The sequence below is a fragment of the Pseudomonas sp. FFPRI_1 genome (assembly GCF_055384485.1).
Window position 1 is genome coordinate 1,576,441 of record NZ_AP029168.1, and the last position, 113,009, is coordinate 1,689,449.

109 protein-coding genes (3 of these 109 cut by a window edge) are annotated in these 113,009 nt (G+C 61.6%); 87 read left to right on the forward strand and 22 right to left on the reverse strand.

Going from position 1 to position 113,009, the window contains the following annotated elements; genetic code table 11:
- The 7 genes from prfB to ACZ5BO_RS07070 all read left to right on the forward strand — a co-directional run.
- Positions 1-752 (forward strand): peptide chain release factor 2 gene (gene prfB, locus ACZ5BO_RS07040; RefSeq protein WP_103741041.1) (it extends 344 nt beyond the left edge of the window). Within the gene, positions 1-752 belong to an annotated coding region that runs on past the window's edge; the region does not span the whole gene.
- Between the two features lie 112 nt (positions 753-864).
- Positions 865-2,367 carry a lysine--tRNA ligase gene (gene lysS / locus ACZ5BO_RS07045; RefSeq protein WP_025127600.1) on the forward strand — a complete coding sequence of 501 codons (1,503 nt, stop codon included), beginning with the start codon at positions 865-867 and terminating at the stop codon, positions 2,365-2,367.
- A 104-nt stretch (positions 2,368-2,471) separates the two neighbouring features.
- A complete protein-coding gene (locus tag ACZ5BO_RS07050; RefSeq protein WP_025127601.1) occupies positions 2,472-3,188 on the forward strand; it encodes a TetR/AcrR family transcriptional regulator in 717 nt (238 codons plus the stop codon).
- A 92-nt stretch (positions 3,189-3,280) separates the two neighbouring features.
- Positions 3,281-3,826: a hypothetical protein gene (locus ACZ5BO_RS07055; protein WP_464698941.1), complete on the forward strand. Its 546-nt coding sequence runs from the start codon at positions 3,281-3,283 to the stop codon at positions 3,824-3,826.
- A gap of 35 nt (positions 3,827-3,861) precedes the next feature.
- Positions 3,862-5,139 carry a flavohemoglobin expression-modulating QEGLA motif protein gene (locus ACZ5BO_RS07060; protein WP_025127603.1) on the forward strand — a complete coding sequence of 426 codons (1,278 nt, stop codon included), beginning with the start codon at positions 3,862-3,864 and terminating at the stop codon, positions 5,137-5,139.
- Between the two features lie 149 nt (positions 5,140-5,288).
- On the forward strand, positions 5,289-6,218 hold the full coding sequence (locus ACZ5BO_RS07065; protein ID WP_025127604.1) for an alpha/beta hydrolase: 930 nt from the start codon (positions 5,289-5,291) through the stop codon (positions 6,216-6,218).
- Positions 6,215-6,541 (forward strand): hypothetical protein, encoded by a 327-nt coding sequence (locus ACZ5BO_RS07070; protein WP_025127605.1) that lies wholly within the window; start codon positions 6,215-6,217, stop codon positions 6,539-6,541. The genes ACZ5BO_RS07065 and ACZ5BO_RS07070 overlap by 4 nt, the downstream gene beginning before the upstream one ends.
- A gap of 77 nt (positions 6,542-6,618) precedes the next feature.
- Here the strand turns inward: ACZ5BO_RS07070 and lptF are convergent, their stop codons facing one another.
- From lptF to ACZ5BO_RS07085, 3 genes are all read right to left on the reverse strand, one after another.
- A complete protein-coding gene (lptF, locus tag ACZ5BO_RS07075; RefSeq protein ID WP_025127606.1) occupies positions 6,619-7,407 on the reverse strand; it encodes a lipotoxin F family OmpA-related lipoprotein LptF in 789 nt (262 codons plus the stop codon).
- Positions 7,408-7,457: 50 nt separating this feature from the next.
- On the reverse strand, positions 7,458-7,871 hold the full coding sequence (locus ACZ5BO_RS07080; protein WP_025127607.1) for a DUF4398 domain-containing protein: 414 nt from the start codon (positions 7,869-7,871) through the stop codon (positions 7,458-7,460).
- A gap of 286 nt (positions 7,872-8,157) precedes the next feature.
- Positions 8,158-8,502, reverse strand: coding sequence for a hypothetical protein (locus ACZ5BO_RS07085; protein ID WP_025127608.1), 345 nt, complete (start codon positions 8,500-8,502; stop codon positions 8,158-8,160).
- Between the two features lie 204 nt (positions 8,503-8,706).
- Between ACZ5BO_RS07085 and ppc the strand changes: the two genes are divergently transcribed.
- The 7 genes from ppc (at position 8,707) to ACZ5BO_RS07120 (ending at position 15,958) form a co-directional block, all read left to right on the forward strand.
- Entirely contained in the window at positions 8,707-11,337 is a 2,631-nt protein-coding gene (gene ppc / locus ACZ5BO_RS07090; RefSeq protein ID WP_464698946.1) for a phosphoenolpyruvate carboxylase, read from the forward strand.
- A gap of 278 nt (positions 11,338-11,615) precedes the next feature.
- A complete protein-coding gene (adk, locus tag ACZ5BO_RS07095) occupies positions 11,616-12,263 on the forward strand; it encodes an adenylate kinase (protein WP_025127610.1) in 648 nt (215 codons plus the stop codon).
- 90 nt (positions 12,264-12,353) lie between these two features.
- On the forward strand, positions 12,354-13,028 hold the full coding sequence (gene tsaB / locus ACZ5BO_RS07100) for a tRNA (adenosine(37)-N6)-threonylcarbamoyltransferase complex dimerization subunit type 1 TsaB (RefSeq protein WP_025127611.1): 675 nt from the start codon (positions 12,354-12,356) through the stop codon (positions 13,026-13,028).
- A 195-nt stretch (positions 13,029-13,223) separates the two neighbouring features.
- The gene (locus ACZ5BO_RS07105) at positions 13,224-13,526 is read left to right on the forward strand and encodes a hypothetical protein (RefSeq protein WP_025127612.1); all 303 of its coding nucleotides are present in this window, start codon (positions 13,224-13,226) and stop codon (positions 13,524-13,526) included.
- The gene (locus ACZ5BO_RS07110) at positions 13,523-14,383 is read left to right on the forward strand and encodes a DUF72 domain-containing protein (RefSeq protein WP_464701198.1); all 861 of its coding nucleotides are present in this window, start codon (positions 13,523-13,525) and stop codon (positions 14,381-14,383) included. Before ACZ5BO_RS07105 ends, ACZ5BO_RS07110 begins: the two co-directional genes overlap by 4 nt.
- Positions 14,384-14,416: 33 nt before the next feature.
- Positions 14,417-15,247: an isocitrate lyase/PEP mutase family protein gene (locus tag ACZ5BO_RS07115; protein ID WP_464698949.1), complete on the forward strand. Its 831-nt coding sequence runs from the start codon at positions 14,417-14,419 to the stop codon at positions 15,245-15,247.
- Between the two features lie 12 nt (positions 15,248-15,259).
- The gene (locus ACZ5BO_RS07120; RefSeq protein WP_025127615.1) at positions 15,260-15,958 is read left to right on the forward strand and encodes an extensin-like domain-containing protein; all 699 of its coding nucleotides are present in this window, start codon (positions 15,260-15,262) and stop codon (positions 15,956-15,958) included.
- A gap of 9 nt (positions 15,959-15,967) precedes the next feature.
- Here the strand turns inward: ACZ5BO_RS07120 and ACZ5BO_RS07125 are convergent, their stop codons facing one another.
- Entirely contained in the window at positions 15,968-16,585 is a 618-nt protein-coding gene (locus ACZ5BO_RS07125) for an energy transducer TonB (protein ID WP_464698951.1), read from the reverse strand.
- Between the two features lie 93 nt (positions 16,586-16,678).
- Here ACZ5BO_RS07125 and ACZ5BO_RS07130 point away from each other — a divergent pair, with 93 nt between their 5' ends.
- Positions 16,679-17,461, forward strand: coding sequence for a class I SAM-dependent methyltransferase (locus ACZ5BO_RS07130; RefSeq protein ID WP_464698953.1), 783 nt, complete (start codon positions 16,679-16,681; stop codon positions 17,459-17,461).
- Positions 17,462-17,569: 108 nt separating this feature from the next.
- Here the strand turns inward: ACZ5BO_RS07130 and ACZ5BO_RS07135 are convergent, their stop codons facing one another.
- Positions 17,570-18,214: a TetR/AcrR family transcriptional regulator gene (locus ACZ5BO_RS07135; protein ID WP_464698955.1), complete on the reverse strand. Its 645-nt coding sequence runs from the start codon at positions 18,212-18,214 to the stop codon at positions 17,570-17,572.
- A 94-nt stretch (positions 18,215-18,308) separates the two neighbouring features.
- Between ACZ5BO_RS07135 and ACZ5BO_RS07140 the strand changes: the two genes are divergently transcribed.
- The 4 genes from ACZ5BO_RS07140 to ACZ5BO_RS07155 all read left to right on the forward strand — a co-directional run bounded on the left by ACZ5BO_RS07140 (position 18,309) and on the right by ACZ5BO_RS07155 (position 24,613).
- Positions 18,309-19,397: an efflux RND transporter periplasmic adaptor subunit gene (locus ACZ5BO_RS07140; protein ID WP_464698957.1), complete on the forward strand. Its 1,089-nt coding sequence runs from the start codon at positions 18,309-18,311 to the stop codon at positions 19,395-19,397.
- 6 nt (positions 19,398-19,403) lie between these two features.
- On the forward strand, positions 19,404-22,460 hold the full coding sequence (locus ACZ5BO_RS07145) for an efflux RND transporter permease subunit (protein ID WP_025127620.1): 3,057 nt from the start codon (positions 19,404-19,406) through the stop codon (positions 22,458-22,460).
- Positions 22,461-22,845: 385 nt separating this feature from the next.
- A complete protein-coding gene (locus tag ACZ5BO_RS07150; RefSeq protein WP_464698959.1) occupies positions 22,846-23,439 on the forward strand; it encodes a TetR/AcrR family transcriptional regulator in 594 nt (197 codons plus the stop codon).
- Positions 23,440-23,464: 25 nt separating this feature from the next.
- Positions 23,465-24,613, forward strand: coding sequence for an aromatic ring-hydroxylating oxygenase subunit alpha (locus tag ACZ5BO_RS07155; RefSeq protein ID WP_464698961.1), 1,149 nt, complete (start codon positions 23,465-23,467; stop codon positions 24,611-24,613).
- Between the two features lie 89 nt (positions 24,614-24,702).
- Here the strand turns inward: ACZ5BO_RS07155 and ACZ5BO_RS07160 are convergent, their stop codons facing one another.
- Genes ACZ5BO_RS07160 through plsB form a run of 3 tightly spaced genes read right to left on the reverse strand, consistent with a single transcriptional unit; the run spans position 24,703 to position 28,371 of the window.
- Positions 24,703-25,392, reverse strand: a complete 690-nt coding sequence (locus ACZ5BO_RS07160; RefSeq protein WP_025127623.1) for a DUF4197 domain-containing protein — start codon at positions 25,390-25,392, stop codon at positions 24,703-24,705.
- 24 nt (positions 25,393-25,416) lie between these two features.
- Complete coding sequence (locus ACZ5BO_RS07165; RefSeq protein WP_025127624.1) at positions 25,417-25,815, reverse strand: YbaY family lipoprotein; 399 nt, start codon at positions 25,813-25,815, stop codon at positions 25,417-25,419.
- Positions 25,816-25,866: 51 nt separating this feature from the next.
- Positions 25,867-28,371 (reverse strand): glycerol-3-phosphate 1-O-acyltransferase PlsB, encoded by a 2,505-nt coding sequence (gene plsB / locus ACZ5BO_RS07170; protein WP_025127625.1) that lies wholly within the window; start codon positions 28,369-28,371, stop codon positions 25,867-25,869.
- 247 nt (positions 28,372-28,618) lie between these two features.
- Here plsB and ACZ5BO_RS07175 point away from each other — a divergent pair, with 247 nt between their 5' ends.
- Positions 28,619-28,828 (forward strand): cold-shock protein, encoded by a 210-nt coding sequence (locus ACZ5BO_RS07175; protein WP_011059510.1) that lies wholly within the window; start codon positions 28,619-28,621, stop codon positions 28,826-28,828.
- A 102-nt stretch (positions 28,829-28,930) separates the two neighbouring features.
- On the opposite strand, the gene ACZ5BO_RS07180 is transcribed toward ACZ5BO_RS07175, so the two are convergent.
- From ACZ5BO_RS07180 to ACZ5BO_RS07195, 4 genes are all read right to left on the reverse strand, one after another.
- Entirely contained in the window at positions 28,931-29,308 is a 378-nt protein-coding gene (locus ACZ5BO_RS07180) for a hypothetical protein (protein ID WP_025127626.1), read from the reverse strand.
- A gap of 86 nt (positions 29,309-29,394) precedes the next feature.
- Complete coding sequence (locus tag ACZ5BO_RS07185) at positions 29,395-30,204, reverse strand: putative RNA methyltransferase (RefSeq protein ID WP_025127627.1); 810 nt, start codon at positions 30,202-30,204, stop codon at positions 29,395-29,397.
- Entirely contained in the window at positions 30,204-31,355 is a 1,152-nt protein-coding gene (gene dapE / locus ACZ5BO_RS07190; protein ID WP_025127628.1) for a succinyl-diaminopimelate desuccinylase, read from the reverse strand. The genes ACZ5BO_RS07185 and dapE overlap by 1 nt, the downstream gene beginning before the upstream one ends.
- Positions 31,356-31,541: 186 nt before the next feature.
- Positions 31,542-34,133 carry a glycosyltransferase gene (locus tag ACZ5BO_RS07195; RefSeq protein WP_025127629.1) on the reverse strand — a complete coding sequence of 864 codons (2,592 nt, stop codon included), beginning with the start codon at positions 34,131-34,133 and terminating at the stop codon, positions 31,542-31,544.
- Positions 34,134-34,351: 218 nt separating this feature from the next.
- Here ACZ5BO_RS07195 and tcdA point away from each other — a divergent pair, with 218 nt between their 5' ends.
- Positions 34,352-35,164, forward strand: coding sequence for a tRNA cyclic N6-threonylcarbamoyladenosine(37) synthase TcdA (gene tcdA / locus ACZ5BO_RS07200; RefSeq protein WP_025127630.1), 813 nt, complete (start codon positions 34,352-34,354; stop codon positions 35,162-35,164).
- A gap of 207 nt (positions 35,165-35,371) precedes the next feature.
- Here the strand turns inward: tcdA and ACZ5BO_RS07205 are convergent, their stop codons facing one another.
- The 4 genes from ACZ5BO_RS07205 to ACZ5BO_RS07220 all read right to left on the reverse strand — a co-directional run bounded on the left by ACZ5BO_RS07205 (position 35,372) and on the right by ACZ5BO_RS07220 (position 38,657).
- The gene (locus tag ACZ5BO_RS07205) at positions 35,372-35,788 is read right to left on the reverse strand and encodes a SufE family protein (RefSeq protein WP_464698966.1); all 417 of its coding nucleotides are present in this window, start codon (positions 35,786-35,788) and stop codon (positions 35,372-35,374) included.
- Positions 35,785-36,990, reverse strand: coding sequence for an aminotransferase class V-fold PLP-dependent enzyme (locus ACZ5BO_RS07210; protein ID WP_464698968.1), 1,206 nt, complete (start codon positions 36,988-36,990; stop codon positions 35,785-35,787). Before ACZ5BO_RS07210 ends, ACZ5BO_RS07205 begins: the two co-directional genes overlap by 4 nt.
- Before the next feature lie 236 nt (positions 36,991-37,226).
- The gene (dapD, locus tag ACZ5BO_RS07215) at positions 37,227-38,261 is read right to left on the reverse strand and encodes a 2,3,4,5-tetrahydropyridine-2,6-dicarboxylate N-succinyltransferase (RefSeq protein ID WP_025127633.1); all 1,035 of its coding nucleotides are present in this window, start codon (positions 38,259-38,261) and stop codon (positions 37,227-37,229) included.
- Positions 38,262-38,294: 33 nt separating this feature from the next.
- Positions 38,295-38,657 (reverse strand): ArsC family reductase, encoded by a 363-nt coding sequence (locus ACZ5BO_RS07220; protein ID WP_025127634.1) that lies wholly within the window; start codon positions 38,655-38,657, stop codon positions 38,295-38,297.
- A gap of 235 nt (positions 38,658-38,892) precedes the next feature.
- On the opposite strand from ACZ5BO_RS07220, the gene ACZ5BO_RS07225 reads away from it, so the two are divergent.
- Positions 38,893-40,539: a Na+/H+ antiporter gene (locus ACZ5BO_RS07225; protein WP_464698970.1), complete on the forward strand. Its 1,647-nt coding sequence runs from the start codon at positions 38,893-38,895 to the stop codon at positions 40,537-40,539.
- Between the two features lie 72 nt (positions 40,540-40,611).
- Here the strand turns inward: ACZ5BO_RS07225 and dapC are convergent, their stop codons facing one another.
- From dapC to map, 3 genes are all read right to left on the reverse strand, one after another.
- Positions 40,612-41,811 carry a succinyldiaminopimelate transaminase gene (gene dapC / locus ACZ5BO_RS07230; protein ID WP_464698972.1) on the reverse strand — a complete coding sequence of 400 codons (1,200 nt, stop codon included), beginning with the start codon at positions 41,809-41,811 and terminating at the stop codon, positions 40,612-40,614.
- Positions 41,812-41,850: 39 nt separating this feature from the next.
- Complete coding sequence (locus ACZ5BO_RS07235; protein WP_025127637.1) at positions 41,851-44,553, reverse strand: [protein-PII] uridylyltransferase; 2,703 nt, start codon at positions 44,551-44,553, stop codon at positions 41,851-41,853.
- Between the two features lie 79 nt (positions 44,554-44,632).
- A complete protein-coding gene (gene map, locus ACZ5BO_RS07240) occupies positions 44,633-45,415 on the reverse strand; it encodes a type I methionyl aminopeptidase (RefSeq protein ID WP_025127638.1) in 783 nt (260 codons plus the stop codon).
- 406 nt (positions 45,416-45,821) lie between these two features.
- Here map and rpsB point away from each other — a divergent pair, with 406 nt between their 5' ends.
- The 23 genes from rpsB to ispD all read left to right on the forward strand — a co-directional run bounded on the left by rpsB (position 45,822) and on the right by ispD (position 71,957).
- Positions 45,822-46,559: a 30S ribosomal protein S2 gene (rpsB, locus tag ACZ5BO_RS07245; RefSeq protein WP_011059524.1), complete on the forward strand. Its 738-nt coding sequence runs from the start codon at positions 45,822-45,824 to the stop codon at positions 46,557-46,559.
- A 201-nt stretch (positions 46,560-46,760) separates the two neighbouring features.
- Positions 46,761-47,624 carry a translation elongation factor Ts gene (tsf, locus tag ACZ5BO_RS07250; protein WP_025127639.1) on the forward strand — a complete coding sequence of 288 codons (864 nt, stop codon included), beginning with the start codon at positions 46,761-46,763 and terminating at the stop codon, positions 47,622-47,624.
- Between the two features lie 207 nt (positions 47,625-47,831).
- The gene (gene pyrH / locus ACZ5BO_RS07255) at positions 47,832-48,575 is read left to right on the forward strand and encodes a UMP kinase (RefSeq protein ID WP_011059526.1); all 744 of its coding nucleotides are present in this window, start codon (positions 47,832-47,834) and stop codon (positions 48,573-48,575) included.
- Positions 48,572-49,129: a ribosome recycling factor gene (gene frr, locus ACZ5BO_RS07260; RefSeq protein ID WP_025127640.1), complete on the forward strand. Its 558-nt coding sequence runs from the start codon at positions 48,572-48,574 to the stop codon at positions 49,127-49,129. The genes pyrH and frr overlap by 4 nt, the downstream gene beginning before the upstream one ends.
- 15 nt (positions 49,130-49,144) lie before the next feature.
- Positions 49,145-49,900, forward strand: a complete 756-nt coding sequence (uppS, locus tag ACZ5BO_RS07265) for a polyprenyl diphosphate synthase (RefSeq protein WP_464698977.1) — start codon at positions 49,145-49,147, stop codon at positions 49,898-49,900.
- The gene (locus ACZ5BO_RS07270; RefSeq protein WP_464698979.1) at positions 49,900-50,706 is read left to right on the forward strand and encodes a phosphatidate cytidylyltransferase; all 807 of its coding nucleotides are present in this window, start codon (positions 49,900-49,902) and stop codon (positions 50,704-50,706) included. The genes uppS and ACZ5BO_RS07270 overlap by 1 nt, the downstream gene beginning before the upstream one ends.
- Positions 50,703-51,893, forward strand: a complete 1,191-nt coding sequence (ispC, locus tag ACZ5BO_RS07275) for a 1-deoxy-D-xylulose-5-phosphate reductoisomerase (protein WP_025127643.1) — start codon at positions 50,703-50,705, stop codon at positions 51,891-51,893. Before ACZ5BO_RS07270 ends, ispC begins: the two co-directional genes overlap by 4 nt.
- A 49-nt stretch (positions 51,894-51,942) precedes the next feature.
- Positions 51,943-53,295: a sigma E protease regulator RseP gene (rseP, locus tag ACZ5BO_RS07280; protein WP_464698981.1), complete on the forward strand. Its 1,353-nt coding sequence runs from the start codon at positions 51,943-51,945 to the stop codon at positions 53,293-53,295.
- A 74-nt stretch (positions 53,296-53,369) separates the two neighbouring features.
- Entirely contained in the window at positions 53,370-55,760 is a 2,391-nt protein-coding gene (gene bamA / locus ACZ5BO_RS07285) for an outer membrane protein assembly factor BamA (protein ID WP_025127645.1), read from the forward strand.
- 45 nt (positions 55,761-55,805) lie between these two features.
- Positions 55,806-56,309 (forward strand): OmpH/Skp family outer membrane protein, encoded by a 504-nt coding sequence (locus tag ACZ5BO_RS07290; protein WP_025127646.1) that lies wholly within the window; start codon positions 55,806-55,808, stop codon positions 56,307-56,309.
- Positions 56,310-56,312: 3 nt separating this feature from the next.
- Entirely contained in the window at positions 56,313-57,368 is a 1,056-nt protein-coding gene (lpxD, locus tag ACZ5BO_RS07295; protein ID WP_464698984.1) for a UDP-3-O-(3-hydroxymyristoyl)glucosamine N-acyltransferase, read from the forward strand.
- A gap of 109 nt (positions 57,369-57,477) precedes the next feature.
- The gene (fabZ, locus tag ACZ5BO_RS07300) at positions 57,478-57,918 is read left to right on the forward strand and encodes a 3-hydroxyacyl-ACP dehydratase FabZ (RefSeq protein ID WP_007924058.1); all 441 of its coding nucleotides are present in this window, start codon (positions 57,478-57,480) and stop codon (positions 57,916-57,918) included.
- The gene (gene lpxA, locus ACZ5BO_RS07305; RefSeq protein WP_464698987.1) at positions 57,915-58,691 is read left to right on the forward strand and encodes an acyl-ACP--UDP-N-acetylglucosamine O-acyltransferase; all 777 of its coding nucleotides are present in this window, start codon (positions 57,915-57,917) and stop codon (positions 58,689-58,691) included. The genes fabZ and lpxA overlap by 4 nt, the downstream gene beginning before the upstream one ends.
- A 2-nt stretch (positions 58,692-58,693) precedes the next feature.
- On the forward strand, positions 58,694-59,824 hold the full coding sequence (gene lpxB, locus ACZ5BO_RS07310; protein WP_025127649.1) for a lipid-A-disaccharide synthase: 1,131 nt from the start codon (positions 58,694-58,696) through the stop codon (positions 59,822-59,824).
- Between the two features lie 11 nt (positions 59,825-59,835).
- Complete coding sequence (rnhB, locus tag ACZ5BO_RS07315) at positions 59,836-60,468, forward strand: ribonuclease HII (protein WP_025127650.1); 633 nt, start codon at positions 59,836-59,838, stop codon at positions 60,466-60,468.
- Positions 60,469-60,537: 69 nt separating this feature from the next.
- A complete protein-coding gene (gene dnaE, locus ACZ5BO_RS07320; RefSeq protein ID WP_025127651.1) occupies positions 60,538-64,059 on the forward strand; it encodes a DNA polymerase III subunit alpha in 3,522 nt (1,173 codons plus the stop codon).
- A gap of 139 nt (positions 64,060-64,198) precedes the next feature.
- Complete coding sequence (locus ACZ5BO_RS07325) at positions 64,199-65,146, forward strand: acetyl-CoA carboxylase carboxyltransferase subunit alpha (protein WP_025127652.1); 948 nt, start codon at positions 64,199-64,201, stop codon at positions 65,144-65,146.
- 137 nt (positions 65,147-65,283) lie between these two features.
- Positions 65,284-66,600, forward strand: coding sequence for a tRNA lysidine(34) synthetase TilS (tilS, locus tag ACZ5BO_RS07330; RefSeq protein ID WP_464698989.1), 1,317 nt, complete (start codon positions 65,284-65,286; stop codon positions 66,598-66,600).
- Positions 66,601-66,874: 274 nt separating this feature from the next.
- Positions 66,875-68,506, forward strand: a complete 1,632-nt coding sequence (locus ACZ5BO_RS07335) for a CTP synthase (RefSeq protein ID WP_025127654.1) — start codon at positions 66,875-66,877, stop codon at positions 68,504-68,506.
- Between the two features lie 5 nt (positions 68,507-68,511).
- Positions 68,512-69,357, forward strand: coding sequence for a 3-deoxy-8-phosphooctulonate synthase (gene kdsA / locus ACZ5BO_RS07340; protein ID WP_025127655.1), 846 nt, complete (start codon positions 68,512-68,514; stop codon positions 69,355-69,357).
- Between the two features lie 155 nt (positions 69,358-69,512).
- The gene (gene eno / locus ACZ5BO_RS07345; protein ID WP_025127656.1) at positions 69,513-70,802 is read left to right on the forward strand and encodes a phosphopyruvate hydratase; all 1,290 of its coding nucleotides are present in this window, start codon (positions 69,513-69,515) and stop codon (positions 70,800-70,802) included.
- 172 nt (positions 70,803-70,974) lie between these two features.
- Positions 70,975-71,253, forward strand: coding sequence for a cell division protein FtsB (gene ftsB, locus ACZ5BO_RS07350; RefSeq protein WP_011059544.1), 279 nt, complete (start codon positions 70,975-70,977; stop codon positions 71,251-71,253).
- Positions 71,250-71,957 carry a 2-C-methyl-D-erythritol 4-phosphate cytidylyltransferase gene (gene ispD, locus ACZ5BO_RS07355; RefSeq protein ID WP_025127657.1) on the forward strand — a complete coding sequence of 236 codons (708 nt, stop codon included), beginning with the start codon at positions 71,250-71,252 and terminating at the stop codon, positions 71,955-71,957. Before ftsB ends, ispD begins: the two co-directional genes overlap by 4 nt.
- Positions 71,958-72,070: 113 nt before the next feature.
- Here ispD and ACZ5BO_RS07360 read toward each other — a convergent pair whose 3' ends face one another.
- Positions 72,071-72,970, reverse strand: coding sequence for a LysR substrate-binding domain-containing protein (locus tag ACZ5BO_RS07360; RefSeq protein WP_025127658.1), 900 nt, complete (start codon positions 72,968-72,970; stop codon positions 72,071-72,073).
- 104 nt (positions 72,971-73,074) lie between these two features.
- Between ACZ5BO_RS07360 and ACZ5BO_RS07365 the strand changes: the two genes are divergently transcribed.
- The 8 genes from ACZ5BO_RS07365 (at position 73,075) to rpoS (ending at position 80,303) form a co-directional block, all read left to right on the forward strand.
- Positions 73,075-74,187 carry an S-(hydroxymethyl)glutathione dehydrogenase/class III alcohol dehydrogenase gene (locus ACZ5BO_RS07365; RefSeq protein WP_025127659.1) on the forward strand — a complete coding sequence of 371 codons (1,113 nt, stop codon included), beginning with the start codon at positions 73,075-73,077 and terminating at the stop codon, positions 74,185-74,187.
- A gap of 89 nt (positions 74,188-74,276) precedes the next feature.
- Positions 74,277-75,122 carry an S-formylglutathione hydrolase gene (fghA, locus tag ACZ5BO_RS07370; RefSeq protein ID WP_025127660.1) on the forward strand — a complete coding sequence of 282 codons (846 nt, stop codon included), beginning with the start codon at positions 74,277-74,279 and terminating at the stop codon, positions 75,120-75,122.
- A 52-nt stretch (positions 75,123-75,174) separates the two neighbouring features.
- Positions 75,175-75,648 (forward strand): 2-C-methyl-D-erythritol 2,4-cyclodiphosphate synthase, encoded by a 474-nt coding sequence (gene ispF, locus ACZ5BO_RS07375; RefSeq protein ID WP_025127661.1) that lies wholly within the window; start codon positions 75,175-75,177, stop codon positions 75,646-75,648.
- Positions 75,645-76,703 (forward strand): tRNA pseudouridine(13) synthase TruD, encoded by a 1,059-nt coding sequence (gene truD / locus ACZ5BO_RS07380; RefSeq protein WP_464698994.1) that lies wholly within the window; start codon positions 75,645-75,647, stop codon positions 76,701-76,703. The genes ispF and truD overlap by 4 nt, the downstream gene beginning before the upstream one ends.
- Entirely contained in the window at positions 76,691-77,440 is a 750-nt protein-coding gene (surE, locus tag ACZ5BO_RS07385) for a 5'/3'-nucleotidase SurE (RefSeq protein WP_025127663.1), read from the forward strand. The genes truD and surE overlap by 13 nt, the downstream gene beginning before the upstream one ends.
- Before the next feature lie 41 nt (positions 77,441-77,481).
- The gene (locus ACZ5BO_RS07390; RefSeq protein WP_177330254.1) at positions 77,482-78,117 is read left to right on the forward strand and encodes a protein-L-isoaspartate(D-aspartate) O-methyltransferase; all 636 of its coding nucleotides are present in this window, start codon (positions 77,482-77,484) and stop codon (positions 78,115-78,117) included.
- Between the two features lie 211 nt (positions 78,118-78,328).
- Positions 78,329-79,189 (forward strand): peptidoglycan DD-metalloendopeptidase family protein, encoded by an 861-nt coding sequence (locus tag ACZ5BO_RS07395; RefSeq protein WP_464698996.1) that lies wholly within the window; start codon positions 78,329-78,331, stop codon positions 79,187-79,189.
- 106 nt (positions 79,190-79,295) lie between these two features.
- Positions 79,296-80,303 carry an RNA polymerase sigma factor RpoS gene (gene rpoS / locus ACZ5BO_RS07400; protein ID WP_016964675.1) on the forward strand — a complete coding sequence of 336 codons (1,008 nt, stop codon included), beginning with the start codon at positions 79,296-79,298 and terminating at the stop codon, positions 80,301-80,303.
- Between the two features lie 515 nt (positions 80,304-80,818).
- Here rpoS and fdxA read toward each other — a convergent pair.
- Both fdxA and mutS read right to left on the reverse strand, forming a co-directional pair.
- Positions 80,819-81,142 (reverse strand): ferredoxin FdxA, encoded by a 324-nt coding sequence (gene fdxA / locus ACZ5BO_RS07405; RefSeq protein ID WP_007924025.1) that lies wholly within the window; start codon positions 81,140-81,142, stop codon positions 80,819-80,821.
- 142 nt (positions 81,143-81,284) lie between these two features.
- Entirely contained in the window at positions 81,285-83,864 is a 2,580-nt protein-coding gene (gene mutS / locus ACZ5BO_RS07410) for a DNA mismatch repair protein MutS (protein ID WP_025127665.1), read from the reverse strand.
- A 186-nt stretch (positions 83,865-84,050) separates the two neighbouring features.
- On the opposite strand from mutS, the gene ACZ5BO_RS07415 reads away from it, so the two are divergent.
- Positions 84,051-84,794 (forward strand): LexA family transcriptional regulator, encoded by a 744-nt coding sequence (locus ACZ5BO_RS07415; protein ID WP_081818618.1) that lies wholly within the window; start codon positions 84,051-84,053, stop codon positions 84,792-84,794.
- Positions 84,795-85,311: 517 nt separating this feature from the next.
- Positions 85,312-85,662, forward strand: coding sequence for a phage holin family protein (locus ACZ5BO_RS07420; protein ID WP_025127667.1), 351 nt, complete (start codon positions 85,312-85,314; stop codon positions 85,660-85,662).
- Positions 85,663-85,880: 218 nt separating this feature from the next.
- A complete protein-coding gene (locus ACZ5BO_RS07425; RefSeq protein ID WP_464699000.1) occupies positions 85,881-86,402 on the forward strand; it encodes a hypothetical protein in 522 nt (173 codons plus the stop codon).
- Positions 86,399-86,989: a phage baseplate assembly protein V gene (locus ACZ5BO_RS07430; RefSeq protein ID WP_464699002.1), complete on the forward strand. Its 591-nt coding sequence runs from the start codon at positions 86,399-86,401 to the stop codon at positions 86,987-86,989. Before ACZ5BO_RS07425 ends, ACZ5BO_RS07430 begins: the two co-directional genes overlap by 4 nt.
- Positions 86,990-87,071: 82 nt before the next feature.
- Entirely contained in the window at positions 87,072-87,275 is a 204-nt protein-coding gene (locus tag ACZ5BO_RS07435; RefSeq protein WP_464699004.1) for a hypothetical protein, read from the forward strand.
- Positions 87,276-87,279: 4 nt separating this feature from the next.
- On the forward strand, positions 87,280-87,606 hold the full coding sequence (locus ACZ5BO_RS07440) for a GPW/gp25 family protein (protein WP_464699006.1): 327 nt from the start codon (positions 87,280-87,282) through the stop codon (positions 87,604-87,606).
- On the forward strand, positions 87,603-88,484 hold the full coding sequence (locus tag ACZ5BO_RS07445) for a baseplate assembly protein (RefSeq protein WP_464699007.1): 882 nt from the start codon (positions 87,603-87,605) through the stop codon (positions 88,482-88,484). The genes ACZ5BO_RS07440 and ACZ5BO_RS07445 overlap by 4 nt, the downstream gene beginning before the upstream one ends.
- Position 88,485: 1 nt before the next feature.
- Positions 88,486-89,091: a phage tail protein I gene (locus tag ACZ5BO_RS07450; protein WP_464699009.1), complete on the forward strand. Its 606-nt coding sequence runs from the start codon at positions 88,486-88,488 to the stop codon at positions 89,089-89,091.
- A complete protein-coding gene (locus tag ACZ5BO_RS07455; RefSeq protein WP_464699010.1) occupies positions 89,088-91,052 on the forward strand; it encodes a phage tail protein in 1,965 nt (654 codons plus the stop codon). The genes ACZ5BO_RS07450 and ACZ5BO_RS07455 overlap by 4 nt, the downstream gene beginning before the upstream one ends.
- 9 nt (positions 91,053-91,061) lie before the next feature.
- A complete protein-coding gene (locus ACZ5BO_RS07460) occupies positions 91,062-91,493 on the forward strand; it encodes a phage tail protein (RefSeq protein ID WP_464699012.1) in 432 nt (143 codons plus the stop codon).
- Positions 91,494-91,594: 101 nt separating this feature from the next.
- Positions 91,595-92,761 (forward strand): phage tail sheath subtilisin-like domain-containing protein, encoded by a 1,167-nt coding sequence (locus ACZ5BO_RS07465; RefSeq protein ID WP_464699014.1) that lies wholly within the window; start codon positions 91,595-91,597, stop codon positions 92,759-92,761.
- A gap of 12 nt (positions 92,762-92,773) precedes the next feature.
- Positions 92,774-93,283, forward strand: coding sequence for a phage major tail tube protein (locus ACZ5BO_RS07470; protein WP_015634355.1), 510 nt, complete (start codon positions 92,774-92,776; stop codon positions 93,281-93,283).
- A gap of 13 nt (positions 93,284-93,296) precedes the next feature.
- Entirely contained in the window at positions 93,297-93,602 is a 306-nt protein-coding gene (locus tag ACZ5BO_RS07475) for a phage tail assembly protein (protein WP_464699017.1), read from the forward strand.
- 141 nt (positions 93,603-93,743) lie between these two features.
- Positions 93,744-96,317 (forward strand): phage tail tape measure protein, encoded by a 2,574-nt coding sequence (locus tag ACZ5BO_RS07480; protein WP_464699019.1) that lies wholly within the window; start codon positions 93,744-93,746, stop codon positions 96,315-96,317.
- 9 nt (positions 96,318-96,326) lie between these two features.
- Positions 96,327-97,172, forward strand: a complete 846-nt coding sequence (locus tag ACZ5BO_RS07485) for a phage tail protein (RefSeq protein WP_464699021.1) — start codon at positions 96,327-96,329, stop codon at positions 97,170-97,172.
- Positions 97,147-97,353: a tail protein X gene (locus ACZ5BO_RS07490; protein ID WP_025127682.1), complete on the forward strand. Its 207-nt coding sequence runs from the start codon at positions 97,147-97,149 to the stop codon at positions 97,351-97,353. The genes ACZ5BO_RS07485 and ACZ5BO_RS07490 overlap by 26 nt, the downstream gene beginning before the upstream one ends.
- Before the next feature lie 61 nt (positions 97,354-97,414).
- Positions 97,415-98,458 (forward strand): phage late control D family protein, encoded by a 1,044-nt coding sequence (locus tag ACZ5BO_RS07495; RefSeq protein ID WP_464699023.1) that lies wholly within the window; start codon positions 97,415-97,417, stop codon positions 98,456-98,458.
- A 50-nt stretch (positions 98,459-98,508) separates the two neighbouring features.
- Positions 98,509-99,645: a glycosyl hydrolase family 18 protein gene (locus ACZ5BO_RS07500; protein ID WP_464699025.1), complete on the forward strand. Its 1,137-nt coding sequence runs from the start codon at positions 98,509-98,511 to the stop codon at positions 99,643-99,645.
- Between the two features lie 67 nt (positions 99,646-99,712).
- The gene (locus ACZ5BO_RS07505) at positions 99,713-99,904 is read left to right on the forward strand and encodes a hypothetical protein (RefSeq protein ID WP_464699027.1); all 192 of its coding nucleotides are present in this window, start codon (positions 99,713-99,715) and stop codon (positions 99,902-99,904) included.
- Between the two features lie 90 nt (positions 99,905-99,994).
- Complete coding sequence (locus ACZ5BO_RS07510) at positions 99,995-100,486, forward strand: phage tail tube protein (RefSeq protein WP_025127686.1); 492 nt, start codon at positions 99,995-99,997, stop codon at positions 100,484-100,486.
- Between the two features lie 8 nt (positions 100,487-100,494).
- Complete coding sequence (locus tag ACZ5BO_RS07515) at positions 100,495-100,842, forward strand: phage tail assembly chaperone family protein, TAC (protein ID WP_025127687.1); 348 nt, start codon at positions 100,495-100,497, stop codon at positions 100,840-100,842.
- A 29-nt stretch (positions 100,843-100,871) separates the two neighbouring features.
- Positions 100,872-101,126, forward strand: coding sequence for a hypothetical protein (locus tag ACZ5BO_RS07520; protein ID WP_019093181.1), 255 nt, complete (start codon positions 100,872-100,874; stop codon positions 101,124-101,126).
- Positions 101,127-101,184: 58 nt separating this feature from the next.
- Positions 101,185-102,591: a phage tail tape measure protein gene (locus ACZ5BO_RS07525; RefSeq protein ID WP_464699030.1), complete on the forward strand. Its 1,407-nt coding sequence runs from the start codon at positions 101,185-101,187 to the stop codon at positions 102,589-102,591.
- 38 nt (positions 102,592-102,629) lie between these two features.
- A complete protein-coding gene (locus tag ACZ5BO_RS07530) occupies positions 102,630-102,968 on the forward strand; it encodes a phage tail protein (protein ID WP_464699032.1) in 339 nt (112 codons plus the stop codon).
- Positions 102,965-104,614 carry a pyocin knob domain-containing protein gene (locus ACZ5BO_RS07535; RefSeq protein ID WP_464699034.1) on the forward strand — a complete coding sequence of 550 codons (1,650 nt, stop codon included), beginning with the start codon at positions 102,965-102,967 and terminating at the stop codon, positions 104,612-104,614. Before ACZ5BO_RS07530 ends, ACZ5BO_RS07535 begins: the two co-directional genes overlap by 4 nt.
- A gap of 348 nt (positions 104,615-104,962) precedes the next feature.
- Entirely contained in the window at positions 104,963-105,166 is a 204-nt protein-coding gene (locus ACZ5BO_RS07540) for a hypothetical protein (RefSeq protein WP_464699036.1), read from the forward strand.
- Positions 105,167-105,229: 63 nt separating this feature from the next.
- On the forward strand, positions 105,230-105,913 hold the full coding sequence (locus tag ACZ5BO_RS07545) for a phage minor tail protein L (protein ID WP_464699038.1): 684 nt from the start codon (positions 105,230-105,232) through the stop codon (positions 105,911-105,913).
- Between the two features lie 2 nt (positions 105,914-105,915).
- On the forward strand, positions 105,916-106,692 hold the full coding sequence (locus ACZ5BO_RS07550) for a C40 family peptidase (RefSeq protein WP_464699040.1): 777 nt from the start codon (positions 105,916-105,918) through the stop codon (positions 106,690-106,692).
- A gap of 55 nt (positions 106,693-106,747) precedes the next feature.
- Positions 106,748-107,380, forward strand: coding sequence for a tail assembly protein (locus ACZ5BO_RS07555; protein WP_025127693.1), 633 nt, complete (start codon positions 106,748-106,750; stop codon positions 107,378-107,380).
- Between the two features lie 62 nt (positions 107,381-107,442).
- Positions 107,443-108,048, forward strand: a complete 606-nt coding sequence (locus ACZ5BO_RS07560; protein WP_464699042.1) for a tail assembly protein — start codon at positions 107,443-107,445, stop codon at positions 108,046-108,048.
- Between the two features lie 60 nt (positions 108,049-108,108).
- Positions 108,109-111,201, forward strand: a complete 3,093-nt coding sequence (locus ACZ5BO_RS07565) for a TipJ family phage tail tip protein (protein WP_464699044.1) — start codon at positions 108,109-108,111, stop codon at positions 111,199-111,201.
- 286 nt (positions 111,202-111,487) lie between these two features.
- A complete protein-coding gene (locus ACZ5BO_RS07570) occupies positions 111,488-112,207 on the forward strand; it encodes a hypothetical protein (protein WP_464699046.1) in 720 nt (239 codons plus the stop codon).
- Between the two features lie 219 nt (positions 112,208-112,426).
- Positions 112,427-113,009 carry the 5' portion of a phage tail terminator protein gene (locus tag ACZ5BO_RS07575; protein WP_464699048.1) on the forward strand. 2 nt of this gene lie beyond the right edge of the window, so 583 of the gene's 585 nt are visible here — the first part of the coding sequence; the start codon lies at positions 112,427-112,429; only part of the stop codon is in view: it crosses the right edge, with 1 base visible at position 113,009.
- Positions 113,008-113,009: a 2-nt sliver of a DUF2635 domain-containing protein gene (locus ACZ5BO_RS07580; RefSeq protein ID WP_025127697.1), read on the forward strand. Its footprint extends 181 nt past the window's final position; a 2-nt sliver of its 183-nt coding sequence is all that appears in the window; its start codon straddles the right edge of the window (only 2 of its three bases are visible, at positions 113,008-113,009); the stop codon falls past the right edge of the window. Before ACZ5BO_RS07575 ends, ACZ5BO_RS07580 begins: the two co-directional genes overlap by 4 nt.

Genomic DNA, 113,009 nt, shown 5'->3' on the forward strand with positions numbered 1-113,009 from the left:
GCCGTATGTTCAGCCATGAAATGGACCCGAACAACGCCTACCTGGATATCCAGGCCGGCTCCGGCGGCACCGAGGCCCAGGATTGGGCCAACATCCTGCTGCGCATGTACCTGCGCTGGGCCGACAAACGCGGCTTCGAAGCCACCATCATGGAGCTGTCGGCCGGTGAAGTGGCCGGGATCAAGGGCGCTACCGTGCACATCAAGGGCGAATACGCCTTTGGCTGGCTGCGCACCGAGATCGGCGTGCACCGCCTGGTGCGCAAGAGCCCGTTCGACTCCGGCAACCGTCGTCACACCTCGTTTTCCGCGGTGTTCGTCTCGCCCGAGATCGACGACAAGGTGGAAATCGAAATCAACCCGGCAGACCTGCGGATCGACACCTATCGTTCCTCCGGTGCCGGTGGTCAGCACGTAAACACCACCGACTCGGCCGTACGTATCACCCACGTACCGACCAACACCGTGGTCAGCTGCCAGAACGAACGTTCCCAGCACGCCAACAAGGACACCGCCATGAAAATGCTGCGGGCCAAGTTGTACGAGCAGGAAATGCAGAAGCGCAACGCCGCTTCCCAGGCCCTTGAAGACACCAAGTCGGACATCGGCTGGGGTCATCAGATCCGCTCCTACGTGCTCGACGCGTCGCGGATCAAGGACCTGCGCACCAATATCGAACGCAGTGACTGCGACAAGGTGCTCGACGGCGACATCGACGAATACCTGGAAGCCAGCCTGAAATCGGGCTTGTAATACTGCAATACGGGATCGGCTGACACGGTGCGATCCCGTAGGAGCCGGCTTGCCGGCGATCTCCGGGCCGAAGGCCTGGGGGCAATGAACCTGTGATGGAATTTCAAAAGACATGAGCGACCAACAACTCGACCCGCAAGCCCTGCAACAGGAAGAAAACACCCTGATCGCCCTGCGCAAGGAAAAGCTTGCTGCCGAGCGCGCCAAGGGCCAGGCCTTCCCCAATGACTTCCGCCGCGACAGCTACTGCAACGACCTGCAGAAGCAGTACGCCGACAAGACCAAGGAAGAACTGGAAGCAGCGGCGATCCCGGTCAAGGTGGCAGGTCGCATCATGCTCAACCGTGGCTCGTTCATGGTGATCCAGGACATGACCGGGCGTATCCAGGTCTACGTCAACCGCAAGACCCTGCCGGAAGAAACCCTGGCCGCGGTGAAAACCTGGGACCTGGGCGACATCATTGCCGCCGAAGGCACCCTGGCTCGTTCCGGCAAGGGCGACCTGTACGTCGAGATGACCAACGTGCGCCTGCTGACCAAGTCGCTGCGCCCGCTGCCGGACAAGCACCACGGCCTGACCGACACCGAGCAGCGCTACCGCCAGCGCTACGTTGACCTGATCGTCAACGAGGAAGTGCGCGAGACCTTCCGCGTGCGCTCCCAGGTCATCGCCCATATCCGCAGCTTCCTGATGCAGCGCGATTTCCTGGAAGTGGAAACGCCGATGCTGCAGACCATCCCGGGCGGCGCCGCGGCCAAGCCGTTCGAGACTCACCACAACGCCCTGGACATGGAAATGTTCCTGCGTATCGCCCCGGAGCTGTACCTCAAGCGCCTGGTGGTCGGTGGCTTCGAGAAGGTCTTCGAGATCAACCGCAACTTCCGTAACGAAGGTGTTTCGACCCGGCACAACCCCGAGTTCACCATGCTCGAGTTCTACCAGGCCTACGCCGACTACGAAGACAACATGGACCTCACCGAAGAGCTGTTCCGCGAGCTGGCGCAGCTGGTCCTGGGCAGCACCGACGTGCCGTACGGCGACAAGGTGTTCCACTTCGGCGAGCCGTTCGCGCGCCTGTCGGTGTTCGATTCGATCCTCAAGTACAACCCCGAGCTGACCGCCGATGACCTGAACGACATCGACAAGGCTCGCGCCATCGCCAAGCAGGCCGGGGCCAAGGTGCTGGGCTTCGAAGGCCTGGGCAAGCTGCAGGTGATGATTTTCGAAGAGCTGGTGGAGCACAAGCTGGAGCAGCCGCACTTCATTACCCAGTACCCGTTCGAAGTCTCGCCGCTGGCCCGTCGCAATGACCAGAACCCGAACGTCACCGACCGTTTCGAGCTGTTCATCGGTGGTCGCGAAATCGCCAATGCCTACTCCGAGTTGAACGACGCGGAAGACCAGGCCGAGCGTTTCATGGCCCAGGTGGCGGACAAGGACGCCGGCGACGACGAAGCCATGCACTACGACGCCGACTTCGTCCGCGCCCTGGAATACGGCATGCCGCCAACGGCCGGTGAGGGCATCGGCATCGACCGCCTGGTGATGCTGCTGACCAACTCGCCGTCGATCCGCGACGTGATCCTGTTCCCGCACATGCGGCCGCAAGCGTAACTGCTGTGAATAATCAGCCGCCTTTATCAGGCGGCTTTTTATTGTCTGGTTGGAACTGACGTACCGCTTCTAATTCTGTGTGATTTTTAAGAGGAATATCTGTCGTGAACCGTGCAATTGCTCAAGAAGGTGCAGCTGGCATCGCCACTGCGGTGGCTGAAAGTGTTCAGTACCAGGGCCGCAAGGCCAGCCGCCAGGGCAGTGAGCAACGTCGACAGGAGATCCTCGATGCCGCCATGCGCATTGTCGTGCGTGACGGCGTGCGGGCCGTGCGCCACCGCGCGGTAGCCGCCGAAGCCGCTGTGCCGTTGTCGGCCACCACCTATTACTTCAAGGACATCGATGACTTGCTCACCGATACCTTCGCCCAGTATGTCGAGCGTAGCGCGGCGTTCATGGCCAAGCTGTGGGCCAACAACGAAGGCCTGCTGCGCGAGATGGTGGCCTATGGCGACGGCAGCCCGGCCGCGCGTTCGCAGCTGGCTGACGACATTGCGCGGCTGGCGGCCGACTATGTGCACTATCAGTTGCACAGCCGTCGCGAACACCTGATGGCCGAGCAGGCCTTCCGCCAGGAGGCGCTGCTCAACCCGCGCCTGGCGCTGCTGGTGCGCTCGCACCAGCAGATCCTGCTCCAGGGCACCTGCCAGTTCTTCCAGGTCCTGGGGTCACGGGAGCCGCAACAAGATGCCAAGGTGTTGACGTCGATAATCGGCCGGATGGAATATCAGGGCCTGCTCAATGGTGCCGAGCCCCTGGCGCAAGAAGAAATGCTCGGTATCTTCACGCGCTACATGCATCTGGTTCTGGCTTCGGTCTGATCCGCTCACCGCAGGCCGCGGCGGGTGGCGGTGCGAACGTTCACCACCGACGCCAGCGGCTACAGTGAATCTGGTGTTCATAGGAGAGTTGCATGCAAACCTGGCGCATCCTGCTGGCCCTGTCGTTTCTGCTGCTCAGCGGCTGCCTGGTGTCCTTCACCGAGCCCCTGCCGGCCGAGCAGCCCGCGCCTGCGGGATTGCTCGGCAAGTGGGCGAGCAAGAACGCCTGGGGCGAACCGCTGAACATCGAGCTCAGCCGCATCGGCGCCAACCGCTACCGGGCCCTGAGCTATCCCGGCGGCACTGCGCGACCGCGTGATGCCTACGACTTCACCGTGTCCCGGCATGGCAACCGCTGGTACCTGTCGGCCGCCGTGCCCCAGGCCTTTGGCGGGCACTACAGCATTGCCGGCTTCGAGCTGAACGCAAAACACGAACTGGTGCTCTACACCCTCGACCTGGAACAGATGCGCCAGGCCTTGGGTCAAAAGGCCCTGAGCGGGGCAACCATGACCACGGCCGAAGGCGATGGCGTGCTGATCAGCAGCCCGTTGCCCGAGGTCTTCGCCTACCTTGACGACCCTGCCAACTCCGACCTGTTTGTCGAGGCGGCGCGCTTCAAGCGTGCGGGCAAGTGACCCCGCGCTACTGACCCATTCAATAGGAGCTTCGGGTGGACGATTACCAGCAGACCATACGCACCTTGTCCGATCGCATAGTGCTGGCCCAGACACCGATCCGCGTGCTGGATGCGGTGAAGTGGGACGAGAACGTGCGCAAGGGCTTTCTCAAGGCCAAGGGCAAGGAAATGCCGGCGGTGGACCGCGCCTATTACGAAGGGCGGCCGTTGTCCTTCGACTCCGGCGCAGTGAAGCTGGAGTTCCAGAACATCGAGCGCGACATCACCCGCCAACTGGGCCAGTTCAACCCGGTGGGACAGATCATGCGCCGCATGTGCAAGGAATACCGCATGGTGGTGCGCATGCTCGAAGCCCGGGGCACCGGTGATTTCGGGCTGATCTCCCAGGAGCTCTACGGCGCCGCGTCCGATGCCTTCCACGCCGGCGATCCGACCCTGGCGGACCTCGGCTTGATGATGTCCGACTACCTGAACAACATCGACGGCCGTGGCGACCTCAAGGACGAACCCAAGACCCTGAGCGCCAAGGACGCGGTGAGCCTGCTGCAGGGGCGCTTGAACAAGGTGTTCGGCGAGGCCGAGGAAACCATCCGCGTGTTCGAGTCCGACGGCATCGTCGCCGACGCCGCGGCGGGCGCCGACTACATCAAGATCCGCAGCGACGCGATGTTCAACAACCGTGATGTGCGGGCCCTGGAGGTGCATGAGGGGCTGGTGCATGTGGGCACCACCCTGAACGGCCTCAACCAGCCGATCTGCACCTTCCTGGCCAAGGGGCCGCCCTCGTCCACGGTGACCCAGGAAGGCCTGGCGATCCTCATGGAGATCATCACCTTTGCCTCCTATCCCAGCCGCCTGCGCAAGCTGACCAACCGCACCCGGGCCATTCACATGGTGGAGGAGGGCGCGGACTTCCTGCAGGTGTTCGAGTTTTTCCGCGAGCAGGGTTTCGAGATGGCCGAGAGCTACGGCAACGCCAGCCGGGTATTTCGCGGATCGACGCCGACCGGCTTGCCGTTTACCAAAGACTTGTCCTATCTCAAGGGCTTCATCATGGTTTACAACTACATTCAGCTGGCCGTGCGCAAGGGCAAGCTGGAGCAGGTGCCGCTGCTGTTCTGTGGCAAGACCACCTTGGAAGACATGCGCACCTTGCGCCAACTGGTGGACGAGGGCCTGGTGGTGGCGCCCAAGTACCTGCCGGATCAGTTTCGTGACATGAATGCCCTGTCGGCCTGGATGTGTTTCTCCAACTTCCTCAATCACCTGAGCCTGGATCGGATCGAGGCGGACTACTCCAACATCCTGTAAACCTTCATGGGGCCGCACATGGACGTATTCACCGAGACTTTCAGCCGCTGCCCGGAGTCGCCTTCGGGGGCCGTGCCCGAACGGGCGCCCAGGTCCTGGCGGGCCCCGCTGTGCTTGCCGCCGGCAGCGGTGGCGACAAGGAGTGCGGGATGACCCGGCTTGTGCTCCGGTGCCTTGTCGTCTGCACGCTGTTGCTGGGGCTCAACGGTTGCAGCTCGCTGCTGTTCTATCCCGAGCCGGGCCTGCCGTTCACCCCTCAGCGGGCCAAGCTGGATTACCGCGACGTCACCCTGACCACCGCCGACGGGCTCAAGCTGCACGGCTGGTGGCTGCCGGCCAAGCCGGGAGTGGCGATCAAGGGCACGGTGCTGCACCTGCATGGCAATGGCGGCAACCTGGCCTGGCACCTGGGTGGTAGTTGGTGGCTGCCGGAGCAGGGCTATCAGGTGTTGCTGGTGGATTATCGCGGTTATGGCCTGTCCGAGGGCGCGCCGAGCCTGCCGGCGATCTACCAGGATATCGATGCCGCCTTCAAATGGCTGGACCAGGCCCCCGAGGTACAAGGCAAACCGCTGGTGGTGCTTGGGCAAAGCCTGGGAGGCGCCCTGGCCATTCATTACCTGGTGGAGCATCCCGAGCGCCAGCGCCAGCTCAAGGCCATAGTCCTGGACGGGGTGCCGGCCAGTTACCGCGATGTCGGGCGTTTTGCCCTGAGCACCTCCTGGCTGACGTGGCCGTTCCAGGTGCCGCTGTCGTGGCTGGTGCCGGACGCCGACAGTGCGGTTCACTCTCTGCCGCGTCTGAGCGGAGTGCCGAAACTGATCTACCACAGCATCGACGATCCGATCGTGCCCCTTTCCAACGGCATCCGTGTGTATCAAGCTGCCCCCCCGCCCCGGGTGCTGCAACTGACTCGCGGCGGCCATGTGCAAACCTTTGCCGATCCGATCTGGCGCCGCGTGATGCTGCGCTACCTCGACGATCCGCAGCATTTCGACGGGTTGCGCCGCCTGGGGGAAATCCCCAATTACCCGGCGACGCCGAATTCAGCAGTTGAACTTCCAGAGAGTCCGCAATGAGTGAAGAACGTAACGCCATCCCCCTGATCATCACCGGTATCTGCAGCATCATCGGCACCGTGGCCTGCCTGTGGTATTACGGCTACCTGCACTTCGCCAAACCGGAGGATGCGTTGCTGCTCAGCGACTTCACCATGCTCAAGACCGTACCCGGCGAGGACTACAAGGTCTCCCTGGAGCCGGCCAATGAAGTGGCCCAGTGTTTCGATGGCGTGCTGGTGCTGTTCGACACCCAGCAGAAGGGCCTGACCGGGGTGCTGGTCAACAAGAAGAAGCAGGCGGTGCGCTGCATGGGCCAGGAAACCCCGCAGTTGGAGCAGTAAGCCAGCCAGAAGCCCCGGCAGCGAATAAAAAAGCCCCGCCTTTAAAGGCGGGGCTTTTTCGTTGCCCGGTGGCGCTATCAGTTGCGGCTGACGGCCGAACGTGGTGCCACGGGCTGGTTGTCGTTGGAAATGGTCACTTCCACACGACGGTTCATGGCGCGGCCGGAGACACTGCCGTTATCGGCTACCGGGTATTCCTTGCCATAACCCTGGCTGACGATGCGCGATGGGTCGACGCCCATGCGGATCAGGGCCATCTGCACGGAGCCGGCACGGCGCTCGGACAGCGACTGGTTGTAGGAGTCGCTGCCGGTGCTGTCGGTGTAGCCCTCGACGATCACCTTGCGGTCCGGGTTCTGCTGGAGGAATTGCGCCAGCTTGTTGATGTTCACCAGGCCGCTGGATTTCAGGTCGGACTTGTTGGTGGCGAACAGCACGTCACCGAAGGTCACCAGGGTGCCGCGGTCGGTCTGCTTGGCGTTGAGGCTGTTCTGCAGTTGCTTGATCTGCGCGTCACGGGCATCGAGGATGGCGCGGGCACGCTGGTCGCCAGCGTCCTTGAGCTTGGCTTCGGCCGTGCGCAGGGCAATGGTTTCCTTGGCCACTTCAACCCGCTGGTTGGTCAGGTAGGCCAGTTGGTCGACCTTCTTCTCGTCGTCCTTGTTCAGGTAGGCCTTGTCGGCCTTGTCCATCCAGTCGGCGGCGTCCTTGGTTTCCAGGGCGGCAACCTTGCTGGCCTGCGGGTTGGCCTGCAGCGCGGAGAAGTTGGTCCGGGCGTTTTCCAGGTTGGCGTTGGGCGGGGTGGAGCAGGCCGCCAGGGCTACGCTCATGGCCAGCAGGGCAGGGATCATCAGTTGTTTGCGCATAATGGTTCGTCCTTTCATTCGATTACGAGTACGTGGGAGTCGGCGGCGGCTTACTGCACGCTACGCATGCCTTCCTGACGCAGTTCCTGAACGCCTTTCTGCGAGTCTTTCAGCGCCTGCTCGGCCTTGGCGGCCTGGGCCTTGCGCTCGGCGACTCGGGCGTCCCACTCGGCCTGTTCGGCCAGGCGGCGGGCCTCGTCGTACTTCTTGTCGTGCATGGCAATCTCGGCTTGCTTGAGCTTGTCCTGTGCCGACTTCATTTCCACCGCGGCAAATTCAGTGCCGCCCGCGCTCACTGCGCTGTTGACCGCAGATTGCGTGACTGCGTACTGCTCGCTGGGCGGGTTCCCGGCGCAACCGGCCAGTACCAGACTGCTACCGAGGGCCAGCGCGGCCAGCTTCAGCCCGCGCAGAGAGGTGAACGAGGATTTGGCAGTGCTGATCTTCATGGTCTTCAACTCCATTGGGTAACTCCTGGAAAACATCAAAATCCATCCCGGTTCTGGCGCCGTCACGCTGAGTGACAACAGGCGCTGATGGCGAAATTTGAAACGGCCGTTCCAGCGATGGTTAATGGGTGTGACCCGAGGCTTTTTTGAATAGTTCAGAGAAAGATGGCGATTGGCCGGAAAAAAATTACACCGCGGAAACAGGGCTCTAGAGCGGGAACTTTCGCCGTGCGCAGGGGTATTCCCGGCCCTTTGCAGGGCCGGGAACAGTGTCGCTTCCAGGGGGGAAGGTGGGCTGGATTCAGTGTTTCGGCTTGTCTGCCTGGCTCGACAGAACCTGCAGGTATTGCCGTGACAGGCTCAGGAAACGCGGGGTGGGGCCGACGTCTTCGTACAGCGGATCGCCCTCTTCATCGGTGGCGACCACGTGCTGGCCCTGGATGTAGGGGAAGCTCGCCTCGAGCTCTTCCAGCGCGGCTCCGATCAGCTCGCCAAGGAGCTCCTCGGTCTGGCGTTTGGGGTACATCTCGGCGAGGGCGGCCAGGCGTGCGGCGGCTTCCACATCCAGGTGAATCCGGTAGCCGGTCTTGGTCAGCCGACCCTTGGCGTTTTCTTCCCAGTGTTGTGCGAGTTCACGGATTTTCATGATGACCTCAATGAACACCTGCTTGTGGCAGGTTGGGTTGAGTGACCGGCCCGGGCCGGTGTGCGGCCCTTGTACGGCCTGTACTTCAGACTAGCCTCAACGACAAAGGTTGGCTGCCGGTTTGCCGCGCGCTTGCTAAGCGGCGCGTGCAAGCGGCACTCTTGAGCCTTCCGTGCCGCCTTGAGTCTGCTGGAGAACACCTCGATGACCGATATTGATGCGCGCTTGCGCGAAGACGTTCACCTGCTGGGTGAGCTGTTGGGCAATACCATCCGTGATCAGTACGGCGAGGGGTTCCTCGACAAGATCGAGCAGATCCGCAAGGGCGCCAAGGCCGACCGGGGCGGCTCCGCGGGGGCCGAGTTGAGTGCCAGCCTCGACCAGTTGAGCGAGGAGGAGCTGCTGCCGGTGGCCCGGGCCTTCAACCAGTTCCTCAACCTGGCGAACATCGCCGAGCAGTATCAGTTGATCCACCGCCGCGACGAGTCGCAGCCGGCCCCGTTCGAAGCCCGGGTGCTGCCGGAGCTGCTGGCCCGCCTGCGTGCTGAAGGGCATGGCGCCGATGCCCTGGCCCGGCAATTGGGACGGCTGGAGATCGAGCTGGTGCTGACCGCGCACCCCACCGAAGTGGCGCGCCGCACCCTGATCCAGAAGTACGATGCGATCGCCGCGCAACTGGCGGCCAAGGACCATCGCGACCTGACCAGCGCCGAACGTGGGCAGATCCAGGTGCGCCTGCAACGCCTGATTGCCGAAGCCTGGCACACCGAGGAAATCCGCCGGACCCGGCCAACCCCCGTGGATGAGGCCAAGTGGGGCTTTGCGGTAATCGAGCATTCGCTGTGGCAAGCCATCCCCAATTATCTGCGCAAGGCCGACCAGGCCCTGTTCACCGCCACCGGCCTGCACCTGCCGCTGGAGGCGGCGCCGATCCGCTTTGCCTCGTGGATGGGGGGCGACCGGGACGGCAACCCCAATGTCACCGCGGCGGTGACCCGTGAGGTGTTGCTGCTGGCCCGCTGGATGGCGGCCGACCTGTATCTGCGGGACATCGATCACCTGGCTGCCGAGCTGTCCATGCAACAGGCCAGCGCCGCCTTGCTGGCCAAGGCGGGAGACAGTGCCGAGCCCTATCGGGCGCTGCTCAAGCAATTGCGCGAACGCCTGCGAGCCACCCGCAACTGGGCCCATGCGGCGCTCGCTGCGCCGGTGCCGGCCGGGCCCGAGGTCTTGCAGAGCAACCGTGAACTGCTGGAACCCTTGCAACTGTGCTACCAGTCGTTGCACGAATGCGGGATGGGGGTGATCGCCGACGGTCCGTTGCTCGATTGCCTGCGCCGGGCCGTGACCTTTGGCCTGTTCCTGGTGCGCCTCGATGTGCGCCAGGATTCTTCCCGGCACTCCTCGGCCATGACCGAGATCACCGACTATCTGGGCCTGGGGCGTTATGAGGACTGGAGCGAAGAGGATCGCATCACCTTCCTGATGCGCGAGCTGGGCAACCGGCGCCCCTTGCTGCCGGGCTATTTCAAGCCTTCGGCAGACACCGCGGAGGTACTCGCCACCTGTCGCGAGATAGCCCTCGCACCCGCGGCGTCCCTGGGTTCCTACGTGATCTCCATGGCCGGCGCCGCCTCCGATGTGCTGGCGGTGCAGTTGCTGCTCAAGGAGTCCGGGGTGTTGCGGCCAATGCGCGTGGTGCCGCTGTTCGAAACCCTGGCGGACCTGGACAACGCCGGCCCGGTGATGGAGAAGCTGCTGCACATGCCGGGTTACCGCTCGCGCCTGCAAGGGCCCCAGGAAGTGATGATCGGCTATTCCGACTCGGCCAAGGATGCCGGCACCACCGCCGCGGCCTGGGCGCAGTATCGGGCCCAGGAACGGCTGGTGGACATCTGCCGTGAACAGCAGGTGGAGTTGCTGCTGTTCCACGGTCGCGGCGGCACCGTGGGGCGCGGCGGTGGTCCGGCTCACGCGGCAATCCTGTCGCAGCCGCCGGGTTCGGTGGCGGGACGGTTCCGCACCACCGAGCAGGGGGAAATGATCCGTTTCAAATTCGGCCTGCCGGACATCGCCGAGCAGAATCTCAACCTGTACCTGGCCGCGGTGCTGGAAGCCACGCTGTTGCCGCCACCACCGCCGGAGCCGGCCTGGCGTCATCTGATGGACGAATTGGCCAGTGACGGGGTCCAGGCCTACCGCGAAGTGGTACGGGACAATCCGCAGTTCGTCGAGTACTTCCGCCAGTCGACTCCGGAGCAGGAACTGGGGCGCCTGCCCCTGGGCAGCCGGCCGGCCAAGCGCCGTGCGGGGGGCATTGAAAGCCTGCGGGCGATCCCGTGGATTTTCGGCTGGACCCAGACCCGCCTGATGCTGCCGGCCTGGCTGGGTTGGGAGGCGGCGCTGAGCAAGGCACTGGCCCGGGGCGAAGGCCATTTACTGGCGCAGATGCGTGAGCAATGGCCGTTCTTCCGCACCCGCATCGACATGCTGGAAATGGTCCTGGCCAAGGCCGACGCGGACATTGCCCGCTCCTATGACGAGCGTCTGGTGGAGGCTGAACTGCTGCCATTGGGTGCGCATCTACGCGACCTATTGTCGCAGGCTTGTGCGGTGGTGCTGGGCCTGACCGGGCAGTCGCAACTGCTGGCCCACAGCCCCGACACCCTGGAGTTCATCCGTCTGCGCAATACCTACCTCGATCCGCTGCACCTGCTGCAGGCCGAACTGCTGGCACGCTCGCGCCGCCAGGACGCGCCCCAAGGAAGCCCCGTGGAACAGGCGCTGCTGGTTTCCGTGGCGGGGATCGCTGCCGGCTTGCGCAATACCGGCTGAGGTTCGACAACCAGCACGGACGGCTTTGTCCAAGCCAATCTCAGGGTGGCGCCCGGCTCCCGCTGGCGACACTTTGTTATCGGGTTGCGACTTGTTCTACCTGGCCCGGGGGGCACAAAAGGGCCAGGTTCCTCCGACTTTCGACTGCTTGTGTGCGCTGTGTCGGCTGTGTATCTTGATCAGCCTTTGGCCGTTTGGGCGGCCACAACCCTATTTTTGAGATTGGCCCCACGAGGCGAATCCGAGCGTTTCTAAATAAAAAATTGAGGAGCACATCGATGCGCGTAATTCTGCTGGGAGCTCCCGGGGCCGGTAAAGGTACTCAGGCAAAGTTCATCACCGAAAAGTTCGGCATTCCACAGATCTCCACCGGCGACATGCTGCGTGCGGCGGTCAAGGCCGGCACCGAACTGGGCCTCAAGGCCAAGAGCGTGATGGACAGCGGTGGTCTGGTTTCCGATGACCTGATCATCAACCTGGTCAAGGAACGCATCAGCCAGCCGGACTGCGCCAAAGGCTTCCTGTTCGATGGTTTCCCGCGCACCATTCCTCAGGCTGAAGCACTGGTCAAGGCTGGTGTCGAGTTGGACAGCGTGGTGGAAATCGCCGTCGACGACGAAGAGATCGTCCAGCGTATCGCCGGTCGCCGTGTGCACGAAGCCTCGGGCCGGACTTACCACACCGTCTACAACCCGCCGAAGATCGCCGGCAAGGACGACATCACCGGTGAAGACCTGGTGCAGCGCAAGGACGACACGGAAGAAACCGTGCGTCATCGCCTGTCGGTCTACCATTCCCAGACCAAGCCGTTGGTAGCCTTCTACCAGCAGTTGGCCGCTACCCAGGGCAAGCCGAAGTACAGCCATATTCCGGGCGTGGGTTCGGTGGAAGTGATCACCGCCAAGGTGCTCGAAGCCCTGAGCTGAGTCACCTGATCGGATTGATCGTTGAACGGCCCGCTTGCGGGCCGTTGCTGTTTATAATGCGTCCCTTTTTCAATGCCTATGGAACCCCCGATGAGCACCTTGCTGGCCCTGGACACCGCGACTGAAGCTTGCTCCGTTGCTTTGCTGCATGATGGCAAGGTCACGAGCCATTACGAGGTGATCCCGCGTCTGCATGCGCAGAAGTTGCTGCCTATGATCAAGGAGCTGTTGGCCAGTGCCGGCACCACCTTGCAGGCGGTGGATGCGATCGCCTTTGGTCGCGGGCCGGGAGCCTTCACCGGTGTGCGAATTGCCGTTGGCGTGGTGCAGGGGCTGGCCTTCGCTCTGGACCGCCCGGTGTTGCCGGTGTCCAACCTGGCGGTGCTGGCCCAGCGCGCCCTGCGTGAGCACGGCGCGACCCAGGTAGCGGCGGCCATCGATGCGCGGATGGATGAAGTCTACTGGGGCTGCTACCAGGAGACCGCTGGCGAGATGCGCCTGGTCGGTGTCGAGGCTGTACAGGCGCCGGAAGCTGCGGCCTTGCCCGTGGATGCGCACGGTGAGTGGTTTGGGGCAGGCACTGGCTGGGGTTATGGCGAGCGCATTGCGGTCAACCTCAGTGGCCAGGATGCCAGCATGCTGCCCCACGCCGAAGACCTGCTGACCCTGGCCCGGTTTGCCTGGGCACGGGGTGAGGCGATCGCCGCCGATGATGCGCAGCCGGTCTACCTGCGAGACAAGGTCGCCACGCCCAAGGCCCGTTGAGGCCCTTTCTCTTTTCATCGATGGCCCGCGGTTGTTCAGACATCTCCTGCTACAACCGCCAATCGTCTGGTTTTCAGCGTTGATCCTGCCCGGTTTTAAACCTTTTGGCTGTTCTGTGTTCTAGTTATCACTTGGGTATTTGCTAAGTCGTAGCAGTGCCGCTAAATTGCCATCATCGACCCCGGGCTTTTCAGTATGCGCATAGACGGCATCTCCTCTCAGTCCTACCCCATCAAGCGCAAGCCGCGCAAAGGCTTGGTGCTGGTGGACGACTCCCAGGACGATGCCGACGCCATTGAAGCCCAGCCCGAGTCTGCGATCCAGAATCGCTCCCAGGCTGCTGCTCCCCGCACCGCCAATCTTCCCGCCCGCCCGCAGGACATGATCTTTCAGCGGGCGATGAAAAAGAGTGTGGCCAATGCCTTGGCCAGCTACCTGACCACCGCCGGTTTTGTCGATTGGGATATGGAGGTGGTGGGTCTCGACCTGCACATCTGATGCTGCCTTATTTCCTCGGTTGTCCTTCCTGGAGCGAAAACGCCTGGCGTGAGTACCTGTACCCGGAAAATGCACGACCGAACGATTTTCTCGGCCTGTATTCGCAGGTCTTCAACGCCGTCGAAGGCAACACCACCTTCTACGCCCGACCTGCGCCGAGCACCGTGCAGCGCTGGGCACAGATCATGCCCGAAGGCTTTCGCTTCACTGCCAAGTTTCCCGGTGACATCAGTCACGGCGGCGACCTGCGCGAGCAACTGAGCGCTGCCGAAACCTTCGTCCAGTTGCTCAGCCCCTTGGGGGCGCGGGTGTCGCCCTTGTGGCTGCAATTGCCGGCCAGTTTCGCCCCGCAGCGCCTGGCGGAGCTGGCAGGGTTCATCGACGGCCTGGAGCGGCCGCTGGCGGTGGAAGTGCGGCATCCGGAGTTCTTCGCCAAGGGCGATGCCGAACGCAGGCTCAACCGACTGTTGCGCGAGCGGGGCGTAGAGCGCATTTGCCTGGATCCGCGGGCGCTGTTCAGCTGCACCTCGACGGATCCCGCGGTGCTCCATGCACAGTCGAAGAAGCCCAAAGTGCCACCGCGTCCGGCGGCCTTTACCCAGTTTCCCCAGGTGCGATTCATCGGTCATCCGCAGCTGGAGGCCAATGATCCGTTTCTGTTGCCGTGGATCGACAAGGTCGCCGGCTGGATCGAAGAGGGGCGCACGCCCTACATGTTCCTGCACACCTCGGACAACCGCCTGGCCGCCGAACTGGCCCGGCGTTTTCATGCCCGGCTGATGCAACGTTTGCCTGGCTTGCCCGGATTGCCTGAGTTATACAGAGAACCCGTCGCGGAGCAGCTCGGTTTGCTCTGAGACGGTCTCATGGTCTTTTTCAGGAGCGAGCAAATGGACGCGCAAAGCCTGCGAGCGAATGCCTTCAAGGCCCTGCATGAACGGGCCGGTGCCTTTGTCATTGCCAATCCCTGGGATGCCGGTTCCGCCCGCATGCTGGCCAGTCTCGGCTTCGAAGCCCTGGCCACCACCAGCGCCGGATACGCGTTCTCCCTGGGGCGTCCGGATGCCGAGGGCGCGGTCAGCCTGGAGGACACCCTGCACAACGTGCGGGCAATAGTCGGGGCCAGTAGCCTGCCGGTGGCGGTGGACCTGGAGAACGGCTTTGCCGACAGCCCTGCAGGCTGTGCCCAGGCACTGCTGTTGGCGGCTGCCAGCGGCGTGGTCGGCGGTTCGATCGAGGATGCCAGCGGCCGTGCCGACGACCCCATCTATGATTTCAAACTGGCGGTGGAACGTATCGAGGCCTGTGTCGCTGCCGCACGTAGCTTGCCCTTTGCCTTCACCCTGACCGCCCGGGCGGAGAACCTGCTGCACGGTCGTGAGGACCTGGCGGACACCATTCGGCGCCTGCAGGCCTTTGCTGAAGCCGGCGCCGATGTGCTCTATGCGCCGGGGCTGCGCAGCGCCGAGGAGATTCTCCAGGTCGTTCAGGCCGTGGCGCCCAAGCCGGTGAACGTGCTGATGTCCGGCGGTCTCAACCTGAGCGTGGCGCAATTGGCGAAGCTGGGGGTCAAGCGCATCAGTGTCGGCTCGGCCCTGGCCCGGGCAGCCTACGGTGCGTTCTATCGGGCCGCGGAGGATATCCGCGAGCATGGCCGCTTTGATTTTGCCGATCGTGCGATGCCGTTCGGGCAGATCAATCAATTGTTCAAGCAGCCATAAAAGGGAGTGTTTGTGCGCGGGTTGAAAGTTCTCGGTGCCTTGCTGTTGCTAGGGGCCCTGTTGTTGCTCGGCATTCGCCTGGGCTGGCTGCCAGTGGCGGATGCCTGGAATCCCTGGGCGCCGCTGGACGTTCGGGCCAAGCCCAATCTGCTGACTCGATTCAAGCTGTCACGGCTGCGGGATGATCCGGCATTGTGCGATGAGGTGCTCGCGCGCTCCGGCCTGCGTACCAGCCGTCAGCCTGACAGCCGGGGCGATGTGGCCTGTCCCTTGAGCAATACCTTGCGGGTGCAGGGCGCTGAGGTGGCCTTGAGCAGCAGCTTTCTTGCCAGTTGCCCGCTGGCGGTGGCCTTTGCCCTGTTCGAGCGCCATGGCCTGCAACCGGCCGCGCAGACGGTGTATGGCCAGCGAGTGGCGCGGGTCGATCATCTGGGCAGCTTCGCCTGCCGCAACATGTACAGCCGTGAGAACGGCGCTCGCAGCCAGCATGCCACGGCCAATGCCCTGGACATCGCCGGCTTTCGCCTGGCGGACGGACGCAGCATCAGCGTGCTCAGGGATTGGCCGAAGGACAGCAATGAGGGACGTTTTCTAAGGCTGGCCCGGGATGGCGCCTGCGAGGCGTTCAACGTGGTCCTGGGGCCGGATTACAACGCTGCCCATCGCAACCACTTTCATCTGGATGTCGGGCCCTGGTGGGTGTGTCGCTGAAAGCGCGGCTCAGGCGGCGATGCGCAGGTTCTGCAGGATCAGCGGGCGCGCCCAGCCGATGTCGAAGTCCATCTGCTTCTGCTGCTCGATGAGCTCTTGCGGTAGGAACGGCTTGGCCGGCTTGTCCAGCAGATCGAGTTCGAACTCGGCGATCGGCAGGTGCAATGGACGTGGTTCCGGCGCCGGGCCGGGAGCGGGCACTGGCTGGCCGGCGTTGAGCACGATCGGCCGGACCCAGCCGCTCTCGAAATCCTGCTGGCGTTGCTGGGCAATGATCTCTTCGGGTGGGTAGGGCGGAGCGGGTTTGTCCAGCAGCTCAGTCTCGAATTCGGCGATCGGCAGGAACAGGGGCTCGGGTGGGCGGACCTCGGTGTCTTGCACATCGCAGTGGCGCTGGTTGACGATCTGGGTCAACAGCTCAGTGCCGCCGACCGGTTCCACGGGGCCGTCGATGGCCACCGCAGGCATGGCTTCAACGCTGGCACCTTCTCCCCGTTGCTCGGCCAGGGCCTGGGCAAAGAAGTCCTGCCACAGATGGCTGACGCCGCTCAGTGCCTGGGAGTTGCGCAGGCCATAGTCGCCATGGGGCGAGATATAACCTATCGATGTGCGTTGAATGTCTGACATTGCTCTCGGTCGACGCTGAGCTCTGGCAAAATGGCCGATAGTTCAGTTATCGGCCGTTTTTGCCGATCATTAATTTTTTGAGTGTGTTTTCAGATGAGTGAGCAACCTGCGGCCTGCCGCATCAACGTCGAGGCCCTGGACAGCGGGTTCGAGACCCAGGCCCGGCAGTGGGCCGAGCGCCTCGGACTGCCTTTGCAGATCGACGCCGCCGAGTTCGCCCTGCAGGTCGGGGAGCAGGGGCTGCAATTGCAGCAGTTGGGGCCGGACGCGCCGGGACCGGTCCGCGTGGACTTCGTCGAGGGCGGTGCGGCCCATCGACGTCTGTACGGCGGCGGCAGCGGGCAGATGATCGCCAAGGCGGTGGGCGTGGCCCAGGGGGTGCGGCCTAGGGTGCTGGACGCCACCGCGGGCCTGGGCAAGGACGGCTTCGTGCTGGCGACCCTGGGGTGTGAAATGAGCCTGATCGAGCGCCAGCCATTGATTGGCGCATTGCTTGAAGATGGCTTGGCCCGCGGTGCGCTGGATGCCGAAGTGGCGCCTATTGTTGCGCGCATGCATCTGCTCAAGGGCAACTCCATCGAGTTGATGCGCAACTGGCAAGGCGAGCCGCCCCAGGTGATCTACCTGGACCCGATGTTCCCCCATCGGGAGAAAAGTGCCCTGGTGAAAAAGGAAATGCGCCTGTTCCGGCCACTGGTGGGCGACGACAACGACGCTCCGGCCCTGCTGGCGGCGGCCTTGGCCCTGGCAACCCACCGGGTGGTGGTCAAGCGCCCGCGCAAGGCGCCCTGCATCGAGGGGCCCAAACCCAGTCATGGGCTGGAGGGCAAGTCCAGCCGCTACGACATCTATCCGAAGAAGGCATTGAAGGCCTGATTATCGTCAGTGCCGGCCAACCGGCGACGCCTGCGGCGAAGGTGCTAGCCCCTGTGGGGCGCCTCGGCCGGCAAGCGCCTGTCCATTGGTTGTGCGCGGGGTGCGGTTTCAGTCCGGGTCCGGGCGGTAGGCGCGCATGAACAAGGCCACCACTTCCTGCACATGCTCTTCAGCGGCGGCGCCGGTCAAGGGCTCGCCGTAGCCATACAGCAGGCGGAAGTTCGCACCGCCCTTGAGCATGCAGAAGAAATGCTCGGCGGCGTTGCGCGGCTTGTCGATCTGCAAGGTGCCCAGCAGGTTGATCTTGCAGAGCAGCCGTTCCATGCCTTGCAGCACGCGTTCGGGCCCGGCCTCGATGAAAATCTGCGAGAGCTTGGGGTCCTGGCTGCCCAGGGCCATTATCAAGCGGTGCAAGTTGACCGACTCGTCACTGTTGATCAGCAGGTGAAAGCCTCGGGCGATATTCAAAAGCACGCTTTCCACCGGGGTGTCTGCCGACAACTCGTAGATCAGGGTGGGCAATTGCTCTTCGCACTTGGCCACCACGGCGGCACTGAACAGCGTCTCCTTGTCCGTGAAGTGACTGTACACCGTGAGCTTTGAAACACCGGCTTCGGCGGCGACCGCATCCATGCTGGTACTGGCGTAGCCATTGCTCAGAAACAGATTTTTCGCTGCTTCGAGGATGGCCTGGCGCTTGGCCAGATCCTTGGGCCTGCCTGGCCCAATGCTTGCGGAATTATTGTCGGACATTTTTCGACTTTTATTACTGGACTGGTGAGTTTGCTATTAATAACATACCCGCCAGTATAATTATTCCAAGCACCATTAGCGAAAGGTCGCCGCCATGTTCCGCTATGCCTTGCCAGTCAGCCTGGCTTTTTTTCTGTCTGCTTGTGGGCATGAAGAGCCCGTCCAAATCGGCATCCGGCCGGCCATGGTGGTCCAGCCAGAGCCTTCGGCGCGGGCTTCGGAGAGCTACCCCGGCGAGGTGCGGGCCCGCTATGAGCCAGACCTGGCATTCCGTATCGGCGGCAAGGTCAGTCGACGGCTGGTAGAGGAGGGCCAACGGGTCAAGGCCAACCAGCCCCTGGCCGAACTCGATCCGCAGGATGTGCGCCTGCAACTCGAGGCTGCCCGGGCCCAGGTCACCGCAGCCACCGCCAATCTCAACCTGGTGCGTGCCGAACGAGATCGCTACAAGACCCTGCTGGATCGGCAGATGGTCAGCCGTTCCCAATACGACAATGCCGAAAACCTCTATCGCGCCGGCGAAGCGCGCCTGAAACAGATCAAGGCCGAGTTCGACGTGGCCAACAACCAGGCCGGCTATGCCGTGCTGCGTGCGCCACAGGATGGCGTGGTGGCCAAGCGTGCGGTGGAAGTCGGGCAAGTAGTGGCGGCCGGGCAGACAGTCTTCACCCTGGCCACCGACGGTGAGCGCGAGGTGCTGATCAGCGTCCCCGAACAGAATTTTGGCCGCTTCAAGATCGGCGAGCCGGTGTCGGTGGAACTCTGGAGCCAGCCGGGCCAGCGTTTCGATGGCCGTATCCGCGAGCTGTCGCCGGCTGCCGACTCGAAGTCCAGAACCTTTGCCGCGCGCATCGCTTTCAGTGCCGGCAAGGTTCCGGCCGAACTGGGGCAGAGCGCCCGGGTGTTCATCCAGAACGCTGATGCGGTCTCGCTGTCGGTGCCGCTCTCGGCGCTGTCCGCCGAGGGAGGTGCGACCTACGTCTGGCGGGTGGATGCCAACAGCACCCTGCACAAGACCCCGGTGCGGGTCGGTGCCTTCGGCGAAAAGAGCGTGCCGGTGCTGGAAGGCCTGGGTGCCAACTACTGGGTGGTGGCTGCCGGGGTGCATGTCTTGCACGAGGGCCTGCAGGTGCGCCCGGTGGATCGCTCCAACCGCGTGGTCAACCTGACGGCCAAGGAGTAATCCCCAATGGGTTTCAACCTTTCCGCCTGGGCGTTGCGCAATCGCCAGATCGTCCTGTTCCTGATGTTGCTGTTGGCTATTGTCGGAGCACTTTCCTACACCAAGCTGGGACAAAGTGAAGACCCGCCGTTCACCTTCAAGGCCATGGTGATTCGCACCAACTGGCCGGGGGCCACGGCCCAGGAAGTGTCGCGCCAGGTTACCGAGCGAATTGAGAAGAAGCTCATGGAAACCGGTGAGTACGACCGCATCGTGTCCTTCTCCCGGCCGGGTGAGTCCCAGGTGACCTTCATCGCCCGGGATTCCATGCACTCCAACGAGGTGCCCGAACTCTGGTACCAGGTGCGCAAGAAGATCAGCGACATCCGCCAGACCTTGCCGCCGGGCATCCAGGGGCCTTTCTTCAACGATGAATTCGGCACCACCTTCGGCAATATCTATGCGTTGACGGGGCAGGGCTTCGACTACGCGGTGCTCAAGGACTACGCCGACCGCATCCAGATCCAGCTGCAACGGGTTAAGGACGTGGGCAAGGTCGACCTGCTGGGCCTGCAGGACGAGAAGATCTGGATCGAGTTGTCCAACGTCAAGCTGGCGACCCTGGGCCTGCCCCTGGCAGCGGTGCAGCAAGCGCTTGAGGAACAGAACGCGGTGTCCACCGCGGGGTTCTTCGAGACGCCGAGCGAGCGGGTGCAACTGCGGGTGTCCGGCAATTTCCAGACCGTGGAGCAGATTCGCAACTTTCCGATCCGGGTGGCCGGACGCACCTTCCGCATCGGTGATGTGGCGGATGTGCACCGCGGCTTCAACGATCCGCCGGCACCGCGCATGCGTTTCATGGGGGAAAACGCCATCGGCCTGGCCGTGGCAATGAAGGATGGCGGCGATATCCTGGTGCTGGGCAAGGCCCTGGAAGGTGAGTTCGCACGGCTGCAGAACAGCCTGCCGGCGGGCATGGAGCTGCGCAAGGTGTCCGACCAGCCAGCGGCGGTGAAGACCGGGGTCGGCGAGTTCGTCCGGGTCCTGGCCGAGGCCCTGATCATCGTCCTGCTGGTGAGTTTCTTCTCCCTGGGGGTACGCACCGGGATGGTGGTGGCCCTGGCCATTCCCCTGGTGCTGGCGATGACCTTCGCCACCATGTACTACCTGGGCATCGGCCTGCACAAGATCTCCCTCGGGGCCCTGGTGCTGGCCCTGGGCTTGTTGGTGGACGACGCGATCATTGCGGTGGAGATGATGGCGATCAAGATGGAGCAGGGCTTCGACCGGATCAAGGCCGCCAGCTTTGCCTGGACCAGCACCGCCTTCCCGATGCTCACCGGCACCCTGATCACCGCGGCGGGTTTCCTGCCGATCGCTACCGCCCAGTCCGGTACCGGCGAATACACCCGCTCGATTTTCCAGGTGGTGACCATTGCCCTGGTGGCTTCGTGGATCGCCGCGGTGGTGTTCGTGCCGTACCTGGGGGAAAAACTGCTGCCGGACCTGGCGAAGATCCACGCCGCCAAGCACGGCGCCGACTCCAATCCCCACGGTACGCCGTTCTACCAGCGGGTGCGCCGGATGGTGGGCTGGTGTGTGCAGCACCGCAAGACGGTGATCGTCCTGACCATCCTGCTTTTTGTCGGCTCGGTGGCGCTGTTCCGTTTCGTGCCCCAGCAGTTCTTCCCGGCCTCGGGCCGCCTGGAGCTGATGGTCGATCTGAAGCTGGCGGAAGGCGCTTCCCTGAGCAACACCGCCGATGAGGTCAAGCGCCTGGAGGCAATGCTCAAGGATCACCCGGGCATCGATAACTACGTGGCTTACGTGGGGACCGGTTCGCCGCGTTTCTACCTGCCCCTGGACCAGCAATTACCGGCCACCAGCTTTGCCCAGTTCGTGGTGCTGGCCAAGACCATCGAGGATCGCGAGAGCCTGCGCAGCTGGCTGATCGGCACCCTCAACGAGCAGTTCCCGGCCCTGCGTTCGCGGGTCACGCGCCTGGAGAACGGCCCACCCGTGGGTTACCCGGTGCAGTTCCGGGTCACCGGCGAGCACATCGAGGAAGTTCGTGCCCTGGCACGCAAGGTGGCGACCAAGGTGCGGGAGAACCCCCACGTGGTCAACGTTCACCTGGACTGGGAAGAGCCGAGCAAGGTGGTCTACCTCAACGTCGACCAGGACCGGGCCCGCGCCCTTGGGGTCAGCACCGCCAACCTGTCGAAGTTCCTCCAGAGTTCGCTGATCGGCTCCACCGTCAGCCAGTACCGCGAAGACAACGAACTGATCGAGATCCTGCTGCGGGGCACCCGTGAGGAGCGCACCGAGCTGTCGTTGCTGCCAAGCCTGGCGGTGCCTACCGACAATGGTCAGAGCGTGTCGCTGTCCCAGGTCGCAACCCTGGAGTATGGCTTCGAGGAAGGGGTGATCTGGCACCGTAATCGCCTGCCTACGGTCACTGTGCGTGCCGATATCTATGGCAAGGAACAGCCGGCGACCCTGGTGCAGCAGATCCTGCCGACCCTGGAGCCGGTGCGCGCCGAACTGCCGGACGGCTACCTGCTGGAAGTCGGCGGCACGGTGGAGGATTCGACCCGTGGCCAGAACTCGGTGAAGGCCGGCGTGCCGCTGTTCATCGTAGTGGTGCTGACCTTGCTGATGATCCAGCTGCGCAGCTTCTCGCGCACCGCCATGGTGTTTCTCACCGCGCCCCTGGGGTTGATCGGGGTCACCCTGTTTCTGTTGGTGTTCCGCCAGCCCTTCGGCTTTGTGGCGATGCTCGGCACCATCGCCCTGTCCGGGATGATCATGCGCAACTCGGTGATCCTGGTGGACCAGATCGAACAGGACATCAGGGCCGGGCTGAAGCCCTGGGACGCCATCATCGAAGCCACGGTGCGGCGTTTCCGGCCCATCGTGCTGACGGCCCTGGCGGCAGTGCTGGCGATGATTCCCTTGTCGCGCAGCGTGTTCTTCGGGCCGATGGCGGTGGCGATCATGGGCGGGCTGATTGTCGCCACGGCCTTGACCCTGCTGTTCCTGCCGGCGCTGTATGCGGCGTGGTTCCGGGTGCGCAAGGACTGACCGCGGTAATCATCGCTTGAGGCAAGGACGAAGGCCGGGCAGCAATGTCCCGGCCTTGGTTTTTTTAGGGGCGCGAGGAGCAACCGAGCGCAGTGCTGCTGGACCGCGCTTCAAGCGCAGGCTGCGCCATTGACGGTCGAAGTGTGGCGGCTTCTCCAGAGGCGCAGCGCCAATGGCGATGGAGCAACAGCGCCCTCCCGAGCGGCCGTCTGCCATTGCCTGCCTGGTGCATCCCGCTCGCCAATATCCTTGGGCAAAAGCCCGCCGCGCGCGTTGGGTTCTGTCGCAAGGCAGCCCAAGGTGTTTTTTATTGATGAGACTTGGCGTATGGCGATTCAGATCTAAACTGAATTCACTTCACTTTTGACGCGCTCTGGATTTTTCCATGCCCGACCTCTCCACCAAGGCCTTGCGTACCCGAAGCCGCTTGCTGGACGCCGCCCGGGAAGAACTGCTGCTGCACGGCGGTGCCCTGGAAGTGGGCCGGGTCGCCGAGCGGGCCGGGGTGTCGGTCGGGCTGATCTACCGCTACTTCAACTCCCGCGCAGGGTTGCTGGCGGCAGTGGTGGAGGACTTCCACGACCGTTACCAGGCTGAAGTGATGGTGGCCGATCCGCTGCCGGGCGCTGCGCACTGGTGTCAGCGGGAAGAGCGGAGGGTGCATCGCGCGGTGCAGTTTCTCTATGCCGAACCGCTGGCGCCACTGCTGCTGGTGAGCCTGGCACGGGAGCCGGAAGTCGCGAGCCTCGAAGCACAACGCATTGCCGAGAACATCCGCCAGGGGGCCGACAACATTCGCCGTGGCCAGGCGGCCGGGCAGTTGTCAGCAGGCCTGGACCCGCAACTGGTGGCGGCAATGGTCCTGGGGGGCATGCACCAGGCGCTGCTGGAGGCCCTCGGGCGCAGGCCGCGGCCGCCCCAGGAACAACTGGCGCACCAGCTCTGGCATTTCATCCGGGGTGCCCTGGCACCCGTTTAAGGGAACCTGATCACCGGAGGCGTCCATGCACCACGCGACCCAGGTACAGCTGCTCAAGAAGGCCCTGGCCCTGGCCGACCAGGGCCTTTCCGATGGCGCAGAGACGGCGTCTGCCCTGCCGGTCAGTCGCTACCTCGATGAACCGCGCTATCTGCGTGAGCGCGACCAGGTGCTGTTCAAGGAGCCCTTGCTGGTAGCGCGTTCGACGGAGATCGCCGCCGGGCATTTTCTGACCCGGGACCTGCTGGCGCCGCTGCTCCTGAGTCGTGATGCCAGCGGGCGGCTGCGGGCCTTCTTGAATGTCTGCAAGCACCGTGGCACGCAGTTGGTGAGCGAGGCCTCGGGGCCCAATCGAGTGTTCGTCTGCCCCTACCATGGCTGGTCCTATAACCCGGACGGACAATTGCGGGGGATTCCCCACGCCTATGGTTTTGCCGATATCGAGCGTGCCTGCCTGAACCTTACCGAGGTGCCGCTGGCCGAGCGCTTTGGTGCTGTCTGGGTGCGCCATTCACCGGGGCCGGCCCTGGACCTGGAGCGATTTTTTGGCGAACAGATCATCGCTGACTTCGACAGCTTTGCCGTCGAGTCCCACGTGCTGTTCGACCCGCAGGATATCCGTCGCCCGGTGAACTGGAAGCTGACCATTGATACCTTCCTGGAGAACTATCACGTCGCCAAGGCGCATCAGGCGACCATCGACCAGCTGTTCTGGCCCAACCTGGGATTGTTCGAGCGCCATGGTCGGCATATCCGCAACTTCTATGTGAAGCGCAACCTGCGCGAATTGCGGGAGTTGCCCGAGAGCCAGTGGAACCTGCGCCGCCACGGCAACCTGTTGTATTTCATCTGGCCCAACACCCTGGTGCTGGTGGAGCCCGATCACCTGGACTTTTCCACGGTCTTTCCCGAGGGCCCCCTGGCCACGCGGGTGCTCGGGCACACTTTGCTGGAGCAGGCACCGGCCAGTGACAAGGCACTGCGCTATTTCCAGAGGAACAACCAGATTCTCTATGGAGCGCTGGAGGAAGACTTCGCCATGGCGGCACGGGTTCAGGCTGGCATTCGCGCCGGCGCCAGCCCACAACTGTGGCACGGACGGTATGAGGTGGCGTTGCGCTGGTTTCACCAGGAACTCGATGCGGCCCTGGAGGATTTGCCGGAGGGGGGCTGAGGGCAGTTGGCAACTGGTCTCGATCGTTGAGGCGACAGCGCTGTTCGCGGCCCCGGTCCGCGGTGTGGCGGACCGGGGCCAAGGGCTGATCAGAGGGTGCCGAAGACTTTCTTCGCCAGGCTGGTGGCGGCGGCCGCCGGGTTCTGGCGGATGGTTTCTTCCTGCTTGCCGATCATTTCGAACAGGCCATTGAGTGCCTGTTCGGTCACGTAGCTCTCGATGTTGGCGCTCTTGGCATCCAGCACGCCCAGGGTCGCGGCCTGGCCAGCGAAGGAGTTGTACTGCTTGGCCAGGCCGACCTGATCGGTGGCCTGCTTGACGATGGGCAGGAACTTGGCGCGGATCTGCTCGCGGCTGCTCTTGTCCAGGTACTGGGTAGCGGAGTCCTTGCCACCGGCCAGAATGCCCTTGGCGTCAGCCACGGTCATTTTCTTCACCGCATCCACCAGCAGTGCCTGGGCTTGCGGTACCGCCGCTTCGGCGGCCTTGTTCATGCTGGTTTCCAGTTGATCGACCTGGTCACCCATGCCGAACTGCTTCATTTTCTTCGCCACTTTGCCGAGGTTGCCCGGCAATTCGATGCGCACATCGGGGTTGTTGCTGAACCCCCCCGGGGTGCCCAACTGCTTGACGGCGATCTGCGCGCCCTGGGTCAGGGCGTCCTTGAGGCCACCGCTGGCGTCACCCTGGGACAGGTCGCTGAGGGACAGGGCCAGGGCACTGGCGGAAATCAGCAGGCCAGCACACAGGCTGGTGAAACGGAGCGAAGTACGGAGCATGGCGGCTTCCTTGGGCAATGAGAATTAACGTACGGCGTCGACACGGAGTTTCAACGGCTGGGGGTCCTTGCCGTCGAGATTGACCCCGTTGTGTTCGGTGGTGATGAACATCAGCTTGCCGTCCAGTTCGATCCGCGCGCTGACCGCGTAGCGGTGGCCGGGCTTGACCTGGGCTGGGTCGTAGCTGAGGTGGAAGGGCAGTGGCACCTGGCCTTTGACCGGGCCGCTCTGCTCGGCCAGGACCACCGCCGGTGCGTCCGCCAGGGACACGTCCTGCAGGCTCACGCTCAAGGTGGCGGCAGGCGGCAGGGCGATGCGCTGCAGATAGAAGACTTCGCCATCGAGGCTGGCTTTGGCTGCAGGGTGCATGGCTTGGCAGGCTCCAAGCAGCGCGGTGGCTGCCAGCAGGATGAGTTTGTTCATGACGGATCTCCGTATCGAGGGCGCCGCAGGCTCTGCGGCGCCGATAAGAATCTAGTCGGTTTGCGTGGGGGCCGCGAGCTGGTCGGCGGCATCTTCGCTGCGGTGCAGGGCGACCTGGCGGATCGACAGGCGAATCTCCGCCGGCAGTACGCGCTTGGCGGCGCCTTCGGCCAGCTCCCCGAGTATTTCGTGGTAGCTCAGCTTGCCGGCTTCGTCGCGACGCAGCACGCCCTGGTCCAGCAGGGTCTGGATAAAGTGACGGAACAGGCTCTTGTCGAAGAACTCCGGGGCGTTCAGCCCATGCAGGATCGACAGGCGCTGGGCCATGACCGTGCACAGATCCTCCAGCTCTTCGGCACTGATGCTGTTCTGCCCGCTGTTGAGTAGCAGGGAAATGGCCATGTAGAAGCGTTGCAGGGTCTGGGCGATGCTTTTGGACAGCAGGGTCAGCAGGACAAAATGCCGCGAGCTGGGTGCCGGTCGCTGATACACCTCGTTCTCGAAACGCAGCAGGCCTTGTTCGACAAAGGCTTCCAGCCACTGGTCCACCACCGCGTCCAGTTCTTCCAGGGACCAGCGGATGAACAGCTCCGCCTGCAAGTAGGGATAGAGCGCGCGGGTGTAGCGCAGGATCTGTTCGCGGCTCATGCGCGACGAACTCTGGAAGAAGCTCGCCAGCAGCGCCGGCAGGGCGAAGATGTGCAGCACGTTGTTGCGGTAGTAGGTCATCAGGACGGCGTTCTGCTCGTCCAGGTAGAGGATCTTGCCCAGTGCGTCGCTCTGTTCGGCCAGCAGCTTCATGTCCTTCACATGCTGGATCAGTGCCTGGCCATCGCCTTCGGGCAGGGTGGTATGGGGCGAGTAGGGCACCCGGCGCAGCAGCGCCAGGTACAGGTCCAGGACCCGGGCCATGGCGCGGTCGTCCAGCGCCAGGCGGCTGGTGGAGAGCAGGGCCAGGGCTACCAGGTTCACCGGGTTGATCGCCGCGGCTTCATTGAGGTGCTGGGCTACCCGCTCGCCGAGGCGATTGGTGGTTTCGTTGAGCCAGGCCGGACGGTATTGCGGGCCCAGCTCCTGGGTGCGCCAGTCCGGCTGTTCCTGGTCGAGGAACTCCGCCAGCTTGATCGGTTCGCCGAAGTTCACCGCCACCTGGCCGAAGCGCTGCTTGAGGGCGCCGACGACCTTGAAGATGTCGAAGATCGATTCCTTCTTCTTGCTCGCGCCGCGCAGCTCGCCCAGGTAGGTGCGGCCTTCCAGGACCCGCTCGTAGCCGATGTACACCGGCACGAAGACGATGGGCATGCGGGAGGAGCGCAGGAAGCTGCGCAGGGTGATGGCCAGCATCCCGGTCTTGGGTTGCAGCATGCGGCCGGTGCGCGAGCGGCCGCCCTCGACGAAGTACTCCACCGGGAACCCCTTGGTGAACAGGGTGTGCAGGTACTCGTTGAACACCGAGGTGTAGAGCGGGTTGCCCTTGAAGGTACGGCGCATGAAGAAGGCCCCGCCGCGCCGCAGCAGGCCGCCGATCACCGGCATGTTGAGGTTGATCCCGGCGGCGATGTGCGGCGGGGTCAGGCCGTTGCGAAACAGCAGGTAGGACAGCAGCAAGTAGTCGATGTGGCTGCGGTGGCAGGGCACATAGATCACCTCGTGGCCCGGGGCGATTTTCTGCACGCCTTCCAGGTGGTTGACCTTGATCCCGTCGTAGATCTTGTTCCAGAACCAGCTCAGCACCACTTCCAGGAAGCGGATCGCGGTGTAGGTGTAGTCCGAGGCAATTTCATTGCCATAGCGCAGGGCCTGGGCCTTGGCCTTTTCCGGGGAAATCTTCTCGCGCTCGGCCTCATCCAGAATGGCCTGCTTCACCAGGGGCTGGTTGAGCAGGCCCTTGACCAGGTTGCGCCGGTGGGAAATGTCCGGGCCGATGACCGCGGCCTTGAGGTTGCGAAAGTGCACCCGCAGGATGCGCTGGGCCATGCGCACGGTGCGCTCGTGGCCCTTGTTGTGCTCGATCAGTTCCCGCAGGTTGATCGGTGCGGAGAACTGCACCCGGGTCTTGCGCCCCAGGATCATGATGCTGAGCAGGCGGCGCAGGCGCCCGGTGACCGCCCAGCTGTCGGCGAACAGCAGCTTCCACGGGCTCGATTCGCTGTCCGGCGACTGGCCCCAGAACACGCTGACCGGAATGATCTGCGCATCTTCGGCAGCGTTCTGGGTCAGGGCGCTGACCAGCCGGGTCAGGGTCGGCGGCGCGCCGCGCTTGTCCTGGCGGCCGAGCCAGTCCGGCTCCGGAGTCAGGTAGAAGAACGCCGCCGGCTCCAGCAGGTTACCCACCGACACCGGCAGCACCGGACGTGGCAGGCCGGCCTTGGTGCATTCGGTGTCCACCACCGCAAGGTCAGTCAGGGACGGGTTTTGCAGGACGTAGAACACCGGTCGGCTGCGGTCGAGGTCGAGGGTGAAGGACGACTGGTTGATGGTTTCCGAGCGAACCCAGAGGTACAGCAGTCGGCGCAGGGTGCCAAACACAAGACGGCGGATCGGGGAGCGGGTCATACGGCTTCTGCGTGAGTGATTGAAAAACCGAGCAACTGCTCGGGGCCGGTAGTGTGCCGGATTCGTCGAAAATCGGCAAAAAAGCCCCCAAACAATATTGAGTTGAGAGTTTTAGCGCCTGTCATATACTCGGCCGACTCTCCCGCGGTCGTATCGCCTCCACTCATAGAGACGCTGGTCGAGGGAAAGTTCTCAAGGTTTGGTTGCAGTGAGCCAATCCAATAATAAAAAAATGAGGTATGGATTCATGACTACTCGTGAGACCGGCAACGTGAAGTGGTTCAACGACGCCAAGGGCTACGGCTTTATCCAGCGTGAAGGTGGGGCGGACGTGTTCGTTCACTATCGGGCGATTCGTGGCGAAGGCCACCGTTCCCTGACCGAAGGCCAGCAGGTGGAGTACGCCGTGGTCGAAGGCCAGAAAGGTCTGCAAGCCGAAGACGTCGTCGGCCTGTAACCGACTCTGTAGGAGCTGGCGTGCCAGCGACTTTGGCGCGCGCTGGCGATGCAAGGCTCAGGAGCCCCTTCGCCGGCAAGCCGGCTCCTACGGGTTTAGGGTTCAGGCGGTACGCCAGGTAATCTCTTCCTCACCGTCGGCGCTGATGCGAATCCAGCGATCGGCTGTCTCTTCACCCTCTTCCTCGACCCAGGTACCCGGTGCGCAGCGCACCTCGACATTCAGCGCGGCAAAAGCGGCGCGGGCACAGGCGATGTCGTCGTCCCATGGGGTCTGGTCGCTTTCCAGGTACAGGCTGTTCCACTTGCCCACGGCCTTGGGCAGCCAGGTCACCGGCACCTGGCCTGCGGTGCATTTGTAGGTCTGGCCCTTCTGTACCCATTCGCTGCAGGGGCCGAACACGCTGCCCAGCCAGGCGGCGATGGCCTTGTAGTCGACGTCGGCGTCTTTCAGGTAAATCTCGATATCGGGCTGGCGCATGGATGTCCTCATTGCCGGTGTGAAAAATCCATTCGCGGATTTAGTCGGTCTCAAGCCCATGCTCGAGACCTCGGGTTGATAGGGGGTTATTGCAGCACGAAATAATCGTAGCGCATCGACACGCTGACCTCGAAAGGCTCGGGCTGGTCGATTACCGCGGCCCGGCGCTCGGCGCTGGCGCGCCAGCCATGGGGGGTCATGGCCAGCAGGTTGGCGCGGTCTTGCGGGCGCTCCAGGTGCAGCTTGAACTCCAGGGTCTCGCTGTGGGCCAGGGCCATGCCTGCAGGCACCAGGGCCAGGTGCTTGTCGTCGGTGTATTCGCGCACTTCGTCGTACAGGCGCTCGCGCAATTCCATCAAATGGCCGCTGGTGGGGCCAACCTTCATCAGGCCGCCACCGGGGCTCAGCAGGCGCTTGGCTTCCAGCCAGTCGAGGGGGCTGAAGACGCTGGCGAGGAACTGGCAGCTGGCATCGGCCAGGGGGATGCGCGCCATGCTGGCGACCATCCAGGTCAGTTGCGGGGCCCGCCGGCAGGCGCGCTTCACCGCTTCCCGGGAGATATCCAGGGCGTAGCCGTCGGCGCCGGGCAGGGCCTCGGCCAGTTGTGCGGTGTAGTAACCCTCGCCACAACCGATGTCGACCCAGCGCTGCGGCGCACGTTGTGTTGCCAGTTCGGCCAGGCGCCGGGCCACCGGGGCGTAATGCCCAGCGTTGAGGAAGTCGCGGCGGGCCTCGACCATGGCCTGGTTGTCTCCCGGGTCGCGGCTGTTCTTGTGCTGCACCGGCAACAGGTTCAGGTAGCCCTGGCGCGCCCGGTCGAAACGATGCCCGGCCGGGCACACCACGCCATTGTCCACAGTGTCCAGTGGAGCGCTGCAAAGAGGACAGGCGAGCATCAGGCGAGCAACTTGATCAGGGTCTGGTAGTAGATCTCGGTCAGCACATCGAGGTCGCTGGCCAGGACCCGCTCGTTGACCTGGTGGATGGTGGCGTTGACCGGTCCCAACTCCACCACCTGGGTGCCCAGGGTGGCGATGAAGCGCCCATCGGAGGTGCCGCCGCTGGTGGACGCCTGGGTTTCGCGGCCGGTGATCTGCTTGATGCTGGCCGACACCGCGTCCAGCAGGGCGCCGGGTTCGGTCAGGAACGGCAGGCCGGACAGGGCCCATTCCACATGCCAGTCCAGGCCATGCTTGTCGAGAATCGCCGCGACCCGCTGTTGCAGGCCTTCCACCGTGGATTCGGTGGAGAAACGGAAGTTGAACAGCGCGGTCAGTTCACCGGGAATCACGTTGGTGGCGCCGGTGCCGGAATTGAGATTGGAGATCTGGAAGCTGGTGGGCGGGAAGAACGCATTGCCGTCGTCCCAGTGCTCGGCTGCCAGTTCCGCCAGGGCCGCGGCCGCCAGGTGGATCGGGTTCTTGGCCAGGTGCGGGTAGGCCACGTGGCCCTGCACGCCGCGCACCGTGAGCTTGGCGCCGAGGGAGCCACGGCGCCCGTTCTTCACCACGTCGCCCACCAGGCTGGTGCTCGAAGGTTCGCCGACGATGCACCAGTCCAGGCGCTCCTGGCGTGCTGCCAGGCGTTCGATCACGGCCTTGGTGCCATGATGCGCCGGGCCTTCTTCGTCACTGGTGATGAGGAAGGCTACCGAGCCCTTGTGGTCCGGGTAGTCGGTGACGAAACGCTCAGCGGCCACCAGCATCGCCGCCAGGCTGCCCTTCATGTCCGCCGCGCCACGGCCGCAGAGCATGCCGTGCTCATCGATCAGCGCATCGAACGGATCGTTCTGCCAGGCCTGCACCGGGCCGGTCGGCACCACGTCGGTGTGACCGGCAAAGCACAGCACCGGGCCTGGGTGCTTGCCATGGGTGGCCCAGAAGTTGTCCACATCCTCGATGCGCATCGGTTCCAGCTTGAAACCGGCATCGCCCAGGCGCTGCATCATCAGCTTCTGGCAGTCGGCGTCCACTGGTGTCACCGACGGACGGCGGATCAGGTCACAGGCGAGTTGCAGGGTCGGCGAAAGGTCGGCGTGGGCCGTCATGGGGAACTCCGGTGCAAGGCATTGTGTAGGAGCCGGCGGGCCGGCGAGGGCGGTTGAACACAGATACCGCGTTGTTTTGTTCGCTGGCAAGCCAGCTCCTACAGGTGGTGGGCAAGGCGCGCAAAATGGCGGGTATCTTAAAGCAAAACGGCGGCCTGAGGCCGCCGTTTAGTGCTTTGGATCGATTTAGCTGGCTGGGGCCGGCAGGCTTTCTTCCGCCGGTTTGGGCAGCGACGAGAGGAATGCCATGACCAGCGCCGCCACGTAGGGCAGGGACTGCACCAGGAGCATGGTCACCCAGAAACGCATGTCGTTGCTCGGCAGGCCCTGCACCAGGAAGATCCCCAGCGCCGCGCCCCACAACAGCAGCATGATGAACAGCTCTTCCCGGGCTTCGGAGATGGCCACCCAGAAACCGTGGTTGTCGGCGTTCTTCGGCGTGCGGAAGAACGGGATGCTGCTGGTGAAGAAACCGTACAGCACCGCCTTGGCGATGGTATGGGACAGGGCCAGGCCCGCCAGGGCCGCGCAGAACGCGTCCTTGAGGTTGACCCCCACCGCACGGCGGTAGAGGAAGATGATCTTGCCGACCTTGAACACGAACAGCGCCAGCGGCGGGATGGCGAAGATCAGCAGGGGCGGGTCCACCTGCTTGGGCACGATGATCATCGCCGCCGACCACAGCAGGGCACCGAGGGTGAAGAAGATGTTCATGCCGTCGGCGACCCACGGCAGCCAGCCCGCGAGGAAGTGGTAGCGCTGGCCCCGGGTCAGCTCGGTGTTCTTGCCGCGCAGCAGGCTGGCGGTGTGGCGCTTGATGATCTGGATCGCGCCATAGGCCCAGCGGAAACGCTGCTTCTTGAAGTCGATGAAGGTGTCGGGCATCAGGCCCTTGCCGTAGCTTTCGTGGTGGTACGCCGCCGATAGGCCTTTCTCGAACACCCGCAGGCCCAGTTCAGCGTCTTCACAAATGCACCAGTCGGCCCAGCCCAGCTCTTCGAGTACCGAACGCCGGGTCATGGTCATGGTGCCGTGCTGGATGATCGCGTCACGGTCGTTGCGGGTGACCATGCCGATATGGAAGAAGCCTTTGTATTCTGCATAGCAGAGCTTCTTGAAGGTGCTTTCGTTCTGGTCGCGATAGTCCTGGGGCGACTGCACGATGGCGATTTTCGGATCGGCGAAGTGCGGCACCATGTGCTTGAGCCAGTTGCGGTCGACGCAGTAGTCGGAGTCGATCACTGCGATCACTTCGGCATCCTTGGCGGTGTGCGGCAGCAGGTAGTTCAGTGCTCCGCCCTTGAAACCGGCCAGGGGCGCGACGTGGAAGAACTTGAAGCGCGGGCCCAGGGTCTCGCAATAGGCCTGCACCGGTTCCCAGACCGCTGGGTCCTTGGTGTTGTTGTCGATGATCAGGACTTCGAAGTCCGGGTAGTCGAGGTTGGCCAGTGCGTTGAGGGTCTGTTTGACCATCTCCGGCGGCTCGTTGTAGCAGGGCACATGAATCGACACTTTCGGTCGGTAGTTGGAATCGCCTTCCACCGGCAGGAATTCGCGCCGGCGTTTGTGGATCCACACCGCCTCGGCCAGTTCATGGGCCTCGGTCAGCAGCACGATGAACACCCCCAGCGCCCCCAGCGCGAGGAGGAAGCCCACGGTCAGGCTGAACCAGGTGCTGTATTGCTGACTGTAGTCGTAGCCGATCCACACCAGCACCGAACCGCAGAGGAACGCGATAAAGGTCAGGAAGGTGCGGCCACGCTGGCGCAGCGCCGAACCGTCGATCATCAGCAGGGTCAGCGACAGCAGCGCCAGTACCACCGAGCCGATGGCCAGCACCCGCCATTGGGGAATCGCTACCACCGGGCCTTCGAAGTTGAACTTCTGTTGGCGCGCGGCGTTGAACACGCCCCAGTAGGCGCCCACCGAACCTTCATCGCTGGCCTTCCACGGCTGGTCGAAGGCCTCGATGACGAAATAGTTGTAGCCCTGGCGGTTGAGTTCATTGACCAGGGTACGCAGGTAGATGGCCTGGTCCGCCGGGCTGGCATCGGCGCCGCCGCGCATGCGGCCATTGCTCGGCCAGCCCACTTCGGACAGCAGCAGGGGCTTTTTCGGGAACATCTTCTTCAGGTCCCGGGCGCGGTCGAGGACGAACTGCCCGGCCTTGTCCACCGGGATGAACTCCCAGTAGGGCAGGATGTGTGAAGCGATCAGGTCGACGTGCTGGGCCAGTTCCGGGTGCTCTTCCCAGACGTGCCACTGTTCCGAGGTGGTCACCGGGACCTTCACCGCGGCGCGGACCCGATCCAGGAGTACCGACAACTGGTCGGCGGTGATTTCCTTGCGGAAGATCGCCTCGTTGCCCACCACCACCCGCACGACGCTGCGGGAGCTGTTGGCCAGCTCGATGGCGCGGACGATTTCCCGCTCGTTGCGTTCCAGGTCCGGGCTGATCCAGATCCCCAGGGTCACCCGCAGGCCGAACTCTTCCGCCAGCTTGGGAATATCCCCCAGGCTGCCGTCTACCGAATAGGTACGGATGTTGTCGGTCAGCTTGCTCATGATCTCCAGGTCGCGACGCATTTCATCGTCGGACGGGTACTGGTCCTTCTGCGGGAACTGGCCCTGCTGGAACGGCGAGTAGGAGAAACCGGAGATCTGTTCCGGCCAGTTGGGGGCCGAGACCGGGCGATTGATCAACGCCCAGAAACCAGTGAACAGCGCGGCAATGGCCAGCACTATCACCAGGTTGAGTCCAAATTTACGCGATGACATAGCTATTTCGGGTTCCAAAAGGTGTGGAACGAGGGGAAGGTCGGCTGGCGCCAAACGGCGGGCATCCTACACCGGGCCTCGACTGAGCGTACAGCGCACAGAGGAAAGCCGGACCTTGGGCACTGCATTTGAACTTAAGTTCTTAACTTGTAGCTTGTTGCTTAAAACTTGTCGCTGCGAAGCCCTATAATGCGCGCCGGTTTTTTCAGGTGGTGGTCATGAGTACAGAAGATCCGCGGTTTGCCGGCGTCGCCCGTTTGTATGGCATCGAGGGGCTGGAACGCTTGCGCGCGGCCCATGTGGCGATTGTCGGCGTCGGTGGCGTCGGCTCCTGGGCGGCGGAAGCCATTGCCCGGTGTGGCGTGGGCGAAATCTCCCTGTTCGATCTGGACGATGTCTGCGTCAGCAACAGCAATCGCCAGCTGCACGCCCTGGACAGTACCGTCGGCAAGCCCAAGGTCGAGGTCATGGCCGAGCGCCTGCGGGGCATCAACCCCGATTGCAGCGTGCATGCGGTGGCGGACTTCGTGACCCGCGACACCATGGCCGAGTACATCACCCCGAACATCGACTGCGTGATCGACTGCATCGACAGCGTGAATGCCAAGGCGGCGCTGATTGCCTGGTGCAAGCGGCGCAAGATCCAGATCATCACCACGGGCGGCGCCGGCGGGCAGATCGATCCGACCCTGATCCAGGTCTGTGACCTCAATCGCACCTTCAATGATCCGCTGGCCTCCAAGGTGCGCTCCACCCTGCGCCGTGACTACGGCTTCTCGCGCACCGTGACTCGGCATTACAGCGTGCCCTGCGTGTTCTCCACCGAACAGCTGCGCTACCCGAAGCCCGATGGCAGCATCTGCCTGCAGAAGAGTTTTGTCGGTGACGGCGTCAAGCTCGACTGCGCCGGTGGCTTTGGTGCGGTGATGATGGTGACCGCGACCTTCGGCATGGTGGCAGCGACCAAGGCGGTGGACAAGATTGTCGCCGGCGTGCGCCGTCCGTCCGAGCGCAGCAAACCCGGCGCATAAGACCTGCTCGCCCAGACGCAGGCCGTTGTAGGAGCTGGCTTGCCAGCGAAAGGGGCCCAGAGGGCGATGCAAGGCATCAAGCCCTTTGCGCCGGCAAGTGCTGAGGCGGGTTTGAGCTGTTGTAGGAGCTGGCTTGCCAGCGAAAGGAGCCCAGAGGGCGATGCTCGGCTTGAGGCCCTGTTCGCCGGCAAGCCGGCTCCTACACGGTTATGCAGTGGGGGCGCTGGCCAGTTCGCTCATGCGTCGCCATACCGCATTCAGGCCATTGCTGCGCGACGGCGAGAGCTGGCGCGACAGGCCCAGCTGATTGAACCAGTCCGCCAGGTTCACTTCCCGCAACTGCTCTGCGGTCAGGCCGTTGACCCGCGCCAGCAGCAGCGCCACCAGGCCGCGGATCAGCCGCGCATCGCTGGCTGCGGAGAACTGCCAGTGGCCATCCTCCACGGTCGCCAGCAGCCAGACCTGGCTTTCACAGCCGTGGACCCGATTGGCTTCGACCTTGTCGGCTTCCTCCAGCCCCGGCAGACGTTCGCCCCATTGCATCAGCAGTCGGGCGCGCTGCTCCCAGCCGGCCGCTTGCTCAAAGACTTCCAGTGCTGCAGCGGCTGCCTCGGGCAGGCTCATCGCAGCAACTCCAGGGCCTGGTCCAGGGCTTCGAAGAAGCGCTCCAGGTCTTCAGAGTCGTTGTACAGCGCCAGCGACACGCGAATCGCACCGGTCAGGCCCAGCCCCTTGAACAGTGGCATGGCGCAGTGATGCCCGGCGCGCACGGCAATTCCTTGTTCGGTCAGCAGGTGCGCCAAGTCGGAGTTGTGCACCCCGTCGACCACGAAGCTGGCCAGGGCCAGTTTTGGCGTGCCCACCAGGCGGATGCCCTTGCGCGCCTGCAGGCCCTGCAACAGATAGGCGTGCAGCGCGCTTTCATGGGCGTTGACTGCGTCCTGGTCCAGGGTGCCGAGGTAGTCGAGGGTGGCGCCCAGGCCAATGACGCTGGCGATCGGCGGCGTACCAGCCTCGAAGCCCAGGGGCGCCGGCCGGAAACTGGCGTGCTGGTAGTCGGCGTCCTGGACCATCTCGCCACCAAACTGCCAGTGGTGCAGGCCCTTGAGCGCCTCATGACGGCCGAACAGCACGCCGACCCCGTCGGGGCCGTACAGCTTGTGGCTGGAAAAAACGTAGAAATCGCAGCCCAGGGCCTGTACATCGTGGCGCCCGTGGACCACGCCCTGGGCACCATCGACCACGGTCAGGGCGTCATGGGCCTTGGCCAGGGCCAGCAGTGGCGGCAGTGGCTGCCAGGCACCGAGCACGTTAGACAGCTGGCTTACCGCCAGCAGTCGGGTCCGTGGGCCGATCAGGCCGGCCGCAGCGTCGAGGTCGATCAAGCCGTCGGCGTCCAGGGGCAGGACCACCAGCTTGAGTGCGCGGCGCTGTGCCAACTGCTGCCAGGGCAGCAGGTTGGCGTGGTGTTCGAGGGCGCTGATGACCAGTTCATCGCCCGCTTGAAAATGGTGTTCCAGGCCGTAGGCCAGGAGATTCAGGGCACTGGTTGCGCCGTGGGTGAAGATGATCTGCCCGCTGTCACCGGTATTCAGCCATTGGCCGACCTTGCTGCGGCTGTCTTCGAACGCCTGGGTGGCGTGGGCGCCGGGCAGGTGCTGTGCACGATGCACATTGGCCGTGCCATTGGCGTAGTAGTGCACCAGGGCGTCCAGCAGGGCCTGGGGCTTTTGCGTGGTGGCGGCGTTGTCCAGGTAGGTCTGGTCCTGGCGTTGCAGGGTGGCGATGGCCGGGAAGTCGGCGCGCCAGGGGGAGGGCACAAGCATGGTGGGAGGACTCGTTTGAACAGGCCGGGCGCTGATGATAAGCGCCCGGCAGGTTCCGATGAAACCGAATCGCTGCTTCGGCTCTGCAGGAAAACTGCCTGCGCTGCGACCAGGCGGCGCGTTGGGCGCCTTCGGCACTAAGCAGAAGCAGGCTCGGAATGCTCATGTAGGTCCCTACACGCGCCTCCTCGCCGGCTTTTGCCTTGGCTGATCGCCCAGCGAGTTTTCCTACAGGCTTAGTTGTGAGCGTGCAGCGCTTCGTTCAGCTCGATCGCCGACTTGTGGGTCTTGCACTCCACGGCGCCGGTTTCCGAGTTGCGACGGAACAGCAGGTCCGGCTGGCCGGCCAGCTCACGGGCCTTGAGCACTTTCACCAGCTGGTTGTTTTCGTCCAGCAGCGCGACCTTGGTGCCGGCAGTCACGTACAGGCCCGACTCCACGGTGTTGCGGTCGCCCAGGGGGATGCCGATGCCGGCGTTGGCGCCGATCAGGCAACCTTCGCCAACCTTGATCACGATGTTGCCGCCACCGGACAGGGTGCCCATGGTCGAGCAGCCACCGCCCAGGTCCGAGCCCTTGCCGACGAAGACGCCGGCCGAGACGCGGCCTTCGATCATGCCCGGGCCTTCGGTGCCGGCGTTGAAGTTGACGAAGCCTTCGTGCATCACGGTGGTGCCTTCGCCGATGTAGGCGCCCAGGCGGATCCGCGCGCTGTCAGCGATGCGCACGCCGCTCGGCACCACGTAGTCGGTCATTTTCGGGAACTTGTCCACCGAGAACACTTCCAGCAGCTCGCCGCGCAGGCGCGCTTCGAGTTGGCGCTCGGCCAGCTCGCCGAGGTCGATGGCGCCCTGGCTGGTCCAGGCCACGTTCGGCAACAGCGGGAACACCCCGGCCAGGCTCAGGCCGTGGGGCTTGACCAGGCGGTGGGACAGCAGGTGCAGCTTGAGGTAGGCCTCCGGGGTGGAGCTCAGCTGGGCGTCTTCAGCCAGCAGGGTGGCGACCAGCGGCTTGTGGCTCTCGGCCAGGCGGGTCAGCAGGGCGGCCTGGGTGGCGTCGATGCCTTTCAGGGCATCGGCCAGCTGCGCGGCCTGGGCGGTGGTGAAGGTGATGGCCTGGTTGCCTTCGCTGTAGCCCAGGATCGGCGCTACCGCAGCAAGGATTTCGCTGGAAGGCTTGAGCAGTGGCGCGGCGTAGAACACTTCCAGCCAAGCGCCTTGACGGTTCTGGGTGCCGACACCGAATGCCAGGCTGAACAGGGTAGTGGACATGCAGTTACCTCTTGCGAAATTGAGTGAGCAGGCTTACTGGAGCGCTGCCGCGTAAAGGTCTGGCTTGAAGCCAATCAGGGTCTTGTCACCGAGATCGAGCACCGGGCGCTTGATCATCGAGGGTTGCGCGAGCATCAGTTCAACGGCTTTCGCCTGGTCGAGATCGGCTTTGCTTTCGTCATCGAGTTTGCGAAAGGTCGTGCCCGCGCGGTTCAACACCACCTGCCAGCCGTGCTCGTCGCACCATTGGTTCAGGTGCTCACGGTCGATGCCGGAGGTCTTGTAGTCGTGGAAGTCATAGCTGACAGCGTGTTCATCGAGCCAGGTGCGCGCCTTTTTCATGGTGTCGCAGGCTTTGATGCCGAAAAGGTGCAACGTTTTGCTTGAAGCGGTCAAGGAATTGCCCCCTTTGGAGTTGCTGGAGATAAAAGACCACGGATTATGCCACGACCGCGGCGCTTCGGCGTCGGCCTGAATTCGGCTTTGTCGCAGGTTATTGCAAGGCGCCCAGGCGGTTGCGACTTTTGTGCAGCGGTCGAGTGTGAGCTTAAGAGGCTAATATGGCACTTCGTCGGCGACTCTTCGCTCATATATGTACGATTTTTCTTGTTAAGCCTTGGATTTTCGCTTTATGCAAACCGCTTATACCGTGCTCATCCTGTTGATGCTGGTGAGCCTCTCGCGTCTTGTCGGGCGGGTGATTCCACTGCCGCTGCCCCTGGTGCAGATTGCCGCCGGCGCCTTGCTGGCCTGGCCGACCCTGGGGTTGCACGTGGCCCTGGACCCGGAACTGTTTCTCTTCCTGTTCCTGCCGCCGTTGCTGTTTTCCGATGGCTGGCGCATGCCCAAGCGTGAGTTCTGGCGCCTGCGCGGGCCGATCCTGACCCTGGCGGTGGGCCTGGTGCTGTTCACCGTGGTCGGTGCCGGGTACTTCATTCACTGGCTGCTGCCGACCATTCCCCTGCCGGTGGCCTTTGCCCTGGCCGCGGTGCTCTCGCCCACGGACGCGGTGGCGGTTTCGGCCATTTCCCAGAACCGCCTGCCGACCCCCTTGATGCACATGCTGCAGGGCGAGGCCTTGATGAACGACGCCTCGGGCCTGGTGACCTTCAAGTTCGCCCTGGTGGCGGCCATCACCGGGGTGTTCTCCCTGGCCAATGCCAGCCTGACCTTTGTCCTGGTGGCGGTGGGCGGGCTGGCGGTCGGTGTGGCCTTGAGCTGGTTGGTGGGGCGCCTGCGGGCCTGGATGATCGCCCGTGGCTGGGACGACCCGGCGACCCACGTGGTGTTCATGCTGCTGTTGCCCTTCGCGGCCTACGTCCTGGCTGAGCGCCTGGGCGCCTCGGGCATTCTCTCGGCGGTGGCGGCGGGGATGATGCAGAGCTGGCTCGACCTGCTGCCGCGCCAGACCAGCACCCGACTGCTCAACCGCAGTGTCTGGTCGCTGCTGGAATTCGCCTTCAACGGCCTGATCTTCCTGCTTCTGGGGCTGCAACTGCCGGACATCATCAAGGCGGTGGTCAGTCACGAGACCTCGCTGTGGCCAACCCTGTTCTATCGCTGCCTGGATGTGGTGGCGATCTTCCTGGTGTTGCTGGTGCTGCGCTTCATCTGGGTGCAGAGCATCTGGCGCCTGTCCGGCCTGTTGCGGCGCTGGCGTGGCAAGGGTGAATTGACCCTGGTGCCGACGGCGCGCTCCTGCTGGCTGCTGACTGTGGGTGGGGTGCGTGGGGCGGTGACCCTGGCGGGCGTGATGTCGGTGCCCTTGTTCCTGGGGGCTGGGGAAGCGTTCCCGGAACGGGACCTGCTGATCTTCATCGCCGCCGGGGTGATTCTGCTGTCCTTGGTCGCGGCCTGTATCGCCTTGCCTTTGCTGTTGCGCGGCATCCCCAAGAGTCCGGACGACAAGCGTCGAGGCGAGGTGCGTGATGCCTGGCGCAAGACCGCCGAAGCGGCGATCCATGCCCTGGAGGCCGAAGAAGTGGCCGAAGGTACCGAGGCCCCGGATGCGGCGCAGGCGGCCCTGGCCACCGAGCTCAAGGGGCGCCTGATGGCCGAGTACCGGCATCAGTTGGAGGTCTATAACGATTCGGCCGAGGCCCAGGCCCTGGCGTTGCAGATGGACTTGCTGGAGCGGCGCCTGCGGCTCAAGGCCTTGCGCGCGCAACGCTTGGAGTTGTACCGACTGAGCCGGCATCACCAGATTGGTGACGATGTGCTGCGCGAGGTATTGGCGGACCTGGATTTGAGCGAGGCCAATCTGGGGCAGGTGAAGTGAGCGGATGACGCTTTCGCCGGCAAGCCGGCTCCTACAGCGGGTATGTAGGAGCCGGCTTGCCGGCGAAGGGCCTCAAGCGCGACGCAGCACGAAGTCGCGAATCCGCTCGGCGGCTTCCACGCACTCCGCCAGCGGCGCAACCAACGCCATGCGCACGCGCCCGGCGCCCGGGTTGGTACCGTCCACATCCCGCGACAGATAAGAGCCCGGCACCACGGTCACGTGCTCCTGCTCGAACAGGTCGCGGCAGAAGGCCGCGTCATCCCCGGCCACGTTCGGCCACAGGTAGAAGCTGCCATCCGGGCGTTGCACGTCCAGTACCGGCGCGAGGATCGCCAGCACGGCGTCGAACTTCTCGCGGTACAGGGCGCGGTTGGCGCGCACGTGTACTTCATCGTTCCAGGCGGCGACGCTGGCCAGTTGGGTTTGCACCGGCATGGCGCAGCCGTGGTAAGTGCGGTACAGCAGGAAGCCCTTGAGGATGTCCGCGTCGCCAGCGACGAAGCCCGAGCGCAGGCCCGGCAGGTTGGAGCGCTTGGACAGGCTGTGGAACACCACGCAGCGCTTGAAGTCCTGGCGGCCCAGTTCGGCGCAGGCGCTGAGCAGGCCTGGCGGTGGGGTCTGCTCGTCGAAGTACAGCTCGCTGTAGCACTCGTCGGCCGCGATCACGAAGTCATGCTCGTCCGCCAGGGCGATCAGCTTCTTCAGGGTGTCCATCGGGATCAACGCGCCGGTAGGGTTGCCCGGCGAGCACAGGAAGAGGATCTGGCAGCGCTGCCAGATCTCGGCCGGCACGGCGTCGAAGTCCGGGTTGAAGCCGTTTTCGTCCAGGCAGGGCAGGTAGTGGGGCTTGGCTCCGGCGAGGAAGGCCGCGCCTTCGTAGATCTGATAGAAGGGGTTGGGGCTGACCACCAGGGCATCGTCGCCGCGGTTGACCACGGTCTGGGTGAAGGCAAACAGCGCTTCGCGGGTGCCGTTCACCGGCAACACGTTGCGCGCCGGATCGATCCAGCCGGTTGGAACGCCAAAGCGCCGTTCGCACCAGCCGGCAATGGCTTCGCGCAGGGCCGGGATGCCCAGGGTGGTGGGGTAGACCGCCATCTGCTCAAGGTTGTTGGCCAGGGCTTCGGCGACGAAGCTTGGCGAGCGGTGCTTGGGTTCGCCGATGGACAGGGCGATCGGACGCTTGTCCGGGTTGGGCGTCACGCTGCCGAGCAAGGCGCGAAGCTTTTCGAACGGGTAGGGCTGCAACTGGTTCAGAGCGTTGTTCATCGGTGCGGTATCTCACACAAGGCGGCGGTTCATGACCTGTCAGATGCTCAGGCGGGTCATTTCGATAGTCGGTTCGTGGCGGACGCTCAACTGTTCGACGATCGCATCCTGCAAGCGGCTGCACAGCTGGGGGTCGGATAAGGGCTGGTTGTGCGCGTCGGTGATGAAGAACACGTCTTCCACGCGCTCGCCCAGGGTGGCGATCTTGGCGTTCTGCAGCGACAGGTCGAACTCCAGGAAGATCTTGCCGATTCGCGCCAGGAGGCCCGGGCGGTCCGGGGCGCTCAGTTCCAGCACGGTGACCGGGCGCTGGGCGTCGTTGTGGATGGTCACCTCGGGTTCGAAGGCAAAATGCTTGAGCTGGCGCGGCACCCGACGCTGGATGATGGTTGGATAGTCGTCGGGGTTGCGCAGTGCCTCGGTCAGGCCTTTGCGGATCTGTTCGACCCGCTCGGGGTTGTTGCCGATGGACTCGCCGTCGTTGTCCAGGACGATGTAGGTGTCGAGGGTGAACTGGCTGCTGGAGGTGATGATCCGTGCGTCGTGGATGTTCAGGTTGAGCTGGTCCATGGCGGCTACGGTCACGGCGAAGAAGTCGTGCTGGTCCGGGGCGTAGATGAAGATCTGGGTACCGCCCTCGAATTCGCGCTGGGCGATTTCCTTGATCAGCACCAGCGGGCCGCCGTCGGCCGGTTGCTGGAGGATCGCATCACTGTGCCAGGCCACGTCGCCGGCGGTATGGCGCAGGAAATAGTCGTCGCCCAATTGCGACCAGAGTTGCTCGACTTCGTCCGGATCGGTGCCATTGCGCACCAGGATGTCCAGGGCGGCGCTCTGGGTCTGGCGGATCTGCTCTTCCCGGTCCACCGGGTTTTCCAGGCCGCGGCGCAGGGCGCGCTTGGTCTCGGTGTAGAGCTGGCGCAACAGGCTGGCGCGCCAGGAGTTCCACAAGGTCGGGTTGGTGGCGTAGATGTCGGCGACGGTCAGCACATAGAGGTAGTCAAGATGGGTCTGGTCGACCACGAACTGTGCGAAGTCGTGGATCACCTGCGGGTCGGACAGGTCCTTGCGCTGGGCGGTGGTGGACATCACCAGGTGGTTCTGCACCAGCCAGACAATCAGCCGGGTGTCCCATTGCGGCAACTGATGGCGCACGCAGAAGGCTTCGGCATCCACCGCGCCGATTTCCGAGTGGTCGCCGTGCCGGCCCTTGCCGATGTCGTGGTACAGGCCGGCCAGGTAGATCAGCTCGGGCTTGGGCAGCTTGCCCATGAGCTTGCTGGCCAGGGGGAATTTCTCCGAGATCGGCGTGTACTGCATTTTGCGCAGGTGCTTGATCAGGTTCAGCGTGTGGGCGTCCACGGTATAGATGTGGAACAGGTCGTGCTGCATCTGCCCGACGATGAAGCCGAACTCCGGCAGGTAGCGTCCGAGAATGCCGTAGCGGTTCATCCGGCGCAGGTTGCGGTGAATGCCGATCTCGCACTTGAACAGCTCGATGAACAGGCTGGTGTTGCGAATGTCGTGACGGAAGTCGTCGTCGATCAGGTGCCGGTGCTCGCGCAGCAGGCGGATGGTGTCCGCGCGCACGCCCTTGATCTCCGGGTGCTGGGCCATCAGCACGAAGATTTCCAGCATGGCGAACGGCGTGCGCTTGAACACGTTGTCGTTGATCGCCTCGATGTAACCATCGTGCAGTTGGAAGCGCGGGTTGATCGGTTGCGGCGGGGCCTCGTCATCGGGGGCGAGGATCACCTCTTCGAAGTGCTGGATGATCAGGTCGCTCAACTGGGCGATGCTCATCACCACCCGGTAGTACTGCTGCATGAAGCTTTCGATGGATTGCTTGGCGTCATCGCCTTCGAAGCCCAGCAGGGTGGCGATGGAGCGCTGATGGTCGAGCAGCAGGCGGTCTTCGGAGCGCCCGGCGAGCATGTGCAGGGCGTACCGCACCTTCCACAGGAACTCCTGGGACGAGGCCAGCAGGGCGTTCTCGCTTTCCACCAGGAACCCTTCGCCGGCCAGGGCTCGCAGGTTCAGGGTGCCGTACTGGCGCCGGGCGACCCAGAGGATGGTCTGGATATCCCGCAGGCCACCCGGGGAGCCTTTGACGTTGGGTTCCAGGTTGTATTCGGTGTCGTTGTACTTGTGATGCCGGGCCTTCTGCTCGGCGCGCTTGGCCAGGAAGAAGTCCTTGCTCGGCCACATGTGCGCGGTGCTGGTGACTTCCAGCATGCGCTGGCGCAGGTGCTCGGGGCCGGCGATGGTGCGACTTTCCATCAGGTTGGTGATCACCGTCAGGTCGGCCCGCGCCTCTTCGACGCACTCGTCCACCGAGCGCACGCTTTGCCCGACTTCCAGGCCGATGTCCCAGAGCAGGGTCAGAAAGCGTTCGATGGAGTCGCGGAAGATTTCGTGATCGGCGCTGTCCAGGAGGATCAGCAGGTCGATATCGGAGTAGGGGTGCAGTTCGCCGCGACCGTAGCCGCCGACCGCCACCAGAGCGATGTCGGCGTCCTCGCTCCAGCTGAACTGGTCCCAGGCCTTTTGCAGGATGTTATCGATGAACCAGGCGCGGTCTTCGATCAGCCGGCGGATCTCCCGCCCACTGCGAAAGCGGGTATCGAGCACTTCCCGTGCCTGACGAATGGCCTTCTTGAACGCGGCGATGGGGCTGGCTTTCAGCGCCAGTTCCGCCTGGAACTGGCCACGGTCGAAGAGTTCGGGATCCACCTGCGGCATCGATCGGCTTTCCTTTCTATCTATAAGGTCGGGACGCGGCGCTTGGGTCTGTCACCCTGCGGCGACAGACTCCGGGGAGTCAGGCAGAAACCCGGGCGATGGTGTCGTCGCTGCGCAGGGTGAAGATCTCGTAGCCGGTCTCGGTCACCAGCAGGGTGTGTTCCCACTGTGCCGAAAGCTTGCGGTCCTTGGTGATGGCGGTCCAGCCGTCGCCCAGCACCTTGGTGTCGGCCTTGCCCTGGTTGATCATCGGCTCGATGGTGAAGGTCATGCCGGCCTTGAGTTCCATGCCGGTGCCCGCACGCCCGTAGTGCAGGATCTGCGGCTCTTCGTGGAACACCTTGCCGATGCCGTGGCCGCAGAACTCGCGGACCACCGAAAAACCGTTCTTTTCCGCGTGCTTCTGGATCACTTCACCGATGTCGCCCAGGCGGCAGCCCGGCTTGACCAGTTCGATGGCCTTGTACATGCATTCCTGGGTGATCTGCGACAGGCGCTCGGCCCACACCGGCACGCTGCCGACGTGGAACATGCGGCTGGTATCGCCGTGGTAGCCGTCCTTGATCACAGTGACGTCTATGTTCAGGGTGTCGCCATCCTTCAGCGGCTTCTCGTTGGGAATGCCGTGGCACACCACGTGGTTGATCGAGGTGCAGATGGACTTGGGGAACCCCTTGTAATTCAGCGGGGCAGGGATCGCACCCTGCACATTGACGATGTAGTCATGGCAGATGCGGTCCAGTTCTTCGGTGGTCACACCGGGTTTGACATGCTCGGCAATCATTTCCAGCACGTCGGCGGCCAGTTTGCCGGCGACACGCATTTTGGCGATGTCCTCGGGAGTTTTGAGGGTGACGGTCATACAGGCTCTCTTGACGCTCAGGGGCGCGATAAACACGGAATGGCTTGAAAACCTGCAGTTGCAAAGCGGGGCCTACGGTGGGCCGGTGAGGTTTTCAGAAGCCGCAAAGGTGCGATTCTAACAGACGGCCAGCGTAAATCTGAGGTTCTGCTGGCGCTTCTCTCTATACAATGGTGCATTCTGGCGCGATTCCAAGGGCGGGGCAAAAAGTGCACGGATCAGCGGATGTGAATCCGGGTTCCGTTTTCGCCCTTGCTGTGGTATAAAATGCGCCGCTTTCCGGGGATGCCCCGAAAAGCCCAAACCCACACACGTGTCGACACGATGACCTGGGTGCCCTCAGCACAAGCTGTTGGTTGGTCATTGGGATACGTGGAGGCCTAACCCGACTTATTAAGGAACTATCATGTCCCAAGTCAACATGCGCGATATGCTGAAGGCCGGTGTGCACTTCGGTCACCAAACCCGTTACTGGAATCCGAAAATGGGTAAGTACATTTTCGGCGCGCGCAACAAGATTCACATCATCAACCTTGAAAAAACCCTGCCAATGTTCAACGAAGCTCTGACTTTCGTAGAGCGTCTGGCCCAGGGCAAAAACAAGATTCTGTTCGTCGGCACCAAGCGTTCCGCTGGCAAGATCGTTGCTGAAGAAGCAGCACGTTGCGGTTCGCCGTACGTCGATCACCGCTGGTTGGGCGGCATGCTGACCAACTACAAGACCATTCGTGCTTCCATCAAGCGTCTGCGTGACCTTGAAGTACAGGCCGAAGACGGTACTTTCGCCAAGCTGACCAAGAAAGAGGCGCTGATGCGCACTCGCGATCTGGAAAAGCTGGATCGTTCGCTGGGCGGTATCAAGGACATGGGCGGTCTGCCTGACGCACTGTTCGTGATCGACGTTGACCACGAGCGCATCGCGATCACCGAAGCCAACAAGCTGGGCATCCCGGTCATCGGCGTTGTCGACACCAACAGCAGCCCGGAAGGCGTTGACTACATCATCCCAGGCAACGATGACGCCATCCGCGCCATCCAGCTGTACATGGGTTCGATGGCTGACGCTGTGATCCGTGGTCGCAACAACGTTGCTGGCGGCACCGAAGTGTTCGAAGAAGCTGCAGCACCGGCGGCTGAAGCCTGAGTAACTGACGCTTAGCGTTTACTCAGTACGCAAAAAGGGGGCTTGGCCCCCTTTTTGCCAACTCGAAAATCATTTTGTCGAGCCCCCTGCAGTTTCTGTAATGGGCGGCTGCTATGAGATGACTTCGGGGCAAGGCCCAAGAATTGAACGCCCGTTCGATCGGGTGGAATGGTTGAAAACCTATCCAAGAGGATTTTGAAAATGGCAGAGATTACTGCAGCGCTGGTTAAAGAACTGCGCGAGCGTACCGGCGAAGGCATGATGGATTGCAAAAAGGCCTTGACCAAGGCCGGCGGCGACATCGAGAAAGCCATTGATGACATGCGTGCTTCCGGCGCGATCAAGGCTGCCAAGAAAGCAGGCAACGTTGCTGCTGAAGGCGCCATCGCCATCAAGGAAGACGGCAAGGCTGCCGTGATCATCGAAGTCAACTCGCAGACCGACTTCCTGGCCCTGCAAGACGACTTCAAGAACTTCGTCAACGCATGCGTTGAAAAAGCCTTCGCTGAAAAAATGACCGACGCAGCTCCGCTGATCGCCGCTCAGGAATCGGCTCGTGAAGCGCTGGTTGCCAAAGTCGGCGAGAACGTCAACATCCGTCGCCTGGCGCGCATCGAAGCTGACGTACTGGGTTCGTACCTGCACGGCAACAAGATCGGTGTTGTGGTCGCTCTGAAAGGCGGCAACGCCGAGCTGGCCAAGGACATCGCCATGCACGTAGCAGCCAGCAACCCTGAGTTCCTGCTGCCATCGCAAGTTTCCGCTGAAGCCATCGAGCGCGAGAAAGGCGTGTTCATGAGCCTCAACGAAGACAAGATGAAGGGCAAGCCTGCCGAAATCGTCGAGAAGATGATTGCCGGTCGCATCAGCAAGTTCCTGGCTGAAGCCAGCCTGGTTGAGCAAGCCTTCGTCAAGAACCCAGAGATCACCGTAGGTACTCTGGCCAAGCAGGGCGGCGCTGAAATCGTTTCCTTCACCTACTTCAAAGTGGGCGAAGGCATCGAGAAGCCAGTGGACAACTTCGCTGAAGAAGTTGCTGCTCAGCTGGCTGCCAGCAAGCAATAAGACAGTTTTCAACTGTCGCCCAGAAGAGGCTGCCCGCTCACGCGCGCAGCCTCTTTTCAAATGGGCAGGACAATTTAGTGATTGACCTTCGGAACCGGTTTACAAAGTCGTGTTCTGATGGCGCTGTGACAGCGTCAAGCTAGAGTGAACGCAGGCTGTAAACAGTCCGCAAAGAATTTTTAAAATACGCCGCAGGAGAGATTCGCAATGGCTCAGCAGGGCAGTGGTTATCAAGCTCGCTATAAACGCATTCTACTCAAGCTTAGCGGCGAGGCCCTGATGGGCTCGGAAGAGTTCGGGATCGATCCCAAGGTGCTGGATCGCATGGCGCTGGAAGTCGGCCAACTGGTCGGTATCGGCGTTCAGGTAGGCTTGGTGATCGGTGGTGGCAACCTGTTCCGTGGTGCCGCACTGAGTGCCGCCGGGATGGATCGGGTCACAGGTGACCACATGGGCATGCTGGCCACTGTAATGAACGCCCTGGCCATGCGCGATGCGCTGGAACGTGCGAATATCTCGGCCATCGTGATGTCGGCCATTTCCATGGTCGGCGTGACCGATCATTATGATCGCCGCAAGGCCATGCGCCACCTGAACTCCAAAGAGGTGGTGATCTTCGCGGCCGGTACCGGCAACCCGTTCTTCACCACCGACTCTGCAGCCTGCCTGCGAGCCATCGAGATCGATGCCGATGTCGTGCTCAAGGCAACCAAGGTGGATGGTGTTTACACTGCAGATCCGTTCAAAGACCCGCATGCCGAGAAGTTCGATCATCTGACTTACGATGAAGTGCTGGATCGCAAGCTGGGAGTGATGGACCTGACGGCCATCTGCCTGTGCCGCGACCACAAGATGCCGCTGCGGGTATTTAACATGAACAAGCCCGGCGCCCTGCTGAATATCGTGCATGGTGGCGCTGAAGGAACCCTGATCGAGGAAGGCGAACAATGATCAACGAAATCAAGAAAGACGCTCAAGAGCGCATGAAGAAATCCCTGGAGTCCCTGGCGCATGCGTTCAGCCGCATCCGTACCGGCCAGGCTCACCCGAGTATTCTGGCGGGCGTGATGGTGCCTTACTATGGCGCCGACACCCCGATCAACCAGGTGGCCAACGTTACCGTCAAGGATTCTCGTACCCTGCAGGTCGTGGCGTTCGAGCGCAACATGCTGGCAGCCGTGGACAAGGCGATCCAGAGCTCCGGCCTGGGCTTCAACCCGACCAACCTGGGCGAGTTGTTGCTGATCACCATGCCGGCCTTGACCGAGGAAACCCGCAAGGGCTTCACCAAGCAGGCTCGCGAAGCGGCTGAAGATGCCCGTATTGCCGTGCGCAACGTGCGTCGTGACGCCCTGAGCCAGCTCAAGGACTTGGTCAAGGAAAAAGAAATCAGTGAGGACGACGAGCGTCGTGCGGCTGACGAGATCCAGAAACTGACCGACAAGTTCGTGGCGGAAATCGAAGTGGCCGTGAAGCAGAAAGAAGCGGACTTGATGGCCGTATAAGGGTCAGGCGTTTTCATGGAAAAGACCAAGCAGCCTGTATCGTCCTCGGTACCGCGACACGTCGCGATCATCATGGACGGTAATAATCGCTGGGCAAAAAAACGCTTTATGCCGGGGGTTGCCGGGCATAAAGCGGGTGTTGACGCGGTGCGTGCAGTCATCGAGGTGTGTGCCGAGGCCAAGGTCGAGGTGCTGACCCTGTTCGCCTTTTCCAGTGAAAACTGGCAGCGCCCGGCCGAGGAAGTCAGTGCCTTGATGGATCTGTTCTTCAAGGCCTTGCGCCGTGAGGCCAAGCGCCTCAACGAGAACAACATCAGCCTGAGGATCATTGGCGATCGCTCGCGTTTTCATCCCGAGTTGCAAGCGGCGATGCGTGAAGCGGAAGCCATCACTGCCGGCAGTGGCCGCTTCATCCTGCAGATCGCCGCCAATTACGGCGGCCAGTGGGATATCGCCCAGGCCGCCCAGCGCCTGGCACGCGAAGTCCAGGCCGGGCACTTGCGGCCCGAGGACATCACGCCGGGCCTGTTGCAGACCTGCCTGGCCACTGGCGATCTGCCATTGCCCGACCTGTGCATCCGGACCGGTGGTGAGCATCGCATCAGCAACTTCCTGTTGTGGCAGTTGGCTTACGCCGAACTGTATTTCTCCGACCTGTATTGGCCGGACTTCAAACACGAAGCCATGCGTACTGCATTGGCCGATTACGCCTCTCGGCAGCGCCGCTTCGGTAAGACGAGCGAGCAGGTCGAGGCTGGAGCCCGGGTTTAATGCTTAAACAACGAATCATTACTGCGCTGATCCTGCTGCCGATCGCCTTGTGCGGGTTCTTCCTGCTCGAAGGTTCGGGGTTCGCCCTGTTCATCGGCGTGGTCGTCAGCCTGGGTGCCTGGGAATGGGCGCGCCTGGCAGGCTTCGAGGCGCAGCCGGCCCGGGTGGCCTACGCAGTGGCGATAGCGGCGCTGTTGTTCGTGATGCACCTGGTGCCCGGCGTCGCGCCTTGGGTCCTGGGGGCGGCGGTGCTGTGGTGGGGGTTAGCGACTTTCCTGGTGCTCACCTACCCGCGTACCCGTGATCAGTGGTCCGGTGCTGCACCCAAGCTGTTGATTGGTCTGTTGATCCTGCTGCCGGCCTGGCAGGGCCTGGTGTTCATCAAGCAGTTGCCCCTGGGCAACTGGCTGATCATGGCGGTGATGGTTTTGGTGTGGGGCGCGGATATCGGCGCCTACTTCTCCGGCAAGGCCTTCGGCAAGCGCAAGCTGGCGCCACAGGTCAGCCCCGGCAAGAGCTGGGAGGGCGTGTATGGCGGCCTGGCCTTGAGCCTGGTGATCACCGCTGTGGTCGGGCTGGTGCGAGGCTGGAGCCTGGGGCAGATCCTTCTGGGGTTGCTGAGCGCGGCCATCGTGGTCTTCATCTCGGTGGTCGGTGACCTGACCGAGAGCATGTTCAAGCGCCAGGCCGGGATCAAGGACAGCAGCAACCTGCTGCCCGGGCACGGCGGCGTGCTCGATCGGATCGATAGCCTGACCGCTGCCATCCCGGTATTCGCGGTGCTGCTGTGGATGGCTGCGCCGTGAGTGCTGTGCAACAGATTACGGTTCTGGGGGCTACCGGCTCCATCGGCCTGAGTACGCTGGATGTCATCGCTCGGCATCCGGACCGCTATCAGGTGTTCGCCCTCACCGGCTTCAGCCGTTTGCCTGAGCTGCTGGCCTTGTGCGTGCGCCATGTGCCGCGCTTTGCCGTGGTGCCTGAGGCTGCCGCAGCCAGGCGTTTGCAGGAAGATCTGCAAGCGGCCGGGCTGGCGACCCGGGTGCTGGTGGGTGAGCAGGGGTTGTGTGAAGTCGCCTCGGCGCCCGAGGTCGATGCAGTAATGGCGGCGATCGTCGGGGCGGCGGGCTTGCGTCCCACGCTTGCCGCCGTGGAGGCAGGCAAGAAGATCCTCCTGGCCAATAAAGAAGCGCTGGTGATGTCCGGCGCGCTGTTCATGCAGGCGGTGGGCAAGAGCGGCTCGGTGCTGCTGCCCATCGACAGTGAGCACAATGCGATCTTTCAATGCATGCCCGGGGACTTCTCCCGCGGGCTGAGCCAGGTGGGGGTGCGGCGGATTCTGCTGACCGCCTCGGGTGGTCCGTTCCGTCAGACACCGCTGGCCGAGCTCGAGCATGTCTCGCCGGAGCAGGCCTGTGCTCACCCGAACTGGTCCATGGGGCGCAAGATCTCGGTGGACTCGGCAAGCATGATGAACAAGGGGCTGGAGCTTATCGAGGCCTGCTGGCTGTTCGATGCCAAGCCTTCCCAGGTCGAAGTGGTGGTGCACCCGCAAAGCGTGATCCATTCGTTGGTGGACTATGTCGACGGTTCGGTGCTGGCGCAGTTGGGCAACCCTGACATGCGGACCCCTATCGCCAATGCCCTGGCCTGGCCGGAGCGCATCGATTCCGGGGTGGCCCCGCTGGATCTGTTCGCCATCGCTCGCCTGGATTTCCAGGCGCCCGACGAACAGCGGTTCCCTTGCCTGCGCCTGGCGCGCCAAGCTGCCGAGGCGGGGGGCAGTGCTCCGGCGATGTTGAATGCGGCCAATGAAGTGGCGGTTTCGGCGTTTCTCGAACGGCGCATCCGTTACCCCGAGATCGCGAGTATCATCGATGAGGTTTTGGCTCGTGAGCCTGCGGTCGCAGTCAATGAGCTCGATGCAGTGTTTGCGGCAGACGCCAAGGCCCGCGGCCTGGCGCAACAATGGTTGCAGCGTAACGGGCGATAGGATGCGCGGCCGGGGCGAGTGGCGGCGAATAGGATTGCGGAGAAACTAGATGAGCGCGCTCTATATGATTGTCGGCACCCTGGTAGCCCTGGGCGTGCTGGTCACCTTCCACGAGTTCGGCCACTTCTGGGTCGCACGTCGCTGTGGCGTCAAGGTCCTGCGGTTCTCCGTAGGCTTCGGCATGCCTCTGTTGCGCTGGCACGATCGTCGTGGCACCGAATTCGTGATCGCCGCCATTCCCCTGGGCGGCTATGTGAAGATGCTCGACGAGCGCGAGGGCGAGGTGGCGGCCGAAGAGCTGGACCAATCCTTCAATCGCAAGTCCGTGCGCCAGCGCATCGCCATTGTTGCTGCAGGCCCTATTGCCAATTTCCTTCTGGCCCTGGTGTTCTTCTGGGCGCTGGCGATGCTGGGCAGCCAGCAGGTGCGGCCGGTCATCGGCGATGTCGAGGCGGGCAGTATCGCGGCCAAGGCCGGCCTCGGTGCGGGTGAGGAAATCGTCGCGATCGACGGTGAACCCACTACAGGTTGGGCGGCGGTGAATCTGCAGTTGGTTCGGCGCCTGGGTGAAAGCGGTACCTTGCAAGTGCTGGTGCGCGAGCAGGGGGCGAGCGTGGACTCGCCGCGCCAGTTGATGCTGGACAAGTGGCTCAAGGGGGCTGATGAGCCTGATCCGATTCGTTCGCTGGGGATTCGCCCGTGGCGCCCGGCGTTGCCGCCGGTGCTGGCCGAACTCGATCCGAAAGGCCCGGCCCAGGCTGCCGGCCTGAAGACAGGCGATCGCCTGCTGGCGCTTGACGAGCAGGCGCTGACCGACTGGCAGCAAGTGGTGGATTGGGTGCGTGTACACCCTGATACCAAAATTGTGCTGCATGTCGAACGCGATGGTGCTCAAATCGCCGTCCCGGTGACCCTGGCCAGTCGCGGCGAAAGCAAGGCGCCAAATGGTTACCTGGGAGCCGGGGTAAAAGCTGTCGACTGGCCGCCAGAGATGCTCCGCGAGGTCAGCTACGGGCCATTGCAAGCGATTGGCGAAGGCGCCCGGCGCACTTGGACCATGAGCGTCCTGACCCTGGAATCACTGAAGAAAATGTTGTTCGGCGAGCTCTCGGTAAAAAACTTGAGTGGACCGATAACCATTGCTAAAGTGGCGGGCGCTTCTGCCCAGTCGGGCATTGCTGATTTCTTGAATTTCCTTGCTTATCTGAGTATTAGCCTGGGTGTTCTGAATTTGCTGCCCATCCCGGTACTGGATGGGGGGCATTTGTTGTTTTATCTGATCGAGTGGGCGCGTGGTCGTCCCTTGTCGGATCGGGTGCAGGGTTGGGGGATACAGATCGGTATCAGCTTGGTGGTCGGAGTCATGCTGCTTGCTCTGGTCAACGATCTGGGTCGTCTGTAACGCTTCGCTGAATTGCGAATCTGCCGCATTTTGCGGCAGTTTGTTTATTGCCAGTTGGAATAAGAAAGGACTTCATGAAACGTCTGCTGCTAACTGCGGTTCTCACCGTATTGATGATCGCCGAAGTTCACGCCGAGTCCTTCACTATCTCCGATATCCGGGTCAACGGGCTTCAGCGCGTTTCCGCGGGTAGCGTCTTTGGGGCCTTGCCGTTGAACGTCGGCGAGCAGGCGGATGACCGTCGCCTGGTGGAATCCACTCGTGCGCTGTTCAAAACCGGCTTCTTCCAAGACATCCAGCTGGGCCGCGATGGCAACGTCCTGGTCATCACAGTAGTCGAGCGGCCGTCGGTTGCCAGTATCGAGATCGAAGGCAACAAGGCGATCTCGACTGAAGACCTGATGAAAGGCCTCAAGCAGTCCGGTCTGTCCGAAGGTGAAATCTTCCAGCGTGCGACCCTCGAAGGCGTGCGTAACGAACTGCAGCGTCAATATGTCGCTCAGGGCCGCTACTCGGCCACCGTCGAGACCGAAGTGGTACCGCAGCCGCGCAACCGTGTCGGCCTGAAGGTCAACATCAACGAAGGTACGGTCGCTGCCATCCAGCACATCAACGTGGTGGGCAACACGGTCTTTCCCGACGAGGACCTGATCGGCCTGTTCGAACTCAAGACCACCAACTGGCTGTCGTTCTTCAAGAACGATGACAAGTACGCTCGTGAAAAGCTTTCCGGTGACCTGGAACGCCTGCGTTCCTATTACCTGGACCGTGGCTATATCAACATGGATATCGCTTCGACCCAGGTGTCCATCACCCCGGACAAGAAGCACGTCTACATCACCGTCAACGTCAACGAAGGCGAGAAGTACAGCGTTCGTGACGTGAAACTCAGCGGCGACCTGAAAGTGCCTGAAGACCAGGTCAAGGCGCTGTTGCTGGTGGAGAAGGGCCAGGTGTTCTCGCGCAAGCTGATGACCACCACCTCCGAACTGATCACCCGCCGTCTGGGTAACGAAGGCTACACCTTCGCCAACGTCAACGGCGTGCCTCAGCCACACGATGAAGATCACACCGTGGACATCACCTTCGTGGTGGATCCAGGCAAGCGTGCCTACGTCAACCGCATCAACTTCCGTGGCAACACCAAGTCCGAGGACGAAGTGCTGCGTCGCGAGATGCGTCAGATGGAAGGTGGCTGGGCTTCGACCTACCTGATCGACCAATCCAAGACCCGCCTCGAGCGTCTGGGCTTCTTCAAGGAAGTCAACGTCGAGACTCCGGCGGTTCCGGGGGTCGACGACCAGGTCGACGTGAACTACGCCGTTGAAGAACAGGCCTCCGGCTCGATCACCGCCAGCGTTGGTTTCGCCCAGAGCGCCGGTCTGATCCTCGGTGGCTCGATTACCCAGAACAACTTCCTGGGTACCGGTAACAAGGTCAGCATCGGCCTGACCCGCAGCGAATACCAGAGCCGCTACAACTTCGGCTACGTTGACCCCTACTGGACCGCCGATGGCGTGAGCCTGGGCTACAACGCTTTCTATCGCACCACTGACTACAAAGACCTCGACGTCGACGTGGCCAGCTACGCGGTGGACAGCCTGGGTGCCGGCGTCAGCGTGGGCTACCCGATCAGTGAGACTTCGCGTCTGACCTTCGGCCTGACCGCGCAGCAGGACAAGATCAAGACCGGCCTGTACACCGTCGATGAAATTTTCGACTTCGTGAACAAGCAGGGCGACAACTACCTCAACTTCAAGGCCTCGGCCGGCTGGTCCGAGTCGACCCTGAACAAAGGCGTGCTGGCGACCCGTGGTCACTCGCAAAGCCTGGTATTGGAAACCACTACGCCAGGCAGCGACCTGTCGTTCTTCAAGCTCGACTACCGTGGCCAGTTGTTCACTCCGCTGAGTGAAAACTACACCATGCGCTTCCATACCGAATTGGGTTATGGCGATGGTTTCGGCGACACCAAAGGCTTGCCGTTCTACGAGAACTACTATGCTGGTGGCTTCAACTCGGTTCGCGGCTTCAAGGACAGTACCCTGGGCCCGCGCAGTACTCCGAGCCGTGGCGTGGGTGTAACCGGTAACTCCGGCACTGCTGCAGACCCTGATCAGGATCCGCTGCCATTCGGTGGCAACGTGTTGATCCAGGGTGGTGCCGAGCTGCTGTTCCCGCTGCCATTCGTCAAGGATCAACGCTCTTTGCGGACCTCGCTGTTCTGGGATGTGGGTAACGTCTTCAACTCCCGCTGTGAAAGCACGTCCAACACCATTGCTGCGTCGAATGTAAAAACTCAGTGCAACGATATCAGCCTGAGCAATCTGGCGAGTTCCGTGGGTGTCGGTGTGACGTGGGTTACCGCCCTGGGTCCACTGAGTTTTGCCTTGGCGATGCCGATCAAGAAACCGGATGACGCTGAAACCCAGGTGTTCCAATTCTCCCTTGGTCAGACTTTCTAATAGCCTGACCCTAGATAACGACAATGGATTTTGTAGGAGTGCATCGTGCGTAAGTTGACTCAATTGGTTCTCCTGGCCACCGTTCTGGTCGCGAGCCCGGCATTTGCCGAAATGAAAATCGCTGTCCTGAACTATCAGATGGCCCTGTTGGAATCCGATGCGGCGAAGAAGTACGCAGTGGACGCCGAGAAGAAGTTCGGCCCACAACTGACCAAGCTGAAAACGCTGGAAAGCAGTGCCAAGGGTATCCAGGATCGCCTGGTTGCCGGTGGTGACAAGATGCAGCAGGGCGAGCGCGAACGTCTGGAGCTTGAGTTCAAGCAAAAGGCTCGCGACTTCCAGTTCCAATCCAAGGAGCTGAACGAAGCCAAGGCCGTTGCTGACCGCGAGATGCTCAAGCAGCTGAAGCCGAAGCTGGACAGCGCGGTTGAAGAAGTCATCAAGAAAGGTGCTTTCGACCTGGTCTTCGAGCGTGGCGCAGTGATCGATGTCAAACCTCAGTACGACATCACTCGCCAGGTTATCGAGCGTATGAATCAGCTGAAGTAAGCCATGACCGCGACTATAAAACTCGGCCAGTTGGCCGAGTTCCTCGGCGCCACCTTGAGTGGCGACGCGGAGAAGGAAATCACTGGGCTAGCCACCTTGCAGGAGGCTGGCCCAGCTCAGTTGAGCTTTTTGGCAAATCCCCAGTACCGCAAATACCTGGTGGACTGTCAGGCCGGTGCGGTGCTGTTGAAGGCCGCCGATGCCGAAGCCTATGTCGGTGACGCATTGGTGGTGGCAGACCCTTACCTGTCCTACGCACGCATTTCCCACCTGTTCGATCCCAAGCCCAAGGCTGCGGCCGGTATCCATGCTTCTGCAGTGATCGCTGCTGATGCGCTGGTAGACCCTGCTGCAAGCGTCGGTGCATTTGCGGTGGTCGAGAGCGGTGCGCGAATTGCTGCTGGCGTGACCATCGGTGCCCATTGCTTTATCGGCGCCCGCTGCGAGATCGGTGAAGGTGGCTGGCTGGCACCGCGAGTGACCCTGTATCACGATGTGCGTATCGGCAAGCGCGTGGTGATTCAGTCGGGCGCAGTACTGGGTGGCGAAGGCTTTGGTTTTGCCAACGAAAAGGGCATCTGGCAGAAGATCGCGCAGATTGGCGGTGTGACCATCGGTGACGATGTGGAGATCGGCGTCAACACGGCGATCGACCGCGGCGCCCTGGCCGATACCGTGATCGGCAACGGTGTGAAGCTGGACAACCAGATTCAGATCGCCCACAACGTCCAGGTCGGTGACCACACCGCCATGGCCGCCTGTGTGGGGATTTCCGGCAGCACCAAGATCGGCAAGCACTGTATGCTCGCGGGTGGTGTAGGCCTGGTGGGACACATCGAGATTTGCGACAACGTGTTCCTCACCGGGATGACCATGGTGACCCACTCGATCACCGAGCCGGGGGCCTACTCTTCCGGCACTGCCATGCAGCCTGCTGCCGAGTGGCGCAAAAGTGCGGCACGTATCCGCCAGCTTGATGACCTTGCACGGCGTCTGCGTCAGTTGGAAAAGCGCGTTGGGGGCGTGACCCCTGATGGCAATGCTTCATCAGATGGCTGATACCATTTCCATATCAAGTGTGCACAGCCGCTAGACTGCCTCCTTGATTTGCTAGAGGAGCGTGCATTAGTCGCGCGCTCCCACTCTTTACTACAGGCTTCCCCCCGAAATGATGGACATCAACGAGATTCGCGAATACCTGCCTCACCGTTACCCTTTCCTGTTGGTGGATCGGGTGGTGGATCTGGATGTTGAGGGCAAGTGCATTCGTGCCTACAAGAATGTCAGCATCAACGAGCCGTTTTTCAACGGTCACTTCCCTGCGCACCCGATCATGCCAGGCGTGCTGATCATCGAGGCCATGGCTCAAGCTGCGGGCATTCTCGGCTTCAAGATGCTCGACGTGAAACCCGCCGACGGCACCCTCTACTACTTCGTCGGCTCCGACAAGCTGCGCTTTCGCCAGCCGGTACTGCCGGGTGACCAGTTGATCCTGGAAGCCAAGTTCATCAGCTGCAAGCGCCAGATCTGGAAGTTCGAGTGCCAGGCGTCGGTAGATGGCAAGCCGGTCTGCTCCGCGGAAATCATCTGCGCGGAACGCAAACTATGAGTTTGATTGACCCTCGCGCAATCATCGATCCGACGGCCATGCTGGCCGACGACGTTGAGGTCGGCCCGTGGTCGATCGTCGGCGCTGGTGTGGAAATCGGCGAGGGTACTGTGATCGGGCCCCATGTGATTCTCAAGGGCCCTACGCGGATTGGCAGGCACAACCGCATCTACCAGTTCTCATCGGTAGGTGAGGACACCCCTGACCTGAAGTACAAGGGCGAGGAAACCCGCCTGGTGATCGGTGATCACAATGTGATCCGCGAAGGCGTGACCATTCATCGTGGCACCATCCAGGATCGTGCGGAAACCACCCTGGGCGATCACAACCTGGTCATGGCCTATGCCCACATCGGGCATGACAGTGTCATCGGCAACCATTGCATCCTGGTCAACAACACTGCCTTGGCCGGCCATGTGCACGTGGACGACTGGGCGATCCTTTCCGGTTTCACCCTGGTGCACCAGTACTGCCATATTGGCGCCCATAGTTTTTCCGGGATGGGCACTGCCATCGGCAAGGATGTACCGGCGTTCGTCACGGTGTTCGGCAACCCTGCAGAAGCCCGCAGCATGAATTTCGAGGGCATGCGTCGTCGCGGTTTCAGCGAGGATGCGATCCATGCCCTGCGCCGTGCCTACAAGGTGGTCTACCGCCAGGGGCTGACTGTTGATCAAGCCTTGGCCGAGTTGGCCGAGCCTGCTGCCCAGTTTCCCGAAGTCGCGGTCTTTCGCGACTCGATCCAGTCTTCGACTCGCGGCATTACCCGTTAATCATGAGCACTCTGCGTATTGCGCTGGTGGCTGGCGAAGCCTCCGGCGACATTCTCGGCGCCGGTTTGATGCGTGCCCTCAAGGCCCAGCATCCGACCGTCGAATTCATTGGTGTCGGCGGTCCGCTGATGCAGGCCGAAGGCCTGACGTCCTACTTCCCCATGGAGCGCCTTGCGGTCATGGGGCTGGTGGAGGTGCTCGGGCGGCTGCGTGAGTTACTGGCTCGCCGCAAGAAGCTGATCCAGACCCTGATTGCCGAAAAACCGGATGTATTCATCGGCATCGACGCTCCTGATTTCACCCTGAACATCGAACTCAAACTGCGTCAGGCCGGGATCAAGACCGTGCATTACGTCAGCCCGTCGGTCTGGGCCTGGCGGCAGAAACGGGTCCTGAAGATCCGTGAAGGCTGCGATCTGATGCTCACCCTGTTTCCCTTCGAGGCCAGGTTCTACGAAGAGAAGGGCGTGCCGGTGAAGTTCGTCGGGCACTCCCTGGCCGATGCCATTCCGCTTGAGGCCGATCGGGCCGCGGCACGCGCCGAACTGGGCCTGCCCGATGGCCCGCTGGTGGCCTTGATGCCCGGTAGTCGAGGCGGTGAAGTGGGACGCCTGGGGGCCTTGTTCCTCGACGCCGCTCAGCGCCTGCGAGCGTTGCGCCCCGGTGTGCGCTTCATCATGCCGTGCGCCAGCCCCGAGCGGCGGGTTCAGCTGGAAGAGCTGCTGGCCAGCCGCGACCTGCCGCTGACCCTGCTCGATGGACAGTCCCACAAGGCCCTGGCGGCCTGTGACGCGGTGCTGATCGCCTCCGGTACGGCCACCCTCGAAGCCTTGCTCTACAAGCGTCCGATGGTGGTTGCCTATCGCTTGGCGCCCCTGACCTTCTGGATTCTCAAGCGCATGGTCAAGAGTCCTTATATTTCCCTGCCGAACCTGCTGGCCCAGCGTTTGCTGGTGCCCGAGCTGCTGCAGGATGAGGCGACTGCCGAAGCCCTGGCCCAGACCCTGTCACCGTTGATCGAAGGTGGCGAAGAACAGACTCGCGGTTTTGACCAGATCCATCGGACCCTGCGTCGCGACGCCTCCAACCAGGCCGCGCAAGCGGTGCTCGAACTGATAGGTAAACCGCTGTGAGTAGCGCAAAGATGCAGATGGGCCTGGATTTCACCCTGGTGGCGGATGCCGAGGACCTGGTGGCCGGTGTCGACGAGGTCGGCCGCGGCCCCTTGTGTGGTGCGGTGGTCACGGCAGCGGTGATCCTTGATCCGAAGCGACCGATCGTCGGTCTCAATGACTCGAAGAAACTCACCGAGGCCCGTCGCGAGAAACTGTTCGACGAGATCTGCGAAAAGGCCCTGAGCTGGTGCATTGCCCGGGCCGAGGTCGAGGAGATCGATGAGCTGAACATCCTCCATGCCACCATGCTGGCCATGCAGCGGGCGGTGGAAGGACTGAGTGTGACCCCGAAGCTGGCGATGATCGATGGCAACCGCTGTCCACGCCTCGCCATGCCGGCTGAAGCCGTGGTGAAGGGGGATAGCAAGGTGCCGGCGATTGCCGCGGCGTCGATTCTGGCCAAGGTCAGTCGCGATCGTGAGATGGCCGCCTTTGAATTGATCTACCCGGGCTACGGCATCGGTGGGCACAAGGGCTACCCGACGCCGGTGCACCTTGAGGCCCTGGCGCGCCTTGGGCCGACACCCATTCACCGGCGCTCCTTTGCTCCCGTGCGCTTGGCCTACGAGGCGCTCGAGCGCCTGGACAAGATACCGTCCTGAGGCTGATGTTTTAGTCGGGGCCCGGTACAATCCGGGCCTTGTTGTTTTCGCGCTTTCTACAGGATCACTATGTCGGCTTCTTTCGTTCACCTGCGCCTGCACACGGAATACTCTCTGGTCGACGGTCTGGTGCGGATCAAGCCGCTGGTCAAGGCCCTCACCGGCATGGGCATGCCGGCGGTGGCCGTCACCGACCAGAACAACATGTGTTCCCTGGTCAAGTTCTACAAGAACAGCATGGGCGCAGGGATCAAGCCGATCTGCGGCGCCGACCTGTGGCTGTCGAACAAGGACCCGGACAACCCCCTGAGCCGCATCAGCCTGCTGGCAATGAACGCAGTGGGCTATCGCAACCTCACCGAGCTGATTTCCCGCGGCTTCATCGATGGCCAGCGCAACGGCCAGATCATCATCGAGCGCGAGTGGGTGGCCGAGGCCGCAGAAGGCCTGATCATGCTTTCGGCGGCCAAGGAAGGTGAGATCGGCATGGCCCTGATCGCTGGCGATCTCGAGGTTGCCGAGACCCTGGCGCGCGAGTGGATGGCGGTGTTTCCAGATCGCTTCTACCTGGAAGTACAGCGCACCAACCGGCCCAACGATGAAGAGCAGTTGCACGCCGCCGTGGCTCTGGCCGACAAGATCGGTGCGCCCCTGGTGGCCACCAACGATGTGCGCTTCATCAAGCAGGAAGACTTCGAGGCCCACGAAACCCGCGTTTGCATCGGCGAAGGCCGGGCCCTCGACGACCCACGACGTTCGAAGAACTACAGCGATCAGCAGTATCTGAAAAGCGCCGAGGAAATGGCCGAGCTGTTCAGCGATCTGCCCGAAGCCCTGGAAAACACGGTCGAGATTGCCAAGCGCTGCAACATCGAGGTCAAGCTGGGCAAGCACTTCCTGCCCAACTTCCCGATTCCCGATGGCATGACTATCGACGAGTATTTCCGCAAGGTGTCGTTTGACGGCCTGGAAGAACGCCTTGAGGTGTTGCTGCCCAAGGACACCACCGAAGACTACGATGCCAAGCGTCAGGTTTATGTCGATCGGCTGAATTTCGAGCTGGATATCATCATCCAGATGGGCTTCCCCGGTTACTTCCTGATCGTTATGGACTTTATCCAGTGGGCCAAGAACAACGGTGTGCCGGTAGGTCCCGGCCGTGGATCGGGTGCCGGATCGCTGGTGGCCTATGTGCAAAAGATCACCGACCTCGACCCCCTGGAATACGACCTGCTGTTCGAACGATTCCTTAACCCGGAACGGGTTTCCATGCCCGACTTCGACGTCGACTTCTGCATGGACGGTCGTGACCGGGTCATCGACTACGTGGCCGAGAAGTACGGCCGCAACGCGGTCAGCCAGATCATCACTTTCGGTTCCATGGCGGCCAAGGCGGTGGTACGGGACGTGGCTCGGGTCCAGGGCAAGTCCTACGGCCTGGCTGACCGCTTGTCGAAGATGATCCCCTTCGAAGTCGGCATGACCCTGGAAAAAGCCTATGAGCAGGAAGAGATCCTGCGCGACTTCATCAAGGTCGATGAAGAGGCGGCGGAAATCTGGGAGATGGCGCGCAAGCTCGAAGGCGTGGTGCGTAACGTCGGCAAACACGCCGGTGGCGTGGTGATCGCGCCGACCAAGCTCACCGACTTCTCGCCGATCTATTGCGATGAAGAGGGTGACGGCCTGGTTACCCAGTTCGACAAGGACGACGTCGAGGCCGCCGGCCTGGTGAAGTTCGACTTCCTCGGCCTGCGGACCCTGACCATCATCGACTGGGCCCTGAAGACCATCAACCGCGACCGTGCCAAGGCCGGTGAACAAGCGCTGGATATCGCCTTCATCCCGCTGGACGACAAGCCGACCTACAACCTGCTGCAGAAAGCCGAAACCACGGCGGTGTTCCAGCTTGAATCCCGCGGCATGAAGGAGCTGATCAAGAAGCTCAAGCCCGACTGCCTGGAAGACTTGATCGCACTGGTGGCCCTGTTCCGTCCGGGCCCGCTGCAATCGGGCATGGTGGATGACTTCATCAACCGCAAGCACGGCCGCGCCGAACTGGCCTATCCGCACTCGGACTACCAGTACGAAGGCCTCAAGCCTGTATTGGCGCCGACCTACGGCATCATCCTGTATCAGGAACAGGTGATGCAGATTGCCCAGGTCATGGCCGGTTACACCCTCGGTGGTGCGGACATGCTGCGTCGCGCCATGGGTAAGAAAAAACCCGAGGAAATGGCCAAGCAGCGTGGTGGCTTCATCGAAGGCTGCGTGGGCAACAATATCGACCCGGACCTGGCGGGCAACATTTTCGACCTGGTGGAAAAATTCGCCGGTTATGGCTTCAACAAATCCCACTCCGCCGCTTACGGCCTGGTGTCCTACCAGACTGCCTGGCTGAAGGCGCATTACCCGGCGCCGTTCATGGCGGCGGTACTGTCCGCGGATATGCACAACACCGACAAGGTCGTGACCTTGATCGAGGAAGTGCGGACCATGAAGCTGCGCCTCGATGCACCGGACGTGAACGCTTCCGAGTTCAAGTTCACGGTGAACGAAGAGGGCCGGATCATTTATGGCCTGGGTGCGATCAAGGGGGTGGGCGAGGGGCCGGTCGAGGCCATTACCGAGGCGCGTCAGGAGGGGCCCTTCAAGGACCTGTTTGATTTCTGTGCCCGGGTGGATCTCAAGCGCATCAACAAGCGTACCCTCGACGGGTTGATCCGCAGTGGTGCCCTGGACCGTCTCGGTCCGTATTTCCATGATGAGCCCAAGGCCTACCAGGCCAATATCGACCGCAACCGCGCGGTGTTACTGGCGGCCATGGAAGAGGCGATCAAGGCGGCCGAACAGACTGCGCGCACCCACGACAGTGGGCACGCCGACCTGTTTGGCGGCTTGTTCGTGGAAGAGGATGCAGATGTCTACGCCAGCCATCGCAAAGCCAAGGAACTGACCCTCAAGGAACGTCTGAAGGGCGAAAAAGATACCCTGGGGCTGTACCTCACCGGACACCCGATTGATGAATACGAAGGTGAGATCCGCCGTTTCGCCCGTCAGCGCATCATTGACCTGAAGCCGGCACGGGATACCCAGACGGTGGCCGGCATGATCATCGCCCTGCGGGTGATGAAGAACAAAAAGGGCGACAAGATGGGCTTTATCACCCTCGACGATCGCTCGGGGCGGATTGAAGCGTCGCTGTTTGCCGATGCTTTCCACTCGGCGCAACCGCTGTTGCAGACCGACGCAATGGTGGTGGTCGAGGGGGAAGTCAGTAACGACGACTTCTCCGGCGGCCTGCGCCTGCGGGTCAAGCGGGTGATGAGCATGGAGGATGCGCGAACCAACCTGGCGGAAAGCCTGCGCCTGAAAGTCCACAGCGATGCCCTGAAGGGCGATCAGCTACGCTGGCTGGGTGAATTGTTCAAGCGCCACCGCGGCGCCTGCCCGATCACCATGGAATACACCCGCGAAGACGCCAAGGCCGTGCTGCAGTTTGGCGAAAACTGGCGGATCGACCCGGCAGACGCCTTGATTCAAGCCCTGCGTGACCAGTTCGGGCGAGACAACGTCTTCCTCCAATACCGTTGACGCTGAGGTGCCATCATTGCGCCTCATCGCCACATGAATTTTTAATCTCGACCTCAACGCGCCCGTCCCTTAAGGTAGGGCGCGAATAGACAACCGGCCGGCCCCAGTTCCCTTGGATGTCGACCCCAGACGGACGCCTATGAACCCGAATTTTCTTGATTTCGAACAGCCGATCGCCGACCTGCAAGCCAAGATCGAAGAGTTGCGCTTGGTCGGTAATGACAATTCGCTGAATATCGGCGATGAGATTTCCCGCCTGCAGGACAAGAGCAACACCCTGACCGAAGACATCTTCGGCAAGCTCACCAGCTGGCAGATCGCACGTCTGGCGCGTCACCCGCGTCGTCCGTACACCCTGGACTACATCCAGCACATCTTCACCGAGTTCGACGAGCTGCATGGCGATCGCCACTTCTCCGACGACGCCGCGATCGTGGGCGGCATTGCTCGCCTGGACGACCAGCCGGTGATGATCATCGGCCACCAGAAGGGCCGTGAAGTGCGCGAGAAGGTACGCCGCAACTTCGGCATGCCGCGTCCGGAAGGCTATCGCAAGGCTTGCCGCCTGATGGAAATGGCCGAGCGTTTCAAGATGCCGATCCTGACCTTCATCGACACCCCGGGCGCCTACCCGGGCATCGACGCCGAAGAGCGCAACCAGAGTGAAGCCATTGCCTGGAACCTGCGGGTCATGGCACGCCTGAAGACTCCGATCATCGCCACCGTTATCGGTGAAGGTGGTTCCGGCGGCGCATTGGCCATCGGCGTCTGTGACCAGTTGAACATGCTGCAGTACTCCACCTATGCGGTGATCTCGCCGGAAGGCTGTGCCTCGATCCTGTGGAAAACTTCGGAGAAGGCACCTGATGCAGCCGAAGCCATGGGCATTACCGCCGAGCGCCTGAAAGGCCTGGGGATTGTCGACAAGGTGATTGGCGAGCCATTGGGCGGCGCCCACCGCGACCCGGCCGCTGCTGCGGCATCGATCCGTGCCGAGCTCACTTCCCAACTGGCAATGCTCAAGGAAATGGATAACGACACCTTGCTGGCCCGTCGTTATGACCGCCTGATGAGCTACGGTCTCTGATCGACCGAGGTTCTCTCGGGTAGGAGCAAGCCAGTTCGCGAAACGGACGCCGTCGATCGACTCGATCACGGCGTTCTTGGTTTCCACCGGCCAGTGCAATGCCGCTCCCGGCTGTTCCTACAGGTCTTGATCGATTGATGAATGCTCTTTGCGCCAAACTGCTGCAACGCCTGGCGCCCTGGCGTGAAGCCTCGGCCTGGCATGTCGCTTTCTCCGGCGGGCTTGATTCCACTGTCTTGCTGCATCTGCTGGCCGAGCTGGCGCGCCATCACCCCCTTCCGCTGTTGTCGGCTGTGCATGTCCATCACGGGCTGCAAACGGCGGCTGACGCCTGGCCCAAGCATTGTCAGGCGATCTGTGATGCCTTGGGCGTACCTTTGCGGGTCATTCATGTTCAGGTGCCAGCCGGGGCGAGCCTCGAGCAAGCGGCCCGGGAGGCGCGCTACAGCGCCTTCGAGCAAGTGATCGCGGCCAATGAGGTGCTGCTGACAGCGCAGCACCGGGATGACCAGGCGGAAACCCTGCTGTTTCGCCTGTTGCGCGGTGCCGGAGTCCGGGGGCTGTCGGCCATGCCGGAAAGCCGGGCGTTGGGGGACGGGACTCTGTTGCGGCCGTTGCTTGGGGTGTCGCGTGCCGATCTTGAACGCTATGCCGAGGAGCAGCGGCTGAGTTGGGTCGAGGATCCGAGCAATGCCGATCATCACTACTCGCGCAATTACTTGCGGCACAAGGTCATGCCCTCGCTGATTGCGCGCTGGCCCCAGGCACTGGCCAGCATGAGCCGCAGTGCTGCGCACCTGGCGCAAGCCCAGGGTTTGCTCGATGAACTGGCTGAACTGGATTTGGCGGCAGCCGGGGAGGGCGCGCAATTCTCTTGGCTGGGGTTGCCCTCGCTGGCACTGGGGCCTTTGCAGTCATTGTCACCGGCGCGGCAGCGCAATGCCTTGAGTCATTGGCTGAACGGCTTTGGCCGCTTGCCGGACACCGATCATTGGGCCGGCTGGGACAGCTTGCGGGATGCCGGAGTCGAAGCTCGGCCCATCTGGCGTTTGGCTGATGGCGAGTTGCATCGTGGCGGCGGACGGATCTGGTGGCTGTCCGGTACCTGGTTGCAGCCGATCGGCGGTGAAATTGAATGGCTCGACCCGGCGAGCCCATTGTCGTTGCCAGGCAATGGCCAGGTTGTTTTCAAGGGCACGCCGCCGCATGGGCCGCTGCGCATTCGCTACCGCCAGGGCGGGGAAGTCCTGCTGGTGGCAGGGCGTGGCCACCGCGATCTGAAGCGTGTGCTGAACGAAACCGGGCTGCCGGGATTTGCCCGTGGCAGATTGCCGCTGCTGTATCAGGAGGAGCGGCTGCTGGGCCTGGCGAACCTGGCGGTGCCCGGCGCAAACCCTCAGGCGGACTGGCAATTGCACTGGCTGCCACCGACCAGCGATCAAGGTTTGAGCTGAAAGGGGCTTTCCGGTAGACTACGCTCCCTTCTTGATACAACTTCTGTGGATTCGCCTGAATTGCAGGAGTTGCCGATTACCAAGCAGTCTTTGCTGGGCGATTCCAAAAAATGTGTAGCGAGCAACCTACCGGTGTTTTTGCATCCGGTCTGTCACCACGCGGCGGTTTTTTTGAAAGGTGCACTGTGATTAATGCAGGTGATCGGGGGCTTCGGCCTTCCTTCGCTTTCCCCGGCGGCACTGACCGCTTTAACGCAGACTTCTAGGGTTTTTCATGACGCGCTACATATTCGTCACGGGCGGTGTTGTTTCTTCATTGGGGAAAGGCATTGCCTCGGCTTCATTGGCGGCCATCCTGGAGGCGCGGGGACTTAAGGTCACCATGCTCAAGCTGGACCCGTACATCAACGTCGACCCGGGCACCATGAGCCCGTTCCAGCACGGTGAAGTGTTCGTCACCCACGACGGCGCCGAGACCGACCTGGACCTGGGCCACTACGAGCGGTTCATCCGCACGACCATGACCCAGAACAACAACTTCACCACCGGCCGCGTGTACGAGCACGTGCTGCGCAAGGAGCGCCGTGGTGATTACCTGGGCGCCACCATCCAGGTGATTCCGCACATCACCGACGAAATCAAACGTCGCATCATCAAGGGTGCCGGCGATGCCGACGTGGCCCTGGTGGAAATCGGCGGCACCGTGGGCGACATCGAGTCGCAACCGTTCCTCGAAGCCATCCGCCAGCTGCGGGTCGAAGTCGGCTCCAAGCGCGCGATGCTGATGCACCTGACCCTGGTTCCGTACATCGCCACTGCGGGCGAGACCAAGACCAAGCCGACCCAGCACTCGGTAAAAGAGCTGCGTTCGATCGGCCTGCAGCCGGACGTGCTGATCTGCCGCTCCGACCATCCGGTGGATGTGTCCTCGCGCCGCAAGATCGCTCTGTTCACCAACGTTGAAGAGCGTGCGGTGATCTCCCTGGAAGACGTCGACACCATCTACAAGATTCCTGCCGTGCTGCACGCCCAGGGCCTGGACGATTTCGTCGTCGAGCGTTTCGGCCTGCAGTGCAATGGTGCCGACCTGTCCGAGTGGGAAAAAGTGGTCGACGCCAAGCTCAACCCAGAGCACGAAGTCACCATCGCCATGGTCGGCAAGTACATGGAGCTGCTGGACGCCTACAAGTCGCTGATCGAAGCGATGAGTCACGCCGGCATCACCAACCGGACCAAGGTCAACCTGCGCTACATCGATTCCGAAGACATCGAGAACCAGGGCACCGCGCTGCTGGACGGCGTCGACGCGATCCTGGTTCCGGGCGGCTTCGGTCTGCGCGGCGTGGAAGGCAAGATCACCGCGGTGCAGTACGCCCGTGAAAACAAGGTGCCGTACCTGGGGATCTGCCTGGGCATGCAAGTGGCGGTCATCGAGTTCGCTCGTAACGTCATGGGCTGGAAAGACGCCAACTCCACCGAGTTCGACCGTGCCAGCGGCCACCCAGTGGTGGGCCTGATCACCGAGTGGGAAGATGCCACCGGTGCGGTTGAAACCCGTACCGAAGCCTCCGACCTGGGCGGCACCATGCGCCTGGGCGCTCAGGACTGCCTGCTGGAGCCTGGCTCCAAGGTGCACGACTGCTACGCCAAGGACGTGATCATCGAGCGTCACCGTCACCGTTACGAAGTGAACAACAAGTTGCTGCCACAGCTGATCGATGCCGGCCTGAAGATTTCCGGTCGCTCCGGCGATGGCGCCCTGGTTGAAGTGGTCGAGGCTCCGGATCATCCATGGTTCGTCGCTTGCCAGTTCCACCCCGAGTTCACCTCGACGCCACGTGACGGTCACCCTCTGTTCAGCGGTTTCGTCAAGGCAGCATTGGCTCAACACCAGAAGAAGGCTTGAACCTGATGGCGCAGAAGATCATCCGCGTAGGCAGCATCGAGATCGCCAACGACAAGCCGATGGTGCTGTTCGGTGGCATGAACGTGCTGGAAAGCCGCGACATGGCGATGCAGGTCTGTGAAGAGTACGTACGGGTGACCGAGAAGCTCGGCATCCCCTACGTATTCAAGGCCAGCTTCGACAAGGCCAACCGTTCGTCGGTGACCTCTTACCGTGGCCCGGGCCTGGAAGAGGGCATGCGGATTTTCGAGGACGTGAAGCAGGCCTTTGGCGTGCCGATCATCACCGACGTCCACGAGCCGGCCCAGGCCGCCGTGGTCGCCGAAGTCTGCGACATCATCCAGCTGCCGGCCTTCCTGTCGCGGCAGACCGACCTGGTGGTGGCCATGGCCAAGACCGGTGCGGTGATCAACATCAAGAAAGCCCAGTTCCTCGCGCCCCAGGAAATGAAACACATCCTGAGCAAGTGCGAAGAGGCGGGCAACGATCAGTTGATCCTCTGCGAGCGTGGTTCCAGCTTCGGTTACAACAACCTGGTGGTGGACATGCTCGGCTTCGGCATCATGAAGCAGTTCGAGTACCCGGTGTTCTTCGACGTCACCCACGCCCTGCAGATGCCGGGCGGTCGCTCCGATTCGGCCGGTGGTCGCCGGGCCCAGGTCACCGACCTGGCCAAGGCCGGCATGAGCCAGTCCCTGGCTGGCCTGTTCCTGGAAGCCCATCCGGATCCGGACAACGCCAAATGCGACGGTCCTTGCGCCCTGCGCCTGGACAAGCTCGAGCCGTTCCTGGCCCAGCTCAAGGCCCTGGACGAACTGGTCAAGAGTTTTCCGACGGTAGAGACCGCGTAAAACCGATTTCTCCGGTAAAGTACCGCACGATTATTGCTCAGGCCCCCGGGCCTGAGCCTTATCGTCTGCAAGTCTGCCCGCTTTCCCCGCCTTGCCGACGGTAAAAGATTTCCTACAGCTGCGTCGTTTTCGTCAACTTTGGAGTGTTTACAACAATGGCAAAAATCGTCGACATCAAAGGTCGTGAAGTTCTCGACTCCCGTGGCAACCCCACTGTCGAAGCGGACGTGCTTCTCGACAACGGCATCATCGGCAGTGCCTGCGCACCGTCCGGTGCCTCCACCGGCTCCCGTGAAGCGCTGGAGCTGCGTGATGGCGACAAGACCCGCTACCTGGGCAAGGGCGTGCTCAAGGCGGTAGCCAACATCAACGGTCCGATCCGCGACCTGTTGCTGGGTAAAGACCCGATCGACCAGAAGGCGCTGGATCAGGCCATGATCAAGCTGGACGGCACCGAGAACAAAGCGACTCTGGGCGCCAACGCGATCCTCGCCGTATCCCTGGCCGCGGCCAAGGCTGCCGCCCAGGATCAGGACCTGCCGCTGTACGCCCACATCGCCAACCTCAACGGTACCCCGGGCGTCTACTCGATGCCGGTACCGATGATGAACATCATCAACGGTGGCGAACACGCTGATAACAACGTCGACATCCAGGAATTCATGGTGCAGCCGGTTGGCGCCAAGTCCTTCTCCGAAGGCCTGCGCATGGGCACCGAGATTTTCCATCACCTCAAGGCTGTGCTGAAGGCCCGTGGCCTGAACACCGCCGTGGGTGACGAAGGTGGTTTCGCGCCGAACCTGGCTTCCAACGAAGATGCCCTGAAAGTCATCTCCGAAGCCGTGGCCAACGCCGGTTACACCCTGGGCACCGACGTGACCCTGGCCCTGGACTGCGCCGCCAGCGAATTCTATGAAGATGGCAAGTACAACCTGTCCGGCGAAGGCCAGGTGTTCACCGCCGAAGGTTTCGCCGAGTACCTCAAAGGCCTGACTCAGCGCTACCCGATCATCTCCATCGAAGATGGCCTGGACGAGTCCGACTGGGCCGGCTGGAAGATCCTCACCGACAAGATCGGCGAGAAGGTGCAACTGGTGGGTGACGACCTGTTCGTGACCAACACCAAGATCTTGAAAGAAGGCATCGACAAGAAGATCGCCAACTCGATCCTGATCAAGTTCAACCAGATCGGCACCCTGACCGAAACCCTGGAAGCCATCCAGATGGCCAAGGCTGCCGGCTACACCGCAGTGATCTCCCACCGTTCCGGTGAAACCGAAGATTCGACCATCGCCGACCTGGCCGTGGGCACCTCGGCTGGCCAGATCAAGACCGGTTCCCTGTGCCGTTCCGACCGCGTATCCAAGTACAACCAATTGCTGCGTATCGAAGAGCAATTGAACGGCAAGGCCAAGTACAACGGTCGCAGCGAGTTTCGCGGCTGAGCAGTAGATGGTAAAAAGACAACGGATTGTGTCGGGAAAGTCGCAAAAGCGGGTTTTTTACCACTAATCTGATGCCTTAAGAGCACAAGCCTGGTTCTTCCAGGCTTCGTGCTATCAGTAGGTTCGAAGTTGTTGGCATGGCTGTCTTTTTTCACTGGATACCCGATATTCGATGCGCAGTCCCAATTGGTTGTTCCTGGTCTTGCTCTTGCTGCTGGCTGGCTTGCAGTACCGCCTGTGGGTGGGGAACGGCAGCTTGGCGCAGGTGGCCGACCTGACTCAGCAGATTGCTGACCAGCACGCTGAAAACGAGCGTCTGCTGGAGCGTAATCGCGTACTCGATGCGGAAGTCATGGAGCTGAAGAAAGGCATGGAGACCGTTGAAGAACGGGCTCGCCATGAGTTGGGCATGGTCAAGGAGGGTGAAACCCTCTACCAGTTGGCCCAATGAGTAACGCGCTACCGGCCTTCTGGGCCGTGATTCCTGCCGCGGGCATCGGTGCCCGCATGGCCGCGGACCGTCCCAAGCAGTACCTGCAACTGGGCGGACGCACTATTCTCGAACACAGCCTTGGCTGTTTCCTTGATCACCCAGGCCTCAAGGGGCTGGTGGTCAGCCTCGCAGTTGATGATCCCTACTGGCCAACCCTGCCCAGTGCCCATGACACGCGAATCCAGCGGGTCGAAGGCGGCGCGGAGCGTTCCGGCTCGGTGCTCAATGCCTTGCTGCATTTGCATGCGGCGGGCGCCGGGGATGAAGACTGGGTGCTGGTCCATGATGCCGCGCGACCCAATCTGTCCCGTGATGACCTGGACAGGCTCCTGGGTGAGCTGGCGCACGATCCTGTCGGAGGGCTGCTGGCGGTTCCTGCCCGCGACACCCTCAAACGGGTGGACAAACATGGACGGGTGCTGGAAACCGTGGATCGCAGCCTGATCTGGCAGGCCTATACGCCGCAGATGTTTCGCCTGGGAGCCCTGCATCGTGCCTTGGCCGACAGCCTGGTGGCCGATGTTTCTATCACTGACGAAGCTTCGGCGATGGAGTGGGCCGGGCTGGCGCCACGATTGATCGAAGGGCGGTCCGACAACCTCAAGGTCACTCGTCCCGAGGATCTGGAGTGGCTGCGCCAGCGTTGGTCCAATCGCCGCTGAGTCCGCTCCTGCGTCCGCCAACCTTTCTGTAGCCACTGCCGTGGCCTTGGTGCGGGTGCGATCGAGCGAAAACAGCACCGACTTTTCCACCGATCAAGCGGCCTTTCAGCAGCCTACACGTCCTGGTATTCCGGACGCTGGGCCAGGCCCTGCCTGAGATAGTCCACCAGCTTGCGCACCTTGGGAGACAGGTGGCGCTGTTGCGGGTACAGCGCCCAGACCGCGGTGTTGGGCGGCTGGTGGGCTTCCAGCAGGGAAATCAGCGTGCCGTTCTGCAAATGTTCCAGTACGTAGTAATCCGGCAACTGGCACAAACCCACCCCCTGCAACGCTGCATCCAGTACGGCTTGCCCGCTGTTGCAGCGCCAGTTGCCCTGGACCCGCTGCGAGAACTCGCGTCCATCCTGTTCCAGTTGCCAGATGTCCGAACTGCCGATCAGGCAGTTGTGGCGGCTCAGCTCCGAGAGACTGTGGGGGCGCCCGTAGCGCTCCAGATAGGACGGCGAAGCGCATAGGTACATGCGCCGCGGCGCGAGGCGGGTGGCCACCAGGCGCGAGTCCTGCAGCCGCCCGAGGCGAATGGCCAGGTCGAGGCCTTCGTGCACCAGGTCCAATGGCCGGTTGCTCAGCTCGATGTCTACCCGCAATTGCGGGTACAGCCCCATGAATCGAGTCACCAGTGGCACGATGAAGCGCTCGCCGTAGGCCACGGCGCAGGTCATGCGCAGCATGCCCTTGGGTTCGCTGGTCAGATCGCCCACGGCCCGCAGCGCCTCATCGCGACCATCCTGCAGGCGTTGGCAATGCTGGAGAAAGGTTTGCCCGGCTTCGGTCAGGGTGACCCGGCGGGTGCTGCGATACAGCAGGCGGGTCTGCAAACGTTCCTCAAGGCGCGCCACCTGGCGGCTGATATGGGACGAGGACACGCCCAGGCGCTCGGCGGCAGCGGTGAACTGGCAGCATTCGGCGACCGCGACAAACTCGTCGATGCCTTCCCAGCGGTTTTCACTCATTGATTATCCCTGTGTGGCAATAATGTTTTGCTTTCGCCTGGATTATTCATCGCGCGGCGCTGATTTACACTCACTGTCTCGTTTTTATTCACTGGAGAGTCAGGATGATCAAGTCACGTGCTGCCGTAGCCTTCGAGGCCAAGAAGCCCCTGGAAATCGTCGAAGTGGATGTCGCCATGCCCAAGGCCGGCGAAGTCCTGCTGCGGGTCGTCGCTTCCGGTGTCTGCCACACCGACGCCTATACCCTCTCGGGTGCGGATCCGGAAGGCATCTTCCCGTCAATCCTCGGCCATGAAGGTGGCGCGGTGGTGGAGGCGGTGGGCGAGGGCGTGACTTCCGTGGCGGTGGGCGACCACGTGATCCCGCTGTACACCCCGGAGTGCGGCCAGTGCAAATTCTGTCTGTCGGGCAAGACCAACCTCTGCCAGGCCATTCGTGCTACCCAGGGCAAGGGCCTGATGCCTGACGGCACCTCGCGCTTTTCCTACAAGGGCCAGCCGATTTTCCACTACATGGGCACCTCGACCTTTTCCGAGTACACCGTGCTGCCGGAAATCTCCGTGGCCAAGATCCCCAAGGAAGCGCCGCTGGAGAAGGTCTGCCTGCTGGGGTGCGGTGTAACCACCGGCATCGGTGCGGTGATCAACACGGCCAAGGTCAAGGCCGGTGACACTGTCGCCATCTTCGGCCTGGGCGGGATCGGCCTGTCGGCGGTGATCGGCGCGGTCAAGGCCAAGGCCGGGCGCATCATCGCCATCGACATCAACCCGGCCAAGTTCGAGATCGCCAAGCAACTGGGCGCCACCGATTGCGTCAACCCGAAGGACTTCGATCGTCCGATCCAGGAAGTCATCGTCGACATGACCGACGGCGGGGTCGACTTCTCCTTTGAGTGCATCGGCAATGTGCAATTGATGCGCGCGGCACTGGAGTGCTGCCACAAGGGCTGGGGCGAGTCGGTGATCATCGGCGTCGCCGGTGCTGGCCAGGAAATCGCCACCCGCCCGTTCCAGCTGGTGACCGGCCGCGTATGGCGCGGCTCGGCATTCGGCGGCGTGCGTGGCCGCAGCGAGCTGCCTAGCTACGTGGAAATGGCCCAGAGCGGCGAGATTCCCCTGGATACCTTCATTACCCACACCATGGGCCTGGAAGACATCAACAAGGCATTCGACCTGATGCACGAAGGCAAGAGCATTCGTACCGTCATCCATTTCTAAATAGCAGCGGCAAGCGTTGAGCCTCAAGCGACAAGAGGGGGATCCCCACTTGCAGCTTGAGGCCTGAAGTTTGCGGCTTGAGGTCTGCCATGACTCTGGAAAACCTTTCCTGCCAGAAAAGCTTCGGCGGCTGGCACAAGCGCTACAAGCATCATTCCCAGGTGCTGGGCTGTGACATGGTGTTCGCCGTGTACCTGCCGCCCCAGGCCGAGCAAGGTGGCAAGCTGCCGGTGCTGTACTGGCTGTCCGGCCTGACCTGCACCGACGAGAACTTCATGCAGAAGGCCGGCGCCCAGCGCATGGCCGCCGAGCTCGGGTTGATTATCGTGGCCCCGGACACCAGCCCGCGCGGTGCCGGTGTTCCGGGTGATCCCGATGGGGCCTGGGACTTTGGCCTGGGTGCAGGGTTCTATCTGAATGCCACCCAGGAACCATGGGCTCAGCACTATCGCATGCACGACTATGTGGTCAGTGAGTTGCCGGCGTTGGTGGAGGCGCACTTCCCGGCCTCGCAGAAGCGCGGCATCAGTGGCCACTCCATGGGCGGGCACGGGGCGCTGGTCTGCGCGCTGCGTAATCCGGGTCGTTATCAGTCGGTGTCGGCTTTTGCTCCCATTAGCAATCCGATGGATTGTCCCTGGGGGCAAAAGGCGTTTTCCCGCTACCTGGGAGAGGAGCGCTCGCGCTGGCGCGAATGGGATGCCAGTGTGCTGATTGCCGAGGCCAGTGAGAAACTGCCATTGCTGGTGGACCAGGGCGATCGCGATGATTTCCTGGCCACTCAACTCAAGCCCGAAACCCTGCAGCAGGCGGCGAAGAATGCCGGTCATGAACTGACCTTGCGGCTGCAACCCGGTTATGACCACAGCTACTTCTTCATCGCCAGTTTCATTGACGACCACCTGCAGCATCATGGGCGTGCTCTAAACGCCTAATGCCGGCCAAAGCAGGTAGAATCACGCCCTGACTTTTTCGGGGCGTTTTTTTATGCGTATTGGCCACGGCTACGATGTGCACCGTTTCGCTGAAGGCGACTTCATCACTTTGGGTGGTGTGCGTATCGCCCATCATCTTGGCCTGCTGGCCCATTCCGATGGCGACGTGCTGTTGCACGCGCTCAGTGATGCCCTGCTCGGCGCCGCCGCGCTGGGGGATATCGGCAAGCATTTTCCAGACACCGATCCGCAGTTCAAGGGCGCTGACAGTCGCGTCCTGCTGCGTCATGTTGTCGCGCTGATTCACGCCAAGGGCTGGAAGATCGGCAATGTCGACAACACCATTGTTGCCCAGGCGCCGAAGATGGCTCCCCATATTGAAACGATGCGCGCCTTGATCGCCGCGGATCTGCAAGTTGAGTTGGATCAAGTGAACGTGAAGGCTACCACCACCGAAAAGCTTGGTTTCGTCGGCCGTGAGGAAGGCATTGCAGTGCATTCCGTAGCCTTGTTGCTGCGCTCATGAACGAACTGCAACTCTTGGGCCCGCGGGCCTATGGCAACGCATTGGGCAGCGCCGTACTCAAGGCCACTGCCGAAGATTTCCAGGTCGATGAGGTGCTCGACATCCCGCTGAGCGGTGAGGGCGAGCATTTGTGGTTATGGGTGGAAAAGCGCGGCTTGAACACCGAGGAGGCGGCGCGTCGAATCGCCAAGGCCGCGGGAGTGCCGCTGCGCACGGTCAGTTACGCCGGGCTCAAGGATCGACAGGCGCTGACTCGCCAATGGTTCAGTGTGCAACTCCCTGGCAAGGCCGATCCGGATCTTGGCGCTGCGGAAAATGACACCCTGAAAATCCTCAAGGCCACCCGCCACAAGCGCAAGTTGCAGCGCGGCGCCCATGCGGCCAATGGCTTTACCCTGCGTTTGACAGAGCTCAAGGCGGACCCGGCGGCGCTTGACCAGCGCCTGAAGCTGATTGCCCAGCAGGGAATCCCCAACTATTTCGGTGCCCAGCGTTTCGGCCATAACGGCGGCAATCTCGTGGATGCCCGTGATTGGGCGGCGCGGCAAGCACTGCCGGAGCAGCGCAATGTGCGTTCGCGGCTGTTGTCCACGGCCCGCAGCTACCTGTTCAACCAAGTGCTGGCGGCACGAGTGGCCGAGGGCAGTTGGCAGCAGGCCCAGGTGGGCGACCTGCTGGCGTTTACCGACAGTCGCAGTTTCTTCATGGCCGGGGAGGCCGAATGTTCGGACCCGCGCCTGGCGATCCTCGATCTGCACCCGACCGGCCCGCTGTGGGGCGAAGGCCCCTCTCCAGCGAGTGGTAAGGCCCACGAGCTCGAGCAGCAGCTCGGCCTGCGCGAGGCGGCACTCTGTGATTGGCTGATAAAAGCCGGCATGGGTCACGAACGACGCATCCTGCGGCTGCCCATTGGCGGTTTGACGTGGCATTATCCCGTGCCTGATATTCTGCAACTGGAATTCGTCCTGCCGGCCGGATGTTTCGCCACCGCCTTGGTGCGTGAACTCGTCGATCTGGTGCCGGTGGGGCAGACGGACAGCTCATGCGTATTCTGATTTCTAACGATGATGGGGTAACTGCACCCGGTATCGCTGCGCTGCATGCTGCGCTGGCGGATTATGCCGAGTGTGTGGTTATCGCACCGGATCAAGACAAAAGCGGCGCCAGCAGCTCGCTGACGCTCGACCGTCCGTTACATCCGCAGACCCTCGGCAACGGTTTCATCAGCCTCAATGGCACACCGACCGACTGTGTGCACCTGGGGCTCAACGGCCTGCTGGAGCTCGAACCGGACATGGTGGTGTCGGGCATCAACCTGGGGGCCAACCTCGGTGATGACGTGCTGTACTCCGGGACTGTCGCCGCAGCGCTGGAAGGGCGCTTCCTGCAGCGCCCGGCCATGGCTTTTTCACTGGTGTCGCGGCAGGTGGAAAACCTTGCGACCGCCGCTTATTTCGCGCGCAAGCTGGTGCAGGCGCAGGGCTTGCTGGATTTGCCACCACGGACGGTGTTGAACGTGAATATTCCCAACTTGCCGCTTGATCATATCCGCGGTATCCAATTGACCCGCCTGGGTCATCGCGCCCGTGCTGCGGCTCCGGTTAAGGTCGTCGACCCCCGGGGCAAGTCGGGTTACTGGATAGCTGCCGCCGGCGACGCCGAGGATGGTGGTCCGGGTACCGACTTCCATGCCGTCATGCAAGGTTACGTGTCCATCACCCCACTGCAGCTGGATCGCACCTTCAATGAGGCGTTCAGGAGCCTGGATGGCTGGCTGGAGGGGCTCAACTGATGGCTCGCGAACAAGATGATCTGTTGCGCCGGGGGATCGGCATGACCTCCCAGCGCACCCGTGAGCGCCTGATTCAGCGCCTGTATGACGAGGGCTTGTCCAACCCGCAGGTCCTGGAGGTCATTCGGCGCACGCCGCGGCACCTGTTCGTCGATGAAGCACTGGCCCATCGTGCCTATGAAGACACGGCGCTGCCCATCGGCCACAACCAGACCATTTCCCAGCCCTATATGGTGGCGCGCATGAGCGAGCTGCTGCTGGCGGCCGGCCCGCTGGACAAGGTGCTGGAGATCGGCACCGGTTCCGGCTACCAGACGGCAGTCCTGTCGCAACTGGTGGAGCGAGTGTTTTCGGTGGAGCGGATCAAGGTCCTGCAGGATCGAGCCAAGGAGCGCCTGCAGGAGTTGAACCTGCGCAATGTGGTCTTCCGTTGGGGCGATGGCTGGGAAGGCTGGCCGGCACTGGCGCCCTACAACGGCATTATCGTCACCGCCGTGGCCACGGATATCCCTCAGGCCTTGCTCGATCAACTGGCCCCTGGCGGGCGCCTGGTGATTCCGGTAGGGGCCGGGGAAGTACAGCAACTGATGCTGATCGTTCGTGAAGAACACGGCTTTGCCCGGCATGTGCTGGGAGCGGTGCGTTTTGTGCCCCTGCTTAATGGGCCGCTGGCCTGAGCATTTATCGAGCCTGGGTGAATTCTGTCTGTTTGGCTGTGTCTTAGTGGCGTATTGATCGTCAATGAGTGGAGCGCCGATCAGTAGCACCCACTTGCAACGGTCCCTAGCGCTTTGCCAGCGGTAAAGCCTCGGCGTGCAGTTATACTGGCGTTACTTCATGCCTTTGCCAGGCAATCTATATCGTCAACCACCACAAAGGGAGCGGCGGGTGAGTCTCACAGTCATTGCGCAGCGTATGGGTATATCAAGCTTTCAGCGACTGATGATTGGCCTTGTCTTGAGTTCCTTGTTGGTCGGTTGCTCCAGCACCAAGTCCAGCAGCGTGGGCGTGGTTGAGCGCAGCCATACTGCAGCGCCGCAACGGCCAACGGTGACCACCGGACAATATGTCGTACGTCGCGGCGATACGCTGTTTTCCATTGCCTTCCGCTATGGCTGGGACTACAAGGCGCTGGCGGCTCGCAACAACATTGCCGAGCCTTACACCATTCATCCGGGGCAGACCATCCGCTTTGATGGGCGTACGGGTGCGGCGCCGACCACCGTAGTGACCAGCACCCAGTCCGGGGCTTCGTCTTCCAGCAAGACCACGGTTATTCGTCGCCCGGCGGGCACTGCAACGGCCCCAGTTGCAGGTGCTGCAACGACTCCGGTGAACAAGCCGGCTCCCACTCCGGTCACGCCTGCAGGCCCTGCTCCGACGGGCTGGGGCTGGCCTTCCAGCGGTGTTCTGATTGGAAAATTTTCTTCAAACGGTAGTTTGAATAAAGGCATTGATATCGCCGGGGATTTGGGACAGCCTGTTTTAGCTGCGTCTGATGGGACGGTGGTTTACGCCGGGAGTGGCTTAAGGGGCTACGGCGAATTAGTCATCATCAAACACAACGAAACCTACGTCAGTGCTTACGGCCACAACCGCAAGCTATTGGTTCGGGAGGGACAGCAGGTCAAAGTCGGACAGACAATTGCCGAGATGGGATCAACTGGTACAGACCGGGTGAAACTGCACTTTGAGATTCGCCGACAAGGTAAACCTGTAGATCCGCTGCAATTCCTGCCACGTCGTTGATCCGTTACCAGCCTGTTCCGCTCACGTAGAGGGAACAGGCTCCAGCGTTGCCAGGGATAAAGGCGCCGCTTGAGCCTGAGGTCGAACTCACCAAAGGACTATAACAATGGCTCTCAGTAAAGAAGTGCCGGAGTTTGACATCGACGATGAGGTTCTCCTTATGGAGAGCAGCATCGATATGGATTCGATGTCGAATAATGAGGGGGCAACTCCACCTTCCGTTCGCGCCAAATCCAAAAGCTCCGCTTCACTCAAGCAACACAAGTACATTGATTACACGCGTGCACTTGATGCGACGCAGTTGTATCTCAATGAAATCGGCTTCTCTCCATTGCTCTCTCCCGAAGAGGAAGTGCACTTTGCGCGTTTATCGCAGAGTGGCGACCCGGCAGGGCGCAAGCGCATGATTGAAAGCAACTTGCGACTGGTGGTGAAAATCGCCCGACGCTATGTCAATCGTGGTTTGTCGCTGCTGGACCTGATCGAAGAGGGGAACCTCGGGCTGATCCGAGCGGTGGAGAAATTCGACCCTGAACGCGGCTTCCGATTCTCGACCTATGCCACCTGGTGGATTCGTCAGACCATCGAGCGCGCGATCATGAATCAGACCCGGACCATCCGGTTGCCGATTCATGTGGTCAAGGAGCTCAACGTCTACTTGCGCGCAGCTCGTGAGTTGACGCAAAAACTCGATCATGAACCCTCTCCCGAAGAAATCGCCAACCTGCTGGAGAAGCCGGTGGCCGAAGTCAAACGCATGCTCGGCTTGAACGAGCGGGTTTCTTCGGTTGATGTCTCGCTGGGACCGGATTCCGACAAGACCTTGTTGGACACCCTGACCGACGACCGTCCTACGGATCCCTGTGAACTGTTGCAGGACGATGACCTCTCGCAAAGCATCGATCAATGGCTTTCCGAGTTGACCGAGAAGCAGCGCGAAGTGGTGGTGCGCCGCTTTGGTCTGCGCGGGCACGAGAGCAGCACCCTTGAAGATGTTGGCCTGGAGATCGGCTTGACCCGTGAGCGGGTTAGGCAGATTCAGGTTGAGGGGCTCAAGCGACTGCGGGAGATCCTTGAAAAGAATGGGCTGTCCAGCGAGTCGCTGTTTCAGTAGCCATTCTTGTTGATCCATAAGAGCCCCGATCCAGTCGGGGCTTTTTATTGCCCGCTGGTTTTGTTTCAAAGTTCTCTAGTTCTGATAGGGGCTGGGATTATTCTTAACTGACGTGTAAGCCAAAGATTACTTTTCTGTAGGTGTTCGTTTCGCGACTGCTTCTTACTTGTCTAGTTTGGCCTAGGACATTTTTTATATTATTGATTTATAAGGATTTATTAATTCTGTAATGCTGAGTTCGACAAAGTTTCCTACGAATAGTGCGATTGCTCTTACCAGGGAACTCTTTAATATCAGCCCTGTGTCGACGGATAGACACAGCCATCAAGGATGATGGTCAGGACATCGCAGGAAGCGATTCATCAGGACGATGAAAAGGAATAAAGGGACTAGGGAAAAATGTGGGCGGGTCATACCGCCCCTTTTTTTTGCCTGTCGAAAAACCCGCCAGCCGTAACCCGGAACCCAGAAATGCAAAAAGGCCCGCAAGGGGCCTTTTCTTGAACTCGGGGCAATCAGCGCTCGAGGTCTTTGATCTTGCCTTTGACGCCATCCCACTCTTCGGCATCCGGCAACGAATCTTTCTTTTCAGTGATGTTCGGCCATATCTCTGCCAGCTCGACGTTCAACTGAATGAATTCTTGCATCTCTTCCGGGACTTCATCCTCGGAGAAAATGGCTACAGCAGGGCATTCAGGCTCGCACAGCGCGCAGTCAATGCACTCATCCGGGTGAATCACCAGGAAGTTCGGGCCTTCGTAAAAGCAGTCCACCGGACAGACTTCTACGCAGTCGGTGTACTTGCACTTGATGCAGTTGTCGGTGACGACGAAGGTCATTTCTAATTCTCTCCTCAGGCGGCGGCAGCGGAGCCCCTACATGACGGGGTCGCCAGGTTTGGGAGCGATAGTCTGCGGACCAGGCTAATAGTCCGCAGCATCCCAAACCGCGCGAGATTCTAACAGCTTGAAGGCGTTCGCGTTAGATGCGCGTCTTCAATGTATAGAGCATTTCCAGTGCACGGCGTGGCGTCATGTCATCCAGATCCAGCTTGGCCAGGTCGTCCAGTACCGGGTGCGGCAGGCTGGCGAACATGTCACTTTGCTGTGGCGCCGCGGTCTTGCCCGGTGCTGGTCGCGGTGTTTCATGGGGCAGGCTGGTGGTTTCCAGTCGGCTCAGATGCTCACGGGCGCGGACGATGACTGCGCTGGGAACCCCGGCCAGCTGGGCTACGGCCAGACCGTAGCTCTGGCTGGCAGGGCCTGGCAGTACATGGTGGAGGAAGACGATACGCTCGTTGTGCTCGGTGGCATTGAGATGCACGTTGGCTACTAGCGGTTCGCTTTCCGGCAGTACGGTCAGTTCGAAGTAGTGGGTGGCGAACAGGGTGTAGGCGCGCAAGTGGGCGAGACGTTCTGCCGCAGCCCAGGCCAGGGAAAGACCGTCAAAAGTACTGGTACCGCGCCCCACTTCGTCCATCAGCACCAGGCTGCGCTCGGTGGCGTTGTGCAGGATGTTCGCGGTTTCGCTCATTTCCACCATGAAGGTCGAGCGTCCACCGGCCAGGTCGTCGCTGGAGCCGATCCGGGTGAAGATCCGGTCCACCAGCGACAGTTCGCAGCTTGCCGCAGGGACGAAGCTGCCGATATGGGCCAGCAGCACGATCAGCGCGGTTTGGCGCATGTAGGTGGACTTACCGCCCATGTTCGGCCCGGTGATTACCAGCATCCGGGTGTTGTCGTCCAGGTTCAGGTCGTTGGCCACGAACGGCGTGGTCAATACCTGCTCCACGACCGGGTGACGGCCCTGGGTGATGCGCATGCAAGGCTCGCTGACAAAGCGCGGGCAGTTCAGGTCCAGGTTCAGTGCGCGCTCGGCCAGGTTGCTCAGGACGTCCAGCTCGGCCAGAGCGCCGGCCGTATCCTGCAGTGGCGGCAAGTGGCTGATCAGGGTTTCCAGCAGTGCGTCGTAGAGCATTTTTTCGCGAGCCAGAGCGCGGCTCTTGGCTGACAGCGCCTTGTCTTCAAACTCCTTGAGTTCTGGAGTGATGAAGCGCTCCGCGCCCTTGAGGGTCTGACGGCGAATGTAGTCTGCCGGCGCCTGTTCGGCCTGTTTGCTGGGCAGCTCGATGAAGTAGCCGTGAATGCGGTTGTAGCCGACCTTGAGGTTGGCCAGGCCGGTACGGGCTTTCTCGCGGGCTTCGAGGTCGATCAGGAACTGCCCGGCGTTCTCGCTCAAGGATTGCAGTTCGTCGAGCTCGGCGTCGTAGCCGGTCTTGAGCACGCCGCCATCACGGATCACGGCTGGCGGGTTGTCGATGATTGCCTTGGCCAGCAGTGCTGCCAACTCCGGGTAGGTGCTGGTGGTGACCGCCAGTTGCTTGAGGTGGTCCGCCTCCAGTTCAGTCATCGCCTCTTGCAGCTCCGGCAGTGCGGCCAGGGCATCGCGCAGCCGGGCCAGGTCGCGCGGACGGGCGTTGCGCAAGCCGATTCGCGCGAGGATCCGCTCGATATCGCCGATTTCCTTCAGCTGCGGTTGCAGCCGTTCGAAGCGGTAACCGTCCAGCAGGCAGGTAATGGAGGACTGACGTGCCTGCAGGACCTTGAGGTCGCGCAGCGGGCGGTTCAGCCAGCGAGTCAGTAGGCGGCTGCCCATGGCGGTCTGGCAGCGATCGACTACCGATTGCAGGGTATTGTCGCGCCCGCCCGCCAGGTTGGTGTCCAGTTCCAGGTTGCGCCGGCTGGCGCCGTCCAGCACCACGGTATCGTCCAGACGCTCATGGCGCAGGCTGCGCAGGTGGGGCAGGGCGGTGCGCTGGGTTTCCTTGGCATAGCCCAGCAGGCAACCAGCGGCGCCGATAGCCAGGGTCAGGCTCTCGCAGCCAAAGCCCTTGAGGTCCTGGGTAGAGAATTGCTGGCACAGGCTTTTGTGCGCGGAATCGCGTTCGAAATCCCATGGGGCACGACGCCGCACGCCGCGGCGTTTTTCCGCCGGCAGGCCCTGTGGCCAGTCATCGGGGATCAACAGCTCAACCGGGTTGATCCGTTCCAGTTCGGCCAGCAGGTTCTCCCAGCCCTTGATTTCCAGGACGCTGAAGTTGCCGCTGGTGATATCCAGCACCGCCAGGCCGAACAGGCGCTCATCGCCCAGCACCGCGGCAATCAGGTTGTCGCGACGCTCATCCAGCAGCGCCTCGTCACTCACCGTGCCCGGGGTGATGATGCGCACCACTTGGCGCTCCACCGGGCCCTTGCTGGTCGCCGGGTCGCCCACCTGCTCGCAGATCACCACCGACTCGCCGAGCTTCACCAGCTTGGCCAGGTAGCCCTCGGCGGCGTGGTAGGGAATGCCGCACATGGGAATTGCCTGGCCTGCCGACTGTCCGCGCGCCGTCAGGGTGATGTCCAGCAACTTGGCGGCCTTCTTCGCGTCCTCATAGAAGATCTCGTAGAAGTCGCCCATGCGGTAGAACATCAACTGATCAGGGTGCTGGTTCTTGAGGCGCCAGTACTGCTGCATCATCGGCGTGTGGGAGGACAGATCGGAGGTATTTTTACTCATTGGTATTCAGGCGGATTCGTTGAATGGGTGACACAAAGGAGCACTGGGCTCGGCTTTTTGCAGATGGCGGCAAGGTTACCATGGGCGCCCTGGCCTCGCAGGCACCAAGGCGCTACTGCGTTTGTCCGGCAAATGCATTACAAACATGCAAAACAGCATTTGTCATTGAGAAAAAGATCAAGCACTATGCGTTCTATGCAAATACGCAACGTTTCTACCGTCTTAAGAGAGCTGCTGGATCGCGACGGAATCTCCCCCACGGAGCTTCACCGTCGCACCGGCGTGCCTCAATCCACCCTCTCGCGGATTCTCAGCGGGAAGATCGTCGATCCCTCGGATAAACACATCTCGCGGATCGCCGACTACTTCCAGGTGAGCACCGATCAACTGCGTGGGCGCGTGGATATCGCGTCTGCCCGGCCAGCTACCCGTGACGAGATTCATTCGGAACTCAAGGACATAAGCCTGTGGGACGACGACACCCCTGTCGATGACGACGAGGTGTCGGTTCCCTTTCTGCGTGAGGTTGAATTGGCTGCTGGATCAGGAAGATTCGTCATCGAGGAAAGCGAACGCGCCAGCCTGCGCTTCGGCAAGCGCAGCCTGCGGCACAACGGCGTGCAGTTCGACCAGGCCAAGTGCGTCACGGTGCGCGGCAACAGCATGTTGCCGGTACTGCGGGACGGCGCCACGGTCGGAGTCAATGCTGGCAAGTGCGCCATTGGCGATATCGTCGATGGTGACCTTTACGCGATCAACCACAACGGCCAGTTGCGGGTGAAGCAGCTGTATCGCCTGCCCACGGGGATTCGCCTGCGCAGCTTCAACCGCGATGAGCATCCGGATGAGGACTACAGCTTCCAGGAGATTCAGGAGGAGCAGATCAGCATCCTCGGTCACGTCTTCTGGTGGGGCATGTACGCCCGCTAACCCATTACCGTCAGATAAAGCCCGCTCTTGAGCGGGCTTTTTTTTCGCCTGCGAAATGTCCCCTGCCCTTTGCTTATGCGCCTTCCATGCATTTCAGCAAATCCACTGCATAAATAAATGCATTATTGCATTGACTGCATATGCACGAATGCATAATATGAGCCCCAAGCCGCACGAAAGCGGCTGCAAAGACGCTCTTTAGTGACAAAGCAAAGGCAGCGATGAACCGGCCTCGACGGTTCAGAGGGTTGGCAACTGACCCGGGTGTGCAGCGTAAAGCACCAGAAGCAGTTATCCGGCGGACAGGGTCGCGGTCGGAGGAACAATCTAAATGGATCCGTACCGCGCCAGTAGCGCCGAAAGATCAAGGTTTGCATTACTGAAAAGCCCGGGCGACCGGGCTTTTTGGAATGCCTGCCTAATGTGGGCCACTGACAGACAGGGACCCTTTGAAACCGCTTTTTCAGCTTTCCATAACGGGCCACTTTGCTGGCCCCAATCCGCACGGGAGACGTGAATGACAAACGAGCAACAAGCGTTGCTGGACATGCCGATCTGGCTGGTCATCGTCCTGGCGTTGGTCGGTGGCGTCTCCGGCGAAATGTGGCGTGCCGACAAGGAGGGCGCCCGCGGCTGGTCGCTGGTACGACGCCTGGCACTGCGCTCCGGCGCCTGCGTGGTCTGCGGGGTTTCGGCAATCATGCTGCTGTACGGCGCCGGCCTGTCGATCTGGACCGCCTGCGCCTTCGGCTGCCTGACGGCGATGGCGGGTGCTGATGTCGCCATTGGCCTCTACGAGCGCTGGGCCGCCAGGCGCATTGGCGTGTGTGAAACCCCGGACCGTGATTCTCACTCGGATCGGTCTTGATCCTATCAACGATGGAGCAAATCTGCAGGACTTCAGGAGTACACCCCACACGGCTTCCGACACGTTGCCGAGCGTGGGGTTCTTCTCCTGGGTTGATCGACAGTGACGCCGCTTCCTGCGCCGCGCTCTTGCGCGAGCTGGCGGAAATTGGCGTCGTAGGGTTTACCGGCTCGTGCCCGAAGGTGGTGGCGCGGTCGACTTGATTGCGGGAATGGATAATGAACGAGCTGACGACCTTGCATGACGCAATCACCGCGACCATCAAGGCCGCGATGCCACAGGTGGAGACGGTTGAAGCCTTCCCCGAGGGGCTGGATGGGCTGACGAAACCGGCGATTGCCTTTGCGCTCACCGGGATGGACCCGGGAGCAGACCCGGGCGATGGGCGCAGTGGGGTGAAGGTCACCTTTGAGGCCAGGGTGCTGGTTGATGCCAATCTTCCTCACGCCCCGCTGGCGGCCGTCAATCTGGCGGCGCAATTGGTGGATCTTCTGCGGCTGCAGGCCTGGGGCCTCGACTTTGTCGAGGGGACCACCGCGGCCCGGGCCATGCCGACGAATGTTTCGACCCTGTCGTTGCACTACCTGAGCTGGACGGTGCAGTGGCAGCAGATCATCTACTTTGGCCAGGAGGAATGGCCCTGGCCCAATCAAGGCCCGGGCTCCCTGGTATTCGGTTTTGCTCCCGATACCGGACCAGGGAACGAGGATGCCTATCAGTCGCCGGAGCAGATGCAATGAGCTACGTTTCCTCCGCTCACGACCGCATGCTCGCCGGCCTGATCATCCCCTGCAGTGTCATCGGCGTGGACCTGGCCAGCGCCAGAGTCCGGGTATCCGACGGCGCCGGCTGGACCAGTGCCTGGGTGCGCTGGCACAGCCAGGCCGCGGGCAAGGCCCGACACTGGCGGGCGCCGAGCCTGGGCGAGCAGGGCGTGCTGATCAGCCCCAGTGGTGAACCGGCGCAGGGCACCTTTGTGCCGGGCCTGTATGGAGATGCCGGTGCTGCGCCGGACAACCGCGAGCATGTCGAGGTCTGGCGTTTCGACGATGGCGGCTCGCTGGTCTACGACTGGCAGGCCAAGCGCTACAGCATCAGCCTGCCCAGCGGTACGGTTTCGATTCAAGTGGGCGACAGCTCGGCCGTGGTGACGGATAGCGCCATCACCGGCAGGGCCGACAGCATCACCCTGACAGGAGCAATCACCTTGAATGGCGACGTGCAGATCAACGGCGCGAGCTTGAAGCACAACGGGGTCAATGTCGGTTCCACCCATGTCCATATGGGGGTGATGCCAGGCCCCGGAGCCACCGCTATTCCTCAATGACGTGCCGGTGAGGGCTGCCGGCAACGACAACCTTTATTCATATCAACCGCCAAGAGCGGTTTTTTTGTACTCGGAGAACACCATGGCTACCCCAAGAAAACGCGCCGCCGGATTGGCCAGCGCTGGCCCGCTGGTCTTTCGCGACACCCTCTACACCTCTCGCGTGCTGATTTTGGCCGACGGCCGCCAGCTTTGCGTGGTTCAGGGGTGTGTGTCCGCTGACGCAGCGGACGACACCGCGTTGGACTACCTGAGCAAACACCCGGATCTGCAACCGCAGGAGTAAGGCGATGATCGGAATGGATCGCCGTAGCGGTTTGCCTCTTTCCGGTATCGAGCATGTGCGGCAGTCCATTGAGGACATCCTCACCACACCGCTTGGTAGCCGGCGCATGCGTCCGGAGTACGGCAGCAACCTGCGACGCTTTGTCGACCTGCCGGTCACCGGCGGTTGGAAAAGTGCCGTGCAGGCAGAAGTGGCCCGGACGCTGTTGCGCTGGGAGCCGCGGCTCAAGCTGGAGCGGGTTCAGGTGGTGTCGGTAGTGGCGGGACAGATCACTTTTCAACTGACGGGCCAATACCTGGGCGATAGCGCGATTTTGGAGGTGACGGCATGAGCATGTTGGACTTGTCGGCATTGCCGGCTCCGCAAGTTCTGGAAGCCCTGGATTTTGAGGCGCTGTATCAGGACAAGCTGGCGATGTTTCGTCGGCACATGGGCAGCAACTGGACGGCGAGCCTGGAGAGCGACCCGGTGGTCAAGCTGCTGGAAGTGGCGGCATACCGGGACATGCAACTGCGCGCTCGGGTCAATGATGCGGCCAAGGCCTTGCTGCTGGCCCATGCCAAGGGCGATGACCTCGATCACCTGGCGGCCAATGTCAACTTGCAGCGCCTGGTGATTCAGCCGGGGGACCTGCTGGCCATACCGCCGATAGTGGAGGTCAAAGAATCGGATGACGCGCTGCGTGAGCGGGCGCAACTGGCCTTTGAAGGACTGACCACGGCTGGTCCGCGTAACAGTTACATCCTGCATGCCCGCAATGCGTCGGCTCTGGTGGCGGATGCCGAGGCCGAAAGCCCGTCGCCGGCCCGGGTGACCGTTACGGTTTTGAGCCTCGAGGGGAACGGCGCAGCAGGTCCTGAACTGCTGAAGGTCGTGGCGGCCGCCCTCAATGATGAAGACGTACGACCGCTGGGGGACCGAGTCACGGTTCAGAGTGCCGAGGTACTGCCGTATCGCATCGACGCGGTATTGCACATGAAGGGACCAGGGCCGGAAAGCGATGCGGCCCTGGCCGAGGCCGAGCGCCGGCTCCAGGCCTGGATGAATCCGCGCAAACGCCTTGGGGTTGAAGTCGCCCGTTCGGCGATTGATGCCCAGCTGCACGTTGCCGGGGTCGGTCGAGTCGAGTTGAACGGTTGGCAGGACATTGTCCCAACCAAGGCCCAGGCGGCGTATTGCACCGGTTACAGCGTCACGCTGGGGAGCTGACATGAGCAGCCTTTTACCGGTCAACAGCACACCACTGGAACGCGCGCTTGAGGCTGTCAATGCGAATGACACCGCCATCTTGCTGCGTACCCTCTACAACCCCGATACCTGCCCGGCACATCTGCTGTCGCAACTGGCCTGGGCCTGGTCGGTGGATCGCTGGGACCCGCGCTGGAGCGAAACGGTCAAGCGCAACGCCATTCGTGCCTCGTACTTCATTCATGCCCGCAAGGGCACCATCGGCGCGCTACGGCGGGTGGTCGAGCCCCTTGGATACCTGATTGAGATCGTCGAGTGGTTCAACACGGTTCCCCAGGGCGTGCCCGGCACCTTCACGCTGAAGGTCGGCGTTCTCGACACCGGTATCACCGAGGAGATGTATCAGGAGCTGGAGCGCCTGATCGACGATGCCAAGCCTGTCACCCGGCACCTGACGGGGTTGGCGATCAGCTTGGAAACCCAAGGCACTTTGAATATTAGTGTTGCCCAATACGATGGCGACGAAATCGACGTTTACCCGCCAGTCCTGCGTGATATCGATGTCACGGGTTATATCGGCGTGGTCGGACGTGAACACTCAATAGACACTCTGGATGTTTATTCATGATTGACGCGAACTCGCAGTTTTTCGCCATCCTTACGGCGGTGGGCGAGGCCAAGCAGGCCAATGCCAATGCGCTGGGGATTCCCTGGAAACTCACAGAAATGGCGGTGGGCGATGCCAACAATACGGACCCCACTCCAAACCGGCTGCAAACCAGTCTGATCAACGCATGGCGTCGCAAGCCTATCAATCAGTTGCGGATCGATCCGGTTAACCCGGCGGTGATCATCGCCGAACAGGTCATTCCTGCCGATGAGGGGGGACACTGGATTCGCGAGATCGGTCTTTACGACGCTGATGGCGATTTAGTGGCGGTGGCGAACTGTGCACCCAGTTTCAAGCCTGTGCTGTCGCAGGGATCAGGTCGTACCCAAGTGGTGCGGATGAACTTCATTGTTTCAAGCGCTGCAAACATCACGCTCAAGGTTGATCCTGCGGTGGTATTGGCGACTCGGGAATACGTAGATGCGAAGATTCTTGAGGAGCTGTACAAGCTTGATAGCAAGCAATCGGTGCGGGTCGCTACTACTGCCAATATTGCACTGGCTGGTCTGCAGACTATCGACGGTGTCGCACTGGTCACAGGTGATCGGGTACTGGTTAAAAATCAGACTGTTGCCAAAGACAATGGCCTGTATAGCGCTGCCGCAGGTATTTGGGGACGTACAGCGGATGCAGACAGCAATGTGGAAGTGACGTCGGCCATGCAGGTATCCGTTGAGCAAGGTATGACCTTGGCCGATACCCGTTGGCAGTTGGTGACGGATGGCATGATTGTCGTGGGCACGACAGCTTTGAGTTTTCAGAACGTGACTCAGGGTTTTGCGCCGATCAATTCCCCTGCGTTGCTCGGTGCTCCCACGGCGCCAACTCCTGCTCTGTTCGACAATACGAAGTCACTGGCGACAACTGAGTTTGTTAAGCGGAGTAGTGGCAACTATCGTGGTTTCACTAACGTTACTGATTCGACAACATTGACGACCGGAGCGGTTGGCACGTTAGTGACGTTGATCGGAGCGTTTCCCGTAACGTTGCCGGTGGCTGGCGACCTGCCGTATGGAGGCGCTATCCACTTCCGTAATATCGGTAATGGTGTTGTCAATGTGGTCTGTTCCGGCGCGGACTTTATTAACGCGGGAAATGGTACCCAACTCTCGAACATTACGCTGCAACCCGGTGCCACATTGGAACTGGTCAGTAATGGTGCTATCAGTTGGTGGGCATCGGGGTCGGCACAGTTTCAATATTCCAAGATGCTTTGCAGTACCCCCCCACAGTTCGATAGTACAAAGACGCTAGCCACGACGGAGTTTGTGCGTCGAGCCTTGGGTAGCCGCAGCGGGTACATCGACTATCAAGCGGCGAGTGGGACAATCCCGGTCGTTGATGCGGGTAAGTACATTGGTTTTAACAGGGGGGCTGCACAGAGCTATGCATTACCAGATGCCAATACTCTTCCTCTAGGTACAAGCTTTTATCTTGAAGCTGTCGGAGGGGATGTCTCACTGAGTGCTCCGAACTCAAAATTTGCTGGCCCGGCGGCACAGGTCGTGTCTCCTTTGTACGTTCTGAGAAACGGCACCGCCTGCGAGTTTATTGTGATATCGAATGCATCGCAGAGTGATCCGAGCTTTTCTTATCGAGTTGTGGGCGGAGTCGGTAAGGCGCTGGTCGCCCGTAATGGTTATGAGCGCATGCCAAATGGGTTGATCCGGATGTGGGGCAGTGGCATTGCTGGTGGCCATCCAGATCAATGCGCGTTCGGCCGTGGAATAGTACGAAGTGTCTACAATGCCTTTCCGGTAGCTTTTCCGAATGAGGTGTTCGGTATTGTTTGCACTCACTATAGCGCTGGGATTGCAGCTGTTTCTGTCGTGACAACGGGTGAAACAATCAATGGGTTTAACGCAGCTGCGACTTTGTCAAATGACTGGCAGATTCATTGGCAGGCCATTGGTCGCTAAGGAGTGAGCATGAGATTTAGCCCAAGTAACAATCAGTTCTACCCTGAAGACTTCGGGTATCAGAAAGGTGCTATTCCTGACGATGTTATCGAAGTACCGCAGGAGGATTTCGTCGCAGCACTAGAGCGTCGAGCTGATCAATTGCTCGCGGTCAAAAAGGGGCGCGTTGTTGTCGTGCCAGCGCCTGAGGTTGATCTTGTTGAGCGTGCAGGCGCATTTGAGCGCTTCTGGCGCTCGCAACAGCTTGAAGTAACCGATGCCCTGGTAATCCGCCACCGTGACGAGTTGGAGGAGGGTTTGAAAGTTACGTTGTCATCGGAGCAATACACACAGCTTCAAGCGTACCGACGTGCTCTTCGATACTGGCCGGAAGACGGGGAGTTCCCCCAGGTCGAGCATCGGCCAACACCTCCGCAATGGCTAGCGAACCTGGCCCCATAAACGCCCCGCACCGCCGGGGCGTTTTCCTTCCCGCTTCCCATTAATCAAACATCCCTTACAGCCCCCTTCACCCGGGGCTTTTTCATGTCTGGAGTTTATCCATGAGTGGTTTTTTCCACGGCGTTACCGTCACCAACGTCGACACCGGCACGCGGACTATTTCGCTGCCGTCGTCTTCGATCATCGGCCTGGTGGACACCTTCACCGAAGGCCCGACCGCCACTGCCAAGGTCAATGACCTGCTGCTGATCACCAACGAGCGCGAGGCCATTGCAGCCTGGGGCCCGGATGCGGCCATCACCAAGGCTTGCCAGGCCATTTATCAGCGGGCCAAGGCGGTGATCGTCGCTTGCGGCGTGGCCAAGGTGGCGGATGCGGCCGAGCAGACCTCGGCGATCATCGGCGGGGTGCTGGCCGACGGCAAGCGTACCGGCCTGCAAGCCTTGCTGGATGGCAAGAGCCGTTTCAACGCCCAGCCGCGGTTGCTGGTGACTCCCAAGCACAGTTCGACCCAGGCGGTCGGCACTGCGCTGGTGGCCCTGGCCGACAAGCTGCGTGGCCTGGCGATCATCGATGGCCCCAACAGCACAGACGAAGCGGCCATGGCGTATGCCAAGAATTTCGGCGCCAAGCGCGCCTACATGGTCGACCCGGGCATTCAATACTGGGACAACGGCGCCAATGCCAGCGTCGATGCGCCGGCTTCAGCCTGGGTTGCGGGCCTGTTTGCCTGGACCGACAACGAGTACGGCTTCTGGGCCTCGCCGTCGAACAAGGAGTTCGTCGGCATCACCGGCACCACCCGCTCCATCGAGTTCCTGGACGGTGATGAAAGCTGCCGCGCCAACCTGCTGAACAACGCCAACATCACCACCATCATTCGCGACGACGGCTTCCGCCTGTGGGGCAACCGCACCTTGTCCAGCGATCCGAAGTGGGCCTTTGTCACTCGGGTACGGACCCTGGACATCGTCATGGACGCGATCCTCTACGGCCACAAATGGGCAGTGGACCGCTCGATCACCGCGACCTACGTCAAGGACGTCACCGAGGGCCTGCAGGCGTTCATGCGTGATCTGAAGAACCAGGGCGCGATCATCAACTTCGAGGTCTACGCCGACACCGAGCTCAACACTGCCAGCCAGCTGGAGCAGGGCAAGGTGTACTGGAACATCCGCTTCACCGACGTACCACCGGCGGAAAACCCCAACTTCCGCGTCGAGGTCACCAACCAGTGGCTGACCGAAGTCCTCGAACACACCGCTTAAGGAGCAGCAGCAATGGCAATGATTCCCGAAACCCTGGCGAACATGAACCTGTTCGTCGATGGCATCAGCTTTCAAGGCGACGTGCCGAGCCTGACCCTGCCCAAGTTGACCCTCAAGACCGAGGAGCATCGCGTCGGCGGCATGGATGTGCCGGTGGAACTGGACATGGGCATGGAGAAACAAGAGGCCGGCTTCACCACCACCGGCGTGCGCCGCGAGTCGCTGAAGATGTTCGGCCTGGCCGATGGCAGTGGTTTCAACGGTGTGTTCCGTGGCGCCTTCAAGGGCCTCAAGGGCAAGGTGACCCCGGTGATCGTCACCCTGCGCGGCCTGCTGAAAGAGGTCGACATGGGCGACTGGAAGTCCGGCGACAAGGCCGAGGTCAAGCACAACGTGGCCCTGACCTACTACAAGCTGGAAGTCGACGGTCGCCTGATCTACGAGATCGATGCCCTGGGCATGAAACGCGTGATCAACGGTGTCGACCAACTGGCGGCGCAACGTTCGGCCCTGGGCCTGTAAGGAAACCACCAGCATGTCTCAAGCAATCAGCAAGACCCCGGCGTGGATGACCCTGAGCGCGGAAAACGTGGTGATCAGCCTCAGCAAGCCGGTGGAGATGAACGGCGTGGTCTGCGACCAGGTCACCCTGCGCGCCCCCACTGTGCGTGATGTGCGCGCGGCCAATGCCGGGGCTTCCGGTGATGACGAACAGCGCGAGCTGATGCTGTTTGCCAGCCTGGCGCAAATCAGTGCCAAGGACCTGGAGGGCATGGCGCTCAAGGACTATCAGCGCCTGCAGGCTGGTTATTTTCGCCTGGTGCAAGACGACGAGCTTTGACCCTGCGGTGATGAAGATGGCGGCGAAGCGGCTCGCCAGCGAGCTGCATTTCGCCGCTGAGGAAATCATGACCATGAGGTTTTCCGACATGGTCTGGTGGCTCACGGATTGAGCCCATCACCCACAGAGCAGGAGTAGCAGATGGCGAGCAAGCTGGAATCGGGACTGGTGGTGATTGGTACTGCCCTCAGTTCGACGTGGGACGCCGCCTTCAAGACAGTGGAAGGCCGGATCAGGCAATTGCAGGAGCAGGGCAGCAAGGCCAGGGTGCTGGAACAGACCATTGGCCAGACTTTGCGCCTGCAGGACCAATGGAAAAAGGCCCATGACGCCGGCGCCGCTTCCGCCGCCGGGCTGTTGCGCCGGTTGGAGCAGAGTCGGGATGGCCTGCGTCAGCAGGGTGTGCAGGTGCACAAACTGCGTCAGGAGTATCAGGCCCTGGGTAAGGTGGCCCGGGGCTCCGCCCTGCAGGCCCGGGGGCAGCAGCAGATCGACCAGGGCAAGGCTGACTTCAAGGCGGCGTATGGCTTGGCCAAGGACGGGATCGGCAAGCTGGCCATCCCGGTCAAGATCAATGCCGATTATCAGGCGCTGATCCGCGACATCGCGATCAAGGCCAATGTGGCCAACCAGCCTCAGGAAGCACAGTTGAGCCGCACGGTCACTCAGACCTCGCGTGACACGGGGATGGCCCGTAACGACGTGGCCGCTCTGGTGAGCCAGATGACCAGCAGCGGCATGTCGCTGGACAAGGCGCAAGGCTACGCTGGCTTGGCCGCCAAGTTTGCGGTGGGGCAGGGCGCGAGTGTCGAAGACACCGCAAAACTGATGCGGGCCTTGGAGCTGAAAGCTGGAATCAGTGATCCCAAGGTCATGGAGCAGGCCCTGGAGGCTATCGCCCTGCAGGGGCAGTCGGGCAATTTTGAAGCCGCCGACATGGCGCGTCTGCTCCCGGCTCTGCTCCACAGCGCAAGCGCGCAAGGGCTTGCCGGTATGGATGCGGTGAGCCAGCTCGGGGCGATGCTGCAAGTGCAGATGAACACCGCGGGCGGTGCTGATCAGGCCGCGGGGCAACTGCAGAACTGGATAGGCAAGATCGGCTCCGGTGAGGCGGTCAAAGCCTACGAAGAGGCCGGTATTGATTATCAGGCTTCGCTGAACACCGGCATCCAAAAGGGCATGTCGAGCCTGGAGGCGAGCTTTGCCCTGGCCATGCGTTACGTCAGGGCCATCGATCCGGCCAAGGCCGCGAAGATGGCCGAGGCCCAGGCGCAGATCAGCAAGGAAACCGACCCGGCCAAGGCCAAGGCGACCCTTGAGGCTCTGGAAGAGTCCCTGCGCACCGGCGACCTGTTCACCGATATGCAGATCAAGGCGGCCTTGCTGGCCCAGACCCAGGGCCGGCAGCAGTACGAGCAAGTGAAGAAGGATTCGTTGAGCGCCTCTGGCGTTCTCGCCAGGAACCTCGCCGAGCGCCGAGAAGCCTCCAGGCAGTTGTGGGCTGAAGCCGAGCAGGCCATCGACGAAGGCCAGCGGGTGGTGGGAGAGGCCCTGCGACCCGCGACGGACCTAGCGGCCAAGGGCATCACCCTATTGGTCGGCAAGCTGAGCGAACTGGCGGAACAGACCCCATCGTTGGTGCAGGGTGTGGCTGCCTTGGGCGCCGCTTATGTCGCGGTGAAAAAACTCATGGCCGTCTACACCATGGGCAAGGGCCTGCTGAATGTCTTGCGGGGTGGGTTGAAGGTCGACCCCAACCTTGTCCAGCGCGTGTTTGTCACCAATGCACTGGGAATGGGCGCGGGTGATTACGACCTCGACGGAGGCAGGAACAGGAAGGGCAACAAAGGCGGCAATGGTCCCGCTGGCGCAAAGCCCAAGCGCGGCGTGCTCGGTCGCGTTTTCCAGAGCCTGAAAAATGTATTCAGCCCAGGCAATTTGAGCCGTTTGGCCCAGGCAGGGATGAGAGTCGGCACGGTTGCAGGGAACGGCTTGATGTCTCTGTTGCGTGGCGCCAAGTCGCTAGTCAAGCGTGGTGGTGTCCTGTCGGTACTGGATGCCGGTCTTCAGATCGCAGACACCTATCAGAATGCCAAGACCCGCGACGAGAAGGCCGAAGGCTATGGCGGCGCGGCTGGAGGGTTGGTCGGCGCTTGGGCGGGGGCCAAAATGGGGGCGGCTGCCGGGGCTGCCATTGGTTCTGTCGTACCAGGGCTTGGCACTGCCTTTGGCGGCGCTGTAGGAACCGTCCTTGGTGGTGCTCTTGGTTACTGGGGTGGCGGCGCTCTGGGCGCCTATGCAGGCAAGGCGATGTTTGGCTCTGACGAGTCGCTCAAGCAAATGCCCGCAGCCGGTCCGCTGATGATGCGCAACGCCGGGCAGAACCTCCCGCCGGTCATGGGCGACATCGCGAAATCCTTCCAGAGCGGTCAGACACCGCCGCTGATGGGGCAGGCAGTGCGTTCGATGGCCAGTCCATTGGCGTCCACCGCGACGCCGGCCACGATCAATCCGCCGGAGTCGTTCAAGTCTCAGTTGCCCCCCGTCATCGAACAGCAGTTCAGCTTCGCGCCCTACCTGTCGATCTCGGTCCAGGGCGATGTGCGCGACCCTGCGCAACTGGCTCGGGAACTGGAACCGCACCTGCGCTGGCAGTTCGACGAGTTCAGCCGCCAGGCTGCCGCTCGCCAGCTGTTCGACGCCGCACACGTTTAAGGAGAAGGCATGGCTTACATGGAACAGCTGCAGTCGGGGCTGGGTTCCCTGGTGGCGGCAGCAGAGGCGGGCCGACGCAGCGCGGATGCAATGCTGGGGCCCATGAACGGCGCCATCAGCGACATCGGCGGCGCCGCCCTGGAGCTGGAGAACCTGCCCTTGGTCGGGCCGGTGCTGGGCGCCAAGCTGCAGCGCACGATGCGTGGCATCAGTGCCGCGCAGTCGGCCGTCGGAGAGGTGGCGGCCCAATACAGCCAGGCGGTGACGGTGGCGGGGCAGGTCCAGCAGCGCCTTGGCGCGCTGCAGGAACAGGTGGCCAAGGCTGGCGCGGCGATCAACCGGATCGGCGGGCAGATCAGCCCCGCCCTGGGCAACATCTTCCCGACGGCGGCGTTTGTCGAACAAACCACACCGGCGGCCGAGGCGGTAAAACCTTTTCCCCACCTGTTGATCCTGCAGCCCCTTGGGGCGGGCGCCCAGCCTTACTACTTCAACGTCGACACCGCAGCCTTCGAGGAACTGCGGCGCCAGACCGGGTTTCGCTGGGCCGGCCAGGAGCGCCTGAGCCGCAGTGTCGCCCAGCAAGCAGTGGGCCAGGGCGAAGAGCGGATCACCCTCAAGGGCGCGGTGTTCCCCGGGTTCAAGGGCGGCCTGGGGCAGTTGCAGACCCTGCGCAGCATCGGCCAGCGCTTGCAGCCGCTGAGCCTGACCACGGGCTATGGAGAAGTACTGGGCACCTGGTGCCTCACCAGCATCGAGGAAGATCAGAGCCATCTGCTGGCCGGTGGCATCCCTCGCAAACAAGGTTTTTCATTGGAGTTCGTAAGCTATGGCGACGACTTGCAGAACGTCTGACGGGGACCTGCTCGATACCTTGTGCCACCAGTACTACGGCCACCTCAACGGCTGTGTCGAAGAGGTGCTGGATGCCAACCAGGGATTGGCCGACGAGCCCCAGCCGTTTCGCGCCGGGGTACTGATCCGGCTGCCAAAGCTGCCGTCCCGGGCCGAGGCCATGGTCCAGCTATGGGACTGAGCCCGGGTTCAATCCACCCACCCCGCCGAGTACGGGGTGGGCTTTTTCTGGAGCAAGGTTCATGACCCCAGCGTTTCGAATCGTCGCTGATGGCCGGGACATCACCGCGCAGATCAACGACCGGTTGCTGACCCTGCGCACCACGGACAAGCCCGGCATGGAGTCGGACGAATTCGAGCTGCGCATCGATGACCGCGACGGTGCCGTGGCCCTGCCCCGGCGGGGTGCGAACATCGAAGTCTTCCTCGGCTACGCCGGCCAGGAGTTGACCCGCCTGGGGCGCTACACCGTGGATGAAGTGGTGGTGAGCGGGCCGCCCGATGCCATCGAGATCCGCGGCAAGGCCAGCGACATGCGCGGCAGTGGCAAGACCAGCCGCAGTGGCAGTTGGGAGAATGTCCCGCTGCAGCTGATCGTCCGTGACCTGGCGGCGCGCAACGGCTGGCAGCCGATCTGCCCGCTCGCCATCAAAGTGCCGCGCATCGATCAGCTCAATGAGTCCGATTTCAATTTCATCACCCGCCTGGCCCGGCAATACGACTGCACCGCCAAGGTGGCCGAAGGCAAGCTGCTGGTACTGCCCCGCCAGGGCGGCCAGAGTGCCAGCGGCAAGGCCCTGGGGCTTGTCACCCTCGGCCGCGGCGACGTTAGTCGCTACCAGTTTCGCCTGAGTGACGGCAGCACCCACAAGGCGGTGCAGACCCGACACCAGGACCCCAAGAGCGGAAAGCTGCGGGTCATCGACCTGGATAACGACGACGCGCCGAGTGATTCGCCGGCGGTGTACACCGAGCGCCACCTGTACCCGAACAAAGCCGCCGCCGAGCAGGCCGCCAAGGCTCGCTTGGCGGCCTTCAATCGCAGCACCGCCAGCCTGCGCCTGGACCTTGCGGGGCGTACCGATCTGTTTGCCGAGCGGATGATCAATGCCCAGGGGTTCAAGGCCGGGCTCGATGGCGACTACCTGGTGGATTCGGTCGAGCAGCTGTTCACCCCATCCGGGTGGACGACCACGGTCGAGTGCAACGGCGGCAAGAAGGGCAAGGCCAAGGCCAAAGGCAAGCCGCCCCAGGCCCGCAAACCCCTCAGGGTCGAGCAGCTCTGAGCGTTGATCATCTTCCCCACTGACGCGGCAAGCCGCCTCCAGGAGTATTCATGAATCCAGGTATCACCCTGCCGATCCGGCATTTTTTCCGCACCTTGATCGCCACGTGCAGCTTGCTGTTGGCAACCGCAAGCCATGGGGCTCCGTTTGTCCTGGCCTACACCGACGGCCAGGTCGAAGCGTCCTACAGCAACCTGCAGGCTTTCCACCACAACCTGTCTGCCGTCGGCCTGGGCAGTACCTACGGCCTGACCGTCACCGGCAAGCTGCACCAGGACGGCATGAACGAAACCACGCAGAACATCATTCGTTTTGCCAAGAGCCAATCCCTGGCGCTGTACCCGACCGTCTCCGACTACAACGAAGACATCGGCGCCTTCGACCCGGCGATCTCCCACTCCATCCTCAACGACCGGGCCTTGAGCACGGGCACCATCAAGCAGTTGGTCAAGCTGGCCAGGGACGGTGGATTTGCCGGCATCAACCTGGACTTCGAGAAGGTCGAGCCGAGGAACCGCGCAGCGTTTTCCGCCTACGTCAAAGCCCTGGGCAACGCCCTGCATGCCGGCAACAAGAAGCTGATCATCAGCATCCCGCCCAAGCTCAGCGACACCCAGCCCGAGTACCTGCAAGGCTATGACTACAAGGCCCTGGGTGCGGCGGTGGACTACTTCCAGGTGATGACCTACGACCAGGTCGGGCCGGGCTGGAGCAGTGGCGGCTTCCACCGTGAAGTCTGGCCCGGCCCGGAATCGGGCGCTGACTGGCAACTGGCGTTGCTGAGCTACGCCGTGTCGCGTGTACCGGCGAGCAAGATCCTTTCCGGGCTGCCCGCCTATGGCCAGGACTACAGCATCGGCAACCGGGTGCACTGGTCGGCCTACTCGGAAATCATTGTCGAGCACCGGGCGGTTACTCATCGGGATCCAGCCTCCGCGACGCCCTACGCCACCTGGGGCCCGGTCCAGACCTTCGCCGATGGCGTGGAGTGGACCCCGCAGCGAGCGCAACCGGTGCTCTGGTACGACGACGCCGCCAGCATCAAGACCAAGACCGCCCTGGTGGCCAGGTTGGGCCTGGCTGGCACCAGCGTCTGGGCCATGGGCTATGAAGATGCCGAGTTCTGGACGGCGCTGCAGTCCGGGCTCAAGGCCGGCAGTGAACTCTTGCCGGCAGGGCGCGAGTGATCCTGGCTACGCCAGAGTTCCGGGGGCTGCCCCGGGTAACGTTCGACGGATAGAGAGGACTGCCCCCATGAATGACGAAGACCTTGCTGCGATCAATCGGCTGATCGCCGCACTCCAGGTCCAGACCGATGGACAGACTGCCTTGAACAGCGCCATCCGCCTGCTGGCGCAAAGCAACCAGGCGCTGGTGGACCTGATCAAGAGTCGTGAGCCCGACCCCAATGCTCCCCCTTATCTGGATGGCTCGCCGGCCCCCTGAACCCAGGGTTCCAGCGTTTTGAGCTTCCTCCCCGAGTAACACTCACAGCCCGCCGTCGCGGGTTTTTTTATGTTGTCTGGAGAACACCTGATGTCGATTCTTACCCAAGGTACGCAAATCTTTGCCCTGGTTCCCTCTGTCACTGGCAGCGGCCCCTACACGGTGCTGGAAATCGAGCACGCCACTTCCTTCGATCCGGGCGGTGCACCTGCCGAGCAGATCGAAGACACCAGCCTCAATGCCCAAGAGCGCAGCTACAAGAAGGGCCTGCGGACCCCAGGCACCGCCAGCCTGGGGCTGAACGCCGACCCGGCCAACGCCAGCCATATCCGCCTGCATCAACTGTCCGAAGCCAATGGCGATACCAGCGTCAAATGGGTCGTCGGCTGGTCCGATGGCAAGGGTGTGCTGCCGACCGTCAATGCCAAGGGCGACAACTTCGAACTGCCTGCGACCCGCACCTGGTTCGCCTTCGATGGCTATGTCTCGGACTTCCCGTTCAACTTCGCGCTGAACGCTGTGGTCACCACCACCGTCACCATTCAGCGCACCGGCGGTTCCACCTGGATCAAGAAGGCCTGAACCACGTCATGAACCTCAAACAACTGAAAGCCAAGGGCGGCATCGTCGATGCCCTGCCCGTGAAGAAACAGGTGAGCTGGACCCACCTCGACCACAAGACCGGCAAGGAGGTGACCGACACCTTGACCCTGCATGTACGTCGACAGTCCTTCGGTGTCATCGAGCGTCTGTTTGCCGAGAGTGACGGCGAGTTGAGCCGCAATGCCCGCTATATCGCCGCGTCGGTAGCGCTGGGTGCTGACGGCTCGGAGGCTCTCAGCTATGACGATGCCTACGGGCTGGAGCCGTCTCTGGGCTTCCTGATTCTCAATGCGGTGAATGAGGTCAATGGCACCGGTGGTGCGGCAAAAAACTGACGGCCGCCGATGAGTTCTGGCACGAGCTGGTGCTGAACGGAGTTGGCGGCCGGACCATTGCCGAAGCCAAGGAACGCATGACCTACCAGGAAGCCCTGGCATGGGGGCGCTATATCGACCGATATGGTTCCTTGCATACCGGTAGGCGGCTGGAGGCGGGCAGCGCCCTGGTGGCGCTGCAGACCCACCGGCTGGGCGGAGGCATGGCGGAGTTACTGGACTTCATGCCTCACGAACAACGTTTGGGGCTTTCGCTCGAACGCGCAATGAACGAGTGGCGCTGACCCAGGCCACTTTTCCCAAACCCGTTTCGACGGGTTTTTTCATGACCCGGAGAAACCTATGGCAACTGCTTCCCGAGGGAGTCTGCAACTGGACCTTGGCGACCTGGAGCGGGCTCTGAACAAGGCCCAGCGTATTACCGACCAAGGCATGCGCAACATGCAGCTACGGGTCGAAGAGGCCGGCAGGAAAATCGCCGCTGCTCTGGCGAACTCGCAGGCTTCGGCACTGGATACGACTGCCAGTGCCTTTGATGATCTACGCAAGGCTTACGACCCGGCTGCCAGAGCGGCCGATGATTTTTCAAAAAGCCAAAGCTCCTTGAACGCACTGCTCCAGCAGAACAAAAGTGCTGGAACCGAGTATGCGCAAACCTTGGAGGCATCTGGAAAAAAGTTTCGGGCGTACTCCACCGAGCTTGAGTCACTGCGTACTTCCGGTGCCCTTGCCGCCTCTCAGTTGGGGCGGGGGAGGCGTCAGCAGGACCTGGCCACGCAACTGAGTGCCAACGATGAAAAGTATGCGTTGGCACGCGAGGCCCTGGACAAGCAATACCCACAAGGCGCGACTCAGGCACCAGCGACCTATGCCGACACAGCGGGAATCAGGTTTCCAGCGGGAGATGCCTATGGTCGTGGCGCGGAGAGGGCCGACGACTATGCCATCAAACTGGATGAGCTGAAGACCAAGCACAGTGACATGACACTGCAGATTCAAAGCAACTATGTACAGATGAGCGAGTCTCTCGGCGACTGGAAAAATGGTGCCTCCTCCGCCTGGGACGATTACATGAACAAGGCCGGTGACGTCGCCGCTCAGTCGAAGGCGGTGTTCACCAGCGCTTTCGAGCAGATGGACGCGGCGATCCTCCAGTTCGCCACTACGGGCAAGTTTTCCTTCTCCGATTTTGCCAAGTCGGTGCTCAAGGACATGGCGATGCTGGCGGCGAAGACGGCGGCGTCCAAAGCCTTGAGTTCGTTGTTTGGAATGGCCAGTTCTGCGGTCATGGGATGGTTTGGTTCTACTGCTACACCTGCACCAACGACCACCTCGGTCGGTTCGGCAAGCTACACCTTCGACCCTCAATTGAGCCTGGGCTCTAGTTTCAAGTACGCCAACGGTGGGGTTTTCACCAATGGCGTTGCTACCGGGCCGACTCTGGCACCCATGGCCCTGTTCGGTGAAGCCGGCCCAGAGGCAATCATGCCTTTAAGTCGCGGTGCCGACGGTTCGCTGGGGGTCGTTGCACTAGGTGGCGGACAGTCCGGCACCACCAGCAATCAGCAAGTGCTGATCCAACAGACCATCAACGTGCCTGACGGACAATCCGGTGCTTCGGGTGCCGGCATGAATTCCCAGAGCCTGGCCAATGCCTACGCCAGCGCGGCAAAACAGGGCGCTGCCGAGCAGATCGCGCGTGACCTGAAACCGGGCGGCCAGATCTGGTCCGTCATCAACGGCCGATGATTCCCAGCGGCCGCAACGGCTCACGCCCGGAGAACACCATGACTATCGAAACATTCATTTGGGTACCCAAGATCGAGCCCGTGGGCAGTGTCGAATTTCGCCTCAAGTCGGCGCGCTTTGGCGACGGTTACCAGCAAGTGGCCCAGGACGGGATCAACAACAAGAGCCAGTCCTGGCCGCTGACCTTTGTCGGCGACGACAAGACGATCAAACCCATCGTCGCCTTTATCGACGCCCATGCCGGAGCGATGCCGTTTTACTGGACGCCGCCCTTGGGCGAGCAGGCTTTGTATCGCTGCAAGACTTATCAACCCTCGCCGTTGGGGGCGGGAATTTATTCGCTCAGTGCGACTTTTGAACAGGCATTTCATCCATGAGTATTGATCCAGTCAACATCGGCAGTACGCCGAATGATGGTAGTGGCCATGACCTGCGTTCTGGCGGTGCCATCATCAATGCAAACTTCGCCCAACTCGATGCCCGTACCGCGGTTGCGCAGGCGAAGGCTGATGCAGCAGTGCCTGGTTCTGAGCTTGGCGCCCGTGTGCGCTCGACGACGCTGGCTGGCCTGGGGGCGCTGGTTAATGCTGCCATCGTGGCCACGGACACAGTCCTGCAGGCCTTTGCAAAGTTGCAGGCCCAGATAAACCAGAGCATCAAGAAGGGCGAGTTCGGCTTGGGCGGTGACACGGGCGCCGATGCAGCCGATTGCAACCTGATCACCAGGGGCGGCTATTACAAGGTCACGGCCGAAACCCTGAACCAGCCAGGGCAGGGCGGGTGCTCGCTTCAGCATGTTTCCCACTCACCCGGCTTCTGGACTCAGCTAGCCTTCGGTCAAGGACCGGGCGCTGCAATGTGGCTTCGCAGCAAGTCCGGTGGAGATCCTGGCTTGTGGGGCCGAGTGCTCAAGACTGGCGACTATGGGATTGGCGCAGCAGTCTCGACATACGCTCCTGGCAACGACATAACAAAGAACCCGGTCGGCGGCCTGTACCTATGGGACCCGCAAACAACTGGCCGACCAAATAACAGTGATCATGGCGTAGCCCTGTCGGCTGTCGGCTGGTCGGATAAGTGGGGCTGCAAGCTGATCATGTCTGCCAGCAGCAACTCACTCTGGTACAAGCGCCATAGCGATGGGGTTGATCAGCCTGCGGTCAAGGTGCTTCTGCAGGGCGACTACGGCGTAGGCGCTGTGAGGCTTGATTCCTGCGAAAACGCAAACGAAGTGGCGGCCTCTGGCAAGCTGCTTTCGCATCCAGGGACAGCAAACTCCCCAGGGGTGTACGGGGTAATAGATACTGCATTTTATGAGAAGTCATCTGCGAACTTTACGCAGACGATCCACTCAATCACAGGGCAGGGTATTTTTTACCGAAACTCTGTGAACGGGGCTGTCTCGCCGTGGGGGACTATCGCAACCTCAAGGGAGGGCTACTCAGGGACCATGGCAAGGTCGCCAGCAGGCACTAATGCCAATGCGCTGCCAACGTACAGCCACCGGCTCTGGATTGATAGCAATAGCTCTGGCGGCCCCAGCATTGCTGACTGGCTTATTGACCACACCTTTATCCAGACTGGCTACGCCTGGCAAACAGCGCGTGCGCTCAACCCTGATGTACCGGGTGTTTACACCAGAGTGCAAAATGCGGGCAATTGGTCCAACTGGGCTCCTCCAACTGAGGCTACAGAGCGCATCGCCAATTCGAACGGGCAGGCATTGAAATTCCCTGACGGGACCATGATTTGCTGGACGGCCAGGAAAAGGACCGTAGTAACCACGATACCTGTGGGTTCGCTTTTCCTTAACGAGCCCGGCAACTCATTTTCCTGGCCTGTGCCATTCGCTGGGGATAGGCCTTCGATAACGATATCCGTAGACAACCCAGCTGTAAGCCTGGGATGGGGGTCGGCGAACACCCCAGCGACATTGAGCGGTATAGCCGATGTTAGATTTCTATCAACTGTCACAGGCGCAAGCGCCGACATTGCATGTGTAGCTATTGGTAGGTGGAAATAATGAACTTCTATATCACTCTGAGCCCGCAGGCCCAGGTAAGCAATTACACACCTACAACGATATCTGTAAAAGGGGCCGTGATCACGATTGACGGCCAGGACTTCGACCTGTCGCCGATTCCGGTCGGCAGCATGATTGATGGGGCCGACGTTCACGAGGTTATTTTCCGAGGGGGCATCGAGCACCGCGAGGACGGGTATCACCTGACCATTCTATTCAGGACGCCACTACAGGCGCCGCGCCGTATGGCGTACCCCGAGACGGTTGTCACAACCGGCGACGGTCCCGTCGACCTTCCACAGCCTGACCAGGAACAAGAACACCCCCCAGTAATCGAGGAGCCGAAAGATGGACCTGTCCAAGATCAAATCGATACCCACCCAGGAGAGCATCAAGAAGGAGCAGGAGACTCGCGAGGCCCTGAAGTACCTGTCTGATACCGACTGGTATGTGATGCGCCTTGTCGAGACTGGAAAGGCAATACCCGAAGACATCGCCGCCAAGCGCGCTGAAGCCCGCACAACGATCAGCGGAGAAACCAAAGCCCCATAGGCTCCGAAGCAATACCCCACAGGCCCGCCATCAAGCGGGATTTTTTTTGCCCGAGGAAACACCATGCCGATCACGGCCGATATCCAGACCCTGGAGCCAGGCGCGTGGGTGGAGCTTTTTGAGCTCGACGCCACCAGCCTCGGCGCCGAGCTTTATTGCTTTCACGGTTACCCCCAGCAGTCGTCGATCTTCTGGCAGGGGCTCGAGTATTCACCCTGGCCGATCCAGGCCGAGGGTTTTGAAATGACCGGCAAGGGTGCGCAGCCGACACCGACGCTGTCAGTCGGTAACGTCGGCGGTTTTATCACGGCCTTGGTGCTGTACTTCGAGGACCTGGTAGGGGCCCGGTTGATTCGTCACCGCACCCTCGGCAAGTACCTGGATGGCCAGCCGGAAGCCGACCCTGAAGAGGAGTTGCCACCGGATATCTGGTATGTCGAGCGCAAGTCTAGCGAAGACAACGAGGTGGTGAAGTTCGAACTGGCCAGCGCCCTGGACTTCAACGGCGTGCAACTGCCACGACGGCAGATTGTCGCCAACGTCTGCTGGTGGCTCAGCTGTGGCGGCTATCGCGGGCCGTACTGCGGGTATAACGGCGGCCCGGTGGCGGATCTCAATGATGTGATCGTCACCGATGCTGCCAAGGATAAATGCGGTGGGCGATTGAGCAGCTGCAAGCTGCGTTTCGGCGAAAACAATCCGTTGCCCTTCGGTTCATTCCCAGCGGCCGGGCTGCTACGGAGCTGACCATGAACAAAGCGAACCTGTCGGCCATCGAGCGCCATGCCCTGGCCGAGTATCCCAAGGAGTGTTGCGGGCTGCTGATCCGCGAGGGGCGCAAGCGGGTCTATGTGCCCTGTCGCAATACCGCTGCCACGCCCAGCGAGCATTTTCGCCTGGCGCCCGAGGATTACGCGGCGGCGGAAGAACGTGGCGAGGTACTGGCGGTGATCCACAGCCACCCGGATTACCCGCCGGCTCCCAGCGAGGCGGATAGAGTGGCCTGCGAGGCTTCGGGCCTGCCCTGGCACATCCTGGAGGTACGCAAGGACGATGCTGGCACCTTGCACAAGGGCGACTGGGCGAGCCTGGCACCCACCGGGTATCAAGCGCCGTTGATTGGCCGGGCCTTTGCCCATGGCATCCACGACTGCCTGAGCATCATCCTGGATTACTACCGTCGGGAGCTGGGTATCGAACTGGGCAGCTACCAGCGTGAAGACGGTTGGTGGGACAAGGGCGGCAATCTCTATCTGGAGCATTTGCCCCAGGCCGGATTCGAGCGGGTCAGTGATCTGCGCCAAGGGGATGTGGTGCTGATGCAGATCCGCTCGCCGGTGCCCAATCACGCAGCGATCTACCTGGCCGACGGCGTGCTCAAGAGCGAGCCGGAGCATTTCCCCGCACCGGGCTCGATCCTCCATCACCTCTATGGACGTGACAGCAAGCGCGACATCTATGGCGGTTACTGGGACGAGGTAACGGTCAGCATCTGGCGACATCGCCAGCTTATGGCGATGGCTTGAAGTGCATCGCCTTTCCTTGAGTTCAACCGAGGATCTTGTTCCCGGGAGTGATGTGATGAATCAGCAAAAAATCCGGGTCATCCGCCTCTACGGCACCCTGGGTGCACGTTTTGGCCGGGTGCACAGGCTGGCGGTCAGCAATGCCTCGGAAGCGGTAAGAGCCTTGTGCATCCTGATTCCGGGATTCGAGGCTTTCCTGATGGAGTCCAAGGACCGCGGATTGACCTACTCGCTGTTTCTGGGGCGCGACAATATCGGTCACGACCGTTTGAACGCGCCCAGTGGCAACAGCGATATCCGTATTGCGCCGGTCTTGATCGGCAGCAAGCGTTCAGGTGGGCTGCAAACGATCATTGGCGTCGCGTTGGTGGTGGCGGCTTCTTACTTCTCCGGTGGTGCGCTGGCTGCTGGAGGAACGTCGACATTTGTCGGTACCACGGGCACCACGGGGTGGACTATTGCCGCACAGATGGGCATCGCGATGGCCATGGGCGGGGTCATGCAGATGATGTCGCCGCAGCTCAAGGGGCTGGGAGCCATGGACCGTCCCGACAACCGCGCCAGCTACAGCTTCAATGGCGCGGTCAATACCAGTGCCCAGGGCAATCCGGTGGGGCTGCTGTACGGTCAGTTGACTGTGGGCAGTTCAGTGATCAGTGCTGGGATCTATGCACAGGATCAGCTGTGAACCACGCCACCCAATTTAGATGAAACCCGCCGATGCGGGTTTTTTATTGCCTGGAGAGACCCATGGGCTTGGCGATAGAGCAACAAAAAATGCAAACCGTGCTGTTGTCAGGCTCATTGGCACGTCTGTTTGGCCGTGAGCATCGAGTGACCACGGCAGGGGGCTTCAAGGATGTGATGAGCTATTTTCGGCAGTTTCCGGGCTTTGAACGTTACATGATGGGGAGTGCCGAGAAAGGGTTGCGGTTTGCCGTGTTCAAGGGGCGAGAGAACCTGGCCGAAGAAGACCTGGAGCGGCCTACCGGTAAGGAAACGATTCGCATTGTGCCGGTGATCTGCGGTTCTAAACGGGCTGGCGGCTTGCAAACCATCGTTGGTGCGGTACTGGTGGCGGCAGCATTTGTCTTGTCGTTTACCCCCCTGGCGGGATCTTCCCCGTTTCTTTATCAGATGGGGGCAGCCCTGATGATCGGCGGTGCAATGCAGATGCTGGCTCCTCAGGCCAAGGGGCTGGGTGCCCAGGACCGTCCGGAAAACAGTCCCAGCTACAGCTTCAATGGCCCAGCCAATACCAGTGCTCAGGGTAATCCAGTGGGTTTGCTGTACGGCCAATTGACTGTCGGCAGCGCGGTGATCAGCGCGGGCATCTACGCCCAAGACCAACTCTAAACACATCCGTCTTTCATCAGCCTGCCGTTGCGCGGGCCTTATTTCGCCTGAAGGAAAGTCATGACTGATCTCAATCTCGCTGGCAGCAAAGGCGGCGGCTCCAAGCCCCGTCCCTCCGTGGAGGCGCCAGACAGCCTGCAAAGCACGGCTTACGCTCGGATCCTCGACCTCGTCAGCGAAGGCGAGATCCTGGGCTTGAAGAACGGCAAGCGCTCGGTGTTTCTCAACGAGACGCCCCTGGCCAACGCCGACGGCAGCCTGAACTTCTCCGGGGTCACCCTTGATGTCCGCAATGGCAGCCAGGACCAGACCTACATCCCGGGATTTCCGGCGGTGGAAAACGAGTCTTCGGTGGCCGTTGAATTGCGCAGCGATCAGCCCTGGAGCAAGGCCATCACCAACCTGCAGTTGTCGGCGGTGCGCATTCGCCTGGCGGTCTCGCGGCTGGCGCAGACCAATACCAGCAACGGCGACACCAATGGCTATACGGTGCGCTATGCCATTGACCTCTCCACCGATGGCGGTGCCTTCGTGGAAGTGCTGCAAGCGGCCTTCAGTGGCAAGACCTCGAGCAAGTACGAGCGCTCCCATCGCGTTGACCTGCCGACGGCCACTGCCGGCTGGACGGTTCGTGTGCGGCGCCTGACGCCAAACTCCAGCAGCGGTGCTATTGCCGACACCACCAGCGTCGAGTCCATCACCGATGTGATCGATGCCAAGTTGCGCTACCCGGGTTCAGCGATCATCGGCCTGCAATTCGATGCGTCGCAGTTCCAATCCATTCCAACCCGTTCCTTCGAACTGCAGGGGCGGATCATTCGTGTGCCCAGCAACTACGACCCGCAGACCCGGATCTACAGCGGCGTCTGGGATGGCACCTTCAAGTCGGCCTGGACCGACAACCCGGCCTGGATCTACTACGACCTGCTGCTGCACCAGCGCTATGGTCTGGGGCATTTGCTCAACGCTGCCCAGGTCGACAAGTGGGAGCTGTACCGCATCGGTCAGTACTGCGACCAACCGGTCTCCGACGGCAAGGGCGGCACCGAGCCACGTTTCACCTGCAACCTCTACCTGTCGGTCCGCGCCGACGCCCTGAAAGTGCTGCAGGACCTGGCCACCACCTTCCGTGGCATGGCCTATTGGGGCGCCGGTTCGGTGATGGCCGTGGCCGATATGCCCGAAGATCCGGTGTACACCTACAGCAACGCCAACGTGGTTGATGGCAAGTTCGTCTACGGCGGCTCGGCGAAGAAAACCCGCTTCAGCGTGGCCCTGGTCAGTTGGAACGACCCGGCGGACTTCTACCGGCAGAAGGTGCAGTACGTCGATGACCCCGAAGGCATTGCCCGCTACGGCGTGCAACAGACCGAAATCACCGCCACCGGCTGCACCTCCCAGGCCCAGGCCCAGCGCATTGGCAAATGGGCGCTGCTGACCAACCGCCTGGAAACCGAAAGCGTGAGTTTCGCCGTGGGCCTGGATGGCACCCTGGCGCGTCCGGGGCAGATCATCCGGGTGGCGGATAACGACAGGGCAGGGCGCAGGATTGGCGGGCGACTGCGTTCTGCGACCTTGGATACCCTGGTGCTCGACGCCGATGTGAAGGCCTATCCGGGCGATACCGTCACCCTGATCATGTCCACTGGCAAGGCCATCTCGCGGGTGATCAAGTCGGTGGGGTATCCACTGACCTGGGACAGCACCGGGATCACCTGGGACAACGGCGACATAACCTTCGATACCACCGGCTTTCCTGCTGAAGTCCAGCGAGTGGTGCTGGAGAAGAAGCTGGAGGCGCTGCCGCCAGAGCAATCAATGTGGGCGATCGACTCGCCGACCTTGGCAGCCCAACAATTCCGGGTGCTGTCGGTGGCTGAAGACTTCAGCGATGACGCCATCAAATACAGCATCAGCGCGGTCAAGCACGTAGCCAGCAAGTTTGAGGCGATTGATAACGGCGCGCGGATCGAGCACCCCCCGGTGACGGTGATTCCGCCGAGTGTGCAGCGACCGCCGAGCAATGTGCGACTGAGCAATGATCACTTTGTCGACCAGGGCACCGCGGTCAGTGTCATGACCATTGAATGGGATCGACCTGAAAACGCAATTGCTTACGAGGTGTACTGGCGCAAGAACGAGGGTGAGTGGGTGTTCGCCGGGCGTACTGGCGCGACCTCGATTGAAGTCAGCGGGATCTATGCCGGTCGTTATGTGGCCAAGGTGCGAGCGATCAATTCGCTGGATATTGGTTCGGTGTTCGCGACTTCCACTGAGACCGTACTCAATGGCAAGACCACGCCCCCGCCGGTGGTGGCGTCGTTCACCGCCGAGTCGATTGTGTTTGGCATCAAGTTGAACTGGAGCATTCCAGCAGGCGTTGGCACTGCGGACCTGCAGCGAACCGAGATCTGGTACAGCCAGACCAATGATATTGGAACGGCTACCAAGTTTGGTGATTACGCCTATCCGCAGACGGACCTGACAATCATGGGCTTGGCTGCCGGCGTGCGGTTTTTCTTTTGGGCTCGTTTGGTGGATCGCATCGGTAACGTGGGAGCGTTCTTTGGGCCTGTGACGGGCCAGTCTTCGGCTGATGCTGGTCCGATTCTGGATTACCTCAATGACCAGATCACCGAGACTCAGTTGAGCCAGCACTTGCTGGAAAAGATCGACTCAGGCGGAGGCGCTCAGGTTGAAGTTGATGCGTTGAAAACCGAACTCGCAGCTATGTACTCGGTCAAGACCCAACTTACCGTTGACGGAACACCCTATTTGGCAGGTATTGGTGTTGGGGTTGAGAACAAGAAAGGTCACATTACTAGCCAAGTACTAATAGCGGCCAATCGATTTGCCGTGGTTGATCCGAACTCTAATAAAATCTACTCTCCATTCGTCATTCAAGATGGTGCTGCTTATATTGATACCGCTTTTATCAAGAGTGGGACAATTACGAATGCCATGATCGGTAAATATATTCAGTCGGATGACTTTGTTGAAAATGTGCAGGGTTGGCGTCTAGACAAGATGGGGAAACTTGAGTTTAACGGCTCGGTACCAGGTGGTGGACGCTTGATGGTAACGAATCGTGCAATCAAGGTTTTCGATCTTGCTGGGAAGATGCGTGTACAGATAGGAGACTTGAGCGCATGAGTTTCGGACTGGCGACATTTGACTCCCAAGGAACTCTCATAAATTCGATGACCGGTCGGGCTTTGCGTGTGGTAGAGCGATTCTCGGTTGGTCAGATTGAGGCCGGTAGCAAGTTGGTACCTGGGTATGGGCCTCATAATGCTTACGTTTACTCAATACCTAAAGGCCTTCCTGGGCAGGTAGGTGTTTCGGTCTATCTCTTGGATGGTCAAATCGTATGGAGCTATGCATGGTACTACCGACCAGCATATTTGTGTCCTAGTGAGTTGATTTTGGTGGTTAAATTATGAGCTTCGGAATAGTTATAAAAAATACTGATGGAGACATGCTGGTTGATTCTAAGTTTCTGAATTATTCATTGGCTACATCGGGAGTAACTGTTTGTGGCGTTGGTGTTACTGATATCAAGTTTTCTTTTTTGATAACTTCAAATAGTCCGCCTGTCATCTGTGCATCTCAATGGACAGGAGGCGGGAAAATCGGTGGGGTTACGGCTATTGGCGTACCAGGAGCATGGTCTGGTTTTTCGGTCCGTGTGAGAACCGCAGTCATCTCCTTGCAATGGCAGGTTTATGCTACAGACCTTCCTTATGGTGAACAATGGACCTTGTCAGTTTTCAACGAAGGCGGCAACAAAGTGTTTGATGCAGGCCGGCGGATGCTGACCTTTTCTGGAGAGGTTTCCGGAAAAACAACTGACTGGATGAGAGTCGGAGGAAGTCCATATGTTAATGGTCGTGATGATCTTTATCATTATAAGTTTAGTTCGGTGCAGAGCGGTCAGTATGTTGCTGTCGGAATTTTGCCTTACAGTTTTTTTGGAGTTGTAAATACCAATCGTGGGCAAGTTTCTGTTGTTACCGAAGTCGGCCTGGGCTGGGCATCTTCTGGAGTTCCTTCGTTGTATCTGGAATCTTTTATGGATGCTCCGTCCGGTATGTTTCAAAGTGGTATCCCTGGGGCGGTTTTTTATGATCTCCCAGCGATGCCAATTCTGAATATTTGAGCTTTTTTAAACCTGGTCAGATGTTTAGCTAGTTCGTTTGTTGGACTGCTGTCTGCTTTGAATAGGTGTTTCTCAGCCTTTGGCGGAAAGTATCACGACTAGTTTTCTCGGGAACTGACTGCTGGTTGCCGCAATTCAATTTGATCTGAGCCTATCTGATGGTTGAAATCACCATCCAGAACCTTTTCGCCAGATCCATCACAATTGGTGGAGTTTCACGTGAAGTCAACACCAGTCTTTAATCAACTGAAAGTTTGTTGTTCCAGCAATTTTAATTTGCTGATGGTCAGTATTGATCTGCCTACTCTTGAAGGTAGTGGTGCGCTGTTCCCCCCCTTAGCTTATGTCCTGCCCTTGGCCGATCGGGCGATTCGTAATACCACTCAAAACACTGCCGCTTTAACCATCCGCGACTGCTTCGAAGTCGTCCTGCTTCTCGACGCCACCAACCCACAACAAGCCCTGGACCAACTCCACGACCTGCGTGCTGAAGTCTGGCGCGCCCTGGTCGGCTTCAAGCCCGGTCCCGAATACAACCCGATCCAGTACGACGGCGGCGAACTGCTGTCCCTCGACGCCACCCGCCTGCTCTACCGCCTGCGCTTTTTCGCCGAGTTTCAACTGGGGCGCAACCTGCCCAGCCAGCCGGCGGAAACCTGGCATGAGCGTGAACTCGACGGCTTGCCGTCCTTTACCGGGGTCACGGTGCGGGTCGATGCCATCGATCCGGCGGACCCCAATCTGCAACGCCCGGGGCCCGACGGGCGCCTGGAGCTGACTTTCTCAGGAGAGCTGAAGCAAT

Excerpts from the sequence above, each read along its gene's own strand:
- lysS (WP_025127600.1), top strand. The coding sequence starts at position 865 with ATGAGCGACCAACAACTCGACCCGCAAGCCCTGCAACAGGAAGAAAAC.
- ACZ5BO_RS07055 (WP_464698941.1), top strand. The coding sequence starts at position 3,281 with ATGCAAACCTGGCGCATCCTGCTGGCCCTGTCGTTTCTGCTGCTCAGC.
- ACZ5BO_RS07065 (WP_025127604.1), top strand. The coding sequence starts at position 5,289 with ATGACCCGGCTTGTGCTCCGGTGCCTTGTCGTCTGCACGCTGTTGCTG.
- ACZ5BO_RS07070 (WP_025127605.1), top strand. The coding sequence starts at position 6,215 with ATGAGTGAAGAACGTAACGCCATCCCCCTGATCATCACCGGTATCTGC.
- lptF (WP_025127606.1), bottom strand. The coding sequence starts at position 7,407 with ATGCGCAAACAACTGATGATCCCTGCCCTGCTGGCCATGAGCGTAGCC.
- ACZ5BO_RS07080 (WP_025127607.1), bottom strand. The coding sequence starts at position 7,871 with ATGGAGTTGAAGACCATGAAGATCAGCACTGCCAAATCCTCGTTCACC.
- ACZ5BO_RS07085 (WP_025127608.1), bottom strand. The coding sequence starts at position 8,502 with ATGAAAATCCGTGAACTCGCACAACACTGGGAAGAAAACGCCAAGGGT.
- ppc (WP_464698946.1), top strand. The coding sequence starts at position 8,707 with ATGACCGATATTGATGCGCGCTTGCGCGAAGACGTTCACCTGCTGGGT.
- adk (WP_025127610.1), top strand. The coding sequence starts at position 11,616 with ATGCGCGTAATTCTGCTGGGAGCTCCCGGGGCCGGTAAAGGTACTCAG.
- tsaB (WP_025127611.1), top strand. The coding sequence starts at position 12,354 with ATGAGCACCTTGCTGGCCCTGGACACCGCGACTGAAGCTTGCTCCGTT.
- ACZ5BO_RS07105 (WP_025127612.1), top strand. The coding sequence starts at position 13,224 with ATGCGCATAGACGGCATCTCCTCTCAGTCCTACCCCATCAAGCGCAAG.
- ACZ5BO_RS07115 (WP_464698949.1), top strand. The coding sequence starts at position 14,417 with ATGGACGCGCAAAGCCTGCGAGCGAATGCCTTCAAGGCCCTGCATGAA.
- ACZ5BO_RS07125 (WP_464698951.1), bottom strand. The coding sequence starts at position 16,585 with ATGTCAGACATTCAACGCACATCGATAGGTTATATCTCGCCCCATGGC.
- ACZ5BO_RS07130 (WP_464698953.1), top strand. The coding sequence starts at position 16,679 with ATGAGTGAGCAACCTGCGGCCTGCCGCATCAACGTCGAGGCCCTGGAC.
- ACZ5BO_RS07135 (WP_464698955.1), bottom strand. The coding sequence starts at position 18,214 with ATGTCCGACAATAATTCCGCAAGCATTGGGCCAGGCAGGCCCAAGGAT.
- ACZ5BO_RS07140 (WP_464698957.1), top strand. The coding sequence starts at position 18,309 with ATGTTCCGCTATGCCTTGCCAGTCAGCCTGGCTTTTTTTCTGTCTGCT.
- ACZ5BO_RS07145 (WP_025127620.1), top strand. The coding sequence starts at position 19,404 with ATGGGTTTCAACCTTTCCGCCTGGGCGTTGCGCAATCGCCAGATCGTC.
- ACZ5BO_RS07150 (WP_464698959.1), top strand. The coding sequence starts at position 22,846 with ATGCCCGACCTCTCCACCAAGGCCTTGCGTACCCGAAGCCGCTTGCTG.
- ACZ5BO_RS07155 (WP_464698961.1), top strand. The coding sequence starts at position 23,465 with ATGCACCACGCGACCCAGGTACAGCTGCTCAAGAAGGCCCTGGCCCTG.
- ACZ5BO_RS07160 (WP_025127623.1), bottom strand. The coding sequence starts at position 25,392 with ATGCTCCGTACTTCGCTCCGTTTCACCAGCCTGTGTGCTGGCCTGCTG.
- ACZ5BO_RS07165 (WP_025127624.1), bottom strand. The coding sequence starts at position 25,815 with ATGAACAAACTCATCCTGCTGGCAGCCACCGCGCTGCTTGGAGCCTGC.
- plsB (WP_025127625.1), bottom strand. The coding sequence starts at position 28,371 with ATGACCCGCTCCCCGATCCGCCGTCTTGTGTTTGGCACCCTGCGCCGA.
- ACZ5BO_RS07175 (WP_011059510.1), top strand. The coding sequence starts at position 28,619 with ATGACTACTCGTGAGACCGGCAACGTGAAGTGGTTCAACGACGCCAAG.
- ACZ5BO_RS07180 (WP_025127626.1), bottom strand. The coding sequence starts at position 29,308 with ATGCGCCAGCCCGATATCGAGATTTACCTGAAAGACGCCGACGTCGAC.
- ACZ5BO_RS07185 (WP_025127627.1), bottom strand. The coding sequence starts at position 30,204 with ATGCTCGCCTGTCCTCTTTGCAGCGCTCCACTGGACACTGTGGACAAT.
- dapE (WP_025127628.1), bottom strand. The coding sequence starts at position 31,355 with ATGACGGCCCACGCCGACCTTTCGCCGACCCTGCAACTCGCCTGTGAC.
- ACZ5BO_RS07195 (WP_025127629.1), bottom strand. The coding sequence starts at position 34,133 with ATGTCATCGCGTAAATTTGGACTCAACCTGGTGATAGTGCTGGCCATT.
- tcdA (WP_025127630.1), top strand. The coding sequence starts at position 34,352 with ATGAGTACAGAAGATCCGCGGTTTGCCGGCGTCGCCCGTTTGTATGGC.
- ACZ5BO_RS07205 (WP_464698966.1), bottom strand. The coding sequence starts at position 35,788 with ATGAGCCTGCCCGAGGCAGCCGCTGCAGCACTGGAAGTCTTTGAGCAA.
- ACZ5BO_RS07210 (WP_464698968.1), bottom strand. The coding sequence starts at position 36,990 with ATGCTTGTGCCCTCCCCCTGGCGCGCCGACTTCCCGGCCATCGCCACC.
- dapD (WP_025127633.1), bottom strand. The coding sequence starts at position 38,261 with ATGTCCACTACCCTGTTCAGCCTGGCATTCGGTGTCGGCACCCAGAAC.
- ACZ5BO_RS07225 (WP_464698970.1), top strand. The coding sequence starts at position 38,893 with ATGCAAACCGCTTATACCGTGCTCATCCTGTTGATGCTGGTGAGCCTC.
- dapC (WP_464698972.1), bottom strand. The coding sequence starts at position 41,811 with ATGAACAACGCTCTGAACCAGTTGCAGCCCTACCCGTTCGAAAAGCTT.
- ACZ5BO_RS07235 (WP_025127637.1), bottom strand. The coding sequence starts at position 44,553 with ATGCCGCAGGTGGATCCCGAACTCTTCGACCGTGGCCAGTTCCAGGCG.
- map (WP_025127638.1), bottom strand. The coding sequence starts at position 45,415 with ATGACCGTCACCCTCAAAACTCCCGAGGACATCGCCAAAATGCGTGTC.
- rpsB (WP_011059524.1), top strand. The coding sequence starts at position 45,822 with ATGTCCCAAGTCAACATGCGCGATATGCTGAAGGCCGGTGTGCACTTC.
- tsf (WP_025127639.1), top strand. The coding sequence starts at position 46,761 with ATGGCAGAGATTACTGCAGCGCTGGTTAAAGAACTGCGCGAGCGTACC.
- pyrH (WP_011059526.1), top strand. The coding sequence starts at position 47,832 with ATGGCTCAGCAGGGCAGTGGTTATCAAGCTCGCTATAAACGCATTCTA.
- frr (WP_025127640.1), top strand. The coding sequence starts at position 48,572 with ATGATCAACGAAATCAAGAAAGACGCTCAAGAGCGCATGAAGAAATCC.
- uppS (WP_464698977.1), top strand. The coding sequence starts at position 49,145 with ATGGAAAAGACCAAGCAGCCTGTATCGTCCTCGGTACCGCGACACGTC.
- ACZ5BO_RS07270 (WP_464698979.1), top strand. The coding sequence starts at position 49,900 with ATGCTTAAACAACGAATCATTACTGCGCTGATCCTGCTGCCGATCGCC.
- rseP (WP_464698981.1), top strand. The coding sequence starts at position 51,943 with ATGAGCGCGCTCTATATGATTGTCGGCACCCTGGTAGCCCTGGGCGTG.
- bamA (WP_025127645.1), top strand. The coding sequence starts at position 53,370 with ATGAAACGTCTGCTGCTAACTGCGGTTCTCACCGTATTGATGATCGCC.
- lpxD (WP_464698984.1), top strand. The coding sequence starts at position 56,313 with ATGACCGCGACTATAAAACTCGGCCAGTTGGCCGAGTTCCTCGGCGCC.
- fabZ (WP_007924058.1), top strand. The coding sequence starts at position 57,478 with ATGATGGACATCAACGAGATTCGCGAATACCTGCCTCACCGTTACCCT.
- lpxA (WP_464698987.1), top strand. The coding sequence starts at position 57,915 with ATGAGTTTGATTGACCCTCGCGCAATCATCGATCCGACGGCCATGCTG.
- lpxB (WP_025127649.1), top strand. The coding sequence starts at position 58,694 with ATGAGCACTCTGCGTATTGCGCTGGTGGCTGGCGAAGCCTCCGGCGAC.
- rnhB (WP_025127650.1), top strand. The coding sequence starts at position 59,836 with ATGCAGATGGGCCTGGATTTCACCCTGGTGGCGGATGCCGAGGACCTG.
- dnaE (WP_025127651.1), top strand. The coding sequence starts at position 60,538 with ATGTCGGCTTCTTTCGTTCACCTGCGCCTGCACACGGAATACTCTCTG.
- ACZ5BO_RS07325 (WP_025127652.1), top strand. The coding sequence starts at position 64,199 with ATGAACCCGAATTTTCTTGATTTCGAACAGCCGATCGCCGACCTGCAA.
- tilS (WP_464698989.1), top strand. The coding sequence starts at position 65,284 with ATGAATGCTCTTTGCGCCAAACTGCTGCAACGCCTGGCGCCCTGGCGT.
- ACZ5BO_RS07335 (WP_025127654.1), top strand. The coding sequence starts at position 66,875 with ATGACGCGCTACATATTCGTCACGGGCGGTGTTGTTTCTTCATTGGGG.
- kdsA (WP_025127655.1), top strand. The coding sequence starts at position 68,512 with ATGGCGCAGAAGATCATCCGCGTAGGCAGCATCGAGATCGCCAACGAC.
- eno (WP_025127656.1), top strand. The coding sequence starts at position 69,513 with ATGGCAAAAATCGTCGACATCAAAGGTCGTGAAGTTCTCGACTCCCGT.
- ftsB (WP_011059544.1), top strand. The coding sequence starts at position 70,975 with ATGCGCAGTCCCAATTGGTTGTTCCTGGTCTTGCTCTTGCTGCTGGCT.
- ispD (WP_025127657.1), top strand. The coding sequence starts at position 71,250 with ATGAGTAACGCGCTACCGGCCTTCTGGGCCGTGATTCCTGCCGCGGGC.
- ACZ5BO_RS07360 (WP_025127658.1), bottom strand. The coding sequence starts at position 72,970 with ATGAGTGAAAACCGCTGGGAAGGCATCGACGAGTTTGTCGCGGTCGCC.
- ACZ5BO_RS07365 (WP_025127659.1), top strand. The coding sequence starts at position 73,075 with ATGATCAAGTCACGTGCTGCCGTAGCCTTCGAGGCCAAGAAGCCCCTG.
- fghA (WP_025127660.1), top strand. The coding sequence starts at position 74,277 with ATGACTCTGGAAAACCTTTCCTGCCAGAAAAGCTTCGGCGGCTGGCAC.
- ispF (WP_025127661.1), top strand. The coding sequence starts at position 75,175 with ATGCGTATTGGCCACGGCTACGATGTGCACCGTTTCGCTGAAGGCGAC.
- truD (WP_464698994.1), top strand. The coding sequence starts at position 75,645 with ATGAACGAACTGCAACTCTTGGGCCCGCGGGCCTATGGCAACGCATTG.
- surE (WP_025127663.1), top strand. The coding sequence starts at position 76,691 with ATGCGTATTCTGATTTCTAACGATGATGGGGTAACTGCACCCGGTATC.
- ACZ5BO_RS07390 (WP_177330254.1), top strand. The coding sequence starts at position 77,482 with ATGACCTCCCAGCGCACCCGTGAGCGCCTGATTCAGCGCCTGTATGAC.
- rpoS (WP_016964675.1), top strand. The coding sequence starts at position 79,296 with ATGGCTCTCAGTAAAGAAGTGCCGGAGTTTGACATCGACGATGAGGTT.
- fdxA (WP_007924025.1), bottom strand. The coding sequence starts at position 81,142 with ATGACCTTCGTCGTCACCGACAACTGCATCAAGTGCAAGTACACCGAC.
- mutS (WP_025127665.1), bottom strand. The coding sequence starts at position 83,864 with ATGAGTAAAAATACCTCCGATCTGTCCTCCCACACGCCGATGATGCAG.
- ACZ5BO_RS07415 (WP_081818618.1), top strand. The coding sequence starts at position 84,051 with ATGCGTTCTATGCAAATACGCAACGTTTCTACCGTCTTAAGAGAGCTG.
- ACZ5BO_RS07420 (WP_025127667.1), top strand. The coding sequence starts at position 85,312 with ATGACAAACGAGCAACAAGCGTTGCTGGACATGCCGATCTGGCTGGTC.
- ACZ5BO_RS07425 (WP_464699000.1), top strand. The coding sequence starts at position 85,881 with ATGAACGAGCTGACGACCTTGCATGACGCAATCACCGCGACCATCAAG.
- ACZ5BO_RS07430 (WP_464699002.1), top strand. The coding sequence starts at position 86,399 with ATGAGCTACGTTTCCTCCGCTCACGACCGCATGCTCGCCGGCCTGATC.
- ACZ5BO_RS07435 (WP_464699004.1), top strand. The coding sequence starts at position 87,072 with ATGGCTACCCCAAGAAAACGCGCCGCCGGATTGGCCAGCGCTGGCCCG.
- ACZ5BO_RS07440 (WP_464699006.1), top strand. The coding sequence starts at position 87,280 with ATGATCGGAATGGATCGCCGTAGCGGTTTGCCTCTTTCCGGTATCGAG.
- ACZ5BO_RS07445 (WP_464699007.1), top strand. The coding sequence starts at position 87,603 with ATGAGCATGTTGGACTTGTCGGCATTGCCGGCTCCGCAAGTTCTGGAA.
- ACZ5BO_RS07450 (WP_464699009.1), top strand. The coding sequence starts at position 88,486 with ATGAGCAGCCTTTTACCGGTCAACAGCACACCACTGGAACGCGCGCTT.
- ACZ5BO_RS07455 (WP_464699010.1), top strand. The coding sequence starts at position 89,088 with ATGATTGACGCGAACTCGCAGTTTTTCGCCATCCTTACGGCGGTGGGC.
- ACZ5BO_RS07460 (WP_464699012.1), top strand. The coding sequence starts at position 91,062 with ATGAGATTTAGCCCAAGTAACAATCAGTTCTACCCTGAAGACTTCGGG.
- ACZ5BO_RS07465 (WP_464699014.1), top strand. The coding sequence starts at position 91,595 with ATGAGTGGTTTTTTCCACGGCGTTACCGTCACCAACGTCGACACCGGC.
- ACZ5BO_RS07470 (WP_015634355.1), top strand. The coding sequence starts at position 92,774 with ATGGCAATGATTCCCGAAACCCTGGCGAACATGAACCTGTTCGTCGAT.
- ACZ5BO_RS07475 (WP_464699017.1), top strand. The coding sequence starts at position 93,297 with ATGTCTCAAGCAATCAGCAAGACCCCGGCGTGGATGACCCTGAGCGCG.
- ACZ5BO_RS07480 (WP_464699019.1), top strand. The coding sequence starts at position 93,744 with ATGGCGAGCAAGCTGGAATCGGGACTGGTGGTGATTGGTACTGCCCTC.
- ACZ5BO_RS07485 (WP_464699021.1), top strand. The coding sequence starts at position 96,327 with ATGGCTTACATGGAACAGCTGCAGTCGGGGCTGGGTTCCCTGGTGGCG.
- ACZ5BO_RS07490 (WP_025127682.1), top strand. The coding sequence starts at position 97,147 with ATGGCGACGACTTGCAGAACGTCTGACGGGGACCTGCTCGATACCTTG.
- ACZ5BO_RS07495 (WP_464699023.1), top strand. The coding sequence starts at position 97,415 with ATGACCCCAGCGTTTCGAATCGTCGCTGATGGCCGGGACATCACCGCG.
- ACZ5BO_RS07500 (WP_464699025.1), top strand. The coding sequence starts at position 98,509 with ATGAATCCAGGTATCACCCTGCCGATCCGGCATTTTTTCCGCACCTTG.
- ACZ5BO_RS07505 (WP_464699027.1), top strand. The coding sequence starts at position 99,713 with ATGAATGACGAAGACCTTGCTGCGATCAATCGGCTGATCGCCGCACTC.
- ACZ5BO_RS07510 (WP_025127686.1), top strand. The coding sequence starts at position 99,995 with ATGTCGATTCTTACCCAAGGTACGCAAATCTTTGCCCTGGTTCCCTCT.
- ACZ5BO_RS07515 (WP_025127687.1), top strand. The coding sequence starts at position 100,495 with ATGAACCTCAAACAACTGAAAGCCAAGGGCGGCATCGTCGATGCCCTG.
- ACZ5BO_RS07525 (WP_464699030.1), top strand. The coding sequence starts at position 101,185 with ATGGCAACTGCTTCCCGAGGGAGTCTGCAACTGGACCTTGGCGACCTG.
- ACZ5BO_RS07530 (WP_464699032.1), top strand. The coding sequence starts at position 102,630 with ATGACTATCGAAACATTCATTTGGGTACCCAAGATCGAGCCCGTGGGC.
- ACZ5BO_RS07535 (WP_464699034.1), top strand. The coding sequence starts at position 102,965 with ATGAGTATTGATCCAGTCAACATCGGCAGTACGCCGAATGATGGTAGT.
- ACZ5BO_RS07540 (WP_464699036.1), top strand. The coding sequence starts at position 104,963 with ATGGACCTGTCCAAGATCAAATCGATACCCACCCAGGAGAGCATCAAG.
- ACZ5BO_RS07545 (WP_464699038.1), top strand. The coding sequence starts at position 105,230 with ATGCCGATCACGGCCGATATCCAGACCCTGGAGCCAGGCGCGTGGGTG.
- ACZ5BO_RS07550 (WP_464699040.1), top strand. The coding sequence starts at position 105,916 with ATGAACAAAGCGAACCTGTCGGCCATCGAGCGCCATGCCCTGGCCGAG.
- ACZ5BO_RS07555 (WP_025127693.1), top strand. The coding sequence starts at position 106,748 with ATGAATCAGCAAAAAATCCGGGTCATCCGCCTCTACGGCACCCTGGGT.
- ACZ5BO_RS07560 (WP_464699042.1), top strand. The coding sequence starts at position 107,443 with ATGGGCTTGGCGATAGAGCAACAAAAAATGCAAACCGTGCTGTTGTCA.
- ACZ5BO_RS07565 (WP_464699044.1), top strand. The coding sequence starts at position 108,109 with ATGACTGATCTCAATCTCGCTGGCAGCAAAGGCGGCGGCTCCAAGCCC.
- ACZ5BO_RS07570 (WP_464699046.1), top strand. The coding sequence starts at position 111,488 with ATGAGCTTCGGAATAGTTATAAAAAATACTGATGGAGACATGCTGGTT.